Annotated in this window: 111 protein-coding genes, 2 pseudogenes and 1 riboswitch (1 of these 114 cut by a window edge); of the genes and pseudogenes, 95 read left to right on the top strand and 18 right to left on the bottom strand. The window is 41.8% G+C overall.

Annotated elements, in window-relative coordinates:
* A pseudogene (locus tag ACTWP7_RS12420) lies at nucleotides 1-257 on the top strand (IS110 family transposase); the annotation flags it as partial.
* A 422-nt stretch (nucleotides 258-679) separates the two neighbouring features.
* A complete protein-coding gene (locus ACTWP7_RS12415) occupies nucleotides 680-919 on the top strand; it encodes a YolD-like family protein (protein ID WP_443123437.1) in 240 nt (79 codons plus the stop codon).
* Nucleotides 920-1,232: 313 nt separating this feature from the next.
* Here ACTWP7_RS12415 and ACTWP7_RS12410 read toward each other — a convergent pair whose 3' ends face one another.
* Both ACTWP7_RS12410 and ACTWP7_RS12405 read right to left on the bottom strand, forming a co-directional pair.
* Complete coding sequence (locus ACTWP7_RS12410; protein ID WP_443123436.1) at nucleotides 1,233-1,460, bottom strand: hypothetical protein; 228 nt, start codon at nucleotides 1,458-1,460, stop codon at nucleotides 1,233-1,235.
* A 61-nt stretch (nucleotides 1,461-1,521) separates the two neighbouring features.
* A complete protein-coding gene (locus ACTWP7_RS12405) occupies nucleotides 1,522-1,668 on the bottom strand; it encodes an aspartyl-phosphate phosphatase Spo0E family protein (protein ID WP_443123435.1) in 147 nt (48 codons plus the stop codon).
* Nucleotides 1,669-2,112: 444 nt separating this feature from the next.
* Here ACTWP7_RS12405 and ACTWP7_RS12400 point away from each other — a divergent pair, with 444 nt between their 5' ends.
* From ACTWP7_RS12400 to ACTWP7_RS12390, 3 genes are all read left to right on the top strand, one after another.
* On the top strand, nucleotides 2,113-2,340 hold the full coding sequence (locus ACTWP7_RS12400; protein WP_443123434.1) for a YolD-like family protein: 228 nt from the start codon (nucleotides 2,113-2,115) through the stop codon (nucleotides 2,338-2,340).
* Nucleotides 2,341-2,748: 408 nt separating this feature from the next.
* Entirely contained in the window at nucleotides 2,749-4,809 is a 2,061-nt protein-coding gene (locus ACTWP7_RS12395; protein ID WP_443123433.1) for an ATP-dependent nuclease, read from the top strand.
* A complete protein-coding gene (locus tag ACTWP7_RS12390; protein WP_443123432.1) occupies nucleotides 4,810-6,687 on the top strand; it encodes a UvrD-helicase domain-containing protein in 1,878 nt (625 codons plus the stop codon).
* A 671-nt stretch (nucleotides 6,688-7,358) separates the two neighbouring features.
* On the opposite strand, the gene ACTWP7_RS12385 is transcribed toward ACTWP7_RS12390, so the two are convergent.
* Together ACTWP7_RS12385 and ACTWP7_RS12380 are read right to left on the bottom strand one after the other, a co-directional pair.
* Nucleotides 7,359-7,523: a hypothetical protein gene (locus tag ACTWP7_RS12385; RefSeq protein ID WP_443123431.1), complete on the bottom strand. Its 165-nt coding sequence runs from the start codon at nucleotides 7,521-7,523 to the stop codon at nucleotides 7,359-7,361.
* A gap of 40 nt (nucleotides 7,524-7,563) precedes the next feature.
* Nucleotides 7,564-7,782 carry a hypothetical protein gene (locus ACTWP7_RS12380; RefSeq protein ID WP_443123430.1) on the bottom strand — a complete coding sequence of 73 codons (219 nt, stop codon included), beginning with the start codon at nucleotides 7,780-7,782 and terminating at the stop codon, nucleotides 7,564-7,566.
* A 134-nt stretch (nucleotides 7,783-7,916) separates the two neighbouring features.
* On the opposite strand from ACTWP7_RS12380, the gene ACTWP7_RS12375 reads away from it, so the two are divergent.
* Both ACTWP7_RS12375 and ACTWP7_RS12370 read left to right on the top strand, forming a co-directional pair.
* Complete coding sequence (locus ACTWP7_RS12375) at nucleotides 7,917-8,138, top strand: hypothetical protein (RefSeq protein WP_443123429.1); 222 nt, start codon at nucleotides 7,917-7,919, stop codon at nucleotides 8,136-8,138.
* Nucleotides 8,135-8,476: a YolD-like family protein gene (locus ACTWP7_RS12370; protein ID WP_443123428.1), complete on the top strand. Its 342-nt coding sequence runs from the start codon at nucleotides 8,135-8,137 to the stop codon at nucleotides 8,474-8,476. The genes ACTWP7_RS12375 and ACTWP7_RS12370 overlap by 4 nt, the downstream gene beginning before the upstream one ends.
* A 57-nt stretch (nucleotides 8,477-8,533) precedes the next feature.
* Here the strand turns inward: ACTWP7_RS12370 and ACTWP7_RS12365 are convergent, their stop codons facing one another.
* Nucleotides 8,534-8,752, bottom strand: coding sequence for a hypothetical protein (locus ACTWP7_RS12365; protein ID WP_443123427.1), 219 nt, complete (start codon nucleotides 8,750-8,752; stop codon nucleotides 8,534-8,536).
* A 728-nt stretch (nucleotides 8,753-9,480) separates the two neighbouring features.
* On the opposite strand from ACTWP7_RS12365, the gene ACTWP7_RS12360 reads away from it, so the two are divergent.
* From ACTWP7_RS12360 to ACTWP7_RS12335, 6 genes are all read left to right on the top strand, one after another.
* Nucleotides 9,481-10,329, top strand: coding sequence for a hypothetical protein (locus ACTWP7_RS12360; RefSeq protein WP_443123426.1), 849 nt, complete (start codon nucleotides 9,481-9,483; stop codon nucleotides 10,327-10,329).
* 547 nt (nucleotides 10,330-10,876) lie between these two features.
* A riboswitch (FMN riboswitch) is annotated at nucleotides 10,877-11,026 on the top strand.
* Nucleotides 11,027-11,158: 132 nt separating this feature from the next.
* Nucleotides 11,159-12,274 (top strand): bifunctional diaminohydroxyphosphoribosylaminopyrimidine deaminase/5-amino-6-(5-phosphoribosylamino)uracil reductase RibD, encoded by a 1,116-nt coding sequence (ribD, locus tag ACTWP7_RS12355; protein WP_443123425.1) that lies wholly within the window; start codon nucleotides 11,159-11,161, stop codon nucleotides 12,272-12,274.
* On the top strand, nucleotides 12,255-12,905 hold the full coding sequence (gene ribE, locus ACTWP7_RS12350; protein ID WP_443123424.1) for a riboflavin synthase: 651 nt from the start codon (nucleotides 12,255-12,257) through the stop codon (nucleotides 12,903-12,905). The genes ribD and ribE overlap by 20 nt, the downstream gene beginning before the upstream one ends.
* Nucleotides 12,906-12,921: 16 nt before the next feature.
* Complete coding sequence (locus tag ACTWP7_RS12345; RefSeq protein WP_443123423.1) at nucleotides 12,922-14,115, top strand: bifunctional 3,4-dihydroxy-2-butanone-4-phosphate synthase/GTP cyclohydrolase II; 1,194 nt, start codon at nucleotides 12,922-12,924, stop codon at nucleotides 14,113-14,115.
* Between the two features lie 16 nt (nucleotides 14,116-14,131).
* Nucleotides 14,132-14,602: a 6,7-dimethyl-8-ribityllumazine synthase gene (gene ribH / locus ACTWP7_RS12340; protein WP_443123422.1), complete on the top strand. Its 471-nt coding sequence runs from the start codon at nucleotides 14,132-14,134 to the stop codon at nucleotides 14,600-14,602.
* A gap of 1,251 nt (nucleotides 14,603-15,853) precedes the next feature.
* Complete coding sequence (locus tag ACTWP7_RS12335) at nucleotides 15,854-17,296, top strand: cryptochrome/photolyase family protein (RefSeq protein ID WP_443123421.1); 1,443 nt, start codon at nucleotides 15,854-15,856, stop codon at nucleotides 17,294-17,296.
* 29 nt (nucleotides 17,297-17,325) lie between these two features.
* On the opposite strand, the gene ACTWP7_RS12330 is transcribed toward ACTWP7_RS12335, so the two are convergent.
* Nucleotides 17,326-18,687, bottom strand: a complete 1,362-nt coding sequence (locus ACTWP7_RS12330; protein ID WP_158512392.1) for a DUF2254 domain-containing protein — start codon at nucleotides 18,685-18,687, stop codon at nucleotides 17,326-17,328.
* 251 nt (nucleotides 18,688-18,938) lie between these two features.
* Between ACTWP7_RS12330 and ACTWP7_RS12325 the strand changes: the two genes are divergently transcribed.
* From ACTWP7_RS12325 to ACTWP7_RS12315, 3 genes are all read left to right on the top strand, one after another.
* The gene (locus ACTWP7_RS12325; protein ID WP_443123420.1) at nucleotides 18,939-20,180 is read left to right on the top strand and encodes an aminopeptidase; all 1,242 of its coding nucleotides are present in this window, start codon (nucleotides 18,939-18,941) and stop codon (nucleotides 20,178-20,180) included.
* A 205-nt stretch (nucleotides 20,181-20,385) separates the two neighbouring features.
* A complete protein-coding gene (locus ACTWP7_RS12320) occupies nucleotides 20,386-21,402 on the top strand; it encodes an acyltransferase family protein (protein WP_443123419.1) in 1,017 nt (338 codons plus the stop codon).
* Between the two features lie 748 nt (nucleotides 21,403-22,150).
* Nucleotides 22,151-22,822 (top strand): type 1 glutamine amidotransferase domain-containing protein, encoded by a 672-nt coding sequence (locus ACTWP7_RS12315; protein ID WP_443123418.1) that lies wholly within the window; start codon nucleotides 22,151-22,153, stop codon nucleotides 22,820-22,822.
* An 83-nt stretch (nucleotides 22,823-22,905) separates the two neighbouring features.
* On the opposite strand, the gene ACTWP7_RS12310 is transcribed toward ACTWP7_RS12315, so the two are convergent.
* Nucleotides 22,906-24,261, bottom strand: coding sequence for a YjiH family protein (locus tag ACTWP7_RS12310; RefSeq protein ID WP_443123417.1), 1,356 nt, complete (start codon nucleotides 24,259-24,261; stop codon nucleotides 22,906-22,908).
* 321 nt (nucleotides 24,262-24,582) lie between these two features.
* On the opposite strand from ACTWP7_RS12310, the gene ACTWP7_RS12305 reads away from it, so the two are divergent.
* The gene (locus ACTWP7_RS12305) at nucleotides 24,583-25,113 is read left to right on the top strand and encodes a DUF1722 domain-containing protein (RefSeq protein WP_443123416.1); all 531 of its coding nucleotides are present in this window, start codon (nucleotides 24,583-24,585) and stop codon (nucleotides 25,111-25,113) included.
* Nucleotides 25,114-25,137: 24 nt separating this feature from the next.
* Here the strand turns inward: ACTWP7_RS12305 and ACTWP7_RS12300 are convergent, their stop codons facing one another.
* Together ACTWP7_RS12300 and ACTWP7_RS12295 are read right to left on the bottom strand one after the other, a co-directional pair.
* The gene (locus tag ACTWP7_RS12300; protein ID WP_443123415.1) at nucleotides 25,138-26,004 is read right to left on the bottom strand and encodes a fructosamine kinase family protein; all 867 of its coding nucleotides are present in this window, start codon (nucleotides 26,002-26,004) and stop codon (nucleotides 25,138-25,140) included.
* A 34-nt stretch (nucleotides 26,005-26,038) separates the two neighbouring features.
* Entirely contained in the window at nucleotides 26,039-26,941 is a 903-nt protein-coding gene (locus tag ACTWP7_RS12295; protein WP_443123414.1) for a GNAT family N-acetyltransferase, read from the bottom strand.
* A gap of 180 nt (nucleotides 26,942-27,121) precedes the next feature.
* Here ACTWP7_RS12295 and ACTWP7_RS12290 point away from each other — a divergent pair, with 180 nt between their 5' ends.
* The 3 genes from ACTWP7_RS12290 to coxB all read left to right on the top strand — a co-directional run bounded on the left by ACTWP7_RS12290 (nucleotide 27,122) and on the right by coxB (nucleotide 29,973).
* On the top strand, nucleotides 27,122-28,786 hold the full coding sequence (locus tag ACTWP7_RS12290) for an ABC1 kinase family protein (RefSeq protein ID WP_443123413.1): 1,665 nt from the start codon (nucleotides 27,122-27,124) through the stop codon (nucleotides 28,784-28,786).
* Nucleotides 28,783-29,082 carry a phasin family protein gene (locus ACTWP7_RS12285; protein ID WP_014644890.1) on the top strand — a complete coding sequence of 100 codons (300 nt, stop codon included), beginning with the start codon at nucleotides 28,783-28,785 and terminating at the stop codon, nucleotides 29,080-29,082. Before ACTWP7_RS12290 ends, ACTWP7_RS12285 begins: the two co-directional genes overlap by 4 nt.
* A 408-nt stretch (nucleotides 29,083-29,490) precedes the next feature.
* Nucleotides 29,491-29,973 (top strand): cytochrome c oxidase subunit II, encoded by a 483-nt coding sequence (gene coxB / locus ACTWP7_RS12280; protein ID WP_443123412.1) that lies wholly within the window; start codon nucleotides 29,491-29,493, stop codon nucleotides 29,971-29,973.
* Between the two features lie 376 nt (nucleotides 29,974-30,349).
* Here coxB and ACTWP7_RS12275 read toward each other — a convergent pair whose 3' ends face one another.
* Nucleotides 30,350-31,072 carry a YwaF family protein gene (locus ACTWP7_RS12275; protein ID WP_443123411.1) on the bottom strand — a complete coding sequence of 241 codons (723 nt, stop codon included), beginning with the start codon at nucleotides 31,070-31,072 and terminating at the stop codon, nucleotides 30,350-30,352.
* A 79-nt stretch (nucleotides 31,073-31,151) separates the two neighbouring features.
* Here ACTWP7_RS12275 and ACTWP7_RS12270 point away from each other — a divergent pair, with 79 nt between their 5' ends.
* The 4 genes from ACTWP7_RS12270 (at nucleotide 31,152) to ACTWP7_RS12255 (ending at nucleotide 33,750) form a co-directional block, all read left to right on the top strand.
* Nucleotides 31,152-31,373, top strand: a complete 222-nt coding sequence (locus ACTWP7_RS12270) for a uracil-DNA glycosylase (RefSeq protein ID WP_443123410.1) — start codon at nucleotides 31,152-31,154, stop codon at nucleotides 31,371-31,373.
* Between the two features lie 143 nt (nucleotides 31,374-31,516).
* Nucleotides 31,517-32,857 carry a sodium-dependent transporter gene (locus tag ACTWP7_RS12265; RefSeq protein WP_443123409.1) on the top strand — a complete coding sequence of 447 codons (1,341 nt, stop codon included), beginning with the start codon at nucleotides 31,517-31,519 and terminating at the stop codon, nucleotides 32,855-32,857.
* A gap of 199 nt (nucleotides 32,858-33,056) precedes the next feature.
* Nucleotides 33,057-33,368 carry a YwdI family protein gene (locus ACTWP7_RS12260; RefSeq protein ID WP_443123408.1) on the top strand — a complete coding sequence of 104 codons (312 nt, stop codon included), beginning with the start codon at nucleotides 33,057-33,059 and terminating at the stop codon, nucleotides 33,366-33,368.
* Nucleotides 33,369-33,381: 13 nt separating this feature from the next.
* Entirely contained in the window at nucleotides 33,382-33,750 is a 369-nt protein-coding gene (locus ACTWP7_RS12255; RefSeq protein WP_443123446.1) for a DUF423 domain-containing protein, read from the top strand.
* Here ACTWP7_RS12255 and ACTWP7_RS12250 read toward each other — a convergent pair.
* From ACTWP7_RS12250 to hemQ, 4 genes are all read right to left on the bottom strand, one after another.
* A complete protein-coding gene (locus tag ACTWP7_RS12250; protein WP_443123407.1) occupies nucleotides 33,747-33,995 on the bottom strand; it encodes a hypothetical protein in 249 nt (82 codons plus the stop codon). The two genes, ACTWP7_RS12255 and ACTWP7_RS12250, sit on opposite strands and share 4 nt — an antisense overlap.
* A gap of 76 nt (nucleotides 33,996-34,071) precedes the next feature.
* The gene (gene gerQ, locus ACTWP7_RS12245) at nucleotides 34,072-34,584 is read right to left on the bottom strand and encodes a spore coat protein GerQ (RefSeq protein ID WP_443123406.1); all 513 of its coding nucleotides are present in this window, start codon (nucleotides 34,582-34,584) and stop codon (nucleotides 34,072-34,074) included.
* A gap of 21 nt (nucleotides 34,585-34,605) precedes the next feature.
* Nucleotides 34,606-35,028, bottom strand: a complete 423-nt coding sequence (locus tag ACTWP7_RS12240; protein WP_443123445.1) for a cell wall hydrolase — start codon at nucleotides 35,026-35,028, stop codon at nucleotides 34,606-34,608.
* Between the two features lie 248 nt (nucleotides 35,029-35,276).
* A complete protein-coding gene (gene hemQ, locus ACTWP7_RS12235) occupies nucleotides 35,277-36,014 on the bottom strand; it encodes a hydrogen peroxide-dependent heme synthase (protein WP_014644882.1) in 738 nt (245 codons plus the stop codon).
* Between the two features lie 278 nt (nucleotides 36,015-36,292).
* On the opposite strand from hemQ, the gene pta reads away from it, so the two are divergent.
* On the top strand, nucleotides 36,293-37,264 hold the full coding sequence (pta, locus tag ACTWP7_RS12230; protein ID WP_014644881.1) for a phosphate acetyltransferase: 972 nt from the start codon (nucleotides 36,293-36,295) through the stop codon (nucleotides 37,262-37,264).
* Nucleotides 37,265-38,300: 1,036 nt separating this feature from the next.
* Here pta and ACTWP7_RS12225 read toward each other — a convergent pair.
* The gene (locus ACTWP7_RS12225; protein ID WP_443123405.1) at nucleotides 38,301-39,143 is read right to left on the bottom strand and encodes a lipoate--protein ligase family protein; all 843 of its coding nucleotides are present in this window, start codon (nucleotides 39,141-39,143) and stop codon (nucleotides 38,301-38,303) included.
* Nucleotides 39,144-39,393: 250 nt separating this feature from the next.
* Between ACTWP7_RS12225 and ACTWP7_RS12220 the strand changes: the two genes are divergently transcribed.
* The 5 genes from ACTWP7_RS12220 (at nucleotide 39,394) to ACTWP7_RS12200 (ending at nucleotide 46,040) form a co-directional block, all read left to right on the top strand.
* Entirely contained in the window at nucleotides 39,394-40,689 is a 1,296-nt protein-coding gene (locus ACTWP7_RS12220) for an HD domain-containing protein (protein ID WP_443123404.1), read from the top strand.
* A 13-nt stretch (nucleotides 40,690-40,702) separates the two neighbouring features.
* Nucleotides 40,703-41,203 (top strand): YwgA family protein, encoded by a 501-nt coding sequence (locus ACTWP7_RS12215; RefSeq protein WP_443123403.1) that lies wholly within the window; start codon nucleotides 40,703-40,705, stop codon nucleotides 41,201-41,203.
* 702 nt (nucleotides 41,204-41,905) lie between these two features.
* Nucleotides 41,906-43,891, top strand: a complete 1,986-nt coding sequence (locus ACTWP7_RS12210) for an ABC transporter permease subunit (RefSeq protein WP_443123402.1) — start codon at nucleotides 41,906-41,908, stop codon at nucleotides 43,889-43,891.
* A 410-nt stretch (nucleotides 43,892-44,301) separates the two neighbouring features.
* Nucleotides 44,302-44,844, top strand: coding sequence for a YwhD family protein (locus ACTWP7_RS12205; RefSeq protein ID WP_014644876.1), 543 nt, complete (start codon nucleotides 44,302-44,304; stop codon nucleotides 44,842-44,844).
* 854 nt (nucleotides 44,845-45,698) lie between these two features.
* Nucleotides 45,699-46,040, top strand: a complete 342-nt coding sequence (locus ACTWP7_RS12200) for a YolD-like family protein (protein ID WP_443123401.1) — start codon at nucleotides 45,699-45,701, stop codon at nucleotides 46,038-46,040.
* Between the two features lie 191 nt (nucleotides 46,041-46,231).
* Here ACTWP7_RS12200 and ACTWP7_RS12195 read toward each other — a convergent pair whose 3' ends face one another.
* Nucleotides 46,232-48,289 (bottom strand): transglycosylase domain-containing protein, encoded by a 2,058-nt coding sequence (locus ACTWP7_RS12195; protein WP_443123400.1) that lies wholly within the window; start codon nucleotides 48,287-48,289, stop codon nucleotides 46,232-46,234.
* Between the two features lie 129 nt (nucleotides 48,290-48,418).
* On the opposite strand from ACTWP7_RS12195, the gene speE reads away from it, so the two are divergent.
* The 6 genes from speE (at nucleotide 48,419) to ACTWP7_RS12165 (ending at nucleotide 54,232) form a co-directional block, all read left to right on the top strand.
* Entirely contained in the window at nucleotides 48,419-49,249 is an 831-nt protein-coding gene (speE, locus tag ACTWP7_RS12190; protein ID WP_443123399.1) for a spermidine synthase, read from the top strand.
* A 5-nt stretch (nucleotides 49,250-49,254) separates the two neighbouring features.
* The gene (speB, locus tag ACTWP7_RS12185; RefSeq protein ID WP_443123398.1) at nucleotides 49,255-50,127 is read left to right on the top strand and encodes an agmatinase; all 873 of its coding nucleotides are present in this window, start codon (nucleotides 49,255-49,257) and stop codon (nucleotides 50,125-50,127) included.
* 74 nt (nucleotides 50,128-50,201) lie between these two features.
* Nucleotides 50,202-50,651, top strand: a complete 450-nt coding sequence (locus ACTWP7_RS12180) for a hypothetical protein (protein ID WP_443123397.1) — start codon at nucleotides 50,202-50,204, stop codon at nucleotides 50,649-50,651.
* Nucleotides 50,652-50,744: 93 nt separating this feature from the next.
* Nucleotides 50,745-51,185, top strand: coding sequence for a DUF1934 domain-containing protein (locus ACTWP7_RS12175; protein ID WP_014644870.1), 441 nt, complete (start codon nucleotides 50,745-50,747; stop codon nucleotides 51,183-51,185).
* Nucleotides 51,182-52,849: an arginine--tRNA ligase gene (gene argS, locus ACTWP7_RS12170; protein WP_443123396.1), complete on the top strand. Its 1,668-nt coding sequence runs from the start codon at nucleotides 51,182-51,184 to the stop codon at nucleotides 52,847-52,849. The genes ACTWP7_RS12175 and argS overlap by 4 nt, the downstream gene beginning before the upstream one ends.
* Before the next feature lie 1,203 nt (nucleotides 52,850-54,052).
* Entirely contained in the window at nucleotides 54,053-54,232 is a 180-nt protein-coding gene (locus ACTWP7_RS12165; protein WP_443123395.1) for a XapX domain-containing protein, read from the top strand.
* A 1-nt stretch (nucleotide 54,233) separates the two neighbouring features.
* On the opposite strand, the gene cls is transcribed toward ACTWP7_RS12165, so the two are convergent.
* Nucleotides 54,234-55,421, bottom strand: coding sequence for a cardiolipin synthase (gene cls, locus ACTWP7_RS12160; protein ID WP_443123394.1), 1,188 nt, complete (start codon nucleotides 55,419-55,421; stop codon nucleotides 54,234-54,236).
* Between the two features lie 196 nt (nucleotides 55,422-55,617).
* On the opposite strand from cls, the gene ACTWP7_RS12155 reads away from it, so the two are divergent.
* The 8 genes from ACTWP7_RS12155 to icmF all read left to right on the top strand — a co-directional run bounded on the left by ACTWP7_RS12155 (nucleotide 55,618) and on the right by icmF (nucleotide 67,146).
* Nucleotides 55,618-57,750, top strand: coding sequence for a heterodisulfide reductase-related iron-sulfur binding cluster (locus ACTWP7_RS12155; RefSeq protein WP_443123393.1), 2,133 nt, complete (start codon nucleotides 55,618-55,620; stop codon nucleotides 57,748-57,750).
* 153 nt (nucleotides 57,751-57,903) lie between these two features.
* Nucleotides 57,904-59,091 carry an acetyl-CoA C-acetyltransferase gene (locus ACTWP7_RS12150; protein WP_443123392.1) on the top strand — a complete coding sequence of 396 codons (1,188 nt, stop codon included), beginning with the start codon at nucleotides 57,904-57,906 and terminating at the stop codon, nucleotides 59,089-59,091.
* Between the two features lie 14 nt (nucleotides 59,092-59,105).
* Entirely contained in the window at nucleotides 59,106-59,957 is an 852-nt protein-coding gene (locus ACTWP7_RS12145; RefSeq protein WP_443123391.1) for a 3-hydroxybutyryl-CoA dehydrogenase, read from the top strand.
* A gap of 21 nt (nucleotides 59,958-59,978) precedes the next feature.
* A complete protein-coding gene (locus ACTWP7_RS12140) occupies nucleotides 59,979-61,124 on the top strand; it encodes an acyl-CoA dehydrogenase (protein ID WP_443123390.1) in 1,146 nt (381 codons plus the stop codon).
* A gap of 13 nt (nucleotides 61,125-61,137) precedes the next feature.
* Complete coding sequence (locus tag ACTWP7_RS12135) at nucleotides 61,138-62,277, top strand: acyl-CoA dehydrogenase (RefSeq protein WP_014644862.1); 1,140 nt, start codon at nucleotides 61,138-61,140, stop codon at nucleotides 62,275-62,277.
* Between the two features lie 33 nt (nucleotides 62,278-62,310).
* Nucleotides 62,311-63,249, top strand: coding sequence for a methylmalonyl Co-A mutase-associated GTPase MeaB (gene meaB / locus ACTWP7_RS12130; RefSeq protein ID WP_443123389.1), 939 nt, complete (start codon nucleotides 62,311-62,313; stop codon nucleotides 63,247-63,249).
* Nucleotides 63,250-63,251: 2 nt separating this feature from the next.
* The gene (locus ACTWP7_RS12125; protein WP_014644860.1) at nucleotides 63,252-63,881 is read left to right on the top strand and encodes a TetR/AcrR family transcriptional regulator; all 630 of its coding nucleotides are present in this window, start codon (nucleotides 63,252-63,254) and stop codon (nucleotides 63,879-63,881) included.
* A 19-nt stretch (nucleotides 63,882-63,900) separates the two neighbouring features.
* On the top strand, nucleotides 63,901-67,146 hold the full coding sequence (gene icmF, locus ACTWP7_RS12120; protein ID WP_443123388.1) for a fused isobutyryl-CoA mutase/GTPase IcmF: 3,246 nt from the start codon (nucleotides 63,901-63,903) through the stop codon (nucleotides 67,144-67,146).
* A gap of 49 nt (nucleotides 67,147-67,195) precedes the next feature.
* On the opposite strand, the gene ACTWP7_RS12115 is transcribed toward icmF, so the two are convergent.
* Nucleotides 67,196-67,513, bottom strand: a complete 318-nt coding sequence (locus ACTWP7_RS12115; RefSeq protein ID WP_443123387.1) for a hypothetical protein — start codon at nucleotides 67,511-67,513, stop codon at nucleotides 67,196-67,198.
* A 486-nt stretch (nucleotides 67,514-67,999) separates the two neighbouring features.
* Between ACTWP7_RS12115 and rpoE the strand changes: the two genes are divergently transcribed.
* From rpoE to ACTWP7_RS11860, 51 genes and pseudogenes are all read left to right on the top strand, one after another.
* Entirely contained in the window at nucleotides 68,000-68,536 is a 537-nt protein-coding gene (gene rpoE, locus ACTWP7_RS12110; protein WP_443123386.1) for a DNA-directed RNA polymerase subunit delta, read from the top strand.
* Nucleotides 68,537-68,747: 211 nt separating this feature from the next.
* Nucleotides 68,748-70,355, top strand: a complete 1,608-nt coding sequence (locus ACTWP7_RS12105) for a CTP synthase (RefSeq protein WP_443123385.1) — start codon at nucleotides 68,748-68,750, stop codon at nucleotides 70,353-70,355.
* Nucleotides 70,356-71,567: 1,212 nt separating this feature from the next.
* Nucleotides 71,568-71,936 carry a response regulator gene (locus ACTWP7_RS12100; RefSeq protein WP_014644854.1) on the top strand — a complete coding sequence of 123 codons (369 nt, stop codon included), beginning with the start codon at nucleotides 71,568-71,570 and terminating at the stop codon, nucleotides 71,934-71,936.
* Nucleotides 71,937-72,095: 159 nt separating this feature from the next.
* Nucleotides 72,096-72,959, top strand: a complete 864-nt coding sequence (fba, locus tag ACTWP7_RS12095; protein ID WP_089751296.1) for a class II fructose-1,6-bisphosphate aldolase — start codon at nucleotides 72,096-72,098, stop codon at nucleotides 72,957-72,959.
* A gap of 114 nt (nucleotides 72,960-73,073) precedes the next feature.
* Nucleotides 73,074-73,715 (top strand): fructose-6-phosphate aldolase, encoded by a 642-nt coding sequence (gene fsa / locus ACTWP7_RS12090; protein WP_443123384.1) that lies wholly within the window; start codon nucleotides 73,074-73,076, stop codon nucleotides 73,713-73,715.
* Nucleotides 73,716-73,783: 68 nt separating this feature from the next.
* Nucleotides 73,784-75,070, top strand: coding sequence for a UDP-N-acetylglucosamine 1-carboxyvinyltransferase (locus tag ACTWP7_RS12085; RefSeq protein ID WP_443123383.1), 1,287 nt, complete (start codon nucleotides 73,784-73,786; stop codon nucleotides 75,068-75,070).
* A gap of 44 nt (nucleotides 75,071-75,114) precedes the next feature.
* Entirely contained in the window at nucleotides 75,115-75,309 is a 195-nt protein-coding gene (locus ACTWP7_RS12080) for a hypothetical protein (RefSeq protein WP_443123382.1), read from the top strand.
* A 385-nt stretch (nucleotides 75,310-75,694) separates the two neighbouring features.
* A complete protein-coding gene (gene rho / locus ACTWP7_RS12075; RefSeq protein WP_443123381.1) occupies nucleotides 75,695-76,984 on the top strand; it encodes a transcription termination factor Rho in 1,290 nt (429 codons plus the stop codon).
* A 174-nt stretch (nucleotides 76,985-77,158) separates the two neighbouring features.
* Nucleotides 77,159-77,404 (top strand): type B 50S ribosomal protein L31, encoded by a 246-nt coding sequence (locus tag ACTWP7_RS12070; RefSeq protein WP_014644848.1) that lies wholly within the window; start codon nucleotides 77,159-77,161, stop codon nucleotides 77,402-77,404.
* 372 nt (nucleotides 77,405-77,776) lie between these two features.
* Nucleotides 77,777-78,397 (top strand): thymidine kinase, encoded by a 621-nt coding sequence (locus ACTWP7_RS12065; RefSeq protein ID WP_443123444.1) that lies wholly within the window; start codon nucleotides 77,777-77,779, stop codon nucleotides 78,395-78,397.
* Between the two features lie 323 nt (nucleotides 78,398-78,720).
* Nucleotides 78,721-79,410: a Na-translocating system protein MpsC family protein gene (locus ACTWP7_RS12060; RefSeq protein WP_443123380.1), complete on the top strand. Its 690-nt coding sequence runs from the start codon at nucleotides 78,721-78,723 to the stop codon at nucleotides 79,408-79,410.
* A 70-nt stretch (nucleotides 79,411-79,480) separates the two neighbouring features.
* Nucleotides 79,481-79,774: a four-helix bundle copper-binding protein gene (locus ACTWP7_RS12055; RefSeq protein ID WP_443123379.1), complete on the top strand. Its 294-nt coding sequence runs from the start codon at nucleotides 79,481-79,483 to the stop codon at nucleotides 79,772-79,774.
* A 253-nt stretch (nucleotides 79,775-80,027) separates the two neighbouring features.
* Entirely contained in the window at nucleotides 80,028-80,195 is a 168-nt protein-coding gene (locus ACTWP7_RS12050; protein ID WP_158512391.1) for a hypothetical protein, read from the top strand.
* A gap of 112 nt (nucleotides 80,196-80,307) precedes the next feature.
* Nucleotides 80,308-80,709 (top strand): hypothetical protein, encoded by a 402-nt coding sequence (locus ACTWP7_RS12045; RefSeq protein ID WP_443123378.1) that lies wholly within the window; start codon nucleotides 80,308-80,310, stop codon nucleotides 80,707-80,709.
* 153 nt (nucleotides 80,710-80,862) lie between these two features.
* Complete coding sequence (gene prfA / locus ACTWP7_RS12040; protein ID WP_443123377.1) at nucleotides 80,863-81,933, top strand: peptide chain release factor 1; 1,071 nt, start codon at nucleotides 80,863-80,865, stop codon at nucleotides 81,931-81,933.
* A 1-nt stretch (nucleotide 81,934) separates the two neighbouring features.
* Entirely contained in the window at nucleotides 81,935-82,801 is an 867-nt protein-coding gene (prmC, locus tag ACTWP7_RS12035) for a peptide chain release factor N(5)-glutamine methyltransferase (RefSeq protein ID WP_443123376.1), read from the top strand.
* A gap of 264 nt (nucleotides 82,802-83,065) precedes the next feature.
* Complete coding sequence (gene spoIIR, locus ACTWP7_RS12030) at nucleotides 83,066-83,674, top strand: stage II sporulation protein R (protein WP_443123375.1); 609 nt, start codon at nucleotides 83,066-83,068, stop codon at nucleotides 83,672-83,674.
* A 69-nt stretch (nucleotides 83,675-83,743) separates the two neighbouring features.
* The gene (locus tag ACTWP7_RS12025; protein WP_443123374.1) at nucleotides 83,744-84,040 is read left to right on the top strand and encodes a hypothetical protein; all 297 of its coding nucleotides are present in this window, start codon (nucleotides 83,744-83,746) and stop codon (nucleotides 84,038-84,040) included.
* Between the two features lie 229 nt (nucleotides 84,041-84,269).
* Complete coding sequence (locus tag ACTWP7_RS12020; RefSeq protein ID WP_443123443.1) at nucleotides 84,270-85,304, top strand: L-threonylcarbamoyladenylate synthase; 1,035 nt, start codon at nucleotides 84,270-84,272, stop codon at nucleotides 85,302-85,304.
* Between the two features lie 57 nt (nucleotides 85,305-85,361).
* The gene (locus ACTWP7_RS12015) at nucleotides 85,362-85,898 is read left to right on the top strand and encodes a manganese efflux pump MntP (RefSeq protein ID WP_443123373.1); all 537 of its coding nucleotides are present in this window, start codon (nucleotides 85,362-85,364) and stop codon (nucleotides 85,896-85,898) included.
* A gap of 71 nt (nucleotides 85,899-85,969) precedes the next feature.
* On the top strand, nucleotides 85,970-86,578 hold the full coding sequence (locus tag ACTWP7_RS12010) for a low molecular weight protein arginine phosphatase (RefSeq protein ID WP_443123372.1): 609 nt from the start codon (nucleotides 85,970-85,972) through the stop codon (nucleotides 86,576-86,578).
* A gap of 392 nt (nucleotides 86,579-86,970) precedes the next feature.
* Nucleotides 86,971-87,411, top strand: coding sequence for a ribose 5-phosphate isomerase B (gene rpiB, locus ACTWP7_RS12005; RefSeq protein ID WP_443123371.1), 441 nt, complete (start codon nucleotides 86,971-86,973; stop codon nucleotides 87,409-87,411).
* A gap of 127 nt (nucleotides 87,412-87,538) precedes the next feature.
* Nucleotides 87,539-88,093 (top strand): TIGR01440 family protein, encoded by a 555-nt coding sequence (locus ACTWP7_RS12000; RefSeq protein WP_443123442.1) that lies wholly within the window; start codon nucleotides 87,539-87,541, stop codon nucleotides 88,091-88,093.
* A gap of 24 nt (nucleotides 88,094-88,117) precedes the next feature.
* The gene (glyA, locus tag ACTWP7_RS11995; RefSeq protein WP_443123370.1) at nucleotides 88,118-89,374 is read left to right on the top strand and encodes a serine hydroxymethyltransferase; all 1,257 of its coding nucleotides are present in this window, start codon (nucleotides 88,118-88,120) and stop codon (nucleotides 89,372-89,374) included.
* Nucleotides 89,375-89,538: 164 nt separating this feature from the next.
* On the top strand, nucleotides 89,539-90,171 hold the full coding sequence (gene upp, locus ACTWP7_RS11990) for a uracil phosphoribosyltransferase (protein ID WP_014644830.1): 633 nt from the start codon (nucleotides 89,539-89,541) through the stop codon (nucleotides 90,169-90,171).
* Between the two features lie 37 nt (nucleotides 90,172-90,208).
* On the top strand, nucleotides 90,209-91,357 hold the full coding sequence (gene wecB, locus ACTWP7_RS11985; protein WP_443123369.1) for a non-hydrolyzing UDP-N-acetylglucosamine 2-epimerase: 1,149 nt from the start codon (nucleotides 90,209-90,211) through the stop codon (nucleotides 91,355-91,357).
* Between the two features lie 117 nt (nucleotides 91,358-91,474).
* Nucleotides 91,475-93,625: a S8 family serine peptidase gene (locus ACTWP7_RS11980; RefSeq protein WP_443123368.1), complete on the top strand. Its 2,151-nt coding sequence runs from the start codon at nucleotides 91,475-91,477 to the stop codon at nucleotides 93,623-93,625.
* A gap of 305 nt (nucleotides 93,626-93,930) precedes the next feature.
* On the top strand, nucleotides 93,931-94,149 hold the full coding sequence (locus ACTWP7_RS11975; RefSeq protein ID WP_014644827.1) for an AtpZ/AtpI family protein: 219 nt from the start codon (nucleotides 93,931-93,933) through the stop codon (nucleotides 94,147-94,149).
* A 1-nt stretch (nucleotide 94,150) separates the two neighbouring features.
* The gene (locus tag ACTWP7_RS11970) at nucleotides 94,151-94,519 is read left to right on the top strand and encodes an ATP synthase subunit I (RefSeq protein ID WP_014644826.1); all 369 of its coding nucleotides are present in this window, start codon (nucleotides 94,151-94,153) and stop codon (nucleotides 94,517-94,519) included.
* Nucleotides 94,520-94,543: 24 nt separating this feature from the next.
* On the top strand, nucleotides 94,544-95,266 hold the full coding sequence (gene atpB / locus ACTWP7_RS11965; protein WP_443123367.1) for a F0F1 ATP synthase subunit A: 723 nt from the start codon (nucleotides 94,544-94,546) through the stop codon (nucleotides 95,264-95,266).
* Nucleotides 95,267-95,317: 51 nt separating this feature from the next.
* Nucleotides 95,318-95,530, top strand: a complete 213-nt coding sequence (atpE, locus tag ACTWP7_RS11960; protein ID WP_014644824.1) for a F0F1 ATP synthase subunit C — start codon at nucleotides 95,318-95,320, stop codon at nucleotides 95,528-95,530.
* 232 nt (nucleotides 95,531-95,762) lie between these two features.
* Nucleotides 95,763-96,284 carry a F0F1 ATP synthase subunit B gene (gene atpF / locus ACTWP7_RS11955; RefSeq protein WP_014644823.1) on the top strand — a complete coding sequence of 174 codons (522 nt, stop codon included), beginning with the start codon at nucleotides 95,763-95,765 and terminating at the stop codon, nucleotides 96,282-96,284.
* Nucleotides 96,281-96,829, top strand: a complete 549-nt coding sequence (locus ACTWP7_RS11950; RefSeq protein ID WP_443123366.1) for a F0F1 ATP synthase subunit delta — start codon at nucleotides 96,281-96,283, stop codon at nucleotides 96,827-96,829. The genes atpF and ACTWP7_RS11950 overlap by 4 nt, the downstream gene beginning before the upstream one ends.
* A 15-nt stretch (nucleotides 96,830-96,844) precedes the next feature.
* Entirely contained in the window at nucleotides 96,845-98,353 is a 1,509-nt protein-coding gene (gene atpA, locus ACTWP7_RS11945) for a F0F1 ATP synthase subunit alpha (protein WP_089751323.1), read from the top strand.
* A 33-nt stretch (nucleotides 98,354-98,386) separates the two neighbouring features.
* Nucleotides 98,387-99,250 (top strand): ATP synthase F1 subunit gamma, encoded by an 864-nt coding sequence (gene atpG / locus ACTWP7_RS11940; protein ID WP_014644820.1) that lies wholly within the window; start codon nucleotides 98,387-98,389, stop codon nucleotides 99,248-99,250.
* Between the two features lie 41 nt (nucleotides 99,251-99,291).
* Nucleotides 99,292-100,704, top strand: a complete 1,413-nt coding sequence (gene atpD, locus ACTWP7_RS11935) for a F0F1 ATP synthase subunit beta (protein WP_089751324.1) — start codon at nucleotides 99,292-99,294, stop codon at nucleotides 100,702-100,704.
* A 76-nt stretch (nucleotides 100,705-100,780) separates the two neighbouring features.
* Nucleotides 100,781-101,185, top strand: a complete 405-nt coding sequence (locus tag ACTWP7_RS11930) for a F0F1 ATP synthase subunit epsilon (RefSeq protein WP_014644818.1) — start codon at nucleotides 100,781-100,783, stop codon at nucleotides 101,183-101,185.
* A gap of 273 nt (nucleotides 101,186-101,458) precedes the next feature.
* Nucleotides 101,459-101,692 carry a DUF1146 family protein gene (locus tag ACTWP7_RS11925; RefSeq protein WP_014644817.1) on the top strand — a complete coding sequence of 78 codons (234 nt, stop codon included), beginning with the start codon at nucleotides 101,459-101,461 and terminating at the stop codon, nucleotides 101,690-101,692.
* Between the two features lie 115 nt (nucleotides 101,693-101,807).
* Complete coding sequence (locus tag ACTWP7_RS11920; RefSeq protein ID WP_443123365.1) at nucleotides 101,808-102,512, top strand: YwmB family TATA-box binding protein; 705 nt, start codon at nucleotides 101,808-101,810, stop codon at nucleotides 102,510-102,512.
* Between the two features lie 34 nt (nucleotides 102,513-102,546).
* The gene (gene murA / locus ACTWP7_RS11915; protein WP_443123364.1) at nucleotides 102,547-103,857 is read left to right on the top strand and encodes a UDP-N-acetylglucosamine 1-carboxyvinyltransferase; all 1,311 of its coding nucleotides are present in this window, start codon (nucleotides 102,547-102,549) and stop codon (nucleotides 103,855-103,857) included.
* 129 nt (nucleotides 103,858-103,986) lie between these two features.
* Nucleotides 103,987-105,021, top strand: coding sequence for a stage II sporulation protein D (gene spoIID / locus ACTWP7_RS11910; protein WP_443123363.1), 1,035 nt, complete (start codon nucleotides 103,987-103,989; stop codon nucleotides 105,019-105,021).
* 226 nt (nucleotides 105,022-105,247) lie between these two features.
* Entirely contained in the window at nucleotides 105,248-106,141 is an 894-nt protein-coding gene (locus ACTWP7_RS11905; protein WP_231853965.1) for a M23 family metallopeptidase, read from the top strand.
* A gap of 269 nt (nucleotides 106,142-106,410) precedes the next feature.
* Nucleotides 106,411-106,692, top strand: a complete 282-nt coding sequence (gene spoIIID, locus ACTWP7_RS11900) for a sporulation transcriptional regulator SpoIIID (protein ID WP_014644812.1) — start codon at nucleotides 106,411-106,413, stop codon at nucleotides 106,690-106,692.
* A 285-nt stretch (nucleotides 106,693-106,977) separates the two neighbouring features.
* Nucleotides 106,978-107,975 (top strand): annotated as a pseudogene (mreB, locus tag ACTWP7_RS11895) (rod shape-determining protein MreB).
* 33 nt (nucleotides 107,976-108,008) lie between these two features.
* Nucleotides 108,009-108,836, top strand: a complete 828-nt coding sequence (locus ACTWP7_RS11890) for a flagellar hook-basal body protein (protein WP_443123362.1) — start codon at nucleotides 108,009-108,011, stop codon at nucleotides 108,834-108,836.
* 14 nt (nucleotides 108,837-108,850) lie between these two features.
* Complete coding sequence (locus ACTWP7_RS11885; RefSeq protein WP_443123361.1) at nucleotides 108,851-109,675, top strand: flagellar hook-basal body protein; 825 nt, start codon at nucleotides 108,851-108,853, stop codon at nucleotides 109,673-109,675.
* Nucleotides 109,676-109,695: 20 nt separating this feature from the next.
* Complete coding sequence (locus ACTWP7_RS11880; protein WP_443123360.1) at nucleotides 109,696-110,037, top strand: DNA-directed RNA polymerase subunit beta; 342 nt, start codon at nucleotides 109,696-109,698, stop codon at nucleotides 110,035-110,037.
* Between the two features lie 148 nt (nucleotides 110,038-110,185).
* On the top strand, nucleotides 110,186-111,502 hold the full coding sequence (locus ACTWP7_RS11875; protein WP_443123359.1) for an FAD-dependent oxidoreductase: 1,317 nt from the start codon (nucleotides 110,186-110,188) through the stop codon (nucleotides 111,500-111,502).
* Nucleotides 111,503-111,508: 6 nt separating this feature from the next.
* On the top strand, nucleotides 111,509-112,612 hold the full coding sequence (locus ACTWP7_RS11870; RefSeq protein ID WP_443123358.1) for a class I SAM-dependent methyltransferase: 1,104 nt from the start codon (nucleotides 111,509-111,511) through the stop codon (nucleotides 112,610-112,612).
* 698 nt (nucleotides 112,613-113,310) lie between these two features.
* Nucleotides 113,311-113,733, top strand: a complete 423-nt coding sequence (gene fabZ, locus ACTWP7_RS11865; RefSeq protein WP_014644805.1) for a 3-hydroxyacyl-ACP dehydratase FabZ — start codon at nucleotides 113,311-113,313, stop codon at nucleotides 113,731-113,733.
* A gap of 300 nt (nucleotides 113,734-114,033) precedes the next feature.
* Nucleotides 114,034-114,533 carry the 5' portion of an S-layer homology domain-containing protein gene (locus ACTWP7_RS11860; RefSeq protein ID WP_443123357.1) on the top strand. The gene runs 802 nt beyond the window's last position, so the window shows 500 of its 1,302 coding nt (coding positions 1-500); the start codon lies at nucleotides 114,034-114,036; its stop codon lies off the right edge, out of view.

Here is a 114,533-nt window from a genome sequence, read left to right as displayed (position 1 = left end):
GCGATCTAATTAGTGGAAATACCAATGCGAAAGTACTGGCTCAACATTCAAAAGGAAACCTCCGTAAGAAGATCCCTCTCTTAGAACGTTCTTTGAAAGGCCTAGTAGGCCCGCACCAGCGTAAGATTCTTAAAACACAATTAGACCATATTGAATTCTTGGAAAAACAGATCGAAGATCTTTCTCAAGAAATTGACACCCGCATGGCCCCTTTTGAAGAAAATATCGCTCTTTTAGATTCCATCCCTGGACCTTAAAGCGGTAGTTATTTTCAGGGTAGCCTTTTTATTAGAAAATTGATCACGTGGTCACACAAATGGTCACACAATGGAAAATAGTCACTAAAAGTGAGAATACTAAAACCTAAATGTTGCAGTGTTTTAGCTTAATTATTATGCTTAATCAAAGAATAGTAAATGTGATTAAAAAGGTAACCGCAGACGAGCCATATGAGGCACTACATCAATTTAAACTGAAGAAATGCTGGTCTAATATAAAGCCATGTATTTGAATTAAACCAGAAATGTCCCGATTAAATACTAAAAGGTTCCAAATCATTCGATTTGTAAAAAAAATATATCATATTAAATCGGTTCCATCTTCGGCGCAGGGTAATTATTCATCGTGTGGCTCATTTTATATATCTTAAAACCCTTTCTAGAATGGGGTTTATGATCGAATGGAGAAAGCTATTCTTGATGAGCAGCAGCTGGAAGAACTCGAGTTTGCTTTTCAACGAGCCAAGAGCGACGATCTCCCGGTAGTGATTAAACATCACAATGGATTTGATTACAGTAGCACAAAAGTGAAAGTTCTAGGACTGGATCCAGGGGCCCGAAAAATACGATGCTTGGACATAGAAGAGAAGATAAATACCTCGTTGAAGTTTGAGGACATATTTAGTGTGGATTTTGTTTAGAGCCCTTAATTAGAGGGCTCTTTGCTTAATGTCTAAAAATTGCCTAGTAAAAAAAATAAGACAAATATACAGAATGTTTGTTGCACCCTGTGCTTTGTGGTTTTTGCGCTCGATTTTTCTTAACTGCATTTACATCTGTATTTTAAAGCTGTGTGCAAGAACGCAAGTTTAGAGTTCACTTTGCCATAAGGCGGATGAGGGGGATTGCAAGGAATGATTGAAAACGTTGTAAAGTACATGAAACTAATGAGTGATTGGAGAAAAGAATGCAATAAGCAAGGTTTAAAAATTAACTAAGTTAGTAATTCAAATTTTATTTACTGACTGTTATGAGAATGGGTTGCTTTTGGGGGGATAAAACAATATTTTCTTTATAGGTGAAATATAAACCACGTTTAGCCGCGAGGTTTTCTAAATAATTAGTCTCATGGAACATTGCATTTGAAAGTTTACCAGAATAGATATTGGTAAGTATAAACAAGTAATATCCTACAAGCTCTTTATCTGAAAATTTGTCATATGGGGATTTATTACTTTCCATTTATATGCTCCTTTGGTTTTTATAAACCAAATGTACCATAAAAAAGAAAAAAATAAAATTATTACATTTTATCAAATCTGTTTAAAAGCTTATCAAGTTCTTTAGAAATATCTACTATTTCCTTATAACTCTTACCTTCCTGAAAAGCTTGATACATTTTCAAACGTAATGCTTCTATTTGGCGTTCCAGCTGCGATTTACCAACCAATGTGTCAGCTGCTTAGGAGTTTTATGAATATTTAACACCCTTAAAATTTATTGCTTATCATTTTTGTTAAATGACTTTATTGAGGAGTGGATCTAGCTGCTGATAGACAATAAGCAATTGAAGAAACATTCCAACTAGCTCCATTTAATATTATGTAAGTTTAATTGGTGTTTTACACATAAAAAAAGCGATGCGCATTCGCTCCTTTTATATAATTTTTCATATAAAATTTGGGAGTCCATTTTCTCCAGTATAAAATTAGAGAGGTTTTTCATTGGCCTCGTTCTTTTATGTACTTTTTCAGATTGATAAGATTCTTACTCATGGAAACGATAATAAGAAGGGTTTTATCGTTATTTCCTCAGAGGAGTAAAGGAAGTATGGAGTGAGTAGCAAATAGTTATTAGGAATAGGGATCAAGGTACAATTAAATGGATATCGATAATGCTCACAGAGCATGTAGAAATGATAAAGAATCTGTGGAAGGAAGGTGATCGTGTAAAGATAGCTATGCTTGATGAGCAGCAACTAGAATATTATTGTTTAATATTATACGTACCCCAACAGCCTTTTAAGTTGTTAGGTAAATCCATTTATTGTTGCCGAGTTGTTGCCCAAATTCTTCAAAACACCTCTAAATTAATCACACTTAAACCGAACTTAGTCGTATGAATACTTGGTAGAAATGGCTTCATTACTACACTTTCATAAACGATCCTATTCAGTTGCCTACCTTGACAGAGTGGAGGGCGCGTAACGTAAAGTTGGAAGACCGATTGTATAAAGGTTTCTATGTCCTATATTCCATTATTTATTTTATACAGTGAATGACCGGCATTGATGTGGTAATGCCTAAACCCTTGGTATGTCATAGGTTTGCAATTTTACCAAAGCGATTTGACTGAGTTTTTCTATAAAAGGCTAAAACTTCTAAAAGCCTTCATTAAGATACCCATTATTAATGGAGGCTTTTATTATGGTCGTTTATTAAAGAAATCTTTCCACTGAAATTATATTTCCAATTTATTCTATATTATGTAATATAGTACATAAAGGTTACATAGTACTTGGGGGTATATTATGAGATTAAAGAAGCTAAAGTTAAATAACTTTCGATGTTTTGGACCAGGAGATACAATATTCGAACCAGATGATATGACAGGAATTATTGGTAGTAACAGTAGTGGAAAAACAGCATTTATGAATGCTGTTTTAAAAATGTTCGGCGATAATAATAATGAAATCAAAAGAGAAGACTTTCATTTATGTAAAGATCAAAGACCTGAAGATATTGAGGAAAATTATTTTAAACTGGAGGCTATCTTCACTTTCCCTGAATTAGAAACTGATTCTGAGAGTTATGCGGTACCTGTATTTTTTGAAAAGTTTGTTGTTCCTTCACCCGGAGGACAACCCTACCTAAGAATTTTACTAGAAGCTTCTTGGAAGCAAGGAACTACTCCTGATGGTGTCGTAGACTATAACTTTTATTATTTAACTGTTCCAGAAGGAGAACCGCTTGAAGAGGAACATAAAAGGAAAATGAGAAATTATGATAGGTCTCATATCAATGTCTTATACGTTCCTGCTGTAAGAGAGCCATCATCTCAGTTAAGAAATGCCTCTGGTACTATCCTTTGGAGAACCCTGAAAGGGGTAAACTGGAAAGATAAAGATAGAGAATTTATCCAGACAAAAATTCGAGGAGTAGACCAAGCCCTAAGTGAACAACAGGGAATTTCATTAATACAGGAATCAATAGAATCACAATGGAAGCTCTACCATAATCAAGAAAAATACAACACTGCACAAATTAAGTTTAATAATACTAGCATGGATAGCATACTGAAAAAGATCCAAGTCCAATTTTCACCGACCGATACTGAAAAATCCTTTGAAGTAAACGATTTAGGGGATGGTCTGAAGTCTTTATTTTACCTTTCAATGGTAGATAGTCTTTTACAAATTGAGAACGTTGCAATTAAAGAAAACTTAGATAAACAAAAAGAAAATGAGAGAATTTTAAATATCAAACCTCCTGCCCTAACTATCATACTTGTTGAGGAACCAGAAAATCATATTAGTCCACATCTTTTAGGTAAAGTAATGGGAAATCTAGACAGACTTTCTAAAAGAGAGAATTCCCAAACAATAATTACATCACATAGTCCTTCCCTAATAAAAAGGTTGGATCCTGAAAATATTAGGCATATAAGGATGTCCAATATAAACCATCAGTCTGAAATAAATAAAATATTACTCCCAGAAAATACAAGTGAGGCCTATAAATATATTAAAGAAGCTATAAAAGCATATCCAGAACTATATTTTTCTTCATTGGTAATCTTGGGTGAGGGTGACAGTGAAGAAATTATTATACCGAAAATATTTGAGCACACTAATCATGGTGCAGACTTTGCAGGGATCTCAGTGGTTCCTTTGGGCGGCAAGCATGTAAATCATTTTTGGAAACTATTAACTCAACTAAATATACCATTTATTACTCTTTTAGATTTAGATAGAGAAAGGAACGGTGGAGATTGGGGTAGAATCAAGTATATTTTAAAACAATTAATAGAGATTGGGTACTCTAAGAGCGACTTGTTATCTATTAATGATGAAGAAATTTCAGCTGCAGACTTAGAGAAATTACATAAAAGAACTATTAGTAAATCAAACTTATCATTACTTGAAAAGTGGTTAATTAAACTAGAAGAGTACAATGTGTTTTTCTCAAATCCATTGGATATAGACTTTTTAATGTTAGAGAAGTATAAAGAGAGTTATTTAAAAATTATAGAAGCAAATGAAGGTCCTCATATAAAAGATCTAGGGAAGATTTCAAGTCTTAACCAGCAATTAAAAAAATCCTCCCTATATAAAGAGCGGATAAGTCATGATGTAAGGAAGACATTAAAGAATGAAGGAGGAAATGGAGATACTTATTCTCCTTCCCAACAAGAATTAATGATCTGGTATTCATATTTTTTCTTAGGTCGAGGAAAACCCAGCACCCATATATTGGCAATGACAGAGATAGATGAAGAGGAGTTTTTTGATTATTTACCAGAAGTACTAAAGCGTTTATTTGGTAGATCTTTAAAATTAATTCATACTGATCATAAAAGTGGTGAAAGTTGAATGATTAACAAGACAGTACAAGAATGGGAACCTACTAATGGCTTGAATTTGGAAAAAAATGCGATTGAGTCGATTACATCTAATAGATCACTTTTAGTGTTAGCTGGGCCAGGTGCAGGAAAAACTGAACTGCTTGCTCAAAAAGTCGGTTATTTATTTCATGAGAATAGTACATTAAGGACACCTAAAAAAATATTAGCAATTAGTTTTAAAAGAGACGCCGCAAAGAACTTATCCGAAAGGGTAGAGAAGAGGTTCGGTGCAGAAGCTTCTAAAAGCTTTGTATCAAAGACATTTGACTCTTTTGCTAAAGGCCTTTTAGATAGTTTTTCTTTAGGAGTTCCCGAAAATTATAGACCTGATAAAAACTATAAAATAGCTATTCAGAATAAAAAGCAAAATGACATAAGAGCAGCGTTCGACTTAACAGGTGCTGTGAAAAAAAAGGGACTTACAGATAGCCAATATAATAAAAAATTGAACGATGTGCTAATCAAGAATAAGTTACCACTTGATGTTGGTAAAAGTACTCACACAAAGATTATCGCTGCTTGGAGTTATTTACTAAGAGGAAAAGGAAGTTTGGAGCCCAGCCTTAACTTTCAAATGATTGCTAGGCTAGCTGAATATTTAGTTCGTAAGAACCCTTTAATAAAAAAAGCATTATTGCAAACATATAGTCATGTTTTTTTAGATGAATTTCAAGATACAACAGATTTACAGTACGATCTTTTAAAGACTTGTTTCTATAAATCTGATACTACTATTACAGCAGTAGGAGACAATAAACAGAGAATTATGGTCTGGGCAAGAGCTAAGAAAGATGTATTTGATGTTTACAAAGCAGATTTCTCTGCTAAAGAAAAACGACTAGAAATGAATCATAGGTCTGCGCCTAGACTGGTTGAAGTTCAAAAGAAAGTATACGATTTATTAAACGAAAATAACTTAAAGGTATCACCATCTAATAGATGGAATTTAGATGATGGTGAGTCGGAGATTTGGTATTTTCCCGATAATAATAAGGAAGCGGATACTATTGCTGATAAGGTATATAACTTAATTAATAGCGAGGGTATTAAAGAAAGAGATATATGTATCTTGGTAAAGCAGAGACCTAGCATTTATGGTGCAGAGATTATTAGCTCCCTTTATAACGTAGGAATCAGGGGCAGGGATGAAGGGAGATATCAAGACCTTTTAAAAGAGGAAATTGTAATATTAATGATTAATACTCTAAAAGCAGCTCTCCACAAACAAAATATAGAATCTTGGAATGATATTGTGGATTTTGCAACCCAGTCCAAAGGCTTAGAAGATCAAAGTGAGGACTTTGGCAAATTAACCGAACTTCTAACGGAAGTAAACTTTTTCTTGAAGCAAGTAAAATCTAAGCTGTCACTTTGTAGTGAAGAGAGTAAGCTTCAGGATTTAGCCAAATCTATTATTGACTTTTATGGTGTAAATCATATTAAGGCCTCCTATAGTAAATATTCACAAGGTGATTTTTTAAACTCAATAATTACAAGTTTTTCAGAATACTTATGGGATGAGTTTGCGCATGTGAAAAATTGGATAGAAGCAATCGAGAACTTAGAAGGTAACAATTCAGTTCCCATAATGACAGTTCACAAAAGTAAAGGGTTAGAATATGATACAGTTATTTTTGTAGGTTTAGAAGATGAGGCATTCTGGAGTTACAGAGATCAAAGGTCAGAAGATATCTGTACATTTTTTGTAGCTTTATCAAGAGCAAAGAATAGACTGTATTTCTCAACAGCTGATATTAGAGACAGACATCAAAACCGAACTAATATAAATGAGCTTTATCAGGTTCTAGAGTCTTCAGGTATTGTTAAGACCATTGCCTTTAATTAATTATCTGATTTAACTAGAGCTAGGGGGGATAGTTTCTAGTTTATTTGATCTTGGTTTAATGGTCCAATCGGATAATGACATACCTTATGACATTTACTGCATTTTGTTCGTATCATTTTAATAGTAATGTTAAAAACAAGCTTCAAAATAGCTCAAAAGAAGAAACTTGAGTTTTTGAGAGAGCGAATCAAGAGACATAATCGTAATCAGGTATTTTACCCCTAAAGTGACATACTCTTTGGCATACTTTTTCTCACTTTTGATTATATCCTTTTATTCGTGGTAAGGGAGATATCCCTAACTTAACTCATAATAACATCTGATTTGGACATTATTTTTCATTATTTATCTTAGTGAACTTATGGGCGGCATGATGTAAGGTTTGGCAGCTCTCAAACCTTCTCATGAGTTCAAATAATTAGCGATATCATTTTGAAAATAATCTTTGTGAGAGTAAATTAAAGCTATAAAGGTGATAGCTCTTTGATGTCATGAGTTTGCCTTTCTGTGGCAATATGCATCCGAATAAATACACTTTGAAGAGCACTATGATATGGATCAATGTTTCAGAAAGAATAAATTAGATGGTATAATAATTAAATCCTTGCTTATTTTTCTTATTTTTCAAGGCAAGGATAGAGCCTCACCTTCCGCCAAAGGTGGGGCTCATACTAATGTTTTATACCATTTTCCATACTTAGTTTCTCTTCAAGATGAATGATTTTTTTCTGCTGAGTATAGATATATTCAACCATAGAAGTAATGACTTCATCTACTCCAGGTTCTACACTATGCTGCTTTAATTCTTCGGACCATGCTAAAAGTTGCTTGACCATAGGCTCCATATTATCACCTCGTTATCTTCTAATGAAATCTTTAATACCGCAGATTATAACCTTCCGCAACTAACTCTTTCCTTAATTCTACATAAGCCTGTTGAGAGTTTTCTAGCATATCTCCCAGTTCACTTATGTGCTTCCTCTGGCTAAGGAGATTCTCACTCATAGCATTGAAAACCTGTAGCGCCTCAGGTTCCAAGTTGTACTTTTTCAATTCTGCTTCCCATTGATTAATACTTTGCTTTAAATTCTTCATTAAAATCACTCCTTTACTTTATTATCGTGACTTCACACAATTTTGGTGTCACCATTTTAGAAAAAATGTTTATTTATTTTTCTCTAATGGTATAATAAGAACAAATGTTCGTATTATATACAGGAGGTAATAACATGAATGGACTCATGGAAAGAGGTGTTATAAGTAAACAAAGGCTTGAGATGGTTTATATTTCTTCAGAAGGCGACATGTCGCAGAGAATGGTCCGAGTTTTGGAGGTAAGAGAAGAAACTATCCTGGCTTTTTGTTTAGCTCGAAGGAAGGTGCGCACTTTCAAACGTGATAATATTCTTTCCGTATTCCCTCCTAAGCGTAAAAAGGAGGCAGCCCGATGAGAAACGGACCTAATGATCGCGGAACCATAAAGTGGACATCTTTAATGTTACCGGAGCACGTTGAGGTGCTTCAGAAGCTTTGGAAAGAAGATGAGCGCGTGGATAAAGCGACTCTAGATGAACAGCAGCTGGAAGAAATCGAATTTGCTTTGCAACGAGCCAAGAGCGATGATCTCCCGGTAGAGATTATACATCACAATGGCTTTGATTACAGTAGTACGAAGGTGAAAGTTATTGGGTTAGATCCAGAAAGAAGAAAGATACGATGTTTAGATATAGAAGAAAAAATGAATACGTCGTTGCCTTTTGAAGATATATTTAGTGTCGAATTTATTTAGCGCAATGTTTCTTTATAAAACAATAGCCTCACCATGTTGGTGGGGCTTTGTTTATGTCTAATGCTTTAGGTCATAACCTTCCATAAATAACTCTCGTCTCAAATCTTCATAGGCTTGCTGAGAATTCTCCACCATATCTCCCAATTCCTTTATGTACTTCTTCTGGTTGATAAGGTACTTGCTCATGTTATTAAAAACCTGCAGCACCTCCGGATCCAAATTGTGCTTCTTCAATTCCGATTCCCATTGTCTGATTTGTTGTTTTAATTCCTTCATAAAATCACTCCTTTACTTTATTATCGTTGTCTAAACCCATTTTGGTGTCATCAATTTAGAAAAAATGTTTAATTATTTTTTTGTTGATGATATTACAAGAACGAATATTCGAATTATGAAAGAGTTGCAATTAACACAGACTCAAGATTGTTTATATCAAAAACAGAGACATGTCCCAAAGGTAATCAAAGTTGCTATGTACTCTCAAGCCATCTTTAGAGATTAGGAACCATAACGTATCTGGTTCTTATTATTGCTTAAGTAAATTCGGTGGATAAAGGGAGTAAGGTCGACGGAATTACTTAAGTTAAAACAATATTTCAATTTGAGAATTAATGCAGCTATGCATTATTAATGAGAGGATATTTTCTTTATAGTGTGTTGGGAAAGCTGATTTGAATAAATGTTCTTAACAACATATTCCGTGGTGAGGTTTCCCAAGTGTAAGAATAAGAAAAACGATTAATAATGTCTAAAAAACTCTTGTTTGCAAGTGTTTTATTGTATTTTTTTGTCAAGTAATGAAAATTATTAACTACATCCTTTATTATATCTTAGTCCTTTCAAACTAATAATTTTTAAAATATAACTAATCTCAATGATATTGAAAAGAAGAAAAATCCTATGATAATCTCCATTTAGGCTAGATAAGGAGGTAAGCGAAAATATAGCTTATGTAGAAAAATTTGCCTATATCTACAAAAAGTATGAAAAAGGAGTAGTGGAAAATGAAAAAAAGTAATTGGTTAGCTATTATCTTGACAATAACCACAGTATTAGGAGTTTCAATGTTCTCACCTAACACTACATATGCTGAGGAAAATATCTCAGGTAAGCACCTAGCTAAAGAAATGAATAATATAGGATATAACGAGGATATAACAAAAAAACCTTCCACAACTGAATTGAAAATGATGTCAGGGGAAAAGGTGAAAAAAGGTAAAGCTTTAGAGTTTTATAACAACTTAAATGAAGATGAAGCTAAAGTCCTGAAAAAATTCATAAAGTCAAATTCGCAATCAGTACTTTCCAAAGTTAATAAAGTAGTTGATGAAAATTCAGAAATTGACAATAAAAATGAGGCTTTGAAGCTAATTTGGAGTTCTTTACCGGATGAAGAGAAGACAGCTTATAAATCTATGGTTATGCCAGCTAAAGTAGTAGAAAAGAAGACTGAAGAAAAAAAGTCTATATCAAAGAATAGTGATAAAATGGTTAGCCTAGCCGCAGCCAATGAAACTTATAGTGCCTATTATGATGTTGAAGGGGTAAATGTTCTTGGGAATGTTCTCTGGTCATATTGGCAATCCAACACATGGAGAGCTGATGGTATCAAAATCCATTCCAAGAATGTAAGAGAAGATGGAAATGGAGAAATGGTTGGATGGAACTTTTATGGTACCAATGTTCTTGTTAATGAATATGAGTATAACATGTTTGATTATAAAAGAACTATTCAAGGACGATTCGTGCTTGATATAGCTGCTAAATGGCAAGATCAACAAGCAACAATTGAAGCTAGATATCGTGCCAGTGGGGATAGGTCATTTGACAGTTGGGTGAATAAATATAATTAAGTTATAATAAGGGCCAGTCATTAGACTGGTTCTTATCTTACTTATGAGCAAGGAGAGTGATAATGTGTTAACTCTTATTCTTTATCTATTAGGTATAGTGATTTTATTTGGGGTAGTATACTATGGTGTTAGGATTGGGATCGATAACTCGGATATGTCTACTCATATAAAACAAATTAAAGATGAGATTGGCAAGAAGAATGATAACAGTTAACTTCAGTTTTATTAAAAAGTACATAATACTGAATGAAAATTTTCTAAGCCTCATCGATTAATCGTGGGGCTTAGAAAATTTTGAGAAATTATTCGTGAAATTATTCAATTATCGCTAAATTAACCCTTATTAAAGGGAGTTCAAATTGAAATTTTAGATTATCACTATCCTAATAATGAAATATCTCTGAAAACGTTGTTGACGAATTGTTGACGAAACTCGTCAACAACGATCAAAATTAATCCTATTCAAACTGAAAACGGTCCAATTTTAACCTAAAGAATTGCGAGTTTAGCGCATTTCATATATATTAATAGTAATACAACAGAATAGAGAGTCCTTCGGGGTCGGGTGAAAATCCCAGCCGGCGGTGATGAACAATCGTTCTAAGCCCGCGACGGGGAAGAAGTGTCAAGCACTCTTCCTCCTGATTTGGTGAGAGACCAAAGCCGACAGTTACAGTCTGGATGGGAGAAGGATGTGGAGCATGTCAAGGTACCAGAGAAGTAAACTCGTACCGTTTATTTGGCATATGCAAATCAAAAGTAAAATAAACCCTGGGGAAGTATGTCTTCTTCAGGGTTTATTTTTTATTCATCGTAAGGAGGCGGGAACATGAGCCGTGATGAACAATATATGAAGACAGCGATTCAGATGGCGGGCGAAACGGTAGGTCAAACAAGCCCCAATCCATCTGTTGGAGCAGTAGTTATCAAAGATAATGAATTGGTAGGACTGGGCGTACACGTGAAGGCTGGAGAAGCTCATGCAGAGGTTCATGCTCTCCAGATGGCCGGAGAAAAAGCGAAGGGTGCAGAAATCTATGTGACGCTTGAGCCTTGTAGCCACTACGGTAAGACCCCTCCTTGTGCCAAAGCGATCATCGATGCCGGTATTAAGAGGGTGGTTATAGCATCACATGACCCAAACCCAGAGGTTTCAGGAAAAGGTATAAATATGATGAGGGAAGCGGGCATTGAAGTTGAAACCAATGTTTTAACGGAAGAGGCGGATCAGCTCAATAAGGATTTCTTTCACTTTATCCAGACAGGGGAACCCTATGTACGCTTGAAAGCGGCCATGAGTTTAGACGGAAAAATTGCAACAAGCACAGGTGAAAGTCAGTGGATTACAGGAAACGAAGCACGAGAGGACGGGCATACCTATCGTCATATATCGGATGCCATCCTTGTGGGAATTCAGACAGTCTTGTCAGATGATCCTACCCTGACCACCAGAATAGAAGGAAAAGGAAATAATCCGATTCGTGTGGTTTTCGATTCCAAGCTCAGGATTCCATTGTCTTCTAAACTTATTCAAAATCAGGAAGCTCCCACTTGGATTTTTACTGGTAAGCATGTCTCAAAGAATATGGTCCAAAAACTTCAGGATGTAGACCATATTAGAGTTATTCAACAGGATGTAGACCAGATAGACATCCATCAGGCTCTGCAGTATTTAGGAGAACAAAAAGTGACTTCCTTACTGGTAGAGGGCGGAGGAACCATTGCTGATGCTTTTGTTCGAGCTGGAAAAGTAGAAGAAACCATCACCTATATCGCCCCTAAACTGATTGGAGGAAAAGACGCACCTTCTCCAGTAGCAGGAAAGGGGATCAGCGAATTGAAAAACGTGCCTGATTATCAGGTAGTATCCAATGAACAAATAGGAGAAGATATAAAAATTGTGTCTGTAAGAAGGAGAGAAATCAATGTTTACAGGGATTATTGAAGAGATCGGCTCTTTACATTCTATTAAAAGTAAAACCGAGTCTCTGGAACTTAGTATATCTGCGGAGAAAGTGCTATCCGATGTGAAGTTAGGAGACAGCATTTCAATCAATGGCGTCTGTTTAACTGTAACCAGCTATACAGACCGTTCTGTAGAATTTGATATTATGCCTGAGACTTATAGAGCTACAAATCTAAGTGAATTAAAGCAGGGGAGCCCCGTGAATCTTGAACGGGCCATGGCTGCCGGTGGCAGATTTGGTGGTCATCTTGTATCTGGTCATATTGACGGGACGGGGACCATTGTTTCAAAAAAACCTGAATCAAATGCGGTTTATTATGAAATTGAAATGTCGGAAGAACTTATTCATTATTTTGTTTATAAAGGTTCAATTGCAGTAGATGGTACGTCTCTAACTGTGTTTGGGGTCGAAGGCAGCCGCGTGACGATTTCCCTTATTCCTCATACGATGGAACATACCGTCCTGGGGCAAAAGGAAACCGGAGATCGCGTGAATATAGAATGTGACATGATTGGTAAGTATGTTGCTCATTTTTTAAAGGGAGATCATTCAGCGCAGCCGAAATCGACAATGACCAAACAGTTTTTGTCTGATAACGGATTTGCCTAGAAAAGAAGGTGAAATAATGTTTGATACAATTGAAAAAGCTATAGAAAGATTGAAACAGGGGAAAATGGTAATCGTTTGTGATGACGAGGACCGTGAAAACGAAGGGGATCTTGTCGGAATTGCTGAATATGCAAGTACGGAAATGATCAACTTTATGATCAAGCATGGGCGTGGACTGGTATGCGCACCGGTTACCAGCGGTTTGGCCGATCATCTGGAACTGATGCCGATGGTGGACCAAAATTCGGACCCTAATCAGACGGCCTTTACCGTGAGTATTGATCATAAGGATACGACAACCGGCATCTCGGCTGACGAGAGGGCACTTACCATCAGGGAAATGCTGAACCCTCAAGCGACAGCCGCAGACTTTCAAAAGCCCGGCCACATTTTCCCGCTGATTGCTAAAGAAGGAGGCGTGCTGCGCCGAGCCGGTCATACGGAAGCTTCCGTAGATTTAGCGGAGCTCTCAGGAGCGAGGCCTGCTGGAGTAATCTGTGAGATTATTAAAGATGATGGTACGATGGCGAGAGTTCCTGATTTACGCGAAATGGCCGATGAATTCGACATTCCAATGATTACGATTGCCGATTTAATTCAATATCGGTATCGAATCGAAAATCATGTGAATAAAGAAGTAGAAGTCGCTTTACCGACGGAATATGGAGACTTCAGGGCAATTGCTTACACGAACGATATTGACTATAAAGAACATATTGCTTTAGTTAAAGGAGAAATTGATCCTGAGAAGCCAACATTGGTCCGTGTTCATTCAGAATGTCTGACGGGAGACGTATTTGGCTCTTATCGTTGTGACTGCGGTCCGCAGCTTCACAATGCATTGAGGCAGATTTCTGAGAATGGAAGCGGCGTCCTGTTATATATGCGTCAGGAAGGCAGAGGCATTGGCCTTGTGAATAAGCTGCGAGCCTATAAGCTCCAAGAGCAGGGGCTTGATACTGTAGAGGCTAATGAAAAGTTAGGGTTTGGTCCTGATTTGCGTGATTATGGGGTGGGAGCTCAAATCTTAAGAGATTTAGGTATTTCAAAACTTAATCTTCTTACCAATAATCCTAAAAAGATTTCCGGACTTAGAGGGTACAATCTTGAAGTAGTGGAACGTGTACCCATTCAGATGAAATCTCGGAAGGAAAATGAAATTTATTTAAAAACTAAACAGTCTAAAATGGGACATATGTTTCATTTATAAAAAGGAGCGGAATAAGATGGTGAAGACATACGAAGGAAATTTAGTAGGAACAGGTTTGAAAGTTGGTATTGTGGTAGGAAGGTTCAATGATTTTATTACTAGTAAGCTGTATGAGGGAGCTTTAGATGCTCTAAAACGCCATGGAGTGGACATGGACGGAGTGGAAACAGCTCATGTGCCGGGAGCATTTGAGATCCCTCTTGTAGCCTCTAAAATGGCTAAAACTGGTAACTATGATGCCGTAATTACTTTAGGTGCCGTAATTCGAGGATCTACTCCTCATTTTGATTACGTATGTGGAGAAGCTGCGAAAGGAGTTTCTCAGGCTTCTCAACAAAGCGGCGTTCCTGTCATCTTTGGGATTGTTACGACGGATACGATTGAACAGGCCATTGAGCGTGCGGGAACTAAAGCAGGCAATAAAGGCTGGGAAGCCGCGACCGGAGCTATCGAAATGGCAACATTAATGAAAACATTTGATCAGTAAAAGTGGACAGGTTGTCGCAAATCAGCGGCAGCCTGTTTTTTTACCTGACAGCGACAGTACAGGTTGTTAGTGATCTTCAATAAGGAAATAGAATGCGATTAGTACATTATCTTGAAGATTCAATATCTGGGTAATTTGTCGTTAAGGTGGTGTAATTTAACAAAAGTAGCGAAACTGATCTTTCAGGAAAGCTCCCGTTTGTTGAAGACTCAGTTTCGAGACATTGGAGGAGCGGAAGGTCCTCCGGGGGACGATTTCGCTTTCCGGCCCTGCACGATGCAGGGTCGTTCGACGTTGCCACAGGACGTGGCGATCTTAGTCGAACATCCCTTGAGGTGAGCTTCCTCGGGCTTAACAGCCCTGCGGGATCTCACCGATCATGTTCATCCCGCTCTTACATTTTTATTAATACTTAGCTTATATCAGGACATAAACGACATGGAGAGCTATCCAGCTCCAGCACCTAGCGTCTAGTGAGACTTCCCTCACTTCTGTACGATAAGGCAACATCGAATCGCTCCGCTCTTCGTGTTTTCTTTATCTCCGCCAGCTCAAGGCTAGTTTCGGTGCCTAGCCTCGACAAGGCACCTCCACATTTGAACGTCCAGTCCATACGCCGCTGACCAAGGTGCTTCCGCGTTTAACCTAGGAGTCTACATCGTCCCCCTCCGGACTTGGCCGAATAAGAAACTCGAAATCCACCAAAACTGCCTACTAAAATTAACTGGAGAGCAAAAGAGTATCTAGCTTATTTAAGTGTACAACACCTGATATATAAGGGGTTAAGTCTGATCCAGAACGATCACCTTTCTTATAGAAGGGTCCGTGCACTCCTCAAACATAGGATGGCGGAGGAAACGACGAGACTCCCGCGGGAGAAGGAGCTAGGCTAGACCCACAAGGAGTATTAACGACTGAGGAGGCTTATGGTAAAAGGAGGATCGACTAAGATCGCCACGTCCTGTGGCAACATCGATCGACCCTACGTCGTGTAGGGCCGCAGGAAAGCGAGTTGTTTCCGTAGCCAGCCCCTCTCTATATCAGCAACGGACCTAAGATATCTCGAAACTGAGTCTTCAACTATCCGGCCCTTTTGTTGAATAATCTTTTTATGGAAAATGAACGACGGGTAACTGGGCCACTAGTGAAGAAGCAAAGACTATATCAAAGCTTACCTATTAAAACGTGAGGGTGGAACAGACATTCGTTACAATAAAGCTTAGATAGAAAAAGACAGGGAGAGTGGAAGCCATGACAACTCGAGCGATATGGTTTCGCAGAGATTTACGATTAAATGATCATACAGCAATAAGTAAAGCTTTGGAACATGCAGGTGATGAGGATGAAATCCTTTTATTTTTTCATATCCATCCTGACTTGAATGAGGAATTTACTGCAAGGCATGACTACTTTTTTCAAACCTTGAAAGCTTTTGTAGATGACGCAGAAGAGAAGGGATTAGTCGTTCATTTTATAGAAGGAAAGATAAGCGCAGCGTTCGCTCAGCTGGTTGAAAAACATCAAGTAGAAGCTGTTTATTATAATCGAGATGAGTCAGGCTTTGGCCTGAAAAGAGATCATGAAGTTAAAGAGTATTTAAACGATTCAGACGTTCAGGTCTTCAGTTATATCGATCATCATATGCACGGAGCGAAGGAAGTAACTAAAAAAACTGGCGGATATTATAAAGTATTCACCCCTTACTATAAACAGTGGAAGCAGCTGCAAAAGCCAGCTGTCCAAAAAGTAGATCATGAACGATTATCCCAGCTTGCTGTAGACAAGAAAGATGAGTTTGAGGATGGTTATAAAGCCTACAAAAATTTAATTACCAAGACGACGAGAGAATTTGATAAAGTTGGCGAAAATGATGCCTTTTATCACTTTTATGATTTTCTGGATGAAGCGATTTATGATTATGAAAAGGACCGGGATTTTCCAGCGGTGGATGGTACAAGCCGGATGTCCCGATTCTTAAGAACTGGTGCTATTTCCATTCGAACGGTTTATCATTTAATTCATGATCAAGTGGACTACCGCAAAAATACAGAAGGGGTCGAAACGTATATTTCAGAGCTTGCGTGGCGTGATTTCTATAATATGATTTATCACTTTTATCCGAATGCCGGAGATGAAGAAATGGTTGAGAAATATCAGGGATTGCCCTGGAACTATGATGAAGATCTTTTTAACCAATGGAAAGAGGGCCGGACAGGATTTCCAATTATCGATGCGGCTATGAGGCAGATGAATGAGACAGGGTGGATGCACAACCGTCTTCGCATGGCTGTAGCTTCTTTTCTAACCAAGGATTTGCTGATGGATTGGCGTGCAGGAGAAAGGTATTTCGCAGAGCAGCTGATAGACTATGATCCGGCTTCTAACATTGGCGGCTGGCAGTGGGCAGCCTCTACAGGGACAGATCCTGTTCCTTACTTCCGGGTATTTAACCCTACGAGACAGTCGGAACGCTTCGATCCTCACGGGCGCTTTATTAAAGAATGGGTGCCGGAATTAGTTGATGTCGATAAAAAATATATTCATGAGCCGGCTAAAATGTCTGAGAAAGTCCAGGAGCAAGCGAATTGCGTCATTGGGGAAGACTATCCTGAGCCAATGGTTGATCATAAAACCATGCGCGTTCGGGCGATTGAAATGTTTAAAAATGAAAAAGAAGAAGAGAACAGCTCTTGATCTGCTCTCTTCTTCTTTTTTAGGTCAATCTAAAGCGAAGATGGTACCTTAGAGGCGCTTTTAGAGCTGACTCTTTCCAGCATGTATTCGAGTAGAAAAAGATAATCTTTCTGGTTACCTGTATTTTTTGCAAGCACGGATAATTGTTCTAAAATATAAAGGCAATCATTTTCATAAAGGCTGTAGTTATCAAATCCTAAAATCGTCTGGCGGGCAAATTCCCATAAATCTTTGTGGACGGACTGATCCATTGTTTTACTAAGCAGAGCTACCATAGTCAGTAGTTCGGTCATGACCGCCGAATTTTGGTTCGCGTATTCGCGTATGGATGCAAATCCCTTGTGAAGGTAATATCTGAAATCCTTTTGATTTAAGATAATACGAAGTTCCTGTTCCTGATCGAAAAGATAGGGAGAGAAATTTGAAGACTGACCTATACTCTTTAATAGATCTGCAATTTGGTGAATAGTGTTCGTAACGGTTAGCGGGTCGTTATGCCCCAGAGCCTTAATGGCTACCTCGGCAAGCTTGATTAATCCGTATTCCAGATCTTGAATTTCAGTTTGCTTAATTCCAATCTCAATAGATTTCAGATATCGAGCAGGGTCCACCTTTTCTTCATTTTCCCAATAAGTGACTACTGGCGTACCCGCTACGACGAATTCTCCGATTCTGACATCAAACCGTATGAGACTATTATCTCTTTTAGCCTGTTTAATGAGGCGGGAGAAATCAGCCACTTGAAAATAACCCGGTTGATTGGCTTCGATAATCTTTCCATCTGCTTCTGTAGGCAGTTCTGCTTTCTCAACACTCTTTTCAAGATGATAGGGCTTCAGTTCTTTCTCTAAAGAAGCCTGGACAGATTTTGACTTGGAATTCATATTGTAACTGATGTTGTGAACCTGCATCCAGGTCGTTGTATGGTTGATAAAATAAATAAAGGTCACGGCAGCTGTAATGGCAGTTAAAATAGATAGAGCAGGTGTAGCGACGATATATTCTTCTTCTTCGTGAGTGACGTATAAGAAGTTTAGGAGTACATATATGAAGCTTCCGTTAAATATTCCTAGTACGTGCTGTGTCGCACGGTCACTTACAAAGTTTACAAGCATTTTGGAAGAAAACTGGCCGCTGAACGTGGTAAGAGCTACAAGTAGAGAGTTGATCGTAAATGCGCTTAAGGTTAGCACCCCTCCTACGAGTGCACTCAAAAGAACCTGTAGCGTCTGACCGCTGAACCCTATGGCAGCAGGCAAATACAGGCTGACATCCACAATGTAATCTAGATAAAAAGTAAAAGCAGAAAGGCCGACTGCTCCTACTATATACCAGAAAGGCATAAACCAGAGGGTGGATTTTAACTCACTTTTACGCTGACGTTTCGACATTTTAAAATATTTTCTAATATAGTAAAAGAAACCCATATAATCACCATTCTTAGTTAGTTTAAATTCTTCTATTTCCTACCCTGGATAAAAATAAACTAACCCACTTTTTGTTTTTTCATATAGAAAAAGGTGAACATAAGTATAAGAACTATGTTTTTCCTGGTTAAAATTCAAGATTCGGCATTTAATTAGGAAATGGATGGCAGATATGAAATAATATAATGACAATCTCAATTTTGGGAGGTATCAGTTTGACAGCAAATCAAAAGCAATTAGAAAAATACGCAGAATTAGCCCTGGAAAAAGGAGTTAATTTACAAAGAGGCCAGGGGCTGATTATTAATGCCCCGATAGAGGCAGCAGATCTTGTTCGCACCATTTCTGCTAAGGCTTACGGTAAAGGAGCCAAGAACGTTCACGTTGAGTGGGGCGATGAAGTATTAAGTTATCTCAAAATGAAAAATGCTCCAATGGAGGTACTTGAGAACTTCCCTAAATGGAAGGCAGAAGGGCTGGAGGAGATGGTTGCTGATGGCTATTCTCTTCTCTCAATTTACGGTCCGAATCCGGATTTATTGAAAGATCTGGATTCTGAACGCGTAGCTAAAGCTAATAAAGCGAGTGCTCAGGCACTTACTAAATATCGCGATTACATTATGAATGATAAAACCACATGGAGTATTGTCGCTTATCCCCAGAAGGCCTGGGCAGAAAAAGTATTTCCAGAGCTTTCTTCCGAACAGGCTCAGGACAAACTTTGGGAACAAATCTTTCAGATCACACGGATTGATCAGGAAGATCCAATTGAAGCTTGGAATGAGCATAATGAACGTTTGCGCCAGGCACGTGAATATTTAAATAAAAAGCAATATAGAAAACTTCATTATAAAGCTCCAGGCACTGAATTGTCGATTGAATTAGTCGAGGATCATATTTGGCATGGCGGTTCAGCAACTTCTCAACAGGGTACTGAATTCAATCCGAATATGCCGACAGAAGAAGTATTTACCATGCCTCATAAATATGGTGTAGATGGGAAAGTAACAAGTACCAAGCCGCTCAACTATGGCGGGAACTTGATTGAAAACTTTACTCTTACGTTTAAGAGCGGTAAAGTGGTTGATTATTCAGCCGAATCTGGTGAAGATACTTTGAAACACTTGATTGATACAGATGATGGAGCGAAACAACTAGGGGAAGTTGCGCTTGTGCCGAACGAATCTCCAATTTCTAAGTCCGGTCATATCTTCTTTAATACGCTTTATGATGAGAATGCTTCCTGTCATTTAGCTTTGGGCAAGGCATACCCGACTAATATTAAAGACGGTTCTTCCTTTGATGAGGAACAAATGGATCACCACGGTGTTAATGATAGTCTGGTTCATGAAGACTTCATGATGGGTTCGGCAGAGTTGCATATTGATGGAGAAACTAAGGAAGGCGAGTTTGAGCCGATTTTCAGAAATGGAAATTGGGCCATTGAATTCGAATAAAACCGTAAGTTCATCCTCTTCTGCATGAAGCGCAGAAGAGGATTTTTGTATCTTTGTTCCATGACAGAAAAGAGACAGAATTGACAGGTAGTTTACAGTTTGTTTAAAAAATAATAAAAACGGTATCAAATCTTTAAAAATGTGATAAATAGAGAATAGGACAATTTTTCAGATTCGGAAATTTGAAGAGCGAAGGGTGAAAAGAATGAAGCGTGATGTGTTTTTCGATAATGCAAAATTATTGCTGATTTTTTTAGTGGTGTTTGGTCATTTGATCCAGCCGTTTACAGATGGATCAGTTCCTATGTACACCCTCTATACGTGGATTTACACTTTTCATATGCCTGCGTTCATCTTCCTCGCCGGTTTTTTTGCTAAGGGGTCAGGGCATAAAGGTTACATCATTCAGTTGGCTAAAAAACTGATATTGCCTTACCTTATCTTCCAGCTTGCCTATACGGGGTATTTCTTCTTTATTGGAAAAGACGGATGGCTCAATGGACCTTTTTATCCTCACTGGTCGCTTTGGTTCTTGTTTAGTTTATTCTGTTGGCATATTCTGTTGTACTGGTTCAAAAAGATCCCGCCTATTATCGGAATTACCATTGCCGTGGAGGTTGGGCTTGTAGTTGGGTACTTCAACGATATCGGCCACAGTTTCAGCTTATCCAGAACATTTGTGTTTTTCCCGTTTTTCCTTGCCGGGTACTGGCTGACGAAAGAGCATGTGAAACTGTTTAGAACGCGGCGTGCAAGAGAAATAGGGCTTGTGGTGATGGCTTTAACAGCTGGACTTATCGCTGCTTTTCCGGAAGTAAGTTCAGGGTGGCTGCTTGGTTCTAAATCATATGCAGATCTGGGAAATCCAGAATTCGGCGGCTTGATCCGCTTAATGGTGTATCTGCTTGCTGCTGTTATGACGGTAAGTGTATTATCCTGGGTACCTGGGAAAGAATATCGTTTCTCCTATCTTGGCGGAAAAACTTTGTATGTATATTTACTGCATGGTTTCTTCATCCAATTCTTCAGACAGGCTGAGTGGTTTAAAGTAGGATCTATTTTCGATATCCTTGGTCTTGCTATTGTGGCTGCGCTTATTGTTTACCTGCTTTCAAGCAGTATAATCCGCACATTGACTCAGCCTTTAATCGAAGGACGCACCCAATTGATAAAGCATTGGTGGCATAGGCACTCTAATAAAGATTCCAACTATCAACCTTAATAAATGAATGAACGAAGAAGTGCGAGTCCTATACGGGCTCGCATTTTTTTGCATATCAAACGTGACTACAGGTTTGTTTAGAAGCAGGATATTAAACAAAAGGGCCGGTTACTTGAAGACTCAGTTTCGAGATATTTATTGAGTGGAAGGTCCTGCGGGGAACGATTTCGCTTTCCGCGGGCATGTGCTGAGCCTCCTCGAGCAAGCTCTGCGGGGTCTCACCGATCATGTTCATCGCGCAGGAGTCTTCATCGTCCCCTCCGGACCTTGCGATAGTCAGACGCTCGAAATCATCTACCAAAACGTTACCCGATGAGTAAGAACAACCTATGCTCCACGGTAAACTTCTACCACGTCAGGGTGAATAAACCCGTGCTATAGAAGCATTTGAGGCGAACTAAGTCTTCCTATCGCCTATAGAAGGGTCCGTTCACTCTTTCATCATAGGGTGGCGAAGGAAACAAGGAGACTCCCGCGGGAGAAGGAGCTAGGCGAGACCCCACAAGGAGTGATAACGACTGAGGAGGCTTGCCAGTTCCCCCGCAGGAAAGCGAGTTGTTTCCGTAGCCGCCTTCATCAAATCGTTGGGTACGGACCCGAATTATCTCGAAACTGAGTCTTACACAAACGGGAGCTTATCTATATTAAGCAACATGAAGATTTAATGTAGTTATTATATAAAGAATATGGAAGAAAAATGGTCAATGGGGAAGGCTAATTGTAAAGATTCACAAGGAGGATGAGGAATATGACTAAAATTCTAATGATTGCAACGAATGTGGATCAGTTGGATAGCGATCACCAGACAGGCCTGTGGTTGTCGGACTTTGTAGAACCTGCAACGGAATTTAAAGAAGCAGGATTCGAGGTGGTAGCTGCAAGTTTAAAAGGCGGAAGAATTCCAATCGATCCTCACAGTTATAGTAATGAACTTCCGAGAGTTTGGGACGGTGTGATGGAGCCGATTCATAATACACCCTTGCTTTCAGAAATTGATCCAAGCGAGTTTGAAGTTGTGTTCCTATGCGGAGGCCACGGAGCTATGATGGATTTCCCCAATAATAAAACGATAGAACACGTGTTGAGACATTTTCTCACCAAGAAAAAAATAATTGCTTCCGTAGGGCATGGGGCAGCTGGATTGATCGGTGTGACCGATCATAATGGTGAAGCGATTGTTAAAGGTAGAACCATGACTGGATTTACAGACGCAGAGGAAAAGGAAACAGGAATTGAGGGTCTGCTGCCATTTACTATTGAAGAGAGGCTGCAAGCAGAAGGAGCAGGTTTTGAAGGGGACAGTCCTGATAAAGATCATGTAGAAGTTGATGAACACTTTATCACGGGTCAGAACCCGCGTTCCAGTTTGAGTACATCCCAGGCAGTTATTAAGAAATTAAGAAAACCGCAGCCTCAATAACAATAACTGATCAAGCTAAAAAAGTCTCAGAGTATTTTTATGTACTCTGAGACTTTTGTTAACCTATTGGGAGACCAATTTAATTAGAAAAGAAGATGAGCGACAAGGGTAATAATAGGAAGTGTAATAATCGTGCGCTCTAGAAAAATGATGAACAGATCTGTTAAGTTCACAGGTACTTTAGAACCTAATAGAAGCCCGCCGACTTCAGACATATAAATTAACTGAGTGACCGATAGACAAGCAATAATAAATCGGGTCATTTCGCTTTCAATGGAAGCTCCGATAATAGCAGGTAAGAACATATCAGCAAAGCCTACAAGAATAGTTTCAGAAGCCGCTTGAGCTGACGGAATCTGCATAAGTTCCAATAACGGAATAAAAGGCATTCCAAGCCATGTAAAGAAAGGAGTGAATTCCGCAATCACAAGAGCGATAGTTCCGAGCGCCATTACGATTGGAGCTACACCCATCCACATATCCAGAATGTTTTGTCCGCCCTGTTTAAAGAAGTCGGTTAACCCTTTAGCTTTACTTCCACGCTTAACAGCTTGAACATATCCATAGGTGAAAATGTTGTGCTCATCAGGGACTTCTTCACTGATGTCATCTGCTTCCTCCGTCACATAGGTATTCATTTTGCGTGACAGAGGTGGAATTCTCGGCATAATTAGAGCCGCAATGAAACCAGCTAGTGCAACCGTTAAGTAAAAAGGAATGAACATATCAGCTAAACCCACTTGTTCGATGACCACCAGGCTGAAGGTAATGGAAACAACAGAGAATGTGGTACCAATAACGGCTGCTTCCCTTTTCGTGTAATAGCCTTCTTCGTATTGTTTACTGGTAAGCAGAACTCCAATAGTTCCGTCGCCAAGCCAGGAAGCAAGGGAATCTATCGAAGAACGACCAGGTAATCGGAATAGAGGACGCATAATTTTAGTTAATAATGTACCAAATAATTCCAATAGTCCATAATTTAATAAAAGGGGTAAAAATAAGCCTGCAAATAAGAAGACGGCGAATAATACATGCAATAGTGAGTCCAGCAGCAGTCCGCCTGTATTTTCAGAAATGATTGCCTGTGGCCCGATTTGAAAGTAGACCATAATAGCAAATATCATTCCCAACACTCTTGTTACAACCCAAACGGGGGGTACATGGAATAATGATTTGAAAAAAGGGTATTTATCCAATGAGTTTGGTCCTGCTATTTTTGCCAGTACGGTGGCAATAGCTGTAATCGAAATAATGATCATCATAATGAGGGATAAATAGCTTCCGAGGAGCTCCTGCAGCCATGTGGCTAAAACGGCAATCGGAATTGTAACGGCTCCATCCTCAATATCCACGATCGGGTACATAAATAGAAAAATACCGATCAGAGAAGGGATGATAAAAAGTAAATGTGATGAGGGTTTGAAATTTCTTGCTTTCATCCAATGTCTCTCCTGTCGTTCATTAGTTTTAGTTCTGAAAATGTGCCGGTCTATTGATGGCAGTATCCCCTGGATCTCTTTCTGCTTCCTTTTGGTGTTAAATCCAAGCGCTTTCATGATATGTAACCATGCTTAACTTATCAGAGCTTTATTTTTATAAGGGATGATCAGAATAAATATGCAGCATTTTATATTTTAATACGGATAGCGACAAAAACCAATAGGCAATCAGAGGGAGGAGTAGTTCCTTATATATGTTAATTCGACAAATTAGGGAGGGAATCCTTTTGAGTAATAGAAAGATTTAGGAGGGAACATGTTGTGGGTGATGTCAGTATTGTAAGCTCGTTACCAAGTATTCTATGTTTGAGGGAGAGAGTGACGGATACTCTACACGGTTATGATGAACCATTGTTTACTAAACTCTTTATCTTAGATGATTATCATAAAGTGAAAATAGGAAGGTATTCGCTCCAGACTTTTCACGCACGTCAAAAATATTTATTGATGGCTTTTCAACCTGAGCTATTAAAGGTATTGGGGAGAATAGCTGCAAATCATACGCATGAATCAAAGGTTCGATTATTGGAAAAATATGAGCTTGAGTTGAGAAAACTTCTGAATGATAAACCAACTCGTAGCTCCCATATCAATGTTTGTCAGCACATCGCCGGTTATTTCAAAAACGATTGGTCTTCAACGGAAAAAGAGATTTTTAATAAACAGCTTATCCTTTACAAGGATGGGAAAGTGGGGTTGGCAATGTTGAAAAAGAGACTGGCCTTTTGGGCCAGTCGGTTGGATAAGAAATATTTATTGCAACAAACGTATCTAGCTTCTTTTTTAAGTTAGACTAACGTGAAATCAAAGCTTTTCTTAGTCTGTATAATGCTTCAGGATTCGATCAACGCTGCTACCGTAACTTTCCCCGAACATGTTAAGATGAACGAGCAAATAAAAGAGTTGATAAAGCGGTTTGACCTCTTCGTAGTTGGAGGGAAGTGGGAATGTCTGCTCGTAAGCCTTGTAAAAAGTAGAAGGAAAGCCTCCAAATAATTCTGTAAAGGCGAGTTCAAAGGCATGATCTCCATACAGAACGGAAGGATCAATAAGGTAAGGACGGCCCTCTGCATCTGACATCCAGTTCCCGCCCCAAAGATCTCCGTGAAGAAGCGAAGCCTCAGGTTTTTCTGGTATCCACTGATCGAGTTTCTCTAACAATGCCTCGAGTTTCGAACGTCTTTTTGCGGAAGCTCGCCCATTCTGGACGGCTAAATGAAGCTGAGGAGCAAGTCTGTAGTCCCTGTAATATTCAAGCCAGGAAGTTTTCCAATCATTAGGCTGGTCCAGCTCTCCTACAAAAGTGGAATGCCCGAGTCCATACTGATCAGCTGTTTCTTTATGCATAAGGGCTAGGTTCCTGCCCAGCTCTTCAGGGGAGGCTTGACCGCCTTGCTGGATCCAATCCATAACGAGTACGCCTTTTTCACCATTTTCCGGTTCATCGTAGTAATGAACTTGCGGAACTTGGATGGTACGGGTTTTTTGGATTCGCTCGAGCCCATCGGCTTCTACCTTGAAAAAGTGAGAAGGAACCCCTTCGTTTCCTTTAATAAAGTAAGGTTTTTTGCTCGTCCTGATGTAATACGACTGATTGATATCTCCACCGCTCACTTGCTTCATGGATTCAATCGAAGTCTGATCTCCAATTGAGTGTAAAGCATTTCTAATGACTTTCTCCATCACAGTTTCCCTCCTTAAAGAATATGGAAGATATTTAGTGAAAAATGTTAATTACCGGCGGTTTTTGTTTTTCAATGGTCTTTTGATAGGCATGGATGGTATTGATCTCTCTAAATCCAAAGCGTCTATAAAGGTTTTCCGCCTGTTCATTCTGTGTGCGAACGGATAGGGTGACTACATCTAAATGGAGAGCGTGAAAAGCGTATTGCAGTGCGTGTTCAATCAAATCCGTTCCGATTCCGCTGCCCTGTTCATGTTTATCGACGTTCACAAAACATATTTCCCCTTCGTGCCCCTCAAGAATCGTTTCAAAATATAAGTAACCTGCTATTTCACCATCTAATTGGTAACCCCACAGTTGATTCTCAGACTGCCTGGATAACTGAATCATTTCTTCTGTCGTATAATACGATGCTTTGGGGTGCAGCTTATCAATAGCCTCAAAATCATCTTGTTGCATGTCTTTAATGGAGTTACTTTCCATATGTGAAGGTTCGAAGTTCGTGCGATGAACAGCCAGCGTCTTTTCTACATTGTATAATTCAAAATCATGACGTTTTGTAAAAGCCAGCAAATGATGATTAGCTTCAAAGCAGGCTACCTTCACTACATCGAAGTGTAGTTGCATAGTGACCGAAGCCTTATCCCACATGCTTTCAATTACTGCCTGGTGTTCTTTGGTAGCGAATGGTCCCAGCAAACGGCAAAGTTTTTGTTCGAAAAACGGCAGGATGCCTAGAAATCCAATGATTTCTTCTCCCTCCCATGCCACGAAAGCCAGCGGTTCCTTGAACTGAGTGAGCGTCCAGATTTGTTCGAATATTTCGTTAGGGTCCGATGCCAGCCAGGCGACATAGTGGTGGTCTATTTCGTTCATATGATAAAGCCAATTGGCAACTTTATGTAGATTCTTGACTTCAAGTTCGCTGATATTCATAGAATCACCTTTTCTTTTTAAACAAATCATGACACAACAGTTAATCAAAATTCAAGCCTGAGGCAGGGAGTGGGCAGTTAAAGCATGAGGTAGTGGCCCGATCGTCCTGTCATTTACATGATTGATATGGAGGAGACAGGGGAAATGGAAGATAGGACTGTTGAAAAGGGAGACAGAAGGATGAAAAATCGCTTAAAATACATATCGATTTATAGAATTGCCATTATTGTTTGGATGTCTATTAAGTTCCTTGTTCAAATTTTCTGGTTTCAAAAGAGGCATCGTATTTGGGATCAGGATACCAAAAGGAAATGGGAAGACATGCTGGAAAAGCAGGCAGGCGAATACCGTAAAAAGGCTATTGCGCTTGGCGGACTCCTTATTAAGTTTGGACAGTTTTTAAGTTCACGCGGTGACTTGCTTCCGCGAGCTTTTATTAAAGAATTAGAAGGGCTAGTGGATCGGGTAGAACCTATGCCTTTTTACAGGTCAAAAGAAATAATGGAAGAGGACTGGAATGCACCTCTGGAAGAGCATTTATCCAACATTCACGAAGATCCAGTTGCATCAGCCTCCATCGGTGAAGTTTATAAAGCTTCATTAAAAGATGGAACTGCTGTAGCGGTTAAAGTTCAGCGATACCGTGTGAAGGATATCTTTAAAATGGATTTCAAAGCTTTGAAAATTGTTTTCTGGCTGGTCGACCATTTTACATCTTATGGGAAAAAAGCTGATTTACCAGCCTTGTATCGTGAGGTCGTCAGGGTAATCAGCAATGAACTGGACTTTACGATGGAACTTGAGAACGGAAATCAATTCAAAAAGAGATTCAGCCATTTTCCTTCCGTTTATATTCCGGATTACTACACGGACTTGTCTACTAAACGAGTTCTTGTTATGGAGTGGATCGAAGGAACCAAAATTACAGACTTATCGTTTATAAAGAAACATCAAATAAGCCGAGAGCAAATTGCAAAAACATTATTTGATTTAAGCGTTGAACAGTTCCTCGATGCTGGAATGTTCCATTCGGATCCTCATCCGGGAAATCTAATGCTCCAATCAGACGGGACGATTGTGGTTATTGATTTTGGGATGGTGGGGGAAATACGGCAGGAGGACACAAATTCTCTCAGGGCTATGGTTCAAGGCTTTATTTTGGAAGACTATGATAGGGTGGTCTCCGCTTTACAGGATATGGATTTTTTATTGGAAAACGCAGATACGGAACGTGTGAAGAAATTGATCAAGCAAACGACCGATATGTATCTAGAAGGGAACTTTGACAAGCTGGATGCGAATATGATGAATGATGTGATGACAGATATTCAGCAATTTGTTAAAGACCAGCCGATCCAGCTTCCTGCTGATTATGCTTTTCTGGGCAGAGCTACCTCGATTATCGTCGGAGTCCTAAGCAGTGTGTACCCTCAAGTGGATCTGATTCAATGGGGACGTCCGGTAATCAAGGAATGGGTATCAGGAGAAGACTCGAATTATTCTATTTTTAAAGAAGTGGCTAAAGAAACCGCCCGTCCACTCTTATCCTTGCCAAGAGCGCTCGTCGAATATTTGGAAGATGGCGACAAGGAGCGAGAGTGGAAGAGTTACCACCAGAGAAACCATCTATTTCATCAATTTTACTTATTTTATGCCTTTTTATCCCTTGTTTTCATCGGCTCTGGTGCTGCTGCATTGTATCTTACAGTCATCCAAACCGTGCTGCCATCTATTTGGATAGGAGTGTCTCTGCTTGGCTTGGGTCTTATAGGATTCATAAGCTGTGTCATGAGTCATTTTAAAATGATTAAACGAATACATCATAATAGGAGGAATGAAGTATGAGCGATTTACTGAAGAAAGGATTTCATTTAGGGCTGGGAGCGGCTATCAGCGGAAAAGAGAAATTCGAGAAAATGGTAAATGAAATGGTGAAACATGGGGATGTGAGTCCAGCGCAGGCAAAAACGATGATCAACTCCTGGATCAGCAAAGGCGAGAACGTAGATAAAGAATGGTCCGACCATTCGAAAGCAAAGTTTCAGGATCGCATGAAAGAACTTGGCTTTGTCTCAAAAGAAGAATATGAACTTCTTGAAGCAAGAATTCAAAGACTTGAAAATTTATATAATCAGCGTTAATAACCGGCCGTCTCTTCTAACAGAAGGGACGGTTTTTTAATGGGAACGAAGTAAACTATTCAGGCAGTCAATGAAATGGAAACGTTATTACTAGATCGTACTATTTTTAATTGTATTTTTATTACATTTATTGCGTTTTATTTCCTGACAAATAGGCATTAACAAATAATGTACGTCCTCATTGCCGTGCAGCAAGAACTAGACTATGAATACACATGGAGAGGTGGAGGACCATGAAAACTGTAATATTCGCGCTCTTCATTCAGCCAGTGATACTGCCGCAACACTGAAAGACTTAATTTACTTACGCTTTGGTTTAATGATGCTTGTATTTGTAGTGGTGATGATTCTATTTAGCTATTACTTACGGAAATTTAGAGAAAAGCCTATAACGTCCACCACATTCCAGTGGATACGAAAGAGAATAAATGGTTCGAAGTTACCTGGACGGTCTTACCGATTATCTTACTGACGATACTTGCTGTGCCGACCGTACAAGCTACATATGAACTGACGTCAAGTTCAGCTGGAAATGTTGAGGAACCTCCTCAGGAAGCCGTTGAAATCCAAGTTATCGGCAAGCAGTTTAATTGGATATATATGTTTGAAAATGGAAAACAATCCACGAATGAACTCGTTCTTCCTGTCGGTCAAAAAGCTTCCCTTCGATTACAAGCAGAAGATGTGGTTCATTCTTTTTGGGTACCACGACTTGCTGGAAAGATTGATATATTTCTAGGAAAAGTAACTCGCTTATCATTTGTACCGAATGAGAAGGGGAGCTATCAGGGCAAATGTGCAGAATTCTGCGGTGCCGAACACACCCAAATGAGGTCTGATACCAGGGTCATAAGTGAGGGGGAGTTTCAGGAATGGCTGAAACAAGCATAAGTTCATAGGAGAAGGGTGAATCGTAATGAATATACCATTTGTTGGCCAAGTTCCTTCTGATATTGTAGCTGCCTTGATTGTTTCCATCCTGTGGGGAGCTGTGCTTTTCTGGTGGGTGACAAAAGCAGGTGAGTGGGAGACATAAGGAAATATGCACAAACCACCCACCACCGCAAAATAGGGGTGATGTACCTTTTACTCGCGGTGGTGTTTTTTATCGTCCCCCGCAGGACTTTCCGCACAACAAATATCTCGAAACTGAGTCTTCAACAAACGGGAGTTTTTCTTTAAAATCAACACGGATAGTTAACAGAGATTGAGCCATGCTGGTTAAAACTCCTACCGTATAGGGGATCACTGCAGAAAGCTATATTTTTTAGAGAAGTTTAATTCTGGATCCCAGTTTATAAAATCCGTACATAAAAGCAAATGCAAGGAACGCAGTGGCAGCTAAATTAAGATAGTAGATCATTCCTTCTCCCATAAGGCTGAGGGGAGTAAAGACAGTGGGAGGGTGCTCCAAATATAAATAATTTGCATCAATGAGAGGATTAAGAAAACCTATAATTAAGGCATATCCCCCTAATAGTAGATAACTATTGGTCATATCCTTCCAGGTAATACGGACAGAAGAGGTCACCACAAGAAACAAACTTGCCCATGGGATAGCCATATGGTGCAGAAAGAATTTCCAGAAACGGTAATGGTGAAAGTCAAAGGGTACATCAGGAGTGATCAATGCAATAAGAGCAGGAAAAATACCTATGAAAAAATTTATTTTTATGAGTGTTGGCTGATAGGTAATAAGAGTGTAGATCCCTATTAAAGAAGCAATTCCGCATAAGTGCAGGGGGACGTGACCGCCAAGGCTCCAGACTCCATTTACATAAGCCCATAACTGGTAGCTGAACTCGGAAAGCAGAAGAAGGACCAGTAAAGAATACCTCATAATCTGACGAAACCGTTCATGTGTATGAAGCCATTTAGAAGCCAGGGCAATGCTGAAAAGAACAATCGTGAAAATAAAAAGCATGGTTATGTGACTGGCTCCAAGTATTTCAAAGGGATAACGGCTTCCTGTTCCAAACCAATCTTTCATTAAGTACACATCCTAGTGAAGCAGATTTCGCTATGCTATGATGATTTTACCACGTTTGACGGGTGAAAGGAGGCAGGAGATGAAGAGACAGGTTAATTGCTTTCATTGTAAACATTTTTATACAACTTGGAACCCAGCTTTTCCTAGAGCCTGCGCTGTCTATGGTTTTAAAGCTAAGGAGATGCCTTCAAAGCTGGTGCTTCATGTAACTGGAATTGAATGTATGGAGTTTGAGCCAAAACAATCTGAGAAAAGGGAGAAAAACCCAGTTAGCTCCTCAAACTTTGATGTACGGCTGTAAATAATATGAAATTTTCAGAATTCATATGGACATCCTTTTATTCTATGGTATGCTGATGGATATTTAGTATGGCCTAGAGGTCATCTGACAGCTTTGCTCTACAAAAGTAGAGATAAATGTAGGAAAGGAGTTGAGAGTTTTTTATGCACAGAGAAAAATGGGGGACAAAATTAGGTTTTATGCTGGCTGCTATGGGCTCAGCTGTAGGCCTGGGTAATATATGGCGTTTTTCATTCGTGGCCGGTAATAACGGTGGAGGAGCTTTCTTGTTACTTTATCTGTTATTCGTGCTTATTATAGGAATTCCTCTATTGCTTACAGAGGTAAGTATTGGACGGAAAGCAGAAAGCGATGTAGTAGGGTCTTTTCAAAAGCTAGCTAAAGGAACGCCCTGGTATTTAACAGGCTTTTTCGGTATTATCAGCTCATTCCTTATCTTAAGTTTTTATGCCGTAGTTGCAGGCTGGGCAATCTTTTATTTCTGGAATTATATCAATGGATCATTCTTTACACAGCCGGCAGTCGGGTATGAAGGAGCGTTTGGACAATTTATCAGCCATACGTGGCATCCAATTGCCTGGACCGCACTTTTCATGATATTAACGATTACTATTGTATTAAGTGGTGTTAAAAAAGGGATTGAAGCAGCGAATAAAATTTTTATGCCGCTATTGGCATTAATCCTCATCGCGCTTGCGGTCTTCAGTTTATCGCTTGATGGTGCTTCAGAGGGAGTGAAGTTTTTATTCCAGCCGAATTGGTCGGCATTAAGTGAGCCTTCTATATATATTGCTGCTCTCGGACAGGCCTTCTTCTCGCTTAGTCTGGGGATGGGGGCGATGCTTACGTATGGAAGTTACTTAAGGAAAGAGAATAAACTTCCAAGCGCCACTTTAGGTATTGGCTTAATGGATACGTTCTTTGCCGTGATTTCAGGGCTTGTAATCTTTCCTGCGGTTTTTGCCTTTGGTATAGATCCGAGCTCAGGTCCACCGCTCGTATTCATTACACTTCCTAGTATTTTTGAACAGATGCCGTTTGGAGGAATCATTGGCCTGGTGTTTTTCTTTGCCTTGATTTTGGCTTCTCTTTCTTCATCCGTTTCCATTCTGGAAGTACCTACAGCTTATTTTATGCGGGTATTCGGTTGGACGCGCTTTGCGACAAGTGTGCTCATGGGGTCTGTCATGTTCGTCATGGGCATCGCCGTCTCCTTAGGATTCGGTATTTGGTCAGGCGTCACGCCGATTGGAGAAAGAAATATCCTGGACTCCATGGATTATATTGCTTCCAATATTCTCCTGCCGTTAGGCGGTCTGTCCATGGCCCTTCTTGTTGGATGGTACTTTAAAAAGTCAGAAGCTCTGGAATCTGCGGACTTGTCCTCATCTTCTATTGGAGGCTTCTGGTATTTCATCGTGAAGTGGATGGCTCCTATCCTTATAGTATTGATTTTCTTAAACAAAATCGGTATTATCTTTTAAATTCTTTCATCTAATAATTGGAAAGAGATCCTGATGATTATCATCGGGATCTCTTTTATTCTTGGAGGAAGAAGCAGGTATGCTTAATTAATCATTATTTTGTGAACGATGAAAGGAACATAAGACAGAAACACAGGCGGCGTGTTAAACTACGACAGAACACTATTTTCTTTAGTATGAGATAAAGGAGTCTGACCATATGGCGATACCAAATCAAAGCGTTCTCAAAAAAATGTCCAGTGAAATACAGGAAGCTATGCTTCAGCATGGTGACGAGCAAAAGGTTCGTGAACATATACGGTCTGTTAGATTGTTAGCGGATCTATTTTTAGAACAGGGGCAGGAAGACACCACTCCTTCTAAACAAGGAAGTCAGATGATGCATGAACCGACGGCGGATGAAATACGGCAGATGATGGGGGCCGATAAGACTCCAGAATCTAAACCAAAGAAAGAAGAAGATCGGCTGGAGGATGATGATGCTAACGGATCATCAATTTTCGATTTTTAGGAGGAGGTAAATGATGAAACTAATTTTAATAGTAGCGGTTATTAATGGCTTTCTTTCGGTTGCTCTTGGAGCTTTTGGGGCACATGGACTAGAAGGGAAAGTGTCTGAAAAAGGCTTGGATCAATGGGGGAAAGCGGTTAATTATCAAATGTTCCATACAATGGCTTTATTTGTGACCGCCATATTAATGGGCAAAATCCAGACCGGATTGATGACGGGAGCAGGGTGGTTCTTCGTAGCAGGCATTATTCTTTTCTCAGGAAGTCTTTATATCTATGCGCCTACAGGTATTAAAACATTTGCTATGATTACCCCTCTCGGAGGTCTATCCTTTTTAATCGGCTGGATTCTGCTTGGTTATGCGATTATTAAACACCTTTAAAAATAAAGAATGGTAGTAAATAAGAAAATAATTAACACGCGGAGAAGTTGGATGATCGCGTTGAGCATATTCTGTGTTTTCAGTTCAATTAAAGCTTCAAATAAAAAGCTTGCGGCCAAGACATAAAACATGAGCAGAATAATCCATTGGTGATCTAGTTTAAAGAGCCCGAGCACTGCTAACAGCACCGCTAATGCTAGTGCTCCTAATTGGGCTTTATAAAAATTTTCATAAGGATGTCTCATGGGTTCACCCTTTTCTATTAATAGGAGAAAAACTCGCTAACTGATTTTAGCGAGTTTTTTTATGAGTTCGAACTGATTATCTTGGCTGGTACTGAGCGAAACCTGATCCTCCACCGTTGAACGGATAGCTATAATTTATTTCTTCGTCAAAGGTAATATAATCAAGATAGATCATCAGCAGTAAATAACGTTTTCCTGTTTCAGGATCACTTAAAATGATATGGTCCCTACCGGCAGCTTCGATAATGCCTTTAAAAACTTTGGCATTCCACTGATCGTTATTCTCGAATGTCATGTACACGGTAGCGGTCTTACCAGCGTTTAATCGTAAAATGTTTTCAATATACGATTGTTCTGTGGGAAGCATATTCGGTGGATTTATACCCCCAGACTGTCCCTGAGGCATTTGAGGCACCTGCCCGCCACCACTATATGCAGGTGGAAAACCTCCCTGTCCCTGATTGGAAGCTGGAGCGCTTGGATAATAATACATATATGGATTACTCGCGTAATAAGGGGAGGTCGGTTGATTATACATTTGCTGCTGCCCTTGCTGGGCGCCTCCCGTAGATGGTTTTTTCTGAGCCAATTCACTCACTCCTTCGATAAATTAGTACACACTTGGACAAGCAGACCTAGTAGGGGAATAAAAACAGTGGGATTTAAACCTTCCTGTATTCCATTGACCAAACCACTGGGCCGGGCAGCTGCCTTCAGGCATGAAGAACCAGAGAGAGTTGCTGGCCGGATGATACCTCTTTCCTTTAATAACTTTCCTTGCCAGCCTTTGGTCCTTTTCGCGGGATCGCTGGTAAAAGTATCCTTTTTGTGTTGCTTCAAAGCCTCCAGGACTTTGATAGACCATCTGCCTGATCGAATCAATATCTGTGAAATCAATACAGTCCCCCCGTACACGATTAACGCCCGTGTTCCCGACCATAAGCATACCTAGTTGCCCATCACCCTCTGCTTCTGCACGCATAAGTCTTCCAAGAAGCCTAACATCCGCTTCGTTGTAAGGAATAACAGCCACGCTGTCACCTCGCTTTAATACAGACATGTTATTGCTCTTTAACACTATATGTAAGTCCACCATCATGATATGAATAAAATATCAAGCCTCCTGCTGTATTGCAGAAAAACCTTCCACCTCAGGTCATCCAAATTATGGATGACCTGAGGTGGAAGGTTTTGGGTGGAGTCTTTTAATAAAAGTTAACATGATTTTCTAACTTAAATAAAAAAAGACTCCGCCTTAACAGGGCAGAGTCCTTTGTAGAGTTATACATGTAAGAATTGAGGAACAGCATCCGGTTTAAGCAGGTTTCCAATATAGAAGGAACCGAAATCGCCATAACGGGACGTAACTTCATCAAAACGCATTTCATACACAAGCTTTTTGAACTGCAGAACATCATGAGCAAATAGGGTAACGCCCCATTCCCAGTCATCGAAGCCGATGGAACCGGTAATAATCTGACGGATCTTTCCGGCATACTGGCGTCCCGTCATTCCGTGCGCGTACATGAGTTTAGCGCGTTCGTCTTTTTCAAGTACGTACCAGTTATCGTTGCCCTGTCGGCGCTTGTCCATTGGGTAGAAGCAGATATGATTCCACTTCGGAAGGGTTGGTTTTAATCGCGCCTGAATTTCAGGGTCCTCTTCGTTAGCATTTCCCATGTAGTTAGAGAGTTCTACAACTGACACATAAGAGTAGGCAGGGGTGGTAAACTCGGCGAGCTTCGTTTTGTTGAAAGCTGTTTCGATTTCATTTAATTCTTCCATCGTTGGGCGTAAGATCATCATCATGAAATCAGCTTTCTGGCCCATGATGGTATAGAGAGCATGGCTGCCCTGTTTACTTTTTTCGGTATCTTCCCAATTGGAAATCATCTGTTGGAATTCGTGAATGGCCTGCTCGCGTTCTTCACTCGAGGCATATTTCCAAGAGGTCCAGTCAATTGAACGGAAATCGTGCAGGCAATACCATCCATCCATGGTTACTACTGCTTCTGGCATGGTATCGATCGCTCCTTTATGATTTGGTTTATTTATTGAAAACTTCCTTTCTCAATATAACACAGTTGCTTCGTTACATCATGGGAATGACTTTGAACATATAGTGAAAGGATAAGGAAAGGATAAGAAGAAATAGATGCAATTTAAACGTATATGGTCAGGTAAAAGAGGGTAATGATAATGAAATCGCTTCATTGTAAAAATCGATAGGAATGACTTTCATTTATACACAAAACCTTTTATCATGTATAACAGAAATGAAAATTGGAGGGTTCAATATGAGCAACCTATTTGATACATTGAGATCTAAGATAAACGGACAAGGCAAGAAGGTCGTGTTTCCGGAAGGTTTGGACGAACGTATTTTAACAGCTGTCAGTCAGCTTGGTACAGAAGATTTACTGACACCTGTACTAGTCGGAAATGAAGAAAAAGTAAAACAGAAGGCATCTGAGGTTGGAGTGGATATTTCTTCTGCTGAAATTCTGGATCCTGCCAATTATGATGCTTTTGATGAAATGGTGGCCAATTTCGTGGAGCGCCGTAAAGGAAAAGCCACTGAAGAGAAGGCACGAGAGATCCTGCAGGATGAAAACTACTTCGGTACAATGCTTGTTTACATGGGCAAAGCTGATGGTCTTGTAAGTGGTGCTGCTCATTCCACAGCAGATACCGTAAGACCTGCTCTTCAGATCATTAAAACAAAGCCTGGTATTAAGAAGACTTCAGGTGTATTCGTAATGGTACGTGATGAAGAGAAGTATGTTTTCGCTGACTGTGCGATCAACATTAACCCTGATAGTCAGGATCTGGCGGAAATTGCTTTAGCTAGTGCCGACACGGCAAAGCTGTTTGACATCGACCCGAGAGTTGCTATGCTCAGTTTCTCTACTAGAGGCTCTGCAAAGTCTCCAGAAACAGAAAAAGTAACGGAAGCTTTAGGACTTGCTAAAGAGCAGAATTCTAATCTTGTAATCGATGGAGAATTCCAGTTCGATGCAGCCTTTGTTCCTTCTGTGGCTGAGAAAAAAGCACCGGACTCTCCGCTTAAAGGAGAAGCGAACACGTTTATTTTCCCAAGTCTTGAAGCGGGTAACATTGGTTACAAAATCGCTCAGCGTCTTGGTAATTTCGATGCCGTAGGTCCTGTATTGCAAGGCTTGAACCAGCCGGTTAACGATCTTTCAAGAGGTTGTAATGCTGATGATGTGTACAAACTTGCGATCATTACCGCTGCTCAATCACTATAATAAGCAGAAAAAGCCAGCGATTTAAATCGCTGGCTTTTTTCGATATATGGCTTTATTGATTGGCAGTAATAATCTTATAGTAAAGCTCCCATTACTTGAAGACTTGATTTCGAGACATTTGTTGAGCGGAAGGTCCTGCGGGGGATGATTTCGCTTTCCGCGGGCATGTGCTGAGCTTCCTCGGGCTTAACAGCCCTGCGGGATCTCACCGATCATGTTCATCCCGCTCTTACCCTTTAGGAAGTTGCAAACGTCAATCATGTCCTAAACGACATGTAGTGCTCTCCAGCTTCAGCACCTAGCGGCTAGTGAGACTTCCCTCACTTCTGTACGATAAGGCAACATCGAATCGCTCCGCTCTTCGTGTTTTCTATATCTCCGCCAGCTCAGTCCAGTCCATACGCCGCTGAGCAAGGTGCTTCCGCTTTTAAAATAGGAGTCTACATCATCCCCCTCCGGACCTGGCCGAATAAGAAACTCGAAATCCACCCAAGATGCCTGCTAAACTTAACTGGAGAGCAAAAAAATATCTAGCTTATTTAAGTGTACAACCCTTGATATATAAGGGTTGAAGGCTGATCCAAAACGATTATCTCTCTTATACAAGGGGCCGTTCACTCCTCAATTATAGGGTGGCGGAGGAAACAAGGAGACTCCCGCGGGAGAAGGAGCTAGGCGAGACCCCACAGGGAGTGTCAACGACCGAGGAGGCTTATGGTAAAAGGAGGATCGACTAAGATCGCCACGTCCTGTGGCAACATCGATCGACCCTACGTCGTGTAGGGCCGCAGGAAAGCGAGTTGTTTCCGCAGCCAGCCCCTCTCTATATCAGCAACGGACCTAAGATATCTCGAAACTGAGTCTTCAACTAAACGGCCCTTTTGCTTAATAAGCATGCTATAAAAAGGTACACCATTGCTTACCAGAGACTTTTAGATAGCATAGGCTTAAGTTTTTACTTATAAAGTCTAATTAAATCCCCCTTTCAAGTAAGGGGAGCAGGGTGTACCTGTGCAAAAAGAAAGCGCTCGATTCCCTAAGTAAGGTTTTCGAGCGCTTTTTCATTCCGCTGGATCATTTGATCAAGACGTTTGTTAAACCATTCAATCTCTTGACCTTCCAGGGGATCAACGGTGACTTCACCAGATAGCTCGTAGATTTTTTTAAGGATCCGGTCGCGTACGTCAGATACACTGAGGCGGGTGCCTAACAGTTCATTGAGAGAAGCCATAACCTTAGGATCAATGACGGGGTAGGTGAAGCGTGTTTCCTCTCCACGCTTCCCGATTTCATAGAATTGTTTTAAAAGCCGGGCTCGTTCAGCACCACTTCCGGTGACATCCAGATAAATTTGGACGGCCGAGCCATTTTTGACCCGGCGCTGGGAAATTCCAGCGAACTTTTGCCCGCCGATACTTAAATCATAAGTACCTGGACAATAGGAACGTGTAATTTCATAAGCTTTAATTTGATCGGTCAGGTCTTCAAACAGCAGTTGAGTAAACGAAACCATAGCTTCATAGCCATCGTGAATGTTCACTTCTTTAGAGTCCGGGAAGATAAATGATAAATTCAGAACACCTTCGTCTAATACAACGGCGAGCCCCCCTGAATTTCTTACAATCACCTGGTATCCTTCCGTTTTCAGATAGTCAATTCCATCTTTAATGTAAGGCAGTCGAGCATCAGGGATCCCAAGCACCACTGTGTTATGATGAACCCAAAGCCTTGCCGCAGTCGGACTCATTCCTTCTCCTACCGACATCGATAAAGCATCATCTATGGCAAAGGACTGAAGGGCGGAAAAGGATGGCCCTAAATTACTTTGGTCCATGAAGCGATATTTTTGAGGTTGTAATAACGGATGTATGTTTTTCATAAAGCTGTACTCCTTTTTATGCAATCACCATTCTTCATTATAGCAGAAGAAACCTGTTGCATGAATGGCGCAACGGCTGTAAAATCTTCAAAGGATTAAGAAGTACCCGCTAATATATGTTTGATTTTCTTGAAGCCTTTAAAGACAGGAGTAAAAGAGTTCCCCTGTCATTTTTTGTCTGTCAAGATGTTTTTTTGTCATAAAGAAAGGTATATAATAGTTAAAAATGTCGTGAAGAAAGGAACAACTGATGGACTATCGTGATGAGAAATTAAGTGAAGAGAAGGTTTTTAAGGACCCCGTCCATCGCTATGTCCACGTGCGGGACCGGGTGATCTGGGATTTAATCGGAACATCGGAATTTCAGCGGTTAAGACGAATTAAACAGCTCGGGACGTCGTATTTAACATTCCACGGGGCAGAGCATAGCCGTTTTAACCATTCATTAGGGGTTTACGAAATAGTTCGCCGAATTATAGAAAACTTTAAGGACAGACCGAACTGGGATGGCGAAGAACGGCTGCTTTGTCTCTGTGCAGCTCTACTTCATGATCTGGGCCATGGGCCGTTCTCTCATTCTTTCGAAAAGGTTTTTAAATTGGATCATGAAGATTATACCCAAAAGATTTTACTTGGAGATACGGAAGTAAACAAGATTCTGAAACAAGTAGAAGAAGGGTTCCCTAAGAAAGTGGCTGACGTGATAAATAAAACGTACACTAATAAACTGGTTGTCAGCTTGATTTCCAGTCAGATTGATGCTGATCGTATGGATTACTTGCAGCGGGATGCTTATTTTACAGGAGTAAGCTATGGGCACTTTGATATGGAGAGAATATTGCGGGTCATGCGTCCGATGGAAGATCAGGTTGTTGTTAAAGAGAGCGGTATGCATGCGGTAGAAGACTATATCATGAGCCGTTACCAAATGTACTGGCAGGTCTATTTCCATCCTGTGACGCGGAGCGCTGAGGTTATTTTATCTAAAATTCTTCATAGAGCGAAAGAACTTTATGAATCCGGCTATACGTTCAAGCTGAAACCGACTCATTTCTTTTCTTTCTTTACGGGACAGCCAACACTCAAGGAGTACTTAGCACTTGATGAAGCTGTAACGCTGTATTACTTCCAAACATGGATGGAAGAAGACGACCCGGTTCTGAGTGATTTATGTGACCGATTTGTTAACCGCCGGTTGTTTAAATATATTGAGTTCAATCCTAATTCTCAGATGAACCAATGGATGGAACTGTATAAATTATTTTCTAAAGCAGGGCTGAATCCGGATTACTATTTGGTGGTAGATTCAAGTTCTGATCTTCCTTATGACTTTTACCGTCCGGGTGAAGAGGAAGAACGACTGCCAATCCATCTGCTGCAGCCCAGTCAGGAATTAAGAGAGTTGTCCCGGCTTTCTGATATTGTCGAGGCCATTTCAGGCAAAAAGCGGACAGATCATAAACTATATATTCCTCTGGACCGCCTGGAGGAAATGTCCAATCGTAGTAAGACGAAGAAGCGGATTATGGAAATATTGTATGGATAAGGAGTGAAGCTCCATGTTGGAAAATCATGCGAAGCTGATGCAATTCTTCTCAAGTACGGATGAGATCGTAGGTCGTAAAAAACTGCAGAAAATGATCTACATACTTAAAAAGTGTGAGGTTCCATTTGAAGAACGCTATCAGTTTCATTTTTACGGACCCTATTCAGAGGAATTAACGCTTAGAATTGAGGAAATGTGTAACCTTGGATTTATCAGTGAGGAAAGAGAAGAAAAGAAAAATTACTATCAGTACCGCTATGAGATTACGGAAAGCGGACGTGAATTTCTAAATCATTATGAAATGGATCTGCCTCCGCTGCATGACCATATCCGTGAAATGAACGGTAGAAGTTCCCGATTTTTGGAGTTGGTCTCTACGATGCTCTTCTTTGAGGATTTGCCTCGTGAAGAAATCGCTGAAAAAGTTTACGCCGTAAAAAGTACTCAGAATTACACAGAGGAAGACATCCAGGATGGATGGGAATTTATAGAAAAATTAAGAGGGATTCATTAGTATGATGGATAGAAAGAGATATACTGTACGTCAGTATATCTTTTTTTATAGTCTCTGTTATAGTTTATTGTTGATTTTTTATAAGACGTATTACGCAATAGGGCTGGATAGTTGAAGACTCAGTTTCGAAATATCTTAGGTCCGTTACTGATATAAAGAGGGGTTGGCTACGGAAACAACTCGCTTTCCTGCGGCCCTACACGACGTAGGGTCGATCGATGTTGCCACAGGACGTGGCGATCTTAGTCGATCCTCCTTTTACCATAAGCCTCCTCAGTCGTTAATACTCCTTGTGGGGTCTCGCCTAGCTCCTTCTCCCGCGGGAGTCTCGTCGTTTCCTCGGCCATCCTATGTTTGAGGAGTGAGCGGACCCTTGTATAAGAGAGGTAATCGTTCAGGGTCCGCCTTAACCCCTTATATATCAGGGGGTGTACACTTAAATAAGCTAGATACTCTTTTGCTCTCCAGTAAATTTTAGTAGGCATTTTTGGTGGATTTCGAGTTTCTTATTCGTCCCCCGTAGGACCTTCCGCTCAACAAATGTCTCGAAACTGAGTCTTCAAGTAATGGGAGCTTTACCTTAATAACAACACGGAAGATTAACAGAGCCTTTTTATAAATAATTTTTTGACTATTTTTATAATTTATAAGAAAAAGTGATGTCATGGGTGAGGATAATCAGGGAAGTGGGGAGAGGGGTACATGAGAATCATTAAGTTCATGATCTATTACATAATGGGGCTTGTAGGTATTTTGTTCATTAGTGTGTCCCCGGCTTTGTTCCGTGAGGGAAGTTTTTTTGATATATCCAATTACTTTTTGGAACTTCAGCAACTGATGACTGCTATTTCCAAGCCTGCTGAATGGATGTACATGTATAAGAACCGTCCGGAGCCGCTTCTTGAATTTCTATTGGAGCCTTATCAATACTCTATGACGGTGTTCTTTGGGGGGCTTCTGCTTGGTTTTATACTAGCTTTTTTGTTAGCGATCGGAACCATGTTTCTCCCTGGATGGACAAAATCGATAATTGGAAGAATCCTGAACATTCTAGAAGCTGTACCTGATTTATTACTGGCTTTTTTTTTACAGCTCTTCGTCGTATGGTTCTATAAGCAAACAGATATACAAATCGTCTCCTTTGCGGCCCTAGGACAGGAGAAGGTATATATTCTGCCTATTATTGCAATTGCAGTATTACCGTTAGTTACGATGTACAAAATCATTCTCATGCTGATCGATGAGGAGATGACAAAGTCTTATGTCCAGATGGCTAAGAGTAAAGGTTTGGAAAAAGCCGTAATTCTTAACATACACGTAATAAGGAATATTGTAAAAAGTATATTCTTTCATTCTAAAATTATCCTCTGGGGGTCTTTATCAAGTCTATTGATCATAGAGTATATTTTTAATATGAATGGAATTACAAGCTTCTTTATTGAGGACTTTAGACCAATCGTCTCAGCAGTCATTCTATTTATGATCTTCACTCCTTTTTTTATCATGTATCAGGGAACAGAGCTGTTTAAATTCAAGGATCATAAAATTGCTAAAGAAACCAGCTTGAGAATGAATCGTTTTATAGGTGATTTCAACATTAAACCAGGTGGAAAATGGATAAAACAGACTTTTGCAGCGATAGGAGCACATTTCCTGAACCTGAAGTTTCTGATTGGGTTTACCATTATTTCGGGAACGGTTTGTGTCAGCATAATTTACAGTTTAACAGCGGATCCTCTTGTAGATAAGTTTTATCACATCACGAATGAGGAGGGGCAGCTCGTAAGCGCTGCTCCTCACTCGCCAGAGTATATATTTCTTGGAACGGATGCACTCGGTTACAGTATTTTCGATCAGTTACTCGTGGGAGCAAAATATACGATTATATTTGCTCTCGCTATAGCCTTTTTAAGGATGAGTATTGGATTTTTATTAGCCATTCCATATACATTTTTCCTTCCTTCCCGAATTCAGCGAGGGGTGGAAAAACTGGTGGATGGTATGCACTTCCTTCCTATGACCATTATTGGATTCTTGCTGTTGACCCCGGTTCTATGGATGCCGCCGGGAGGTTTTACCACTACCCAGACCGAGCGAATCATCTATCAAGGAGTGATTCTCGTACTGCTTGCTGTACCTTTAATTGTGACGTTATTTGGCAGTGAAATGAAGCTCCTCATGCAAGAGGAATATGTAGTAAGTGCGAAGGTTCTTGGGGGTAGTTCGCTCCATTTACTTTGGAAGCATCTGCTTCCGCATTTAAGTGCGCGGATGGGGATTGTGTTTGGACAGCAGTTTATTCAGACAATGCTGATTTTTATCCATCTAGGCGTATTTAATATCTATTTTGGCGGGACAAGTGTAGATTACACTCCCATGCAGAATGACCCCCCAACAAGTACTACATATGAGTGGTCCGGGTTGATTGGAGCAGCGAAAGATTCATTAATGACGGGGAGATGGTGGTTTATTATCCCGGCCCTTCTTTGTTTTATGGGGATTATCCTGTCTATGCAGCTCATTATTCAAGGAATCAAGGAAGTTCAGCAGAAACGGATAGGTATCCCCGTTTCTAACCCAATGGGGTGGAAGAGGCTTTTCCATAAAAGGAAACCTGCAAGTAGGCGAGTGGATGACCCTTCAGCTGAGAGGTTTGTCTTTATAAAAAGCGAACATCGTTCCTCATAGAGGCCCACTTAAGGCGTTATAAAAGGGAAGTAAAGGTGTTAAACAAGCGTTTGATTAAGGGTATAATATAGGGGATAAAACTGCCAGAAGAAGGAGAGAGGTTTTGAGGACCAGTACGTAATCCAGTCGAAAAAATCGTAGAAGTCGAGTGTTAAACTGTTCCTTAACAAGCGTTTTAATCCAACTAGATGGGGGCATAGTTTACGAAACGGAGTATTTTCAAGCTCATTAGGACGCACCCTATCCCATTAAAGAATTAATTATTCCAGCGTCAAAACGTCATATAAAAAGCTTCGATGAACTAACAGAGGCGGAGTATGGTGTATATAAATCCTTATGCTAAAACATAGAGTGGATTCTATGTTAAAATAGGGAAAAATCAGTCACGTCTAGAGGAGGTTCAGTTTGTCATGAAAGAATTTGATCAATTTAAAAATAATGATGAGAAAAGCGATAAAAAGAAGAAGCAGTTCACGATTATTAAGGACGACTCCACGGATGGTCATGGTGGTTATGGTGTAGGCTCCATCAGCCTTGAGAATATGACCCCGGTTATCGTGGATCCGAATGAAGAGAAGGCCTTTGTTGATATGGGGGCTCTGCATGCCCGCAGCGCGGTTGAGAAGCGGGTGAAGTTTATTACGGATCGTGAAGTTGTAGCGAACGGTTTATTGTACTGGATCGTCTGGGTTACGGTGGATAATCAGGCAGGAAAGCCAAGCTACTATGGAGTAGCTGGAAGTGAAATCGTCGTCGATCGTTCCATTAAACGAGGCTATAAGCTGATGCCCGAGCATGTGAACCATATGGACAAGTCCTTAAAAGGAAAATTTGTTGTCGACCATATGGATGAAAAGTCAAGGACGATTCTCGGTGAGTATCTCCGTGAATTTAAGCCCGAACTATGGGAAAATACAAACCAGGAACTAAAAGACTCCCTCGGTGTCCAGTAAATTATAAGAAAAAGCACTTTCCTCAGAGAAAGTGCTTTTTTACTGTCTAATATTATGGAATTCTCTTAAAATCAGGGGCCCTCATAGTATTAATTCTTCCAGATAAGCTCCCTTTTCTTTAAGACTCAGTTTCGAGATAACTCGGGTCCATTGCCATAAAAAGGATGGGGCGGCTACGGAAACAACTCGCTTTCCTGCGGGGGAACTGGCAAGCCTCCTCAGTCGTTACCACTCCTTGTGGGGTCTCGCCTAGCTCCTTCTCCCGCGGGAGTCTCGTCGTTTCCTCCGCCACCCCAACGATATCTAGTGAACGGACCTTTCCAGAAGAGGAAAGGTCTTCTCCTTAATCTGTATTAAATGCTTTTATAACAGGCTATCGTGCATCGTTACATCCTGAAAACAGGTGTAAAACCATACGTCTTAATTCCACATCAAGCAGGTATGTTTGATGTGATTTCGAGCATCTGATTTGGCCAGGTCCGGAGGGGGATGATGAAGACTCCTGCGGGATGAACATGATCGGTGAGACCCCGGAGAGCTTTAGCTCGAGGAGGCTCAGCACATGCCCGCGGAAAGCGAATCATCCCCCGCAGGACCTTTAAACTAATCCGATATCTCGAAACTGAGTCTTCAACAATCCGGCCCTATTGTTAAAGACTCGAATTCGAGATGTTGTGGGAAAAGGTGATTTGCTAATCTACAAAGCACAAAGAAAGCTTAATGGAACAAGTTTCACATTTAAGGAAGCTTGCCGTAACAGACTAAAAAATTGACTATCCTGTAAATTCCAGTTTACGAAAGGTATTTTTGTGCTACAATAAGAACAAACGTTCGTATTAAGGGGTTGATCAACTATGGATAGCCGCAATCGGGACAGGGGTACAATTAAGTGGACATCGTTAATGCTCCCGGAGCATGTAGAGATGATAAGGAAATTATGGAAGGAAGATGAGCGGGTAGAGAAAGGGATTATTGATGAACAGAAAGCCATCGAGATTGATTTTTTACTGCAGCGGGCTTTGAACGACGATTTGACGGTACGGGTCAAAATCCATAATGGTTTTGACTATGAAGAGTTTCCAATGAAAATGGAGTATATTCATAAACTGAAACGCAAAGTCTATGGGGTGCACTGGGAAACGAAAGAAAACATTCAAATTTCACTGGATGACCTTACCGATGTTTCAATTATTTAGGTGAATAATTTGTTCACAAAATGTTCACCTAAAAAATGGTCGAAAGGGTACTCGGAATCTTGACGTACTGGCAGAATGGGTAATATATTTAGTAACACATGGTTATACATGTATTTACTAGGACAAGGAAAACGACCGGGTTGCCGCCGGTCGTTTTCTTTGTGTTTTTTTAAGTATTTCAAGCCCCTCATTTAAAAGAACCAGTCTACTACATCTTTGAACCATGGATCATTTTTAAACTCATTTTCGATCTCTTCTTTGTTCTTATCCTCATCGCCGCCGCAAACTTCTTTTGGAATATCACTTTTTTCCATATACATGAGGCGTTCTTTCGGGCAATTAGGACCGGACCTGTGTCCAGTTTCCGGATCAATATAAACCCCTTTTACATCCGGGGTTGGAATAAACGCTGCAGATGGTAGTGGTTCATGAATCGCCTCCATGGTGTCTGCCCAAACGGCTTTGGCATATCTTCTTTCATTGAATGTTTCAATTTTTCTTCCACCTTCATCATGGCCCACCCAAACCCCTGATACAAATTGAGGACTAAAGCCAATCATCCAGCTGTCATAATCCGTAGTACCAGATTTTCCGCCGTACATACGAGTTAGTTTTCCTTTAATAGGAGTGCCCGTAACAGACGCATATCCATCAAGAGAAGAGTCAAACATCCCTGTCATCATGTGAGTAATCGTAAAGGCACGGTTCGGGTCAATTTCTTTCTCTTTATTAAAAACGGGCTGATATTCAAAAAGTATATTTTCGTGACGGTCTGTAATTTTCTCAATGGTGTGTCCTTCAAGAGATTCAGAGCCTTTCACCATTTTTCCGTAGGCACTCATCATTTCAAAAAGAGAGATAGAGGTAGAACCAAGGGCAAGAGAAGGGACAGGTTTAGCACGACTCGAGATTCCAAATGTGTCCAGTGTATTTACCAGCTTCTCGGGCCCAATATCCATGTTGGTGGCTACAGCATAAATATTGTCAGAAACCGCCAGTGCCTGGGCCATTGTAATCGGTTTGTCCGCATACTGGTCTCCAAAGTTGGTTGGACTGTAGACTTTTCCGTTATCTCCTATCTCAAAATCGGTCGGTTTACTTTCGATCATAGTGACCGGTGAGTATCCTTCTGCCAGCGCCGCGTAATATAGAAATGGTTTTATAGTCGATCCCACCTGACGCTTAGCCTGTGTAGCTCGATTATAAGCACTGGTTTCATAATCGCGGCCGCCGATCAGAGCGGTAATGGCACCGTTATGACTATTCATAATAGTAGCGGCGATCTGGATATCTTCCTCTGCTGAAATATGGCGGTCAATCTGTTTTTCTAAAGTCTTCTGATGATCTTCTATGAGCGTCGTATGAATGTGATAACCGCCTGTTTTAACTTCCTCTGCCGAAATATCCAGGATTCTGGAAGCCTCTGCGACGACTTGGTCCTGAAAGTATGGAGCAGCTTCTTTGTCGGAGCTGTCAGAGTGCTCCGAGTAGACAAGACTCGCTTCTACTGCTTCATTTTTTTCAGAAGAAGTAATAAAGCCGCTTTTCTCCATTTCCCCCAAGATCAATTTTTGGCGTGAGGCCGCGTTCTCTGCATTGTTCAGAGGAGAATAATAGCTGGGACCTTTTGGGACGCCTGCAAGCATAGAGGCTTCCGTCAGCGTTAATTCTTCTGCGTTTTTATTAAAGTAATAACGGCTCGCTGCTTCAATTCCATAGGCTCCATGACCATAGTAGATCGTGTTTAAGTAGCCTTCCAGAATTTCATCTTTATTATAAAAGATCTCCAGTCTGAGGGCATAGAGAGCCTCTTGGATTTTTCTCTTCCATGTTTTATCATGTGATAAATAAAGATTACGAGCGTACTGCTGAGTAATGGTGCTCGCGCCTTCCACCATGCTCATTTGTTTAAGGTCGGTTAAAGCAGCACCAGCTATCCGCTTGAAATCAAAGCCGAAATGATCGTAAAATCGACGGTCCTCAATAGCGATCGTCGCTTCTTTAATGGCATCCGGCATCTCATCTACGGTAATCCAGTATCGTTCTTCCGCTCCATGATCTTCCCCAATAATATTCTCTCCCTGACTATAATAAACCGTATTCTGTTCGGTCATTAAAGAAGGAGGGCCCTGGGTAATGGCGAATCCTAAGACAAACAAAAATCCGGCTCCTGTTAACACAAGGCCGATCAATGTCCATTTGAGCGCTCGCTTTGACCAGCGGTATGTCGTTCGTATAAAAAGGATCATTCTTCTAGACTCCCAACTGTTAAGAATGAATAAAGACTGCTATTATTATGTGAGAATACGTAGTAAAATAAACCTCTCATGACGAATTATGTAATAGAGAACTATGGATATACAAAGGAGAATGCATAGATGAGCACGTGGTTTACTGAGAAGCAGACAGAAAATTTCGGAATTACGGCTAAAGTTAAACAGTCCCTTCATAACGAAAAAACAGATTTTCAGGAGTTAGAAATGCTTGAGACAGAAGAGTGGGGCAACATGCTGGTGCTCGACGACATGGTTATGACCACGGAAAAAGATGAGTTTGTTTACCATGAGATGCTTGCCCATGTACCCCTCCACACCCACCCGAGTCCGAAACAGGTTCTGGTAGTCGGCGGCGGAGATGGTGGTGTGATTCGTGAAGTACTGAAGCATGAAAGTGTTGAAAGAGCCACACTTGTAGAAATTGATGGCAAAGTTATTGAATACTCCAAACAATATCTGCCTTCTATTGCCGGTGCTCTGGACGATGAGCGGGTAGAGGTTAAGGTGGCAGATGGCTTCATGCACATTGCAGAAAGCGAACGTGCTTATGACGTCATTATGGTAGATTCAACAGAACCGGTGGGTCCTGCTGTTAATCTATTTTCAAAAGGCTTCTATGAAGGGATTGCGAAAGCATTAAAAGAAGACGGAATCTTCGTTGCTCAGACTGATAACCCCTGGTTCAAGGCTGATTTAATTCGACAGGTTTATGGAGATGTAAAAGAAACATTTCCGATCACAAAAGTGTACACGGCCAATATACCAACGTATCCAAGCGGTCTTTGGACGTTTACGATGGGAAGTAAAATCTATGATCCTCTTCAGGTTCCTGCTCATCGGTTTACAGAGATGGAAACGAAGTATTATACAGAGGAGCTTCACCAGGCCTGCTTTGCTTTACCAAAATTCGTTAAAGATTTGACGAAAGGGTGAGTTCGATGAGATTTGATGAAGCCTATTCTGGAAAAGTGTTTATCATGAGCCGGGCTTCGGAACAGGAGGCGGATGCCGTAATTTACGGGATGCCAATGGACTGGACTGTCAGCTTCCGTCCGGGCTCACGATTTGGTCCGAGCCGCATCCGCGAAGCCTCGATCGGCCTTGAAGAATATAGTCCTTATCTGGATAGACATTTAGAGGAAATCAAGTACCACGATGCAGGTGATTTGCTCCTCCCCTTTGGAAATCCCCAGAGGAGTATTGATATTATTGAAGGCTATATGGATGAACTTTTGGAGAAAGGGAAAATACCTTTCGGACTGGGCGGCGAGCATCTGGTTACATGGCCAGTCTTAAAAGCGATGTACAGGAAATATCCAGAACTTGCAGTGATTCATATTGATGCTCATGCTGACCTCAGGGAAGAATACGAAGGAGAGACGCTCTCCCATTCGACTCCTGTTAGGAAAGCATGCGAGCTGATCGGAGCTGAAAACGTGTATTCGTTTGGTATCCGCTCAGGGATGAGAGAAGAGTTTCAATATGCGAAAGAAAGCGGCATGTTCATGGCGAGATATGAAGTGCTTGAGCCTCTGAAAAAAATTCTACCAGACCTGTCTGGGCGTCCCGTTTATGTAACCATTGATATTGATGTACTTGATCCTGCCTATGCCCCGGGAACGGGGACAGCAGAAGCAGGAGGGATTTCCTCTAAGGAGCTTCTTGCTTCCATTCATGAAATCGCAAGCAGCGATTTAAACGTGGTAGGGGCTGACCTTGTTGAAGTGGCTCCCGCTTATGACCCGACAGAAAAGACTCCGATTGCAGCCAGTAAATTCTTACGCGAAATGCTTTTGGGGTTTGTAAAATAAATGATAGAATGAAACAGCCGCTATGATTTTTCATAGGGGCTTTTCTATATGAGATGAATAAAGGAGCGCTTCTTTTGGATAAAAAGATTATAGGCATTACGCTTACGTATGCCATTATCATGATGAGTCTAATTCTTGTAACGTTTATAGGGGAATGGAACCCTTCAGGGTATAGTTATTCGCTTAGTAATGAGACACTAACAATTGAAAAAGGACTATTCTCTAAAGAAACCACTGAAATTGCTATTGAAGATCGAATCGATCAAGCAATCAGCTTTTCGTTATCCATCTCCGAGGAGAATCAGCAGTGGAGAATGGATGTCATTGTGATTGGACTGTTGCTGCCATTTCTATTGTTATTATTTGTTCCGGACCGTCGTCCTTTTAAGAAACAACTATCCTATCCCTGGTTTGCGGTGATTGTCGCAGCACTTGTCGTGTTATATGCAAGTTACAGTGTACCGGCTCATATCACCGAGATAAGTGATATCCAAAATCAGGTGGACACGTTGGTTCAGGAGTAACGAAGCCAGCGGATCCTCTTGCGTTTTTGTGAATGAATTCTTATAATAAACAAGTTATAGTGTACGTAAACCCTTTGGAGGGAGGACGAAGAAATGACAAGTAATGCTAAGGACATCCAGGTGCAGCTCGTTACGGAAATCAGAGACACGGATCGCAAAGAGACGATGGAAGTAAACGAAGCCGGTCAGTTTTTTGCGCGTGGTCAGACTCAGGTGATTACTTTTACAGAACATCCTGATGAAGGAGATCCTGTAAATACGATGATCACCGTTAAGCCAGGGCATGTCAGCATAAAACGAAGCGGTGGTATAGATATGCGTCAGGTTTTTCAGCCTGAAGTAGAAACAGAGAATTTATATCATCATACTTATGGTGATTTCCATATGAAAACTTATACAGAAGAAATGGAGTTCAGTTCCCTTGATGAAGCAATGGGCGGCCGATTATTTCTTCATTATCAGATGACGTTGAATCATGAAGTAACGCAGGATCATCGCTTGACATTGACGTTTGAGGAGGAGAGTGAATCATGAATATCGTTGAACAAATGGAAGAAAATCTGAAGAAAGAAATCATCCGCGCCGTGCTTTCAGCTGAGCTTGCCGGAGAAGAGGAAATGCCTGAGGTTGTGTTAGAGCAGCCAAAGGATAAAGCTCACGGCGATTACGCAACAAACATGGCCATGCAGCTCGCCAGAATAGCAAAGAAAAATCCGCGTGCGATTGCTTCAGAACTTGTTGAACAATTTGATCGATCACAAGCCTCAATAGAAAAAATAGAAATTGCAGGTCCAGGCTTTATTAATTTCTATATGAACAATCAGTACTTGACTGAACTGGTTCCTTCCATTCTGGAAGCCGACAGTCAGTATGGTCGCAGCGAAAGTGGGAAAGGTCATAGGATTCAAGTGGAATTTGTATCTGCTAATCCGACCGGAACCTTGCACCTTGGTCACGCACGGGGAGCAGCAGTAGGGGACTCGTTATGCAACGTGCTGGATGCTGCAGGCTACGATGTTTCCAGAGAGTACTATATTAATGATGCCGGGAACCAAATGGCTAATCTTGCGCTTTCTGTAGAAGCTCGTTACATGCAGGCATTAGGGAAAGAATGGGAGGTGCCGGAAGACGGATACCACGGCCGTGATATCGTAGAACTCGGGAAAAAGCTTGCTTCTGAAGAGGGAGAGAAATGGGCAGAAGAATCTGCACAGGATCGTTTGAAGTTCTTCCGTGAGTACGGTTTGCAATATGAACTGAATAAGATTAAAACGGATCTGGAAGAATTTAGAGTCCCTTTTGATGAATGGTTCTCAGAAACTTCGCTATATGAAGGCGACCGGATTGAACATGCGCTGCAGGTTCTGAAAGAAAAAGACTTTGTCTATGAAAAGGACGGAGCTACCTGGTTTGAGACAACGAAATTCAGTGATGATAAAGATCGCGTCCTCATTAAAAATGATGGCACGTACACTTATCTGACGCCGGATATCGCTTATCACAAAAACAAACTGGACCGCGGGTTCGATACACTTATCAATATTTGGGGTGCCGATCACCATGGATATATTCCACGTATGAAAGCAGCGATTCAAGCCCTGGGCTATGATGAAGATACGCTTGAGGTGGAGATTATCCAAATGGTCAACCTCTTCCAGAATGGCGAAAAAGTGAAGATGAGCAAGCGTACTGGGAAAGCTGTTACCCTTCGTGAATTGATGGAGGAAGTTGGTATTGACGCAATGCGTTATTTCTTCTCCATGCGTTCTAGTGATTCACATCTGGATTTTGATATGGACCTGGCCCGCTCAGAATCTAATGAAAATCCTGTTTATTATGTACAGTACGCTCACGCCCGCATATGTACGATGCTGAAACAGGCAGAAGAAAAGGGACTGACGGATGATACGTTTAACGGAAGTCTTTTAACAGCTGAAAAAGAAGAAGATCTACTAAAAAGGCTTGGTGAATTTCCGCAGCTGGTCGCAGATGCTGCAGAAAAAAGAACCCCTCACCGTGTGACTCAGTATGCATTTGATCTGGCATCTAATCTTCACAGTTTTTACAATGCGGAGAAAGTACTCGATCAGGAAAATCCAGAGCTTACAGCTTCACGACTTTCACTAATGAAAGCTGTCCGAATTACTCTGAGCAATGCGCTGAAAATCATCGGTGTTTCCGCACCAGAACAGATGTAAGTTCATAAAATGATTAAAGGGCGTCTTCGCATAAAAAAAGAGCAGGGCGCTCTTTTTTTGTGACATTCTTTGCCCCAGTACTTATGTATTCATAAAGCCGTCTGTTTTTGATAGCCTCTGTTATAGTTTATTGTTGTTTTTCATAAGGCTTATTACGCAATAGCGCCGTTTAGTTGAAGACTCAGTTTCGAGATAATTTGGGTCCGTTACGATATTTGGAGAAGGGCTTGTGGGGAAATAGCTCGTCTTGTTCCATCACCCAGGCACTCGAGACATAAGCCGTTCATCAACGGACGGCAAGACCACCGTCCTTTTGATGCTCGGCTTATGCTGTTCGTGTCTATCGGGGTGATTCCACATTTGGACACTTTCCTATGGCCCTACACGACGTAGGGTCGATCGACGTTGCCACAGGACGTGGCGACCTTAGTCGATCCTCCTTATACCATGAGCTTCCTCGCTCGTTTCACTCCCTGCGGGATCTCACCTAGTTCCTTCTCCCATGGGAGTCTCGCCATTTCCCACCGCCCCAACTGTATTAGGGCGAACGGACCCTTCGGAAAGAGAGTATCCTATCTCCTTATCCCGCCTGAAATACTTATATAACAGGCTATCCAGCGTAGTTCCAGCCTGAAAAGGATATACGCCTATGTTGTTATTTCTTCTCAAGCGGGTGAATAACGAAGCTGTTTCGAGTTTCTGATTCGGCCAGGTCCGGAGGGGGACGATGTAGACTCCTATTTTAAAAGCGGAAGCACCTTGCTCAGCGGCGTATGGACTGGACTGAGCTGGCGGAGATAAAGAAAACACGAAGAGCGGAGCGATTCGATGTTGCCTTATCGTACAGAAGTGAGGGAAGTCTCACTAGCCGCTAGGTGCTGGAGCTGGATAGCACTACATGTCGTTTAGGACATGATTGACGTTTGCAACTTCCTGAAGGGTAAGAGCGGGATGAACATGATCGGTGAGCTCCCGAAGGGCTGTTAAGCCCGAGGAAGCTCACCACATGCCCGCGGAAAGCGAAGTCGTCCTCCGCAGGACCTTCCACATAACCAATATCTCGAAACTGAGTCTTCAAGTATTGGGAGCTTTAACTTAAAATCAACACGAAAGTTTAACAGATCCAATTGATAAAATAGGAACAATAAAGTTTGGTATTGAAAGAAAGCGTAAAGGATAGATGATGAAAAGGAGGACGAGCATGTGAAAGAGATTATTTTAGCGTTAGTCACTGGTTTAGTTGTTGGTATTGTATTTGCAGCTTTAAAACTTCCGATTCCAGCCCCGCCTGCACTAGCTGGAGTGGCTGGAATTGTTGGTATTTACTTAGGTTTTAAAGTTATGATGTGGATGGGTCCCGTGTTTACGGAAATTTTTAAATAAATCAAAGTAAAGGTCGCAGCTTTGCTGCGATCTTTTCATTGATTTTAGTACTTAGAGAGCGGTTATTAAGCCAGCTTTCATTAAATGGTACGGCATCTTTCATATCTTGAAAGTAAGCGTCGCGAACCGCTGCGATGAACGTTTTGTCATAAACATAGGTATTCACTTCTTTATTTAAAAAGAAGCTTCTCCTGTCGAAATTCGCGGTACCGATATCCGCACATTCCCCGTCCACTATGAATACTTTCGAGTGGTAAAATCCTGCATCAAAAAATTTAATATGAGCTCCTCTTTGGTAAAGTTCGTTCAGAAAAACGATGCCGGCTTCCTTAACAAACGGATGGTCCGATTTCATAGGGACTAAGATGTATAGTGCAATTCCGTTTTTTAAAGCATTTTTTAATGAATGGAGCAGATCATGGGTAGGAATGAAGTAAGGCGTTCCTATTATAATTTCTTTTGAAGCAGAGCGGATTAACCGGTTAAATTCTTCCGCTACACCAATTCCATCCGAGTCAAGGACGGATACTTTCTTCCCTTCAGGGTGTCTTAATTTTATGGTTGCTAACTTCTCCCCGGTGGATTCGTACCAGTCTTTTAGGAAAACAGCATGAAGTTTCTCAACTACTGCGCCTGTGTATCGCAAATGGTAATCACGCCAGTCTCCAAATTTTGGGTTATGTCCAGTATAGTTGCTCCCCACATTGAACCCTCCAATATAGGCCACCTTTCCATCAATCACTGTAATTTTTCGGTGGTTTCTCCGATTTAAATGGTAGAAGAACAAAGGAAATCTGAGTTTTTCAGCGAATGCAAAGTGAACGCCAGCTGCTTTAAGTTCATTCCTTATCTGTTTATTGATCAGGTAGCACCCTAGACGATCACCAAGCAGGTGAACAGATACTCCTTCCTGCGCTTTTTTCTTTAATATGTCTAAAAATTTCCTGCTGATTTCATTCCGGTCGATGAGAAAGAAGCTGATGTCGACTCTTACTTTAGCTTCAGCAATATCCTGAAAGAATGCTTCAAAGAGCGTTAATCCATTAGAAAAAAGTTCGTATTGACCGTGTGTTTCTTCAGTATTTATCGGATATCCTGTTTTTTTGTGGGATATTTGTCCCATTTTAAAATCTGTAATTAACAGTAAAATAAAGGTAGCTATACTAATCAGTATGATTACGACTATCATGTTTCCGCCTCCCAGTGCCATCTGTCGCTTAGTCTTCCCATATGATTTCTTTTCAATAGGAAAAAAATGAAAACATGTTGACTGAATGCTCATTCATAATTTATAGTAAAGCTATAAGATTCAGAAATTTCTAAGTTTCTGGACCGATAAAAAAGGAGAATCGCATCTGCGATAACAACTAAGAGGGGGAGAACAAATGAATCCGTTGTTACTTGCAAACTGGATTTTGTTCCTTGGCGTTACGATTTATGGATTATACTTATTTGTAAGCGTTGTCCGTACACGTATCGCTTATATTAAGATGGGGAAGAAGTTTGAGTTTGATGGTAAGATTAAAAGACGTATGCAGAAGATTGGGATTTATGTATTTGGTCAAAAGAAACTTTTGAAGGACAAGAAATCCGGAGCGATCCACGTTATGATGTTTTACGGTTTTATTCTTGTTCAGTTTGGGGCCATTGATTTTATTTGGAAAGGACTAGCTCCTGACTCGCATTTGCCGCTTGGTCCGTTTTATCCAGGATTTACATTTTTCCAGGAGATTGTAACGTTAACGATTATTGTAGCTGTGATCTGGGCGTTTTACCGCCGTTATATAGAAAACCTCGTCCGTTTGAAGAGAAGCTTTAAAGCAGGACTTGTACTTATTTTTATTGGAACATTGATGGTAACTGTTCTTGTAGGGAACGGTATGGGAATAATCTGGCACGGCCATGAAGGAGCCTGGACAGAACCAGTTGCGACGTTAATTGCAAACGCTTTCTCATGGCTTCCTCCGGCAGCTGCTGCTACTGTATTCTTTATTATGTGGTGGATTCACCTGCTTATCCTGCTTACATTCCTAGTGTACGTGCCACAATCCAAGCATGCGCACTTGCTGGCAGCACCGGTCAATGTTTTCTTAAGCCGTGAAGATCCTCCGGGCAAACTGAAACCGATTGATTTTGAAATGGATGAAGAAGCAGACGAAGAAGATGTTTCCTTTGGTGTTGGAAAAATTGAAGAACTGAACCAACTGCAGATGATTGACCTGTATGCCTGTGTGGAATGTGGACGCTGTACCAATGTTTGTCCTGCTTCAGGATCAGGTAAAATGCTTTCACCAATGGATTTACTTATTAAAATGAGGGATCATTTGACTGAAAAAGGTGCCGCTGTCACGGGTCAGTCACCCTGGGTCCCTGCTTATGCCTTCTCAGGTACAGAAGGAAACACACTGGCTCAAATGGCACGCACTAAGGGAACAGATGAAGCGGCCGCTACCGTGGAAGCTGCCCACAATAAAAACTTAATTGGCGATGTCATTACAGAGGAAGAATTATGGGCCTGCACCACTTGTCGAAATTGTGAGGATGCCTGCCCGGTTATGAATGAACACGTTGATAAGATCATCGATCTTCGCCGCTATCTTGTTCTTACAGAAGGAAAAATGGATCCGGACGGCCAAAGAGCGATGATGAATATTGAACGCCAGGGGAATCCGTGGGGACTTTCCAAGAAGGAAAGAGAAGACTGGAGAAGCCTCGATGAAGAAGCTCATATCCCTACTGTGAAAGAACTGAAGAAGTCAGGAGAGGAATTCGAATATCTTTTCTGGGTAAGTTCGATGGGATCTTACGATAACCGCAGTCAGAAAATCGCCGTCGCCTTTGCTAAACTGATGAATAAAGCTGGAATTAAATTTGCGATTCTCGGTAATAAAGAGCAAAACTCCGGTGATACAGCACGCCGCATGGGCAACGAATTTCTGTTCCAGGAACTGGCTGAAAAAAACATGAAAGAATTTGAAAAAAATGATGTGAAAAAGATCATTACCATTGATCCGCACGCTTATAACATTTTCAAAAATGAATACCCGGATTTCGGTCTTGAAGCGGAAGTTTATCACCATACCGAAATGCTTTCTGAATGGCTGAAAGAAGGCCGTCTGAAGCCGGAAGGTGTAGTAAATGAGAAGATCACCTATCACGACAGCTGTTACTTGGGCCGTTACAATGAAGTTTACCAGCCGCCTCGAGAAGTACTTGAAATGATTCCTGGCGTAGAGGTGGTCGAAATGAAGCGTAATCGATCCAATGGAATGTGCTGTGGAGCTGGCGGAGGCATGATGTGGATGGAAGAAAAATCAGGAAACCGTGTGAACGTAGCTCGTACAGAACAGGCGCTTGAAGTAGAACCAACGATGATTTCAAGTGGATGTCCATTCTGTCTAACCATGTTATCGGATGGTACCAAAGCTAAAGAAGTGGAAGAAGAAGTGAGTACAATGGATATAGCAGAGATTCTGGCCAAATCCATTTTTGAATCAACAGAAGAAAAGACAGCGTAAGTACTTGGAATATCTCGTCATTTATTAGAAAAAAATTATGAAAATTGTGGAAAGTGTACACTATTTTAGGTACACTTTCCTTATGAGGACAAATTGAGCGAGCGTTCAATCGCCAATTTTGAAAGCGTTATCACAAAGAGGAGGAATATAAAAATGCGTAAAACAGTAATCGTGTCAGGGGCTCGTACTCCATTTGGAAAATTCGGGGGCGCTCTTGCTCCTTTAACAGCTTCCCAGCTTGGAGGCATCGTTATCAAAGAGGCTTTAGAGCGTGCTGGATACAAGGGTGAAGAAGTAGATGAAGTAATCATGGGGAGCGTTTTACAGGGAGGACAGGGACAGCTGCCGTCCCGCCAGGCCGCGCGTGAAGCTGGAATTCCATGGCACGTGAAAACAGAGACCGTGAACAAGGTGTGCGCTTCTGGAATGAGGAGTGTAACGATGGCTGATCAGTTCATCCGTTTAGGCGAGGAGGATGTCATCGTAGCGGGCGGAATGGAAAGCATGAGCAATGCTCCTTATTTCATGCCAAAAGCACGCTGGGGATTACGAATGGGAGACGCTCCGGTTAAAGATATGATGGTACACGATGGTCTTATCTGTTCATTCGAAAATGTACACATGGGTAACTACGGAAACCGTACAGCTGAAGAATTCGAGTTAACACGTGAAGCGCAGGATGAGTGGTCATATAACAGCCATCAGCGCGCAGCCCAGGCTATTGAAAACGGAACGATGGGTGAAGAAATCGTGTCTGTAGAAGTACCGCAGCGAAAAGGGGACCCGGTTGTCGTCGACACAGATGAAGCACCAAGAAAAAATACAACTGTAGAAGCTCTTTCTAAACTGCGCCCAGTGTTCGACAAAAATGGAACGATTACGGCTGGTAATGCGCCAGGTGTCAACGACGGAGCATGCGCGATGCTGCTCATGTCTGATGAAAAAGCAAACGAACTAGGGCTTGAATTCCTGGCAACCGTCCTTGCTCATGATGAAATTGCTGTGGAAGCTCAAGACTTCCCTCAAACCCCGGGTCTGGTCATTAATAAACTATTGAAAAAAGCAGGAAAATCCATAGAAGATATTGATTTATTTGAAGTGAATGAAGCATTTGCAGCCGTGTCTTTAGCCAGTGGAAAAATTGCCGGTCTTGATCCGGAGAAAGTAAATGTAAACGGAGGAGCTGTAGCCCTTGGACACCCGATCGGGGCAAGCGGGGCGAGAATCTTACTTACACTTGCTTATGAATTGAAGCGCCGCGGAGGCGGTCTTGGAATTGCAGCTATTTGTTCCGGTGGCGGCCAGGGCGATGCCGTATTAATCGAAGTACCAAAGGCATAAAGGGGGACTACTGAATGTCAATTAAAAAAGTCATGGTCATCGGTGCAGGTCAAATGGGCGCGGGGATCGCTCAAGTGTTTGCTCAGGCTGGTCTAAGCGTCACCTTAAACGATCTGGACCAGCAAGCTTTAGACAAAGGAATCGAAGGTATTAAGAAAAGACTCGAGCGAGCAGTAGAAAAAGACAGAATTTCTGAGACTGAAAAAAATAAAACGTTGGACCTTCTATCTGGTACTACAGACATGAACGACGCTTCTAACTGTGATCTCGTTGTCGAAGCTGTGGTTGAAAATATGGATATAAAAACAAAAGTATTCAAGAGTCTGGATGAAATCACACCCGAACACGCCATTTTAGCTTCGAATACATCTTCGCTGCCTATTACTGAAATTGCAGCAGCAACGGATCGTCCTTCGCAGGTTATTGGTATGCATTTTATGAATCCAGTACCGGTAATGAAGCTAGTTGAAATCATCCGTGCCATCCAGACCAGTGATGAAACCTATCAAGCGATTGAAGATTTAACGAAAAAAATAAATAAATCGCCGGTTGAAGTAGAAGACTTTCCTGGTTTTGTCTCTAACCGAATCCTGATGCCTATGATTAATGAGGCCATATATACCGTTCACGAAGGCGTAGCATCACCGGAAGATGTGGACACCGTGATGAAACTTGGGATGAACCATCCAATGGGTCCTTTGACTTTGGCAGATTTTATCGGTCTCGATACGTGTCTGTATATTATGGAAGTCCTGCACGAAGGTTTCGGGGACAGCAAGTACCGGCCATGCCCGCTGCTTCGTAAGTATGTGAAAGCAGGCTGGCTTGGCAAGAAATCGGGTCGAGGTTTTTACAGCTACGAATAACAGGTGAAGGAGACGGTGACGATGAATTTAACGTTTACAGATGAACAAGAGATGATGCGGAAGATGGTCCGTGATTTTGCTGAAAAAGAGGTGGCTCCAGCAGTTGAACGTATGGAGAAGGAGGACCGTTTTCCTGTCGAGCTGATTCCGAAAATGGGGGAGCTTGGTTTAATGGGAATTCCTATTCCAGAGAAATACGGCGGATCGGAAATGGATTATATATCTTATATTATAGCAATCCATGAGATCTCTAAGGTAAGTGCAACTCTTGGCGTCATTTTATCTGTTCATACGTCTGTAGGAACAAATCCGATTCTATATTTCGGTACGGAAGAACAGAAAGACAAATACATTCCGAAGCTTGCGAGCGGCGAGTATTTAGGCGCTTTTGCCCTGACCGAACCTAGTGCAGGGTCAGATGCTGGTAGTCTTAGAACGCGTGCTGTAAACAAAGGAGACCATTATGTTTTAAATGGATCGAAGGTATTCATTACCAATGGCGGTCATGCGGATACCTTCATTGTGTTTGCCCGTACGAACCCTGATATTTCGAGTGGTAAAGGATTAAGCGCTTTTATCATTGAACGGGATACGCCGGGTTTTTCGATTGGAAGAGCTGAGAAGAAAATGGGGATGCACGGTTCAAGCACGGTAGAATTGAATTTTGATCAATGCGAAGTTCCTGTTTCACAACTTCTTGGTAAAGAGGGCGAAGGGTACAAAATAGCCTTATCAAATTTAAATATGGGGAGAATCGGAATTGCTGCCCAGGCGCTTGGTATTGCGGAAGCGGCTTATGAGCATGCCGTAGCTTATGCGAAGGACCGTGAGCAGTTTGGACGTCCCATTGCCAAGCATCAGGGAGTTTCGTTTAAGCTCGCTGATATGGCTACAGAAGTAGAGGCATCTAAACTTCTTGTTTATCATGCGGCCTCTTTACAAGCAGCAGGAGTAAAATGTGGAAAAGAAGTATCAATGGCTAAATTGATGTCTTCCAAGACGGCCGTCAAGACAGCCATTGAAGCTGTCCAGGTGCACGGAGGATATGGTTATACAGAAGATTACGCTGTAGAGCGCTTTTTCAGAGATGCTAAAGTTTGCGAAATTTACGAAGGAACAAGCGAAATCCAGCGCATCGTAATCAGCAATCACTTGATTAGAGACTGAGGGGGAAACGAGAATGAATTTTACGCTGACAGAAGAACAGGAAATGCTGAGAAAAATGGTAAGAGACTTTGCCAAAAATGAAGTAGAACCTACGGCCGCAGAACGTGATGAAGAAGAACGGTTTGATCGTGAAATCTTCGATAAAATGGCGGAGCTTGGATTAACAGGAATTCCATGGCCGGAAGAGTATGGAGGAATCGGCTCTGACTTCGTAAGCTACGCGATCGCTGTTGAGGAATTGTCACGTATATGCGCTTCTACGGGCGTCACACTGTCTGCTCATATATCATTAGCCAGCTGGCCGATCTATAAGTTCGGGAATGAAGAACAGAAGAAAACATACCTTTCCCAGCTCGCGACTGGAGAAAAACTGGGTGCTTATGCACTTTCCGAACCAGGAGCTGGAAGTGACGTATCCTCTATGAAAACTCAAGCGAAATTAGACGGCGACCACTATGTACTGAATGGCAATAAAGTGTGGATCACAAACGGTGGAGTGGCCGATATTTATATCGTATTTGCAAAAACCGACCCAGAAGCAGGAGGACGCGGAGTCAGCGGCTTTATCGTGGAGAAGGGAACGCCAGGATTTTCGTTTGGCAAGAAAGAGAAAAAGCTTGGGATTCGTTCTTCACCTACGACCGAACTGATCTTTGAAGATTGTAAAATTCCTAAAGAAAACTTGCTCGGAAAAGAGGGAGAAGGTTTTAAAATTGCGATGATGACGTTAGACGGCGGACGAAACGGAATAGCTGCTCAGGCAGTTGGGATTGCGCAGGGTGCATTAGATGAAGCTGTCGCCTACGCAAAAGATCGAGAGCAATTCGGCAAGCCGATTGCGAAGCTTCAGGGCATTTCATTTAAATTAGCCGATATGGCTACAGAAATTGAAGCAGCCCGGCTGCTTACTTACCAAGCCGCTTACTTTGAATCAGAAGGACTCCCTTATTCGAAAGCTTCTGCCATGGCTAAATTGTATGCAGGCGATGCAGCGATGAGAATTACAACAGAGGCCGTACAAGTACATGGCGGCTATGGATATACGAAGGATTACCCTGTGGAACGTTATATGCGTGATGCGAAGATTACGCAGATTTATGAAGGGACGCAGGAGATCCAGCGTCTTGTAATCGGCCGAATGGTCAGCAGCTAATGAATAAATCTTCAAGCGGAAAGGGGCTGTCCCATGCATCCACTTGCAGAACGAATACAAAAACAGGATATGCGAGCCCTTGCCCGCGCTATCACTCTTGTGGAAAGCGATGATGACGAGAAATTATCATTAATGAGCGATATCTTTTCCATTAAAAAATCAGCTCATTACATCGGAATCACCGGATCTCCAGGGGCAGGCAAAAGTTCGTTAATTAACAAACTGCTAACCTATTTGCGCAGTCTGAATCTGAGTGTCGCGGTTATAGCTGTCGATCCCACCAGTCCATTTAGCGGCGGTTCACTGCTTGGGGACCGGACGAGAATGAACCAGCATTTCATGGATTCCGGGATTTTCATTCGCAGTATGGCGACAAGAGGGAACCTGGGAGGGCTAGCGCGCGCCACCAAGGACGCGATCCGGATCTGTGACGCGTACGGGTTTGATATAGTTCTCGTTGAAACGGTGGGAGTCGGTCAGTCTGAACTTGATATTATGAAAGTTGTGGATACGACAGGACTCGTTTTAACTCCCAATAGCGGGGATGTGCTTCAAATCTTTAAAGCAGGCATTATGGAAATAGCAGACCTGTTCGTTATTAATAAAGCTGATCTACCAGGAGTAGAAAAGCTGAAGACGACCCTTGAGGAGTATATGATGATCGCCCAGCCTAAAGGCTGGATCCCGCCAATTGTACAGACGATTTCCACAGAGAACCAGGGAATGGCTGAATTATTTAATCGTATAAAAGAGCATCAGGCTTACCTTTATGAAACAAAGCAAGGGTTCAAACGGAGAAAGCACCAGCTGACGCTTGAAGTCTATGAATTGATTCGAGAGGAAGTGTGGCGCGAGGTGAGAAATGCCATCGAAAAGGATCCTGCTAAACTCAAGTCATTGAACGACGTGGAGGCAGATCCATACCAGCTGGCACACTCCTGGTTTCAAGAATGGATGAGTAAAGGAGAATGACGATGGCTGAAAACCAAGTTCCCTCTTCTATAAAAGATGAAGTCCTGGTTATAAAACGAAGAAATCAAATGATTAAAGGAGCGGTGACCCTATTTATTGAAAAGGGGTTCCACAAAACCACCACTCGTGAGATCGCTAAAGCCTCAGGATTCAGTATTGGTACCCTATATGAATATATTCGTAAAAAGGAAGACGTGCTCTTTCTTGTCTGTGATTCTATTTACCAGCGTGTGAAGGAACGGATGGAAGCTTCTATTGATCCCACCCAGACGAGTATAAAGAGTCTAATTCATGCCATACAGTCCTATTTTCAGCTTATGGACGATATGCAGGATGAAGTTCTTGTCATGTATCAGGAAGTTAAATCTTTATCACGCGATGCACAGGAATATGTTCTTCAAAAAGAACGAGATATGGTAGCCATGCTTGAACAGGTGATTTTGAACAGCTTACCTGAACATCACTCCAAAGAGGAAGTTAAGCTGATTGCCAATAATATATTTGTTCAAGGACAAATGTGGGGGTTCAGACGTTGGATTCTGCAGCGTTCTTTTACGCTGGAATCTTACACTGAAGGACAAATCCAATTGCTTCTTCAAGGTTTGAACACCCAGGAAAAAGAACGATCCTAATTAAAGGAGGAACTCGGACATGGAACAACCAACGGTTTATCAACCGAAAAACCCCGTCCGTTTTGTGACAGCATCCAGCTTGTTTGATGGGCACGATGCTTCTATCAATATTATGAGACGTATTCTGCAATCTACAGGAGCAGAAGTGATTCACCTCGGCCATAACCGCTCTGTCGAAGATGTGGTGAATGCAGCAGTGCAGGAAGATGTGCAGGGAATTGCTATTTCTTCTTACCAAGGCGGGCATGTGGAGTACTTTAAATATATGGTTGATCTGCTAAACCAAAAAGGAGCTGGCCACATACGTGTTTACGGCGGAGGCGGAGGCGTAATCATTCCGAGGGAAATTAAAGAGCTGCATGACTACGGAGTCGCTCGAGTATTCTCACCGGAAGATGGACGCACGTTAGGTCTGCAGGGAATGATTAATCAGATGATTGAAGAATGTGATTTTATTCCGCCGCTTAACGTAGAAAAAGGAATTGAGGAACTGACAGAGGGGAATCACCAGGCGATCGCCCGGTTTATTACGTATGTAGAAAACACCCCGAAAGAAGAGCGGGAAGCAGTAGCCGCTTTTGAAACCGCCGTTGAAAATACCCAGAAAAAGACGATCCCTGTCCTTGGAATTACAGGCACAGGAGGAGCAGGAAAAAGCTCCCTTACCGATGAATTAATTCGTCGCTTTATAAACGAAATTCCAGATAAAAAGATAGCTATCCTTTCTGTGGACCCCACGAAAAAGAAAACAGGCGGCGCTCTGCTGGGCGACCGTATTCGTATGAATGCAATTTTCAACCCAAGGGTTTATATGAGATCACTTGCTACGCGGGGAGCACGCTCGGAACTTTCTACTGCCGTGGAAGAGTCTATTCATGTTCTGAAGGCTGCCGGCATGGACATGATCATTGTAGAAACGAGCGGAATCGGCCAGGGGGATGCCGCGATTACCGATATAACCGATTTATCAATGTATGTCATGACTTCCGAATTTGGGGCTCCGTCTCAACTGGAGAAAATTGATATGATTGATTTTGCCGATTTTATTGTGATTAACAAGTTTGAACAAAAGGGTTCTGAAGATGCTATGAATCAGGTTAAAAAACAATATCAGAGGAGCCACATGCTGTTTCATGAGGACGATGCTCAGTTTCCTGTTTACGGAACAATTGCGAGCCAATTTAATGATCCTGGTACCAACACACTTTTCGCAGCCATTGTTGATCAGTTGAACGAAAAATTCTCCTGGCAGGACGACACCTCTTTTGAGCGCGTAAGCAAAGTAGAGAAGCAGAACGTAATTATTCCTAATGATCGAAAACAATACTTACGAGATCTTTCACTCGCTGTCCGCGATTATCACGAAAACACAAAAACACAGGCTGAAAAAGCCCGCAAACTTTATCAATTGAAAGGCACGCTTGAACAGCTTGAGGACGAAGCCGCAAAAGAAAGTATCGGGCGGCTTATTGAAGATTATGAACGAACAATAGACCGCGAAGCGAAAGAAAAATTGGACGACTGGGATGGTCTGCATAAGCGTTACAGCGGGGATACCTACACCTTCAAAGTGAGAGACAAGGAAATTACCATGGATCTTACAACCGAAAGTTTGACCGGTTTGAAAGTTCCTAAAGTTGCTCTGCCTAAATATTCGGATTGGGGCGACCGCTTAAGCTGGCTGCTCAGGGAAAATGTTCCCGGCGCTTTTCCATTTACAGCCGGAGTTTTCCCGTTTAAGCGAAAAGGAGAAGACCCTAAACGCCAATTCGCCGGGGAAGGGACACCGGAACGCACCAATCGCCGCTTCCATTATTTATCTGAGGGAGACGAAGCTAAGCGTTTAAGTACAGCGTTTGATTCTGTGACTTTATATGGTGAAGATCCCGATGAACGTCCGGATATTTACGGAAAAGTCGGGGAGAGCGGTGTGAATATTTGTACGCTTGAAGATATGAAAAAGCTGTATGATGGATTTGATTTAATCGATCCAACTACCTCGGTTTCCATGACCATTAACGGACCTGCTCCCATCATTTTAGCGATGTTTTTCAATACAGCCATTGATCAGCAGCTTGATAAATTCAAGGAGGAGTATGGACGTGAACCTAATCGTGAAGAAGCGGAAGAGGTGAAGGCCCGGACGATTAATGTGGTTCGAGGCACCGTTCAGGCTGATATTCTAAAAGAAGATCAGGGTCAGAATACATGTATTTTTTCTACAGAATTTGCACTCCGTATGATGGGAGACATTCAGCAGTATTTTATTGATCACCAAGTACGGAACTATTATTCCGTCTCCATATCCGGATATCATATTGCAGAAGCAGGAGCGAACCCGATTACGCAGCTCGCGTTCACACTCGCAAATGGTTTTACCTATGTCGAATACTACTTGAGTCGCGGGATGGATATCAACAAATTTGCGCCTAATCTTTCCTTCTTTTTCTCGAATGGACTGGATCCGGAATATACCGTTCTCGGGCGGGTCGCTCGCAGAATCTGGGCGATTGTTATGCGCGATAAGTATGGAGCCAACGAGCGCAGCCAAAAGCTTAAATATCATATTCAAACATCCGGACGCTCTCTTCATGCACAGGAAATTGATTTTAATGATATACGCACTACCCTGCAGGCTTTAATTGCCATCCAGGACAATTGTAACTCGCTTCATACCAATTCCTATGATGAGGCCATCACGACGCCTACAGAGGAATCCGTCCGACGGGCTATGGCAATTCAAATGATTATCAGCAAAGAGTTCGGTTTAACCAAAAATGAGAATTCATTACAAGGTTCATACATTATACGCGAACTTACAGATTTGGTAGAAGAAGCGGTTCTACAGGAATTCGAACGGATTAATGACCGCGGGGGAGTACTCGGTGCGATGGAGCGTCAGTACCAGCGAGGTAAAATTCAGGAAGAATCCCTTTATTATGAAGGTAAAAAACATTCAGGGGAACTGCCAATTGTGGGAGTGAACACTTATCTCAATCCTAATCCTCCTTCTGAAGATGAGATTGACTCCATGGAATTAGCCCGCGCTTCGAAAGAAGAAAAGGAGCATCAAATTCGGGAGCTTCGTAAATTTCAAGAAGCTAACCAAGGCGAAACGGATAAAGCACTCAACCGTTTGAAAGAAACAGCGAGCGGAGGAGGAAACATCTTTGAAGAACTGATGGAAACCGTCCGTGTGGCAAGCCTGGGTCAGATTACGCATGCCCTTTACGAAGTAGGTGGCCAGTACCGAAGGAATATGTAGATGAATAACGCCCTGCCTCTACTAAAGAGGCAGGGCGTTTGACTGGGAGTTAGTGGCTTCCCCCTATTTGATCTTCATCATGCGCCTGATTAATATCTTTAACGTATGGCTTTTTCATCCCGTACCATTCATAGGTCAGTTCATATTTCTCACCAGCTTCAAGGACCATCCAGATACTGGTGTCCTTCACTTTGATTTTCTTTCCATCCACTTCAATGTAATATTCATCCTCATCATGAGTCTTCTCTGAAATCGTAGCTTCTGTTAAGTGTTTAGAATGAATTTTACCATAGCTGTTAAACAGCCAGATCGAAACAGCTATGACGGTTATGATGGTGGCAAACCAGTTAAAAGGATGGGTTTTCACGTTAATCTCTCCTTTAATAGTTCTATGTCTACAATACTTTAGGATCTGCTAAATCTCCGTGTTGATTTTCATATAAGCTTCTGGTTGTCGAAGAGCGGTTTCGGCTAAGAAAGAGAAGAGCGTACGGGAAAACGATTCCTCTTACTGACTAAAGATCTCCAACGAAATGTCATGAAATGAAACTTCCAGATAACGATACCATAATTGAGGAACTCTATTATGAAAAATCAACAACAACGTTTTAACATAGCTTTATTTTAAAATATTTTAAGGATAACACCAAATATCCTGTCTAAATAGTTTAAGGTAGATGTTTATATTCATACATGCTTGGTTAGAAAGGAATACAAAAGGGTAGGAGAACCCTGCGATAATCTATTTGATTTTTAAAAGACCTAATCATATAATGGGTGGTATGATTAAATGTGATTCGTATGCCTATGAGGTCACTTATCCTATTTTGTGAATATAAAGGAGTGCTGGATCGTGAGCGTAAAAGAACTGAGCAAAGATCAGATTAATGAAACATCAATGATTGAACTTGCAACGATCATTTTGGAAGAGGAAAGAGAAGCGATCGATTTTAATGAAATCTTCCACCGTATTGCTAAATTGAAAGGTTTTACAGAAGCCGAGAAGGAACAGTATATTGCACAGTTTTATACTGACATGAATATTGATGGCGGATTTATGACCATTGGTACAAATAGATGGGGACTGAAAAGATGGTATCCAGTAGAGCAGATGGAAGAAGAAATCGCTAGTCTTCCCCAGAAACGTAAGAAGAAAAAGAAAAAGCCTTCCAAGCTTTTGGAAGATGAACTGGGCGTTTCTGAGTATGATAACAACGAAGAAGAGGACCTGGAAGAAGATGTGGAGCTTACAGATGAAGATCTAGATCTTGACGATGACGATGATTATGATGGAGATTATGAAGAGGACGACCTTGATGAAGAGGAAGAAGAAATCGTTGAAGACGACGTCAGTTTCGTAGGCGATGAAGATGAGGAAGAGGATAAATAAAAACTGCGGTTGACTTTCAAAACCGTTATAAGTACAATCTTATTTGGGCTCTTTAATTTCTGACACGAAATAATCGAACGCTCCCCAAGTGTGGGGAGCGTTTTTTGTTTTTTTATGTGCGATTAAAGGTGGATGGGTAATTGAATCCATTCATCAAATTTTTATTTATAGTGAATAACTAATAATGACTAATAGAGAAAGAGGGATCATAGTGGCGAAAGAGACGAAATATATATTTGTAACTGGCGGTGTGGTATCTTCCCTAGGAAAAGGAATCACAGCTGCTTCATTAGGAAGATTATTAAAAAATCGGGGGCTTAAAGTAACGATTCAGAAGTTCGATCCCTACATCAACGTGGATCCAGGGACGATGAGTCCTTATCAGCACGGAGAAGTATTTGTAACGGACGATGGAGCAGAAACGGACTTGGATTTAGGTCACTATGAACGTTTCATCGATATTAATTTGAATAAATTCAGTAACGTAACCACAGGTAAAGTATATTCAAACGTAATTAAGAAAGAACGTCGCGGAGATTATCTGGGGGGAACGGTCCAGGTTATCCCGCATATAACCAATGAAATAAAGGATCGCGTCTTTCGTGCCGCTCATGAAACGAATGCTGACGTTGTCATTACAGAAATCGGAGGAACCGTTGGCGATATTGAATCACTGCCATTCCTGGAAGCCATTCGTCAAATTAAGAGTGATATTGGCCGTGATCACGTCATGTATATTCATTGCACCCTGGTTCCTTATTTGAAAGCGGCTGGTGAAATGAAGACGAAACCAACCCAGCACAGTGTTAAAGAATTACGTTCTCTTGGGATTCAGCCGGACGTTATCGTATTACGTACAGAGATGGAAATCTCTGAGGATATGAAAGAAAAAATCGCGCTTTTCTGCGATATTAATAAAAACGCTGTAATCGAAGCGGGAGATGCAGATACGTTGTACCACGTACCTATTACACTTCAAGCACAGAATTTAGACCAGCTTACTTGTGATCACTTTGGTCTGGATTGCCCGCCAGCTGATATGACAGAATGGAATCAGCTTATTAATCAGGTGAAGAACCTTGAAGAGAAAGCGACCATTGCACTTGTAGGGAAGTACGTAGAGCTTCCGGATGCTTATATTTCAGTGGTAGAGGCTCTGAAACATGCAGGCTATAGCTTTAATGCGGATGTTGAAGTGAAATGGGTCAACTCAGAATTTATCACAAGCTCAAATGTGCAAGAGCAATTACAGGATGCTGATGGTATTCTCGTTCCTGGTGGATTTGGAGATCGTGGAATTGAAGGAAAGATCGAAGCTATTCGCTATGCGCGTGAGCATCGTGTACCTTTCCTTGGCATCTGCCTGGGCATGCAGTTGGCCACCGTGGAATTCGCTCGCAATGTACTGGGACTGAAAGGGGCACATTCGGCTGAAATTAATCCATCAACTCCGCACCCGATCATCGACCTTCTTCCTGAGCAGAAAGAGGTTTCTGATCTTGGGGGCACACTTCGACTGGGCATCTATCCATCCCGCCTGAAGGAAGGTTCCAGGGCTTTGGAAGCTTATGGGGAAGAGGTTATATATGAGCGCCACCGTCATCGTTTTGAGTTCAATAACCATTATCGTGATCAGATGGAAGCGGCTGGGTTCAACTTCTCTGGAACCAGTCCTGACGGAAGATTAATCGAAATTATTGAAGTAGAGGATCACCCTTGGTTTGTGGCCAGTCAATTCCATCCGGAGTTTAAATCTCGTCCTACTCGCCCTCAAGAGCTTTTCTATGGCTTTGTCGGAGCTGCTATGAATCAGAAATAGTAAATATATAAAAAAAGATGTTACAACAGTAGTGTTGTAACATCTTTTTTTACAGGCTGGCTAAACGTAATGGGTAGTTTTACTTTCCTTGTTGCAGATAAGCTTGGGGGAACGGTGAGCTTCCTCGCTCGTTTTCACTCCCTGCGGGATCTCACCTTATTCCTTCTCCCATGGGAGTCTCATCATTTCCCCACCAACCCAACTATAATGTTACGAACGGACCCTACCAGTAGAAAAAAGTGGGAATCTTAAATCGTCTTAAATGCTTCTATAGCGGCGTTTATATCCTGTAGAGACTCGGTTACTAGCGTTGATCACATAGGTTATTACTCCTCATATTAAGGCATTTACGTACAGGATTTCGAACTTTCCATGATCGCAAAGGGACGGAAGGGAACGGCGAAGACTCCTAGGTTAAAAGCGGAAGCACCTTGGTCAGCGTCGTATGGACTGGACGTTCAAATGTGGAGGTGCCTTGACCAGCCTCGACAAGCTTAAGAACAACCATGAAAGGAAGTGCTCTTCCTCCTGTCATGGTTGGACTTAAGACCTCGAGAGGCTAGGCACCGAAACTAGACTGAGCTGGCGGAGATAAAGAAAACACGAAGAGCGGAGCGATTCGATGTTGCCTTATCGTACAGAAGTGAGGGAAGTCTCACTAGACGCTAGGTGCTGGAGCTGGATAGCACTCCATATCGTTTATGTTCTGATATTTGATTAAGACTAAAAAAAGTGTAAGAACGGGATAAACATGATCGGTGAAATCCCGCAGGGCTGTTAAGCCCGAGGAAGCTCACCACAAGGGATGTTCGACTAAGACCGCCACGTCCTGTGGCAACGTCGAACGACCCTGCGTCGTGCAGGGCCGCGGAAAGCGAGCCGTTCACTGGAGCCCCTTATCTACCCAATATCTCGAAATCCAGTCTTCAACTATCCTGTCCGTTTCTTCAATAAGCTCTAATGAATGAATAACTACAACCTATGACAGGATCGTGTACACATAGATAATGTGAGATTTAACAGCCTTTTTTATCATGTCGTGTTACATTACAAAAATCGACTTTCTTCATCTCAAAACAAGAGAAATTCATGCCTAGAACGTGTGTGCGCAGGAAAACTGCTTACAATCATCGAACTAAACATGCAGAGAGAAAGAAGTGGACTAGGAGAAAAGGTGTATATTTACTAAAATTCGAAAGGCAGGGATAAACCATGTCGAACAAGATACTAATCGTAGATGACCAGGCCGGTATTAGGCTGTTACTTGAAGAAATCTTAAAAAGCGAGGGATATGAAACGGTAAGCGCTAAAACAGGAAAACAAGCTTGTGAGCTAGCTGAACAACAAAGCATCGACCTTGTGATTATGGATTACAATCTGCCGATCATGAATGGAAGTGAAGTGCTGTCTCATCTGGATGAAATCGGTTTTACCGCACCGGTTCTTATTATTACGGGGCGGTCCAGGGAATCCATTGAAAAGACTATGGAGTATTCTTTCGTACAGGAAATAATATTAAAGCCATTTGATATCCATAAATTGAAAGAAATGGTATCTGGAACCTTAACACATAGTAGCTGAACTAATATTTTTTAAATGTAAGCGTTATACCTCTTATAGAGTGTTGCACCTGGGATAGGGTATTGGTATTCTAATACTGTGAGTAAACTTGCATGGTATAATTTCATATGGAAATATACGTGTAGAGTATAGATCGTATTTACAAAAGGAGGATCTTTCATGCCACTGGTATCAATGAAAGAAATGCTAGAAACAGCTAAGGAAGAACGCTACGGAGTAGGACAGTTTAACCTTAACAATCTTGAATATGCTCAAGCAATCCTACAGGCTGCTGAAGAAGAGCAATCTCCAGTAATCCTTGGAGTGTCCGAGGGTGCTGGTCGATATATGGGCGGCTTTAACGTCGTGGTTGACATGGTTAAAGCGCTTATGAAATCGTATGGTACAACTGTACCAGTAGCGATTCACCTTGATCATGGTTCAAGTTTTGAAAAATGTGCAGAAGCAATCCACGCAGGATTTACTTCTGTTATGATTGATGCTTCCCACGATCCACTGGAAGAAAACATTGCACTAACTAAAAAAGTAGTGGAATTAGCACACATTCATGGTGTTTCTGTAGAAGCAGAGCTTGGTCGCGTAGGTGGTCAAGAAGATGATATAATCGTAGATGATGCAGAAGCAGCTTATGCGATTCCATCTGAGTGTAAAAAACTAGTGGATGAAACGAATGTTGATGTATTTGCTCCGGCTCTTGGTTCTGTGCACGGTCCTTATAAAGGTGAACCAAACCTAGGTTTTGACCGCATGGAAGAAATCATGGGTCTTGTAGATAAACCGCTTGTTCTTCACGGTGGTACTGGAATTCCAACAGCCGACGTGAAAAAAGCGATCTCGTTCGGAACAGCAAAAATCAACGTAAATACTGAAAGCCAAATGGCTCAAGGGAAAGCTGTGCGTCAAGTACTAGCTGAACAGCCTGAGCAGTATGACCCTCGTAAATATCTAGGACCAGGACGTGACGCGATTAAAGAAACAGTAATCGGAAAAATGCGTGAATTTGGTTCCTCCCAAAAAGCATAATTACTTAAGAACAGGAAGCCGTTACATCGTAGCGGTTTCCTTTTCCACATGAATGAAAACGCAATCATTAGACAATTTTCATTAAATCAAGTATTCGGAAGGTGGACGTAATAAATGAAATTCTTTATTGATACAGCGAACATTGACCATATCCGTGAGGCTAAATCCCTGGGTTTATTATCTGGAGTAACGACAAATCCGAGTCTCGTAGCAAAAGAAGGAGTTTCCTTCCACGAACGCTTGAAGGAAATTACAGGAGAAATAGACGGCTCTGTCAGTGCGGAGGTCGTTTCAGAAGATGTTGAGTCTATGGTTGAAGAAGGTAAAGAGCTTGCGGCTATTGCTCCTAATATTACCGTGAAAGTTCCGATGACGCTTGAAGGTCTGAAGGCCGTTAAAACCTTAAGTGAATTGAATATCCAAACAAACGTAACTCTTATTTTTTCTGCCAACCAAGCGTTGATGGCTGCTCGTGCTGGAGCTTCTTACGTTTCTCCTTTCCTTGGGCGATTGGATGATATTGGGCAAAATGGGATGGAGCTGGTTGCGCAAATCTCCGAAATATTCGACCGTCATGCAATTGATACAGAAATCATTGCAGCTTCGGTGCGTCATCCAATACATGTGACAGAAGCCGCTATCCACGGAGCTCATATTGCGACCGTTCCTTACAAAATTTTCGAGCAGATTGTTCAGCATCCACTTACGGAACAAGGAATTGAAAAATTTCTTAATGACTGGAACAATCAAAAATAACGTGTTAAATGGTAAAAATTGCACATAATAAGGTCATCAACTTTTACCTTTAAAGCGAGGAGTATCTCATGCATAAATTATTAGTAGAAGGTGGATCGCGTTTGCGTGGACAAGTCCGCGTAAGCGGTGCTAAAAACAGTGCCGTTGCTTTGCTTCCGGCAGCCATTCTAGCTGATTCTCCAGTCACAATTGAAGGACTTCCTGACATTTCAGATGTTGGGATTTTATCCGACCTTTTAGAAGAAATCGGAGGCTCGGTGAAAAAAGATGGACGAACCATCCACATCGACCCTTCCCAAATGGTTTCCATGCCGCTCCCAAATGGAAAAGTGAAAAGGCTGAGGGCCTCTTATTATTTTATGGGAGCGATGCTTGGAAGGTTTAATAAGGCGGTTATCGGACTGCCGGGAGGTTGTCATTTAGGACCAAGGCCGATTGACCAGCATATTAAAGGCTTCGAGGCATTAGGAGCTGAAGTGACAAACGAGCAAGGGGCCATTTATCTTCGGGCTGAAGAATTGCGTGGCGCGCGAATATACTTAGATGTTGTAAGTGTAGGAGCTACTATCAACATTATGCTTGCTGCTGTTAGAGCAAAAGGAAAGACTGTAATTGAAAATGCAGCAAAAGAGCCTGAAATCATTGATGTAGCTACACTACTCACAAGTATGGGGGCTAAAATTAAAGGAGCGGGAACGGATGTTATCCGGATTGAAGGAGTGCAGGAACTAAAAGGTTGCCTGCATACCATTATTCCTGACCGGATTGAGGCCGGAACTTATACGATTATGGCTGCAGCTCAAGGGGATGAAATGATCATTGATAATGTTATTCCTCAGCACCTTGAATCCTTACTCGCTAAGCTGCGTGAAATGGGCGTAACAATTGAGGAAAATGACGAACAATTATATGTTCGTCCCGGGAAGCATCTGCGAAGTGTGGATATTAAAACGCTTGTATATCCAGGGTTCCCCACGGATTTACAACAGCCGCTCACTTCCCTGCTTACAAAAGCAGAAGGAACAGGGATTGTAACGGACACCATTTATCAGGCACGTTTTAAACACGTGGATGAACTGCGACGTATGAATGCTGCTATAAAAGTCGAAGGCGGCTCAGCTATCGTCGCTGGACCTTCCAAATTACAAGGAGCAAAAGTAAAGGCTTCAGATCTTCGTGCCGGTGCTGCTCTTGTTATTGCAGGGCTGATGGCAGAAGGGATTACGGAGATTACAGGTGTCGATCACATTGAGCGAGGATATGAAAATATTACGAATAAGTTGATTGAACTCGGTGCTAACGTCTGGTATGAGGAAATGTCAGAGAGAGAAATAGAACAATTTCAGAATTCCTAGGTATTCGATGAACCTTAGCAAAATTTATATGCACGGGGCTGACGATGCGGAAATTCATATGGCTTTTGACCAAACGAGGCCGAAATTCTCTGGTTGATCAAGACTGGGCACTGGAAGGGATGGTGCCTGCTGTTTTTACATGTTTAGGTGGAGACATTCAAGGGAAGCTAATACCATCTAAAGATGAAGACCTTGTGATGTGTAAACGCATAAAGAACGTAACCGCGTCCTTCAAGTGAATGGTACAATAGTGATTTTATTGATAACAGAATGGTGATAGGCAAACCATCTCCACCATAGTCAAATCTTTGAAATTTGGAAGCCGGGCTCCCGGCTTCCTCCTATTCTACGAAAAGATTCCGCACATCTTCTCAGCATGTTCCCAAACTTTACGATTGAATCCTCAGGAGGACAAGAGTACAATATAGGTTATTCGATAGAGATAGAAGAGAATGGACTGTTTATCCCTCCGTAAGCTTCAGAATTTAACTTCACTTAACTTCTCCTTTTTCTTTCATTCCGACATTCAATAGAGAAGTCAATTTTTCCACACAAAAAAAAGCTTACATTGGAAGAAATTCCTGTTCAGACTCGATTAGAAATAAAAATAAAAGTGGTGATTTTGTGGCAGATTTAACCATCTCCAATTTAGAGACGATGACGTTAAAGGGACTTTATGCGAAAGCACGGCAGTACAAAGTCTCTTATTATGCAAAACTGACAAAAAGAGAATTAATCTTTGCGATATTGAAAGCGCAGGCCGAAAAAGATGGCTTTTTATTTATGGATGGGATTTTAGAGATCATACCATCAGAAGGCTTTGGTTTTCTCCGCCCGATTAATTATTCTCCAAGTGCTGAGGATATTTATATATCCGCATCCCAAATTCGTCGATTCGACTTAAGGAACGGAGATAAAGTATCTGGAAAGGTACGTCCACCAAAAGAAAATGAACGTTACTATGGATTGCTGCACGTAGATGCTGTCAACGGAGAAGATCCTGATTCAGCAAAAGAGAGGGTGCATTTTCCTGCTCTTACACCTCTGTATCCGGATCGTCATATGAAATTAGAGACAGAGTCTAAAAAACTTTCTACACGTGTGATGGATGTCATTTCCCCGGTGGGTTATGGACAAAGGGGTCTCATTGTGGCACCTCCAAAAGCTGGTAAGACGATGCTGCTTAAGCAAATGGCTAATAGTATTACCACTAACCACCCTGATGCAAAACTCATCATTTTACTTGTCGATGAGCGTCCGGAAGAGGTTACGGATATTGAGCGCTCCGTCCATTCCGATGTAGATGTGGTCAGCTCTACTTTTGATGAAGTTCCAGAGAACCATATTAAAGTATCGGAGCTTGTATTAGAACGTGCGATGCGCTTAGTAGAGCATAAGCGTGATGTTATTATCTTAATGGATAGTATTACGAGACTCGCTAGAGCTTACAACTTAGTCATTCCTCCAAGTGGACGAACGCTTTCCGGGGGGATTGATCCCGCTGCCTTTCACCGTCCGAAGCGTTTTTTTGGAGCGGCCAGAAATATTGAAGAAGGCGGCAGCATGACGATATTGGCTACTGCTTTAGTGGATACAGGATCTCGTATGGATGATGTCATTTATGAAGAATTTAAAGGAACAGGCAATATGGAGCTCCATCTGGATCGAAGTCTGGCTGAGCGTCGTATCTTTCCTGCGATTGATTTACTTCGTTCAGGCACACGTAAAGAAGAGCTGCTTCTTAAAAAAGATCATTTAGAAAAGATTTGGGCTATACGAAAAATGATGTCGGATGCCCCTGATTTCTCAGAGCGATTCATGAAACGACTTAAAAGTTCCAAGAACAACGAAGAATTTTTTGAAATGATGAATAAAGATATGCAGGGCAAATCAGCTCAAGGAAGACGTTCATAGTAATCTTAAATTATTTTCACCTAAGACCATGCAGGATCTAATCTTGCAATGGGGGGTGTCCCCTGTTATAATCTTTCTATGTGAGTTTCAGTAAAAGGTGTTTAAACTAACCTTCGACGGCTCTTACAATAACTCTGTTTCTAAAGGAATCAGGGCAAAAAGGAGTGGAAGAACATGAAATCAGGAATTCATCCAGAATACCGTAAAGTTGTATTCCTAGACACAAGTTCTAATTTCAAGTTTCTAACCGGATCTACTCAAGCATCCGAAGAAACGATCGAGTGGGAAGATGGAAACACATATCCATTGATCCGTATCGAGATTAGTTCTGCGTCTCATCCGTTCTACACTGGCAAACAGAAAGCTGACAAAGCTGGTGGCCGTGTGGATCGCTTCAAGAAAAAATATAACCTTTCATAATAATGAGCGCCTATCCTTATGGATGGATGCTGCATCATTTTGAACAAGAACAGGCAAATTGTCTTTATGGTTTGCCTGTTTTTTTGTCAAAAATGACTGAAATAGAGGGAGAGAGAACCATTTTCAGAAATGAACCGAAACAAGATGGTTAACATAAGTGAAACTATATTGTGGAACGAAAAAAGCGGCTACTCTATAGTTTTGTATATGTTAGGATTGGTTGCTCGAGTCCTCTATAATCTTTATACATAGAGCTGTCCTTGATGGTCCGTGAGCGATTGGTCATTCGTTCAGGGGCGGAAATCAGGAGGGCTCTTTTTTAATGAAACCTTGGCGACGTGTTGATTGTGTAAGAAGGGAGCGACAGTGGACGTGTATGTAATGAAGCAAAGTGGATGGGTAGAAGTCATTTGTGGAAGTATGTTCAGTGGAAAATCGGAGGAATTAATTCGCCGGGTACGCCGTGCAACGTTTGGCAACTTAACGGTTCGTGTATATAAACCAGCCGTTGATGATCGTTATAAAGAAGATGCAGTCGTGTCTCACAACGGCACTTCAGTTCTGGCGCGCCCTATGAAAGAATCTCTGGATATCCTGAACGATGTAGGTGAGGAAGTTGATATCGTCGGGATTGATGAAGTGCAGTTTTTTGACGAGCATATTGTAGAAGTAGCGGAATGTCTGGCTGATCGGGGGATTCGTGTCATTACGGCAGGACTGGATACAGATTTCCGTGGAGAACCTTTTGGGAAAATGCCTGAAATGATGGCTCTTAGTGAGAGTATCACTAAACTAAATGCTATTTGTCCTATATGTGGTTCGCCGGCAAGTCGAACGCAGCGTTTAATTGACGGAAAACCAGCTTCATATCATGATCCCATTATTTTGGTTGGGGCGTCTGAGTCTTACGAACCGCGCTGCCGCCATCACCATGAAGTTCCTCATAAACCCAGGCAAAAGCAAGTAAAGGCTGCTTATGCTGAAAGAAAATAAATAGAAACAGGAAAGGCGGATGTGTAGAATGTACACATCCGTTTTTTTTGGGATGGCTTGTCACTAAAACAAGTAGGAGGATTTTGCCTGGATGTAGGATTAAAGCATAGGTCCTTAATTCCTCATCAATATTTTTTCGATTCTTCACAAGCTATCCATCTGTTTTGTTTCTTTTGAAATGTAACTCATTAAACAATGAGAATTTCTATATTCTTAAATTAGCCTTATTTATAATTTTGGATGTATTGGGGAACGTTTAATATAACAACGCTAGTGGAAAAGTGTTTAAAGACTATAAAATGCTTTTTAAAAGGATGACATGTATGGAGGAACGTTCACTGCAATCTGAAATATCCAGTTATATCGGGAAGCTTTTGCGCGACAACTTCGGAAAAGGACCGGCTTCCGTTTACGTTACCATTCAAAAACCTTATGTAACCATTTACTTGAAGGATTTCCTGGCTCCAATGGAAAAGCTCCTAGTGGGTCAGAATAATAAAGATAAAGTTGAGGAAACCCGTGATTTACTTATGCAGGAATTAATTCCTGACATAAAAGCAACATTCCGTGCCACGGCGGGATTAGAATTGAACTCCCTTTATTACGACTGGTCGCTGACAAATCGTTCTGGGATGATAATTGGAGTGATTCAATCCGATGAAGAGTTAGATCCGTCCGTGAAAGATTATCAGCACAAAGCGGCTCTTCACGAGGAAATAAAGAAAGTTTCCAAGCAGGCGGAAAAAATTCCGGAAGAGGTTAGCTCTTTTAAAATCAACGACCGCACGATCGTAGTGGAGCGTAATGGTATCCTTGTGGCTATTGAAAAAGAAATGATTCGCTCAGGATTTGGTGAACAATTAAGAATGGCCAAACGCCATCTTGAGAAGAGGCTGCTCCATCAACTGTCTTTAGAAAAAATATTACAACTGAAAGTAGAAGACATTTTTGTGGATTGGGATTTTGACTCGGACTTTAGTCACATTATTTTAATTGTGAAGCCTGAAAGCTGAGAATAGCAAAGGACAAGCTCTTTTTTTGCAAAAGGTGTGACATTCCTGTAAAAGGAAAGGTGGAATAACGATGCCTGTGACTGGTTCCAGCCCATTATTAAAAAAAGCTGATTTGTTAAAAAATTGCTGTCAAGCTTATGCTTATGCTGTAGAGGTTCATCAGAATAACAGCCGAATGGCAGAAGAGATGTGCAAGTCCTGTGCTGAAGTCTGCCGGGCATGTGCGGAAGACTGTCTTAAACTTGAACAGGACTCTCTTAGTGAAGATACGTATCAGATGTGTTTAAAGTATGCAGAGATGTGTGAAAAAATTATGGGTTTTCAGACCCGCTCCACAAGAAAAGAGTGGAAGGAATCCATTTAGCCTGACTTTAGACCCCTTTTATTCAAGTGGATTCTATACTATAATAGTAATTAGAGATGGTTCAAATAAGTGCTGTCTAATATATGTTTTTTTAATTACAATTTCAATTGATATCTCCGGTAAACTTTGACTAGAGAATAGAGCTAGGCAAAAGCCGAAAAGACCATTATAGATGGCCTTTTCGGCTTTTGTTTTTTTGAATTGTAAAATAATGTGATTGTCTTGGAAATGGACAAAAGAAAGGGGTCTTGCAATGACTTATCGCATTGTTGGGGTAGATGATTATAATATAGTCATCGAATTTAGAAAAGATAACAAAGAAATTACGTTCAAAAGTTATGATGAAGCAGAAAAGTATAAGCAGCTTATTACGAAGGAAGCGATTATACCGAGTAAGTATAAACTGACTATAAAAGAATAAAGGCAGGAAGGTGCATTCTCTAAAAAGGGAGGCACCTTTTTTACTTTGTAAACCATACATAAACCCATTGATCGGAGAGAACAATAACGGTAAAAGAGAAGAGGTGATTGTCATGTTTCGATACACGATAGTCGTTCTTGCGGCCGTATTGTTTCTCTCAGGGTGCGGGCTGCAAGTGGATAAGTATCAAGGGCAGACAAGCAGAGACGATGTGGAAAATATGGGTATGAATGAAAAAATAACGACGGATACGCAAAACCCTCGTTTAATTAAATATGTTGGAGACTCATGGGGGCTGAAACAAGATCGAAAGCTTATTAAAGAAGCTGCCGATGAAGTGCCGGGTGTTAAAGTCAAACGAGTCATTCTGGAAGCGAGTCAAGTCTGGGTTTCGGTTGATATGAAAAATGAAGATAAAATGTCGGACGAAGAAATCGAAGAATGGAAATCTGAGATTAAGCAAGCCGTATATAAAGCTGTTCCGCGCTACAATATTCATGTAAAGATTAAATAAGGAATGTGCCTGGTCCTCCTCTTTATTAAAAGACTGACCAGGCATTTTTTGCACCCAGCATCCAGGTTCTTCAGATTAGTGAAGGAGCTCAGGTTGTATCCGCGAGTTCTCTATAATATAATTATAATGTTATGGAGAAAGAGGTGCATACCATTGATCGAACGCTTACAAACATTGGAAGATCGTTATGAAAAATTAAACGAACTATTAAGTGATCCTGAAGTCATTTCTGACACGAATAAACTTCGCGAATACTCTAAAGAGCAATCCGGTCTACAGGAGACCGTAGAGGCTTATAGAGAATATAAAGAGGTTACCGAGCAAAAGGACGAAGCCAGAGCAATGCTTGATGATAACCTTGATGATGATATGGAAGAAATGGTAAAGGAAGAACTTAATGAACTCTCTCAGAAGAAACAAGAATTAGAAGAACGTCTGAAAGTCCTCATGCTTCCGAGTGACCCTAATGATGACAAAAACGTTATTATGGAAATTCGCGGTGCGGCCGGTGGCGATGAAGCTGCTTTATTTGCTGGTGATCTTTACCGCATGTACGCCCGCTACGCGGAAATGCAAGGCTGGAAAACGGAAGTGATTGAAGCCCATGCCAACGATGTAGGCGGATATAAAGAGATTATCTTTATCGTGAACGGTGAACGTGCTTATTCTAAAATGAAATTTGAAAACGGAGCTCATCGTGTCCAGCGTGTACCTGAGACAGAGTCAGGCGGACGGATTCATACATCTACGGCTACTGTGGTGGTTATGCCAGAAGCGGAAGAAGTAGAGGTTGAAGTACACGATAAAGATATTCGTGTGGATACGTTTGCTTCAAGTGGACCAGGGGGGCAGAGTGTCAATACGACCATGTCAGCTGTCCGTTTGACCCACGTGCCGACCGGTATCGTTGTATCCTGTCAGGATGAAAAATCTCAGATCAAGAACAAAGAGAAAGCGATGAAGGTTCTTCGTGCTCGGATTTATGATAAATTCCAGCAGGAAGCTCAAGCGGAATACGATGAAAGTCGTAAATCTGCAGTCGGTACCGGTGACCGCTCAGAGCGTATCCGTACGTATAACTTCCCGCAGACGCGTGTTACAGACCATAGAATTGGTTTAACCTTACAGAAGCTGGATCAAGTTCTTCAAGGGAATATGGACGAAATTCTTGAGGCTCTTCTTATCGAAGAGCAGACGAAGAAGCTTGAGCAGATTGGTGAATAACATGAATTCAAACTTTACTACGATTCAGGAAGCCCGTCACTGGGCTTCCGTTTTTTTAGATAAGCATACGCGGGAAACAAGAGTAGCGGATTTATTGCTGGAGCATTTTTTAAACATGTCTTTCGCACAGTTATTAGCATATGAAAAAGACCCTTTTCCGGAAAGTAAACGTGAGGTCTTCGTGGAGAGTGTACATGTTCACGCAGAAACCGGCATGCCTGTCCAGCATATTATAGGAGAGGCTGACTTTTATGGCAGAAGTTTTTCAGTGAATTCAAATGTTTTAGTTCCTCGCTCTGAAACGGAAGAACTGGTAGAAGGGATCTTGAACTGGGTGGAAAGCTTTAATAAGGACAAGCTTCAAATAGCGGATATAGGTACAGGAAGCGGTATTATAGCTATAACACTGGCGCTTGAACTGAACAAAGCAGATGTCTATGCAAGCGATATTTCTGAGGAAGCCCTGCAAACCGCATCAGGCAATGCTCAAAAGCTTGGAGCGGATATTCAGTTTATTCAAGGCGATTTTTATGAACCGTTTAAGGATATACCGGTCGATATTGTGGTTTCCAATCCGCCATACATTGCGCATGTAGATAAGGGTTCGATGGATGACACCGTAGTGAATTTTGACCCGGCTCTTGCCTTATTTGCGGACCGGGAGGGACTGGCGGCTTACGATTCAATTGTGAAACAAATTAAGGACTCGAATCATTCTCCTTCTTTAATCGCTTTTGAAATTGGATATCTACAAGGGAATGCAGTAAAAAAACTCATTCAAGATAGCCTTCCTGATTACACGGTAGAGATTCGGAAAGATATTAATAAAAAAGACAGAATGGTGTTTGCCAGCTGTGTCTCCAACTGATCTTTAAATAAATGTGGAAGTACCTAATGAGCAAATAGTTCGTTATTGTTAGAAAATCCTTGTTCAGTGCTTCTAAAAAGCGAAAAGTTCTCCGGCTTTCTGTACGCTCGAATCATAAGATTGCCCTCGCCTAAGGTTCCCATTAAGAACGGTAACATCCCCCCCTTGAGCTTAGAGAGGAAAGGTTCATAGATTGATAGGTTTAAATTCTTCCACCCCTGCCTATACTAGCAACTAACAGAGGGACAGGGAGGACTTACCAAAATGAAAAACACCGTACGCTTATTACTAGCATTATTCATTATAATTGTTGTATTACCTTGGGGGCAAAGCACAGGAACTGAGAGGAATCAATATCAAGTCATTCCTGACGAAGCGATTCGTCTTCGCATACTAGCTGACAGCAATGATCAACAGGACCAGCAGATCAAACGACTTGTACGGGATGAAGTAAATCAGGAAATTAACAAGTGGGTAAAAGATTTAACTTCCATTGAAGAAGCCAGAGATATGATTCGAAATCGTCTCCCTGAGATTGAAAAAGTAGTAGCAGAAACCCTCGAGAAAGAAGGTATAAACTACTCTTTTGGAGTAGATTATAACGATTCCGTTACGTTTCCCGCTAAATTGTATGGTACATATATGTACCCAGCCGGTGAATATGAAGCCATTTTAATCACTCTGGGGCAAGGCACGGGAGATAATTGGTGGTGCGTATTATTTCCGCCTCTATGTTTCCTTGACTTCTCCAATGGCACAAGTGTAGCGCAAGCTGAGGAGGAAAATTCAGATAAAATAGAAGCCGATCCTTCAGATGATGAAAAAGAAGTGAAATTCTTTGTGGTCAAACTTTGGGATAAACTATTTTCCTAGCATATCATCCACATCCTTTTTCATAATGTAAAAGAAAAGGGGCGTGGATGATTCGTGTATATTGAAAAAATGGACGATAAACTCTACTATTTAAAAGAAGGAAAGCGTAAGATTGGACATTTTCATTTGAGTGCTCAGGGGAATGGAGCATTCAAATTAGAGCAGCTGCACGTTGTTTCCCAGGTTTCACCCAGTCAGATTCTGGGTGTTTTTGAATTGATTCAGTATTATGCGCAGGCACAGAAGATGGATGAAATTCATGTGGACAGCCATTCGAGAGCCCTTGATCATATCCTGCAGCATCAGCATTTTGAACGGCAAGATGTCGAAAAGTGTTTGTGGATATATCGAGTTAATCACAACTAGCTGTGTATAAACGGGGTACTTATGCACAGTTGTGTCTAATTCAGTGGATAACCTGTGGATTTCATTTTTGGTATTGTGAAAATTACTAACGGTTTCTTTGGATATGTGGGTATCTTTGTGGATAACTTGAGGACAACCTGTGTATAATGTCTGAATTTGTGGAAACTTGTAGAATGGATACTACGATATCAAGTTAATTGTCGAAGAAAAAGGAGTAGTAGAAATGGGTATGATAACGAAGTTGTGGAAACCCTCTGTACAACCAAAGGAATCAGATGTTTCCATACAAGAAGCAGCTTACTTATTGAGAGAACAACAAGTGGTTGCTTTTCCTACAGAGACAGTCTATGGGCTTGGAGCAGATGCTACGAATGAAAGTGCGGTTCAAAGAATCTTTGAAGCTAAGGGGCGTCCGTCGGATAACCCTTTAATCGTGCACGTGGCAAGCATAAGAGAAGTAGAGGATCTCGTTACTCATATTCCTCAGATAGCTCGTAATCTTATGGAAAGATTCTGGCCAGGACCGCTTACTTTAATTTTAGAAAGCAACGGAACAGCCTCAAAGAATGTAACGGCAGGGTTAAAAACGGTGGCGATTCGCATGCCGGATCATGCATTAGCTTTAGCTTTGCTGAAAGCAGCTGAGCTGCCTTTGGCTGCACCGAGTGCGAACCGTTCAGGGCGCCCGAGTCCTACAAAGGCAGAACATGTACGTCAAGATTTAGAAGGACGCATTGCAGGCATTCTGGACGGAGGACCTACGGGGGTAGGAGTAGAATCAACGGTACTGGATTGTACATCTGCCATTCCTGCTATTCTTCGCCCGGGAGGTATAACGAAAGAGGATCTTGAAGAGGTACTGCCTGAAGTGAAAATTGACCCTGCCTTATCGGGGAAAGACACTCCCCCGGTTTCTCCAGGGATGAAGTATACACATTATGCCCCCGAGTCTCCATTGTGGTTAATAAAGGGGGAGGATGAGTTCTTCAGGAGTCAGCTGCATGAATTACAAGAAGAGGGTTACAGGATTGGGGTAATTGCCAGCAATGAACTGGCTGAAAAACTTCATCATGAATTCGTTCTTCCGTGTGGATCGAGAGAGAATCTTACGGAAGTAGCTAACCGACTTTACGAAGTGCTGCGTGAATATAAAGAGTCAGATATTGACCTTATTCTATGCGAATCTTTTCCCGATTATGGCGTTGGGGCGGCAGTTATGAATCGATTAACAAAAGCCTCTGTTAAGATCATCGAACAGCCCTGACATATAGAGCCTGCTTCCCGCATACGATGAAATAGCATGTCCGGGGAGGGCTCATATTTGGAACAAGTTACGGGGTTGGTTTTGCTTTCGTTAGCCTTAGGTTTGGATGCTTTTTCAGTTTCACTCGGAATGGGGCTTCAAGCGGTTCGTTTAAAACACGCATTCTTTGCAGGGATTGTTGTGGGTATTTTCCACATGTTCATGCCTGGACTTGGTATGGCTCTGGGACAATGGCTTTCAGGCAGTGCTAGTGAGTGGGCGGCTGTCGGAGGAGGATTACTGCTTTTCTCTCTGGGAAGCTATACCATTTTTGCATCATTTACGGACAAGCATAATGCAGCTTATACCCTGGCGGGAGCGGGGATGTGGCTTTTTGCACTTAGTGTGAGTATTGATAGTTTTCCGGTTGGCTTCAGCTTAGGACTTCGTGAATCGGAGGTTTTCGTGTCCATTATTTCCTTCGGTCTGTTCAGTATGCTGCTGACATGGGCAGGTTTTGTTATTGGACGGCGGGCTAGCGGTCTTCTTGGTGTGTATAGTGAATTACTCGGAGGAAGTATTCTCTGTGCGCTCGGGCTGCATGCCATTTTCTGACAAAAATTTTAACGCCCCCCTTTACGTATGGTAGTATGGAGTAAAATGATAAACGGTTAGGAGAATTGGCTATGAAAATATTATTTGTTTGTACAGGAAATACTTGCCGAAGCCCTATGGCCGAAGCTCTCTTAAAATCAAAGCTCTCAACTATTGAGGTACGTTCGGCCGGTATATTTGCCGGTGAAGGAGAGCCGATGTCCAAAAATACGGAACTTGTTCTTAGAGAATGGGAGTTTGGCATAGATCACAAAACAAGTTCAGTAACGGCAGAATTGTTAGAGTGGGCTGATCTTGTGTTGACTATGACGGATCGTCACAAACAAACCCTGGCTATTCAATATCCGGATTATCAAGATAAATACTTTACTCTAAAAGAATACGTACTCATTGACGAAAACCAGTGGCAGAAGCTGAAAGAGCTTTACTCAAAATTTGAAGAGAAACGTTCTTCCATATTAAGCCACACTGCAAACTTAAGTGATGAAGAAATGGAAGAAAAACTTATGACTGATTTAAAATCCGAGATTAAACAAATTGAAGAAATAGAGAACAGCATCCCTGATATCAACATTACCGATCCTTTTGGCGGGAACCTGGATGCCTATAGAATAACGAGGGACGAATTGGATAAGTATATTGAACTTCTCGCTAAACGATTAAACGGTACCTCAGCCTAACGATCTGGTATCCTGAGATTCAGGTTTGAAAAGGTACCGAAATACATAGGATGGATGGTTGTTCACCTGTTAGCTGCTGTTTAGCAAATTTATGGATCGATCTGGGTTGCAGCTCATAATGACTCTAAGTCAGCCAGCAGATTGAAGAGGTATACCATGGAGTGAATCCTAAAATTCCTCATAGCCCTGTAAAAGTCTCTTATATTTCAACATGCGGAATTAAAAGTGCCTTTCTTATAAATATTAATAGTATTAATGCATTCTGATATTAACAATAGAGCCGGAAAAACGGCTCTATTTTTTACGTTCAGTAATCCTTTTGTTCAATTGACAGCAGCTCGGTAAACTGTCACGATAGGATTGACAATTATGAAGACGGGAGTGTAGGAGCTATGAAAGTAATTCTTGCTTCAGACCATGGCGGTGTAAATCTGCGACAGGAAGTAGCAGATGTTTTAACTGAACTTCAAATTGATTTTGAAGATATTGGCTGTGACTGTGAAGGGTCCGTAGATTATCCTGACTATGGTATTCCAGCAGCTGAGCGAGTAGCTGACGGAGAGTTTGATAAAGCTATTCTTATTTGCGGAACTGGAATCGGAATGTCCATTTCTGCAAATAAAGTAAAAGGAGTACGTGCTGCTCTTGTTCATGATCTTTTTACAGCAAAGGTTACACGGGAACATAACGATTCAAATGTTCTTTGCATGGGCGAGCGCGTCATTGGCCCTGGCCTTGCTAAAGAGATAGCAAAGATATGGGTTTCGACAGAATTTGAAGGCGGCCGTCACCAAAACCGTATAACTAAGATTGCCGAATATGAGAATAAATAATACAATGAAAGCAGATAAGCGGAAGCTAAATAATGCGGAAGCTGATAACTAAAGGAGGAGCATCCAAGCTTCTCCTTTTTTAGAAATAAAACGACAAGGAGGGGCAGGCGTGAAAGATGTCCAAACCATCCAGGCTGATACCAGGGCTGTAGTGGAACAACTTTTGCAAACGGGAGCCATTAAAGATGGGATATTTGTGGTAGGATGTTCGACTAGCGAGGTAGCTGGCGAGCGGATTGGCACTTCCGGAAACGAGTCTATGGCAGAGGTTATGTACCGTGAACTTAAGAAGATGGAAGATCAGGCGAATATTCATATAGCTTTCCAATGCTGTGAGCATTTAAATCGGTCAATCGTTGTGGATCGCTCTGTTTTTGAGAAAGAGAGGTTGACAGAGGTCTCGGCCATTCCGGTACCTAAAGCCGGTGGTTCTATGGCTTCATATGCCTTTAAGCATATGGATGACCCAGTCCTGGTAGAAACCATCCAGGCCGATGGAGGACTCGATATAGGGGATACTTTAATTGGAATGCATTTGAAGCGGGTGGCCGTCCCGGTACGTATTGAGCAGAAAACGATTGGAGCCGCCCACATTACGGCTGCTAAAACGCGGCCTCCTTTAATCGGAGGAGTCCGGGCCGTTTATGAAAGAATAGAAGAAGAAGGTTCATGTGACGAATAGGAATGGAAAGGGGAACGGTTTACTATGAATCAAGTGAAATCAACAGATGCAGAGGTATTTGCAGCTATTCAGGATGAAAGAGATCGTCAACAGAATAATATTGAGTTAATAGCTTCTGAAAACTTTGTTTCCGAGGCTGTGATGGAAACGATGGGTTCCGTTATGACTAATAAATATGCGGAAGGATATCCTGGCCGTCGTTACTATGGAGGCTGTGAGCATGTCGACGTAGTAGAAAACCTGGCTCGTGACCGTGCAAAAGAGCTTTTTGGTGCAGATCATGCCAACGTCCAGCCTCATTCCGGCGCCCAAGCCAACATGGCTGTTTATTTTACCGTTCTGAATCACGGAGATACCGTACTTGGCATGAATCTAAATCACGGAGGACATCTTACGCACGGAAGTTCTGTAAACTTCAGTGGCAAGCTGTACAACTTTGAAGAATATGGCGTAGAAGAAAATGATGAACGAATTAACTATGAAGCCGTATTGCAAAAAGCGAAAGAAGTCCAGCCTAAGCTGATTGTTGCCGGCGCGAGTGCTTATCCACGTGAAATTGATTTTGCTAAATTCCGTGAAATTGCGGATGAAGTAGGAGCTTATCTTCTTGTAGATATGGCACATATTGCCGGTCTGATTGCCTGCGGTCTCCATCCTAATCCAGTGCCGCATGCGCATTTCGTTACAACTACGACTCATAAAACCCTTCGCGGCCCACGTGGCGGTATGATTCTTTGTCAAAAAGAGTTCGCGAAAAAAATCGATAAGAATGTGTTTCCTGGTATGCAGGGTGGTCCATTGATGCATATAATTGCTGCCAAAGCTGTTTCTTTTAAAGAAGCGTTGCAGCCGGAGTTTAAAGATTATTCCAAGCAAATCATTGCCAATGCTAAACGTCTCGGGGAATCCCTTGTAGATAAAGGTGTTGACATTGTATCGGGCGGAACAGATAATCATCTGCTGCTACTGAATTTGCAAAAGAAAGGTCTTACAGGAAAAGTGATAGAAAAGGCTTTAGATGATATTGGTATTACAACCAATAAAAATACGATTCCTTTTGACACAGAAAGTCCGTTTGTAACGAGTGGAATCCGTATTGGAACCGCTGCTGTCACAACTCGCGGTTTCAAAGAGAACGAGATGGATGAAATAGCAGACCTAATTGCTTTCACTCTTGAGCATCACGATAATGAAGAAAAAATGAAAGAAGCGGCAGAGCGTGTGCGTGAGCTGACTTCCCGTTTCCCTCTTTATCAAACTTTAAATTATTCTTCTATTTAATATAAAAAGCCGTCAGCCTAGTGCTGGCGGCTATTATTATGTCTTCGTATGTGCTGGTAGGAATGAATGGAGGGCCTGGGTAAATTCATATTTATCGGGTTGCAGTTCATCTTGTTTTTCAGTACAATTTAAAGGATGCAAACTATGAGAAGGAGTGATCGGCAATGGGAAAGGTATATGTACTGGATCATCCGTTAATTCAGCACAAACTGACGTACATACGGAAAAAGGAAACAGGGACGAAGGATTTTCGTGAATTAGTTGACGAAGTCGCCGCATTGATGGCTTTTGAAATTACTCGTGATCTGCCTCTTGAAGAGGTTGAAATCGACACCCCTGTCACATCCGACGCAAAAGCTAAAGTACTGACGGGTAAGAAAATTGGACTTGTACCCATTCTTCGTGCCGGTCTAGGTATGGTAGACGGAATCATTCAATTGATTCCTGCTGCTAAAATAGGACATGTCGGACTTTATCGCGACCCTGAAACACTGCAGCCGGTAGAGTATTATGTCAAACTTCCTAGTGATATTGAAGAACGTGAACTTATCGTCATTGACCCAATGCTTGCGACAGGCGGTTCAGCCAATGAGGCCATCCATTCATTGAAGAAAAGAGGAGCACGCCAAATTCGCTTAATGTGTCTCGTTGCAGCGCCTGAAGGTGTCGATGCTGTTCGTGAAGAGCACCCGGATGTCGATATCTATCTCGCAGCTCTTGATGAGAAGTTAAATGAAAAAGGCTACATCGTTCCAGGTCTGGGAGATGCCGGTGACCGATTATATGGTACAAAATAAATAGAATTATTCAAGCTCCATTAAAGGAGGTACATTCATGGCAGAACGCATAAAAGTAATGACTATTTTTGGGACAAGGCCGGAAGCTATTAAAATGGCTCCGCTTGTTCTGGAGTTAAAAAATCGTTCCGACCAGTTCGAACCAATTGTCACGGTAACAGCACAGCATAGAGAAATGTTGGACCAAGTGATGTCGATTTTTGGTATTGAGCCCGATTTTGATTTAAATATTATGAAGTCGCGTCAAACCCTGGCACAAGTGACAACCCGTGCCCTTGAAGGTCTTGATGATGTTATGAAAGAAACAAAACCTGATGTGGTTCTTGTACATGGGGATACCACGACGACTTTTGCGGCTTCACTTGCGGCTTATTATAATCAGATTCCTGTGGGCCACGTAGAAGCAGGACTTCGAACATGGAATAAATACTCTCCTTACCCTGAGGAAATGAATCGTCAGCTTACCGGGGTTATGGCGGATTTACATTTTGCTCCGACAAACAAATCCATGGATAATCTGCTTGCAGAAAACAAGCCGACCAACCAGATTTTTGTCACAGGAAATACTGCGATTGATGCGCTGCAAACCACCGTTAAAGACGATTATGCCTCAGAAGTGCTTGACGAGATTGGAGATAAACGGTTAGTTCTGATGACCGCCCATAGACGTGAAAATCTTGGGAATAATATGAAACAGATGTTTCGAGCTATTAAGCGCCTTGTGGAAGAACATGATGACATTCAAGTGATCTATCCTGTACATCTGAACCCAGCCGTTAAAGAAACGGCTGATGAAATTTTGGGAAATGATGACCGCATCAAATTAATTGATCCGCTTGATGTAATTGATTTCCATAACTTTGCTTCCAGCGCTCATTTAATCCTTACTGACTCAGGCGGCGTCCAAGAAGAAGCGCCTTCACTTGGAGTGCCTGTATTGGTTCTTCGCGACACAACTGAGCGTCCGGAAGGAATCGAAGCAGGAACGCTGAAGCTCGCCGGAACAGAAGAGGATCACATTTTCCATTTAGCAAATGAATTACTGTCTGATGAGGAAAAACATAAAGAAATGTCGCATGCTTCCAATCCATATGGGGATGGAAAAGCATCTGCAAGAATTGCTGAAGCGATCCGATATTTCTTTAATCATCGGGAAGATAAGCCAGCACCGTTTGAAATTGAATAATGGTTAAAAGATCAAATCCATGAGGGTTTGGTCTTTTTTTTATACAAAAATTGCCTGGGCACGTTCATGAATAGCTGTACTCATCCATCACAAACTAACTAAAAAGGAGACGAGCCTATGCGTTTGCTGCACTTGTTCATTCTTTTATTACTTCTTACAGGCTTTCAGTCCCCGGATGAAAACGATGAAGTAACTATTATTATTGAGACGGAAGACTCCTCATCCCTTCTTGCAGAACAAATTGAATCCAGAATTCCGAGGCTGGAGGTTGTGGCACAGTATGACACGATCTTTAACGGTCTGGCTGTAAAAGGGACGGCCCAAGAACTTGAAAAACTTGCTCGTATGGACATGGTAGTGAATCAGTATCCCGTCGTAAAATATAAAAGTCTGCAGCAGGAAATGGGTACCTTTTCTACTCAAGTAATCCGAGATCAATTTAATCCCTCCTATACAGGGAAAGGGGTGAAAGTAGGCGTCATTGATACAGGAGTGGACTACTCTCATCCGGATCTACAAAAGAACTACAAAGGTGGTTTTGATACCGTAGATTTTGATAACGATCCTATGGAAACCAGAGGGGAAGGTTCGACCATGCATGGATCCCATGTAGCAGGGGTCATTGCTGCTGATGGAAAAATGAAAGGGATAGCTCCAGATGCTGAGCTTTACGCTTATCGGGCGTTAGGTCCAGGGGGGATCGGATCCTCTGTGCAGGTTATCGCTGCTCTTGAAGAAGCGATTAAAGAGAGGATGGATGTGATCAATCTGTCTCTTGGTAATGATGTGAACGGTCCGGACTGGCCCACTACACATGCTGTTAATAGAGCGGTAGAGCTTGGCGTGACCGTTATAGTTGCAGTTGGGAATTCAGGTCCGGACACTTGGACTGTAGGATCCCCTGCCACTTCATCAAAGGCGATAACCGTAGGAGCCTCGGCCCTTCCTTCAAAAGCGCCGGTATTTGGAATTCCAGGAAGAGATCGACAAATCCCTGTTCAAGTACTGCTCGGGTCAGAACCATGGGAACTTTCCAGAAAATATCCTTTATTGGACGCTGGAAGAGGGGAAGAAGAACTAAAGCATGCTTCTGGAAAAATCGTATTGTTCGAACGTGGGGAAATTTCCTTTCAGGAAAAAGCTTTTAAAGCTTATCAAGCTGGTGCGGAAGGTGTGGTTATATACAATAATGAACCCGGCTTATTTCAGGGTTCGTTAGAGAACTTTTCCATTCCAATTCCGGTCGCTGCTGTATCCAAAAAAGACGGGGAGTGGTTGATTCAAGAAGGAGTTCAGCAGAATCAATGGCTGGAAACCACCGAAGTTTCACTTGATCATCGAATGGCTCCTTTCAGTTCTCGTGGTCCCGTAACGAATACATGGGAATTAAAACCAGATGTGGTAGCACCGGGGGTAAACATTTTAAGCACGGTACCTGGAGGATATGCAGCACTGCAAGGAACGAGTATGGCTGCTCCGCATGTTGCAGGACTTGCGGCTTTATTAAAAGAAGCTCATCCAGAGTGGTCACCTCAACAAATAAAAAGTGCGATGATGAGTTCAGCAGATATTCTGGAAAAAGATAAACTTCCTTATTCGCCTACAGAGCAAGGTACAGGCTTTATTGATGTAGAAGAATCATTTAACCCAACTCTGCTAATTGAACCTGGCTCGCTTGCATTCGGGCGCGTAGATCAACCATTGGTAAATAAAAAAGCAGAATTGAAGCTTACAAATCCGACAAATGAGAGTCAGACAGTACACCTTGAAGTCCCGGTTCGTGAAAATGGGAGCAGGTGGGACCTCCCAACTACTGTCCGGTTGGAACCGAATGAAACGAAGGAAGTGGAGGTTGGACTCCATCTTACGAAATCTTTTCTAAAAGCAGGAGTTCATCAGGGGTTTATTAAACTGAGAAATCAAGATCATGACTTCCACGTTCCTTATCTTTACATGATCGGAACGTCTGATTACGAAAAGGTGTCCGGTTTGGAACTATCATCTAAGTGGGCGGACGCAAGACGATACACTTATCGCTTCCATCTTACAGATTCCGTAGATAAAATCACCGTCGATCTATACAGAGCTGGTACTATGCTCTCTCACGGAAAATTATTTGAACTTGAAGACCCTCAGCCGGGTATGGTGGAAGGGGAATTTAAAATAAATACGAATCATCTTGAAGGGGCTTATGTAGCTGTCATCACTCTCGAGTATGAAGACCAGAAAGAAAGTTACCCATTCCCAGTAACGTTCACACCTTCATAAAACCCAGTAACTTCCACCTCAGATCATCCTTTTTTTGGATGACCTGAGGTGGAAGTTTTATGTAAAAATGGCTCGAAAAGTCTATTTATTTTCGGTTTAGAATTGGTAAAATAGTACATGTAAGTTTTGTCACAAATGTGACGAAAATGTGATCGAAAAGTGTCATACATTTGTATTTTTAATCACAAACTCATTGACATCATATAACCCCTAATGTATTCTTACATAGTGTGGGATGATAAGGTTTTCATAACGAATTGCAAAGGTTCTGACACCTTTTTATTCAAGTGAAAAGAGGCTTGTAAATGAAAGATACCAGACCGCCTTTTCAGGCCATGGCATTAACTAGTGCCATCGTTTCTCAGCTTGCCGGTGGACCACTTGCCGGAGTTTATCTTGGGAAATGGATAGATGGTCAATTTTCCACAGAGCCCACATTCCTAATCATAGGGATTTTTCTAGGATTAGGAGCAGGTACATATGGGACCATTCATTTAGTACGGACGTACACGGGAGACGATTAGCATGAAGCACTACCAACAGATGATGGCCCGTCAACGAAAATGGATGCTCTACCTTCTGGCGTTACTCGTTCTTGGCTGGGGCCTTACCCCTTGGGAACCGATTTTTCTAGGCCTTCTCCTGGGAAGCGCTTTGAGTTTTTATAACCTCTGGCTTATGCAGCGCAAAATCCGCAAGCTTGGCGAAGCCTCCGCAGAGAACAAGTCTGTAAGAGGAATCGGTACGTTTACTCGTTTGGCTTCAGGTGCACTGGCTGTAGTCATTGCCCTCCAGTTTGAAGAACATATTCATTTGATTTCCGTAGTATTGGGCTTAATGGCAGCCTACATTGTCATTTTTATAGATTACCTGTTCAATAAATCAACAGTTTAGCACGATGGAAGGTAGGTGAACAGATTGAATCACGAAGCACCGATGTGGAATGATGCGTTTGGGATCACTTGGCTTGATTTCAACCTTTCCAACGTTTTAATGATGTTTGTGGCCTCATTAATCGTTTTCATTCTAGGGGTAACAGCCACACGTAACATGAAACGGTTCCCAACCGGCTTTCAAAATTTCATGGAATGGCTGATTGACTTCATAAAAGGCATTATCGGTTCAAATATGGATTGGCGAACAGGAAGGCTCTTTCTTCCACTTGGTTTAACCTTATTTGCCTACATATTTGTAGCTAATATGCTTGGAGTCGTCACCAATGGAGTAGTTGGACATGAACTGTGGTGGAAATCACCAACCGCAGACCCCGGCATAACCTTAACCTTGGCAACACTTGTTGTCGTCTTATCTCACTACTATGGGGTTAAGCTGAAAGGCGGTAAAGAATACAGTAAAGGTTTTATAAGACCTCTGCCGTTTTTACTACCTTTCAAAATCATTGAAGAGTTCTCTAATACTCTTACACTTGGTTTGCGTCTATATGGGAACATTTACGCAGGAGAGATCTTACTGAGCTTGCTTGTCACTATGGCAGCAGGCGGCGTTGGTGGATTTTTAGGAGCTTCACTTCCAATGATAGCTTGGATGGGCTTCAGTACATTTATCGGTTTTATCCAGGCATTTATCTTTGTAATGTTAACGATGGTTTATATGTCTCACAAGGTGAGCGACGACCATTAAAATAAAAGAATAAAAAATTATTTTTTTAAAAATATGAGGAGGATTTTCATTATGGGTCTTTTAGCAGCTGCAATTGCAGTAGGATTAGCGGCACTAGGTGCTGGTATTGGTAACGGTCTGATTGTAAGTCGTACGGTAGAAGGAATTGCGCGTCAACCAGAATTGCGCAGTGCTCTTCAAACAACTATGTTCATCGGTGTTGCTCTAGTAGAGGCGATTCCGATCATCGGCGTTGTTATCGCATTTATCGTAATGGGTCAGTAAAGCAGGACGAGCGAATACGCTTATGGCGAAGTTCAACTCAATCGATCTTCGCCTTTCCTTTATACCTTTACGAAAACTTGATACCCAAATGGATTGGAAAGAAAACTTCGACTGAAGCTTTTATAAGCTAAAGCCGGGTTTTTCTCTTGTCTAGCTGAGCTCTTATATGTAAGGCTTTTGCTTGCTTGAGGGTTAACCCTGTTACGATATGGTGTGGAGAGGAGTGAAAACTGTGCAAGGATTCACAGAGAGTCTTGTCCTCGGAGCTGGAGGACTTAACATAGGTGATATGATCATTCAACTTGTGTTCTTCCTTATCTTGCTGGCTCTTTTAGGCAAGTTTGCTTGGGGACCATTAATGAATATGATGAAAGAGCGTGAAGATTACGTAGCTAACGAAATCAATACCGCAGAAAAAAGTCGTGAAGAAGCACAGCGTATGCAGCGTGAAGCTTCTGAAGAACTTAAGAAAACCCGTCAGGATGCACAGAAAATAATCGAAGATGCACGCAAAACGGCTGGTCAGCAGGAACGAGATATTATTGAGTCCGCTCGCGCTGAGTCTGAAAGAATGAAAGAATCAGCTCGTCAGGAAATTGAGCAAGAAAAAGAGAAAGCCGTACAGGTCCTTAAAGATCAAGTGGCTTCTATGTCTGTCATGATTGCATCCAAAGTAATTGAGAAAGAACTTTCGGAGAAGGATCAGGAGAAATTGATTCATCAATACATTGACGAGGCAGGAGAAGAGCGATGAGCCAAACAATCATTGCGAGACGCTATGCTGACGCTCTTTTTCAACTTGGACAAGAACATTTGAAATTAGATCAATTAGAAACAGAATTACGAGAACTGCAAAAAGTGTTCCGTGATAATGAAAAGCTTTATACATTCCTTAAGCATCCACGTATTTCCGTCGACCAAAAGAAACAACTCATTCATAAATCATTTCTGTCGTATTCAGCAGAAGTTGTGAACACCCTTAAGTTGTTGGTAGACAGGCATAGAGAAGACATTATTTCTGAAATGATCACTCATTTCTTAACGATGATGAGCGATGCAAAAGGAGTAGCAGAAGCAGATGTTTACTCCGTACGTGAGCTTTCGAAATCTGAAAAGAAACGGATTTCAGAAACATTTGCACCAAAAGTAGGCAAACGTTCATTGAACCTGAACAATATCGTTGATCCAAGTATTCTCGGAGGAATTCGTGTGCGAATTGGTAATCGGATATTTGACGGTTCCGTCAGTGGAAAGCTTAGCCGCATGGAGCGCAAGCTAGTTTCTGCTAACAAAAGATGATAGGGGTGAAATGGCATGAGCATTAAAGCTGAAGAAATCAGTGCGCTGATTAAACAGCAAATTGAAAGCTATGAATCAGATATAGAAGTCAATGATGTGGGTACAGTTATCGAAGTTGGTGACGGTATTGCCCGTGCTCATGGTCTTGACAACGTCATGGCCGGAGAACTCGTTGAATTCTCAAATGGTGTCATGGGATTGGCACAAAACTTAGAAGAAAGTAACGTTGGTCTTGTTATTCTTGGACCGTATACAGATATTAAAGAAGGCGATGAAGTACGCCGTACAGGCCGTATCATGCAAGTACCTGTAGGGGAAGAAATGCTTGGACGTGTCGTGAATCCACTTGGTCAGCCTGTAGATGGAAGAGGACCAATTGAAACAACTAAAACACGCCCGATTGAAGCACCAGCTCCAGGGGTTATGGATCGTAAATCCGTAGATGAACCTCTTCAAACAGGGATTAAAGCTATTGATGCCCTTGTACCTATCGGACGTGGCCAGCGTGAACTTATTATCGGTGACCGTCAGACTGGTAAAACATCTGTAGCCATCGATGCAATTTTGAACCAGCATGATCAGGATATGGTTTGTATCTATGTAGCAATTGGTCAGAAAGAATCAACCGTACGCGGCACAGTGGAAACTCTTCGCCGTCACGGTGCACTGGATTACACAATTGTCGTAACGGCTAGTGCTTCTCAGCCAGCTCCGCTTTTATACCTTGCTCCATATGCAGGCGTAACATTAGGGGAAGAATTTATGTACAATGGCAAGCATGTACTGGTTGTATATGATGACCTTTCCAAGCAGGCTGCCGCTTACCGTGAACTTTCCTTGCTGCTTCGTCGTCCACCAGGCCGTGAAGCGTTCCCAGGGGATGTATTCTATCTGCACTCCCGTCTGTTGGAACGTGCAGCTAAATTAAGTGATGCAAAAGGTGGAGGTTCATTAACAGCCCTTCCTTTCGTTGAAACACAAGCAGGAGATATTTCCGCCTATATTCCAACAAACGTTATTTCCATAACAGACGGTCAGATCTTCTTACAATCCGACTTATTCTTCTCTGGCGTACGTCCAGCGATTAACGCCGGGTTATCCGTATCCCGTGTTGGTGGATCAGCTCAAATCAAAGCCATGAAAAAAGTTGCCGGTACATTGCGTCTTGACCTAGCTTCTTATCGTGAATTGGAAGCTTTCGCACAGTTCGGCTCTGACCTTGATAAATCTACGCAGGCTAAACTGAACCGCGGAGCGCGTACCGTTGAAGTTCTTAAGCAAGGTTTACACCAGCCGCTGGCTGTAGAGAAACAAGTTATGATTATCTTTGCCCTTACTAAAGGATTTCTGGATGATATTCCAGTGGATGATGTTACTCGCTTTGAGTCAGAATTCCACACATGGCTTGACAACAATCGCAAAGAGCTGATTGGTCAGATCCGGAAAACTGGAAAACTGGCAGAGGAAGAAGATATGAAAGAAGCTGTGAAAGAATTCAAGAAAACATTTGTGATCTCTGAATAAATAAAACACAGCTGGAAAGGGTGGTGAAACAGCGTGGCATCCCTTAGAGATATCAAAGGCCGGATTACCTCTACCAAGAAGACGAAACAGATTACAAAAGCCATGGAAATGGTGTCTGCTTCTAAATTGAATCGTGCCGAACAGAATGCAAGATATTTTGTTCCATACAGCGAAAAAATTCAAGAAGTCGTAGCGAGTATTTCTCAAGGCGGAGGTGATGCAAGTCACCCGATGCTTGAATCGAGGGAAGTGAAGTGTACAGGTTACCTGGTGATCACTTCTGACCGCGGTCTTGCAGGAGCATTCAACAGCAGTGTCTTGAGAAGAGTCTATCAGCAGATTCGCCAGCATCATACTTCTGCTGAAGAATACAAGCTGATCACCATTGGCCGTATTGGACGGGACTTCTTCCGTAAACGTAATATACCGGTAGATATGGATATTACTGGCCTGGCAGACCAGCCGGACTTTGCTGATATTAAAGATATCGCATCGGATACGATCCAACTCTTTACAGACGAAGAGATCGATCAATTATATATTTATTACAACCATTACGTTAGTGCTATCACACAGGAAGTAACCGAGAAAAAAGTCTTGCCGTTAACGGACTTTGGTGGAGAAAGTGTAGGATCCACAAGTTCTTATGAGTATGAGCCGAACCAAGAGGAGATTTTGGAAGTCTTGCTTCCGCAGTATGCTGAGAGCTTGATTTACGGAGCCTTACTTGATAGTAAAGCTAGTGAGCATGCAGCTCGGATGACAGCTATGAAGAGTGCAACTGATAATGCTGATGATCTAATTGGTGATTTAACACTATCTTATAACCGTGCACGTCAAGCTGCTATTACCCAAGAGATTACTGAAATTGTCGGCGGTGCAGCTGCCCTCGAATAGGGATTCTTGGATTTTTGAACAGTAAGTTAGGAGGGAAATCGATGAGTAATGGACGCGTGACCCAAATCATGGGACCAGTTGTCGACGTAACATTTGATGACGGACAGCTCCCAGATATCAATAACGCACTACACGTACGTTATGATGCGCAATCCGAAGATGAAAAAAACGTCGACCTTACGTTAGAAGTTGCCCTTCATCTGGGTGACAATACCGTTCGTACTGTTGCCATGTCTTCCACAGAAGGAGTAATGCGTGGCACACCTGTTATCGATAAAGGCAGCCCAATTTCAGTTCCAGTGGGAGAAGTAACATTGGGCCGAGTATTCAACGTTCTAGGTAACAATATTGATTTAGATGAACCTTTAAGTGATGATGTACGTCGTGATCCAATCCACCGCGAAGCACCAGTGTTTGAGAACTTAGCTACAGAAACTGAAATTCTGGAAACTGGAATTAAAGTTGTAGACCTTTTAGCTCCATACGTAAAAGGTGGTAAAATTGGATTGTTTGGTGGCGCAGGAGTAGGTAAGACCGTACTCATCCAGGAATTAATTAACAACATCGCCCAGGAACACGGTGGTATCTCTGTATTTGCCGGAGTTGGTGAGCGTACACGTGAAGGTAACGACCTTTATTGGGAAATGACCGATTCAGGTGTTATTAAAAAAACAGCTATGGTGTTTGGACAAATGAACGAACCGCCTGGTGCTCGTATGCGCGTAGCTCTGTCTGGTTTAACAATGGCAGAATATTTCCGTGATGAACAAGGACAGGACGTGTTGTTCTTTATAGACAACATCTTCCGTTTCACCCAGGGCGGTCTTGAAGTATCTGCCCTTCTTGGACGTATGCCATCAGCCGTTGGTTACCAGCCAACCTTAGCGACTGAAATGGGACAACTGCAGGAGCGAATCACATCTACTGACAAAGGTTCTGTTACATCTATTCAGGCCATCTACGTGCCTGCCGATGACTATACCGACCCTGCGCCAGCAACAACGTTCGCTCACTTGGATGCAACGACTAACCTTGAGCGTAAGCTCTCTGAACAGGGTATTTATCCTGCCGTTGATCCACTTGCATCAACCTCCCGTGCTCTGGACCCGGATGTAGTCGGTGACGAGCATTATCAAATAGCTCGCGAAGTACAGCGTACATTGCAGCGTTATAAAGAGCTGCAGGATATCATTGCCATTCTTGGTATGGATGAGCTTTCTGATGAAGATAAATTGACCGTATCCCGTGCACGTAGGGTGCAGTTCTTCTTATCTCAGAACTTCCACGTGGCTGAACAGTTTACAGGACAGCCAGGATCTTATGTACCTGTTGCAGAAACAGTCAAAGGCTTTAAAGAGATCCTTGACGGCAAACACGATGACATTCCAGAGGATGCGTTCCGACTAGTCGGACGTATTGAGGATGTTGTTGAAAAATCAAAACAAATGCAGTAACCTGTCAACACTAGTGATAAAGGGGCGTTCATAGGAGCGCCCGGTTTATTCACTTAACAGCCAAGGAGGAATGTATATGAGCACACTAACGGTGAGTGTCGTCACTCCTGATGGCCCGGTATTGGAAGAAGCATTTGAAATGGTTAGTTGTAAGGCGGAAAGTGGAGAATTGGGAATATTGCCCGGTCACATTCCTATGGTGGCACCACTTACAATCAGCTCCATACGCCTGAAAGGTGAGGGGAAATCGGATCGAATCGCAGTCAGCGGTGGCTTTTTAGAGGTGAGACCTGATAAAGTGACTATACTCGCTCAATCAGCTGAAAAGCCAACTGATATTGATATAGACCGTGCCCGAATGGCTAAAGAGCGTGCTGAAAGACGTCTCCAGGACAAACAAGCCGACATTGATTTCAAACGGGCTGAATTGGCCCTTAAGCGAGCCATTAATCGCTTAGATGTTTATGAGAATAACTTCTAAACTGCTTTCATATTGAGAGCAGTTTTTTTATTAAAGAAACCGTAAATAATCCTGATGTTTATTTTCAGTCCAGTCATCATTAAAGGAGTAGCAAGGCGGTTCATATAATGAATTAAACTGGCAGAAATATTTGTCATTATTGCCCGGGAAATGAGAGAGAAATATTTTCTTTGTCGTCTTCTGTTTTAATTGGGTTTAGCCAATTGTATAAAAAGGTATTTCTGTGTAGATGAATGATGTTCCTAAAAATAGTGACGAAAGAGAGGAGTTAGTATGGATCAATATTTTGCTGAAGAAGCCATTCTGAGTATGACCTCACACATTATCTTCATTATCATAACGTGGAGAGTCCTTCAGTCAGTCAACTTCGATGCGTTTTTCAGGAAACATCGTGTTTTTGAAGCAAGAGTTTTACTCATATTTATTACCATTGCAATTGGAACAACGGTCAGCCGATTTTTTCTTGATTTTATTGCATGGTCTAATAGTCTGGTCTACTTATTTTAAACGTAAATCAATGAAACTATTAATAAATGAATCGTTTGTCAGAAAATGTCCAGTATGATTGTTGTCTTCTCCGGTCAGACTTATAGTAAGTCTATGCTCGGGGAGGCATCAGAAAATGAAAAGTTTACTAGCAGGTATTACGGTATTGATTATGGTATGTACAGGTGCTTATTCACAGGAACTGACTGCGGAGACACCTATTGAAAATTTTGCAGCATTTGCTGAGAATGAGCAGCTGGACGTCAAGGAATGGTCGATCACCCTCAAAGAGACGATATCGAGATCTGATTCATTATTATTGAAAAAAAAGATTTCCGAATCCTATCAAAATGCTGAAATATCTTATGAAGATCAAGAGAACTCAAATAAAATTATTCTAAAAGACGGTCTTATTAAAAGGGAATTTGACGAAAGTTATAGTATTATTCTGCCGAAAAATAAAGATGAAAAGGCGGAATTGGTTTACTATATTGCTGGTAAGGGTACAATTTCCTTGACACCAGAAGTAAAAGATCGGATACGAGAAACTCAGAAACGTTATTTCTCGAAAAACGTCCTAATTTTCTCTTGTCTTAAGGCAGAGTCTAGTGGTATTATAGATGATGTTTTAGTGTATAAAAAATTCAAACAAACATTCGACATTAAACCTTTAGATCAAGTTGCAGAAAAGGATTGGACTAGCAGTTCCGGATATACGGAAAAATGGGGACAAGCAATCCCGACAGCCAGCGGAAAGATGAATGTTCAGTTCGCTACAAGAACTTTGGGCGGGCGGACAAACATCACTATTGGCACACCCATTATTACTGCTGAATATTAATAATAATGAATATGGACGCGGAGGAGAATGAAATTTGGAAAAAATCATCGTCCGTGGTGGGAGGCAGCTGAATGGCACTGTAAAAGCAGAAGGCGCCAAGAATGCCGTACTGCCTGTCATCGCAGCAAGTATAATTGCCAGTGAAGGAAAAAGTGTTTTACACGAAGTTCCTGCTTTAGCAGATGTTACGACTATCAATGAAGTGATTCGACATATGAATGCTGATGTTAAAGTGGAAGGCAACACAGTTACTGTAGATGCTTCTGGAGATCTCGAAACAGAAGCACCAATTGAATACGTGAGGAAGATGCGTGCTTCTGTCCTCGTGTTGGGACCACTTTTGGCCCGGTATGGCCATGCTAAGGTTGCACTGCCTGGTGGTTGTGCGATTGGATCACGTCCTATTGATCAGCACTTAAAAGGCTTTGAAGCTATGGGTGCTGAAGTTACCGTAGGAAATGGATATATTGAGGCAGAAGTTAAAGGTCGATTGCAGGGTGCCAAGGTTTACTTTGATGTTCCAAGTGTAGGGGCTACAGAAAACGTTATGATGGCTGCTGCCTTGGCTGAAGGAACGACCATCCTTGAAAACTGTGCGAAAGAACCGGAAATTGTAGATTTAGCCAATTATCTCAATCAAATGGGCGGCAAGGTTATTGGAGCTGGTACGGAGACCATCCGTATCGAAGGAGTCGACAAGCTTATAGGCGCGACTCATACCATTATCCCTGACCGCGTAGAAGCTGGAACATTTATGGTTGCAGCTGCTATTACTGGAGGTAATGTATTAGTTAAAGGTGCTATGCGTGAACACCTTCGTTCCGTTATTTCAAAAATGGAAGAAATGGGCGTTACCATTGAAGAGGAAGAGGATGGACTTCGAGTTATTGGCCCTGAACAGCTGAAGGCCACTGACATTAAAACGATGCCACATCCAGGTTTCCCTACTGATATGCAGTCTCAAATGATGGCGTTAATGTTAAACGCCAAAGGCACAAGCGTGATTACGGAAACCGTATTCGAAAATCGTTTTATGCATGTGGAAGAATTCCGCCGGATGAATGCTCATCTTAAGATTGAAGGCCGCAACGTTATTGTGGAAGGACCTTCATCTTTACAAGGAGCGGAAGTAGCCGCGACTGATTTACGAGCGGGAGCAGCTCTTATTCTGGCTGGTCTTGTTGCCGATGGGTACACTCGCGTAACAGAACTTAAGCATCTGGACCGTGGGTATGTGGATTTCTCCAACAAACTTGCGGGACTCGGTGCGGATATAGAAAGAATTAACGAAGAAGAATCTTACTCTGAAGAACAAGAAGCTAACGAATCTTTGTCGACCTTATAATGTATATATCCTTATAGCTTGGCTGTTTCATTATTTTTTGAAGCAGCCAAGCTTTTTTTTGGTTCTATCATCCTTGTATCTGGGATACATTTTAGTAGAGAGATCTACAATGTAATCAGGAGGGTGAGAATGAAAAGAAAAAATTGGATGGCATTCTTCATAACAGGTGGCCTGTTCGGGGCTATACTTATACTACCCACTCTAATTGTGGTGCCTTTTACAGGTTCCAGTGCTTCACATGAAGTCCCGGAGACTCCAAATCCGATTGAAAAAGCCGCTGATGCATCAAAAGACCTCTCTCCGATAGCGGTCAGAGTGGAACGAAGCCAATCAGGGAAGATAGAAGAAGTTCCACTGGAGACATATGTGGCAAGGGTGGTTGCATCTGAGATGCCTGCTGAGTTTGAGCTTGAAGCACTAAAAGCGCAGGCTTTAGCAGCTCGAACATATATAACTAGGCATTTGCTTGAAGAAGAGGGTGTATCTCAGGAAGCTGATGTGACGGACACCGTTAATCACCAGGTGTATAAGAATGATGAAGAACTCAGAGCTCAGTGGCATGATCGATATACGAGCAATATGGAGAAAATTAACACAGCTGTCAGTGAGACAGCTGGAGAAATAATCACGTATAACCAGGAGCCGATAACGGCCGCTTTCTTTTCTACGAGCAATGGATACACGGAAAATGCTGAAGACTACTGGGAGAATGAGATTCCTTATTTGAAAAGTGTGGAAAGCCCCTGGGATCAACAGTCACCTAAATTCGCAGATCAGAAAATTATTCCAATTACTCAAGTACAGACAGCCCTTGGCGTAAATTTTAAAGGGAATGTGCGAAACATGACCATGACAAAGACAGAGGGAAATCGTGTAGATAAGGTTCAAGTTGGGGACCAGAGCTTCTCAGGACGACAGATAAGGGAAACCTTCGAACTGCCTTCAAGTGATTTTTCTATGGAGCAAAAAGGCGACCACGTCATTTTTACGACGAAAGGGTATGGTCACGGTGTAGGAATGAGTCAATATGGAGCAAATGGAATGGCTAAGAGCGGCAGCAGTTATAAAGACATAGTGACTCATTATTATCACGATACAGAAGTATCTTCTATCAATAAACAGACGGCATTGTTAACTTCCAGAAATGATAAGCCTGTCAACTGATGGAATATGACTTAGACAGGACCTGAATCTAAGGGTCCTGTTTCCATTTCATAAGATGGGCGGTTGCAATTTGGACAAACTAGTTCGTTCGATGCGATCTTTATTTCTATCTTGAAATGATAAATACTTTTTTAAGAAAAAATTTCCTCTTTATGTATATAATTCCTCAGAAGTGTTCAGAATGATTTTTGAGGTGATGAACATGAGAGAGGAAGGAAAGAAAAGCGTGACTAAATTAAAGTTTAAACGCTTAATGCGCAAGAAATGGTTGTATCCAGCTTTGTATTTGTCCGTAGCAGCATTAGTTCTAGTAGGGGTGTTCTGGTATCAGCAAAGTGGTAAGGAAGTAGAAAACCAGTTAGCTAATCAATCAGAAACGGAAGTCCAGGATGAGTTCACTACTCAGGATTCTGGAGAGGCATCAGTTCCAGTCATGGAGCAAAACGAAAACTTACAAATGCCAGTCGTTGATGAAGAAGCCGCGTCTATCGTTACTAAGTTCTATGATTACAATGCGTCTCAGGAAGATCAAGAAAGTGCACTGGTCCTATACAACAATAAGTACTATCAGAGTGAAGGCGTCGATATAACAAGAGAAGATGGAGAAGCTTTTGAAGTAACAGCAGCTCTATCAGGAACAGTCACAGAAGTAAAAGAAGATCCGCTTTATGGCAATGTCATTGAAATTACACATGATGAAGACGTATCAACGGTCTATGCTAGTCTAGCTGACATTAAAGTCCAAGCTGGTTCTGAAGTTACTCAAGGTGATGTGCTAGGTTCTGCTGGACAGAATTCCTTCGGCCAGGCAAGTGGCGTCCACGTTCATTTCGAATTACGAAATGAAGGGCAGCCTGTAAATCCAGAAAGCTTTTTCGGACAACCTTCCAGTAAGATCAGCGAAGAAGTGAAAGAAGAAGCAGAGGCTGAGAAAGAAACAGAAGTACCTTCTGCTGAAGATGACAGTGCTCCTGCCGAAGACTCCGCAGAAGAACCAGAAGTATCTGATGAGCCAAATGATGAGGAACTAAATACGGATGAAGATCCTGCAGATAACACAGAAGGAGAACAAACTCCTGATGAGGATAGTGCATCATCCATTTCTACAACTCAAACCTAAATGAGGGGCCAGCCCCCTCATTTTTTTTATGCTGTATCATAAACTAGCAAAAAGCATTTACATAAAAAACTCCTGTAAAGCAAGCCTCATCCTTATCCCTGTGGCATAACTCACCTTTTTTAATAATACAATGAGGATAACCGAGCACTCGGTAACGTCCAGGGAGGAACACCATGACTTACACCTAGAGTACCCCCCTCATACTAACAGCATAAGCGCTTTCCTTTGAAACCACCCCCTTGGATAGACAATCACAGGAGGCGAGTGGAGTGCATGATTACATCAAAGAAAGGACCATCAGGATTGGAGAGCACCTCATTGAAACTAAAAAAACGGTCAGAGTGATCGCCAAGGAATTTGGCGTTTCTAAAAGTACGGTGCATAAAGATCTTACAGAAAGACTTCCGGAAGTGAATCCGGAGCTTGCTAAAGAAGTTAAAAAAATACTAGATTATCATAAGGAGATCAGACACCTCCGCGGAGGAGAAGCAACTAGAAGAAAGTATAAAGCCCAACTACTTGAAGAAGGACCTGTGCAGCCTCTTGCCTGACTTCCTTTATTCTCCTCCCTAAAGAAAAATCCCCTGCGTATAAGGTGATTTTTTCATCCCGAATGCGACGATTGTCATAATTTTATGATAGAATATAGAATTAGATGTGTACGATGATACACAGGCAATGAGCGTTATTTTATTAAGTGATGTAAATTTCAAAACGCAGGTTGAATGCCCAGAACATGGTTGAATACTATGGACCTCTCACTTAACCGGAAGGGTTATGACGAATGTTGTGTGTTTACGGGCATGGATGCTTTCAATAGGGAGGATCTACAGGACATGTTTGCAAGAGATATCGGGATAGACCTTGGTACAGCTAACGTGCTCATTCATGTTAAGGGTAAAGGGATCGTATTAAATCAACCAAGCGTTGTTGCGATGGACGTAATACTGGAAAAGTACTGGAAGTAGGAGAAGATGCTCAGCGGATGGTGGGACGCACACCTAAGAATATTGAAGCTATCCGTCCATTGAAGGATGGCATTATTGCAGACTTCGATGCAACAGAAGCTATGCTCAAGTACTTTATCCAAAAAATAAATGTTCGAAGCTTTCTATCCAGACCACGGATGCTGATCTGCTGTCCAACGAATATAACCAAAGTGGAACAGCAGGCAATAAAGCAAGCAGCTGAAAAAGCAGGCGGTAAGAAAGTTTTTTTAGAAGAAAAACCAAAAGTGGCTGCGGTAGGTGCAGGTATGGATATTTACCAGCCATATGGAAATATGATTGTGGATATTGGGGGAGGAACGACTGATATAGCGGTCCTTTCGATGGGGGGAATTGTTACAGCCTCGTCGATCAAAATAGCAGGAAATCGATTGGACCAGGAAATACTTCAATATATTAAGAAAGAACACCAGTTATTAATTGGTGAACGGACGGCTGAGAATATAAAAATTAATGTGGGAACTGTATCTCCAGCGAATCGGACAGAAGTAGTTGATATTCGAGGCCGTGATAGGATTACTGGCCTCCCCCGTACGATTTCGGTCAGTTCTGAAGAAATAGAGAAGGCGCTTCGCGAACCAGTTCAGGTTATCGTTCAAACGGCTAGAGAAGTATTAGAGCGGACGCCTCCAGAACTCTCTGCTGATATAATTGACCGCGGGGTTACCCTGACGGGTGGAGGTGCTCTTCTTCACGGTGTGGATCAGCTTCTTTTCAAAGAATTGAAAGTCCCTGTGATGATTGCTGACTCTCCGATGGATTGTGTAGCTGCTGGAACAGGAATGATACTGGAAAACATGGATAAACGCAGTAAAGTAGTTTTATAGCTTTCGCTAATTGTTAATAAAGGAGCGATCACCTTGTTAAGAGGATTCTACACAGCCGCCTCAGGAATGCTTGCTAACCAACGCATGCAGGAAACATTATCGAATAATATGTCCAATGTGAATACACCAGGATACAAAGCTGATCAGGGGACGATGCGTGCTTTTCCAGAATTGCTGATTGAACAAATGGGAAGCCGCAAATTGCCTGGTTCTGCAAGTAACAGGAATATTCCTGTACAGCACCCTGTCGGATCTCTTAATACAGGTGTTTATATGCAGGAGGCTGTGCCCGCTTTCACTCAAGGTGATTTAAGAGAAACGGGAGTTGGTACGGATTTAGCCCTCCTTCAAAGAAACGTGCCCGACGAGTCGGGCTCTGTTTTTTTTGATGTTCAAAATGAGGCAGGAGAAACGCGCTACACGAGAAATGGCAATTTCACCGTGGACGGGGAAGGATTCTTAACTACGAATCAAGGGAACTATGTATTGGATCAATTAGGAAATCCGATTGAAACGAACGGGATGGAATTTGACGTTTCTGAGGAAGGTATAATCACGGTAGATGGACAAGATATCCCTTTAGGCTTATCTTATAGTCCGGCAGCGGAAGATATGGTGAAGGAAGGCGAAGGTTTATACAGGCTTGGGGAAGACGGCACTCAGCTCATAGATGCCCGGGGAGATAACACAGTTGAAGTCGATGTAAAACAGAACTTTCTTGAAAGTTCCAATGTAAACAGTGCCCGTACAATGACGGAAATGATGAATACATATCGGTCTTTTGAAATGAACCAAAGAGTACTTAAAGCTTACGACCAAAGTATGCAGAAAACAGTCACTGAGATTGCCAGACTGCGATAAGGAGTGGAGGGCTATTGATTAACCGTTCGATGATTCAGGCTTCTGTTACAATGGGACAGCTGCAGAGTAAGCTTGATTTAATAGGGAATAATCTTGCTAATGGGAACACGACTGGTTACAAAAGTCGGCAGGCCGACTTTTCTTCATTGTTATATCAGCAAATCGACAATTTATCCTCCGAACCAGATCCTGGAAGCCGTCAGACACCTGATGGAGTAAGAATAGGGTCAGGGGCAAGTCTTGGTCACACAAATGTTGACCTTAGCCATGGAAGCCTTCAGAATACAGGTAGAGAACTGGACCTTGCCTTGTTAGAAAAGGGCCATTTATTTCAATTACAAATTCCTACAGAAGCGGGCTTAGAAACACAGTACACCAGGGCAGGTAATTTTTATCTAAATCCGGTAAATGACAATGAAGTAATGCTTACAGACTCGGAAGGTTATTCTGTACTTGGAGATGCGGGGGAGCCTCTTGTACTTGAAAATGGATTTACGGAATTGAAGATTAATGAAGAAGGTTCAGTGATGGTATCACGCGACGGGCAGTTATCCGTGGAAGGGCAGCTTGAGGTGGTGGAAGCCGTAAGACCAAGAATGCTTGAGTCGGTAGGCGGCAACCGTTTTAAAGTTCCTGAGGGTATGGAAGGGACAGGAATAACATCAGAAGTTCCCCAAAATGAAACACGAATACAAAACCGAACACTTGAATCTTCCAACGTTGATATTTCCAAGCAAATGACGGATATGCTAAATGCTCAGCGAGCTTACCAATTTAATGCAAAATCGATTTCCACGGGTGATCAGATGATGGGTCTGATCAATCAGCTCAGATCATAAACGTAAGGAGTTTGACGACCATGGCAACAGATCCTAATACAAATGACAAAAACCATAAACGTGAGAAGGATAGACAGAAGAAACGTAAAGCTTTAGACGAGGCGACTAAACAAGATCATACAAAAAAACAAGGGTATTGGCAGAAGATGAAAAAGACCCTGAGTGAAAAGACGGGGCATAAAAGCCGTATCCGTGTTCTTCCTATTTGGTTGCGTATTATCATTGTTCTGGTCTTAAGCATCGTGGCTTTGTTTATTGGGTTAATGGTCGGATACGGAGTGATCGGAGACGGAAAACCTATGGATGCTCTCAGCTGGGACACTTGGCAGCACATCTGGGATATTGTTACAAAAACTGAATAGCATGAGAAGAATTCTACACGGGTCTCCACGACTCGTGTTTTTTTATGTCTAAGGTATAAAGGAAATGTCTGGCACATCAAGTTGTTTCTGAAAGCGTTATTTAGGGAATAAATCTTAAATCTAATATTTAGTGGGGAGGCCGCAAGCTTTGAGAACCGACGTATTTATCGCTGGTGGAGGTGTTGGAGGTTTAACACTGGCAGCCAAATTGGCCAGTCGCGGCGTTCATGTCACGATTGCTGAACAGCTGACGAAGGAGTCACCCGTATATAAAGGAGAACTGCTTCAGCCAAAAACCATTGCGATACTGGAAAGACTTGGAGTCATCGATGAAATTGAAGGATGCGGTCACGTGATTGACCAGCTTAGATTTCAGGAAATTCACCGTCGTGAAGGGAAATCCCCTGAAGAGATTAATTTAACGGAGCTGAATTATAGCCGAGTGGCCAGTAAATATGACCATGCCTTAATGGTGCCGCATGAGAGAACGAAGTCCATTATACGGGATAAGGGACAAACCTTTGAAGAACATTTTCACTATTTAGGAGGCGCCAGATTTTTAGGTTTTGAAAAAGGAATGGCAAAGGTGAAGCAGAAGAAGGAGACTTTCCATATAGAAGCCAAGGTATATATCGGCGCAGAAGGGCGCAGTTCCCCTACTCGAAAAGCTATGAATGCGGATGTGAAGCGTAAAGATTACAATCACCATTTTCTAACAGTCACAATGCCTAGACCAGCATCTTACACCAAAGGAAAAATTATAACCACAGCTGATCGTTTTCTAGGCTTGTTCCCTCTCCCTGACAATGAAGTGAGAACCGTTTATCTGATAAAAGCTGGAGAATACAAGACCATTAAAGAAAAGGGTCTTGAGTACCTCTACCAAGCCTATAGCGAACTTGAACCAGAGTTGTCAGAGGGAGTGCGTACCATCGACGATTGGAAAAAGGTTCAGCTTATGATTCCCTATACCTATCACGTGGACAAGTATTATTCTGGAAATCTTGCCATTATAGGTGACGCCGCTCACACCGTCCATCCCATGGCAGGAGAAGGAATGAACCTGGCCGTACAGGATGCAGATGTCCTTGGAGAACTGCTTGCATGGTGTAAAGAAAATAATAAAAATTATCATGAGTATTTACATTACTATGAAGATGTAAGGAAGCCTCGTGTTTCCTCCCTTCTTCATTTAAGTCACCTGTCAGCACTCGTCTATTCTTTCCGTTTCGAATGGTGGAGAAAAATCCGTATGAGGGCTGTCCAGCGGATTTATGATGATGATCAGCTTCACGTGAAACAAATGCTCAATATATCCGGATTGGGATCATGGAATTTCAACTTACTCGATCGGGCCATCCAGGGAAGTGTTCTTCCAGCACGCAGTAAAAAGGTAAAAGATACGACACAGTGGAAATACTTATTTTCAGAATCAGAAGACTATCCATGGGAAAAAGAGAACTAGGAAAGGATGAATCATATGAATGAATGGGTAACGGCTATGCAGGCTAGAAAGTGGATGAAAAAGAATGAATCGTTTCTGCCAAGCTGGCATGCTTATGTGGGATCTGAGTTAGAACTGTTTGATGAATTCAAATCAGCTAGGACAGTAGAAGCGGTAAGTGAAAAAACAGGGTACTCTTATGATTTATTAGCTTCCTGGGTTAAAGTAGGAGTCGCAGTTAAGCATCTGAAGAAGCGTCCAAATGAACGTTACCGTACGTCAAAAAGAAGATGCTCTGCTCTTATGGGGCAAGAGCAGTCGCCTGGTGTTAAAGCATTGCTGAAAGAGATGATGGAGCTTCATATTCCTACAATGCTGCAATATCCCTCTATACTAAAGTCTCATGAGCGTGCCTTGTTCGACCATGAGCGGCATGGGGAAGTTGTAGCTGAAACTTCAGCCTTGCTTGAACACTTTGCGATTAAAAAGATTAAGAAGATGATACGCGCTAGAAAAGTAGATACCATTGTGGACCTTGGCTGCGGCCATGGCGGATACTTACGAAAGTTAGCCGAAGAATTTCCTGATGTCAAGATGATTGGGGTGGATCTGAACCAAAAGGTCATCGATCATGCACGAGAATTATCTGACAATTTCTCTAATATAAAGTTTGAAGTAGGAGATATAAATGAATGGGAGCCGGAAGATGGAAGGAAAGTGGACGTTGTACTGCTTCACAATATCTTTCATTATGTTCATCCTGATTCACGCCCTGATCTTCTAGAGCAAATGTACAGTTATGTTGAAGCTCAAGGAGTCGTTTCTGTTATCACACCTATTAATGAAACCGAGCATGGGGAAGCTTTTTCTTCAGCGTTTAACAGCTTCTTTGTAGCTCACTCGAATCTTTTTGCGCTGCCGGATAAGAAAGAGTTAAAAGAGGTTACGGCTCATTCTAATTTTGACATGTATGATTTAGATCCGATTGTTAAAGAGGGTTCCTGGTACACTTTCTGGATGAGTCCATCTTCTCCAGTGAAAGAATGGGAACAAACCCAGGAGATGAACGACGGAGAACGTTCGTTATCTTCCAAGCAGGAAGATAACAAGGAGTTAACTCGTTCGTCATAAAATAAACCGCTGTGACCAATTCAGTCACAGCGGTTTATAATTTTCTTGGAGGACTCCGTTTCGAGATATTTATTGAGCGGAGAAGGTCCTCCGGGGGACGATTTCGCTTTCCGTGGGCATGTGCTGAGCCTCTTCAGGCTAAGCCTTCCGGGGTCTCACCGATCATGTTTGTCCCACAGGAGTCTACATCGTCCCCCTACGGACCTAGCCAGATCAGAAACTCGAATCCCTTTAAGACATCAACGGGTTCATGAGAAAAAAGCAGGTGCTCATGAAGCTGTTCTTATGCTATAACGATGTAAAATAGCCTGTCATAAAAGCATTTAGGACCGATTAGGAAGGAGGGCATCCTCTTTTATAAAAGGGTCCGTTATTCTTACTCGGTGGGGTTGGTGGGGAAATGGCGAGACTCCCATGGGAGAAGGAACTAGGTGAGATCCCGCAGGGAGTGAAACGAGCGAGGAAGCTCACCGTTCCCCCATAGGAAAGCGAGTTATTTCCCCACCAGCCCCCATCTCATATCGTAACGGCCCCATTTATCTTGGAACTGAGCCTTACAGTATCAGGAGCTTATATGCAACAATGATTATTATGATTTTATTGCCCGTTTTTGAAGGGGTGTCTTAATTATCTTTTGTCGAGAAGGACATCCATCTATATAATAAGGGTAGAATGAACAAAAGGAGCTGCATGCATGTATGTTAGATATCCAAGAAATTAAAGAAATTATTCCACACAGGTATCCGTTTCTGCTCATTGATCAAGTCGAAGAAATTGTAGAAGGAGAACGCGCTGTTGGATACAAAAATGTAACGATGAATGAACCGTTTTTTCAGGGACACTTTCCTGATTACCCGGTGATGCCAGGGGTGTTAATTACGGAAGCCCTAGCTCAAATGGGAGCGGTAGCTATGCTTAAAAAAGAAGAAAACCAGGGGAAACTGGCCTTTTTTACAGGTATTGATAAGTGCCGCTTTAAGCGTCAGGTAAAACCAGGTGACCGACTAAAACTTGAAGTGGACATTGTAAGACTGAAAGGACCGATGGGTAAAGGAAAAGCGAAAGCAACCGTAGATGGTGAAGTAGCCTGCGAAGCCGAAATTATGTTCGCTTTGAAATAATTTAAATGACTCGGATCATAAGGTCCGGGTCATTTTTTATGGGGTTTAAAGGGAAAAAATGGTATAATTCTAGCATTGAAAGAATAAATCTATGAATCTAGCAGAAGGAGTGGCTTCGCATTAAAAATTATCTTAAAGCCTTTGGAGTTTTGGCTTTCCTGGTCGTTTTGAACATTTTTCTCATTCCAAGTGTACACGCAGAAACGCAAATTGCAGATAAATGCAGCTTTGAACAGACCGAGGGCGTGAACCCTGATCCGCAAACCATCAATTGTCTTTTAACAGAGGCTGCTGTTAAGTATGATATACCTCCTGAAATTTGTTAAAGCGGTTGCTGAAAAAGAGAGTGCCGGGAAACAGTATGAAGACAACAAGCCGCTTATCTCAGAAGATGGCGGAATTGGGATCATGCAGGTGACACAGAAGGATAACTATGATGATACACGCTTAAAGCAGGATATTGTGTATAATATTGAAGCTGGTGTCGAGATTTTAAACAAAATGTATGATCGAAACGACCTGCCATCCATCAATAAAAGTGAAGGATCTGTTAACACTTACCAAAGAAATTATATAGAAAATTGGTATTTTGCTGTAATGGCCTATAATGGCATTAAACCAGTGAATAGTCCGGTTATACAGGAAAATGGTGACGAGAATAAAGAAGCCTATCAAGAAGAAGTGTTCGAGATCATCGAAAGAAACATGGATCGCGAACTGGGAGAATTAGATTTTTCAAGGGATGATTTTGACTACGACCCTGCAAAAGGAGATAACATTCGGTTTGTAACCATGGAGTA

Source organism: Halobacillus sp. B29, assembly GCF_052246755.1.
Lineage (GTDB): Bacteria > Bacillota > Bacilli > Bacillales > Halobacillaceae > Halobacillus > Halobacillus halophilus.
Note: the sequence above shows the minus strand (reverse complement) of the source record. Positions and strands in the feature narration are given on the sequence as shown.

Excerpts from the sequence above, each read along its gene's own strand:
- ACTWP7_RS12135 (WP_014644862.1), top strand. The coding sequence starts at position 61,138 with ATGAATTTTACGCTGACAGAAGAACAGGAAATGCTGAGAAAAATGGTA.
- speE (WP_443123399.1), top strand. The coding sequence starts at position 48,419 with ATGAGCACGTGGTTTACTGAGAAGCAGACAGAAAATTTCGGAATTACG.
- spoIID (WP_443123363.1), top strand. The coding sequence starts at position 103,987 with ATGAAAAGAAAAAATTGGATGGCATTCTTCATAACAGGTGGCCTGTTC.
- ACTWP7_RS12220 (WP_443123404.1), top strand. The coding sequence starts at position 39,394 with ATGGACTATCGTGATGAGAAATTAAGTGAAGAGAAGGTTTTTAAGGAC.
- argS (WP_443123396.1), top strand. The coding sequence starts at position 51,182 with ATGAATATCGTTGAACAAATGGAAGAAAATCTGAAGAAAGAAATCATC.
- ACTWP7_RS12385 (WP_443123431.1), bottom strand. The coding sequence starts at position 7,523 with ATGGTCAAGCAACTTTTAGCATGGTCCGAAGAATTAAAGCAGCATAGT.
- ACTWP7_RS12370 (WP_443123428.1), top strand. The coding sequence starts at position 8,135 with ATGAGAAACGGACCTAATGATCGCGGAACCATAAAGTGGACATCTTTA.
- ACTWP7_RS12195 (WP_443123400.1), bottom strand. The coding sequence starts at position 48,289 with ATGATCCTTTTTATACGAACGACATACCGCTGGTCAAAGCGAGCGCTC.
- fba (WP_089751296.1), top strand. The coding sequence starts at position 72,096 with ATGCCACTGGTATCAATGAAAGAAATGCTAGAAACAGCTAAGGAAGAA.
- ACTWP7_RS12395 (WP_443123433.1), top strand. The coding sequence starts at position 2,749 with ATGAGATTAAAGAAGCTAAAGTTAAATAACTTTCGATGTTTTGGACCA.
- ACTWP7_RS12410 (WP_443123436.1), bottom strand. The coding sequence starts at position 1,460 with ATGGAAAGTAATAAATCCCCATATGACAAATTTTCAGATAAAGAGCTT.
- atpA (WP_089751323.1), top strand. The coding sequence starts at position 96,845 with ATGAGCATTAAAGCTGAAGAAATCAGTGCGCTGATTAAACAGCAAATT.
- ACTWP7_RS12285 (WP_014644890.1), top strand. The coding sequence starts at position 28,783 with ATGAGCGATTTACTGAAGAAAGGATTTCATTTAGGGCTGGGAGCGGCT.
- ACTWP7_RS12100 (WP_014644854.1), top strand. The coding sequence starts at position 71,568 with ATGTCGAACAAGATACTAATCGTAGATGACCAGGCCGGTATTAGGCTG.
- ACTWP7_RS12085 (WP_443123383.1), top strand. The coding sequence starts at position 73,784 with ATGCATAAATTATTAGTAGAAGGTGGATCGCGTTTGCGTGGACAAGTC.
- ACTWP7_RS12200 (WP_443123401.1), top strand. The coding sequence starts at position 45,699 with ATGGATAGCCGCAATCGGGACAGGGGTACAATTAAGTGGACATCGTTA.
- rpiB (WP_443123371.1), top strand. The coding sequence starts at position 86,971 with ATGAAAGTAATTCTTGCTTCAGACCATGGCGGTGTAAATCTGCGACAG.
- ACTWP7_RS12215 (WP_443123403.1), top strand. The coding sequence starts at position 40,703 with ATGTTGGAAAATCATGCGAAGCTGATGCAATTCTTCTCAAGTACGGAT.
- ACTWP7_RS12060 (WP_443123380.1), top strand. The coding sequence starts at position 78,721 with ATGGAGGAACGTTCACTGCAATCTGAAATATCCAGTTATATCGGGAAG.
- ACTWP7_RS12270 (WP_443123410.1), top strand. The coding sequence starts at position 31,152 with ATGAAGAGACAGGTTAATTGCTTTCATTGTAAACATTTTTATACAACT.
- ribD (WP_443123425.1), top strand. The coding sequence starts at position 11,159 with ATGAGCCGTGATGAACAATATATGAAGACAGCGATTCAGATGGCGGGC.
- ribE (WP_443123424.1), top strand. The coding sequence starts at position 12,255 with ATGTTTACAGGGATTATTGAAGAGATCGGCTCTTTACATTCTATTAAA.
- ACTWP7_RS12275 (WP_443123411.1), bottom strand. The coding sequence starts at position 31,072 with ATGAAAGATTGGTTTGGAACAGGAAGCCGTTATCCCTTTGAAATACTT.
- ACTWP7_RS12295 (WP_443123414.1), bottom strand. The coding sequence starts at position 26,941 with ATGAATATCAGCGAACTTGAAGTCAAGAATCTACATAAAGTTGCCAAT.
- atpD (WP_089751324.1), top strand. The coding sequence starts at position 99,292 with ATGAGTAATGGACGCGTGACCCAAATCATGGGACCAGTTGTCGACGTA.
- ACTWP7_RS12400 (WP_443123434.1), top strand. The coding sequence starts at position 2,113 with ATGCTCACAGAGCATGTAGAAATGATAAAGAATCTGTGGAAGGAAGGT.
- ACTWP7_RS11925 (WP_014644817.1), top strand. The coding sequence starts at position 101,459 with ATGGATCAATATTTTGCTGAAGAAGCCATTCTGAGTATGACCTCACAC.
- cls (WP_443123394.1), bottom strand. The coding sequence starts at position 55,421 with ATGATAGTCGTAATCATACTGATTAGTATAGCTACCTTTATTTTACTG.
- spoIIR (WP_443123375.1), top strand. The coding sequence starts at position 83,066 with ATGAAAAACACCGTACGCTTATTACTAGCATTATTCATTATAATTGTT.
- ACTWP7_RS11870 (WP_443123358.1), top strand. The coding sequence starts at position 111,509 with ATGAATCATATGAATGAATGGGTAACGGCTATGCAGGCTAGAAAGTGG.
- ACTWP7_RS12205 (WP_014644876.1), top strand. The coding sequence starts at position 44,302 with ATGAAAGAATTTGATCAATTTAAAAATAATGATGAGAAAAGCGATAAA.
- ACTWP7_RS12380 (WP_443123430.1), bottom strand. The coding sequence starts at position 7,782 with ATGAAGAATTTAAAGCAAAGTATTAATCAATGGGAAGCAGAATTGAAA.
- ACTWP7_RS12335 (WP_443123421.1), top strand. The coding sequence starts at position 15,854 with ATGACAACTCGAGCGATATGGTTTCGCAGAGATTTACGATTAAATGAT.
- ACTWP7_RS11970 (WP_014644826.1), top strand. The coding sequence starts at position 94,151 with ATGAAGCACTACCAACAGATGATGGCCCGTCAACGAAAATGGATGCTC.
- ACTWP7_RS11980 (WP_443123368.1), top strand. The coding sequence starts at position 91,475 with ATGCGTTTGCTGCACTTGTTCATTCTTTTATTACTTCTTACAGGCTTT.
- prmC (WP_443123376.1), top strand. The coding sequence starts at position 81,935 with ATGAATTCAAACTTTACTACGATTCAGGAAGCCCGTCACTGGGCTTCC.
- ACTWP7_RS12210 (WP_443123402.1), top strand. The coding sequence starts at position 41,906 with ATGAGAATCATTAAGTTCATGATCTATTACATAATGGGGCTTGTAGGT.
- ACTWP7_RS12290 (WP_443123413.1), top strand. The coding sequence starts at position 27,122 with ATGAAAAATCGCTTAAAATACATATCGATTTATAGAATTGCCATTATT.
- meaB (WP_443123389.1), top strand. The coding sequence starts at position 62,311 with ATGCATCCACTTGCAGAACGAATACAAAAACAGGATATGCGAGCCCTT.
- ACTWP7_RS12080 (WP_443123382.1), top strand. The coding sequence starts at position 75,115 with ATGCGGAAATTCATATGGCTTTTGACCAAACGAGGCCGAAATTCTCTG.
- upp (WP_014644830.1), top strand. The coding sequence starts at position 89,539 with ATGGGAAAGGTATATGTACTGGATCATCCGTTAATTCAGCACAAACTG.
- atpE (WP_014644824.1), top strand. The coding sequence starts at position 95,318 with ATGGGTCTTTTAGCAGCTGCAATTGCAGTAGGATTAGCGGCACTAGGT.
- speB (WP_443123398.1), top strand. The coding sequence starts at position 49,255 with ATGAGATTTGATGAAGCCTATTCTGGAAAAGTGTTTATCATGAGCCGG.
- fsa (WP_443123384.1), top strand. The coding sequence starts at position 73,074 with ATGAAATTCTTTATTGATACAGCGAACATTGACCATATCCGTGAGGCT.
- glyA (WP_443123370.1), top strand. The coding sequence starts at position 88,118 with ATGAATCAAGTGAAATCAACAGATGCAGAGGTATTTGCAGCTATTCAG.
- icmF (WP_443123388.1), top strand. The coding sequence starts at position 63,901 with ATGGAACAACCAACGGTTTATCAACCGAAAAACCCCGTCCGTTTTGTG.
- ribH (WP_443123422.1), top strand. The coding sequence starts at position 14,132 with ATGGTGAAGACATACGAAGGAAATTTAGTAGGAACAGGTTTGAAAGTT.
- ACTWP7_RS12050 (WP_158512391.1), top strand. The coding sequence starts at position 80,028 with ATGACTTATCGCATTGTTGGGGTAGATGATTATAATATAGTCATCGAA.
- ACTWP7_RS12145 (WP_443123391.1), top strand. The coding sequence starts at position 59,106 with ATGTCAATTAAAAAAGTCATGGTCATCGGTGCAGGTCAAATGGGCGCG.
- ACTWP7_RS12125 (WP_014644860.1), top strand. The coding sequence starts at position 63,252 with ATGGCTGAAAACCAAGTTCCCTCTTCTATAAAAGATGAAGTCCTGGTT.
- ACTWP7_RS12255 (WP_443123446.1), top strand. The coding sequence starts at position 33,382 with ATGAAACTAATTTTAATAGTAGCGGTTATTAATGGCTTTCTTTCGGTT.
- ACTWP7_RS11975 (WP_014644827.1), top strand. The coding sequence starts at position 93,931 with ATGAAAGATACCAGACCGCCTTTTCAGGCCATGGCATTAACTAGTGCC.
- ACTWP7_RS12310 (WP_443123417.1), bottom strand. The coding sequence starts at position 24,261 with ATGAAAGCAAGAAATTTCAAACCCTCATCACATTTACTTTTTATCATC.
- ACTWP7_RS12070 (WP_014644848.1), top strand. The coding sequence starts at position 77,159 with ATGAAATCAGGAATTCATCCAGAATACCGTAAAGTTGTATTCCTAGAC.
- ACTWP7_RS12345 (WP_443123423.1), top strand. The coding sequence starts at position 12,922 with ATGTTTGATACAATTGAAAAAGCTATAGAAAGATTGAAACAGGGGAAA.
- ACTWP7_RS12055 (WP_443123379.1), top strand. The coding sequence starts at position 79,481 with ATGCCTGTGACTGGTTCCAGCCCATTATTAAAAAAAGCTGATTTGTTA.
- ACTWP7_RS12360 (WP_443123426.1), top strand. The coding sequence starts at position 9,481 with ATGAAAAAAAGTAATTGGTTAGCTATTATCTTGACAATAACCACAGTA.
- ACTWP7_RS12260 (WP_443123408.1), top strand. The coding sequence starts at position 33,057 with ATGGCGATACCAAATCAAAGCGTTCTCAAAAAAATGTCCAGTGAAATA.
- ACTWP7_RS12150 (WP_443123392.1), top strand. The coding sequence starts at position 57,904 with ATGCGTAAAACAGTAATCGTGTCAGGGGCTCGTACTCCATTTGGAAAA.
- fabZ (WP_014644805.1), top strand. The coding sequence starts at position 113,311 with ATGTTAGATATCCAAGAAATTAAAGAAATTATTCCACACAGGTATCCG.
- ACTWP7_RS12045 (WP_443123378.1), top strand. The coding sequence starts at position 80,308 with ATGTTTCGATACACGATAGTCGTTCTTGCGGCCGTATTGTTTCTCTCA.
- ACTWP7_RS12020 (WP_443123443.1), top strand. The coding sequence starts at position 84,270 with ATGATAACGAAGTTGTGGAAACCCTCTGTACAACCAAAGGAATCAGAT.
- ACTWP7_RS12010 (WP_443123372.1), top strand. The coding sequence starts at position 85,970 with ATGAAAATATTATTTGTTTGTACAGGAAATACTTGCCGAAGCCCTATG.
- pta (WP_014644881.1), top strand. The coding sequence starts at position 36,293 with ATGAGCAACCTATTTGATACATTGAGATCTAAGATAAACGGACAAGGC.
- hemQ (WP_014644882.1), bottom strand. The coding sequence starts at position 36,014 with ATGCCAGAAGCAGTAGTAACCATGGATGGATGGTATTGCCTGCACGAT.
- ACTWP7_RS12175 (WP_014644870.1), top strand. The coding sequence starts at position 50,745 with ATGACAAGTAATGCTAAGGACATCCAGGTGCAGCTCGTTACGGAAATC.
- ACTWP7_RS11880 (WP_443123360.1), top strand. The coding sequence starts at position 109,696 with ATGGCAACAGATCCTAATACAAATGACAAAAACCATAAACGTGAGAAG.
- ACTWP7_RS12250 (WP_443123407.1), bottom strand. The coding sequence starts at position 33,995 with ATGAGACATCCTTATGAAAATTTTTATAAAGCCCAATTAGGAGCACTA.
- ACTWP7_RS12320 (WP_443123419.1), top strand. The coding sequence starts at position 20,386 with ATGAAGCGTGATGTGTTTTTCGATAATGCAAAATTATTGCTGATTTTT.
- ACTWP7_RS12300 (WP_443123415.1), bottom strand. The coding sequence starts at position 26,004 with ATGGAGAAAGTCATTAGAAATGCTTTACACTCAATTGGAGATCAGACT.
- ACTWP7_RS12390 (WP_443123432.1), top strand. The coding sequence starts at position 4,810 with ATGATTAACAAGACAGTACAAGAATGGGAACCTACTAATGGCTTGAAT.
- ACTWP7_RS11950 (WP_443123366.1), top strand. The coding sequence starts at position 96,281 with ATGAGCCAAACAATCATTGCGAGACGCTATGCTGACGCTCTTTTTCAA.
- ACTWP7_RS12375 (WP_443123429.1), top strand. The coding sequence starts at position 7,917 with ATGAATGGACTCATGGAAAGAGGTGTTATAAGTAAACAAAGGCTTGAG.
- ACTWP7_RS12415 (WP_443123437.1), top strand. The coding sequence starts at position 680 with ATGGAGAAAGCTATTCTTGATGAGCAGCAGCTGGAAGAACTCGAGTTT.
- ACTWP7_RS12265 (WP_443123409.1), top strand. The coding sequence starts at position 31,517 with ATGCACAGAGAAAAATGGGGGACAAAATTAGGTTTTATGCTGGCTGCT.
- ACTWP7_RS11930 (WP_014644818.1), top strand. The coding sequence starts at position 100,781 with ATGAGCACACTAACGGTGAGTGTCGTCACTCCTGATGGCCCGGTATTG.
- ACTWP7_RS12140 (WP_443123390.1), top strand. The coding sequence starts at position 59,979 with ATGAATTTAACGTTTACAGATGAACAAGAGATGATGCGGAAGATGGTC.
- ACTWP7_RS12155 (WP_443123393.1), top strand. The coding sequence starts at position 55,618 with ATGAATCCGTTGTTACTTGCAAACTGGATTTTGTTCCTTGGCGTTACG.
- ACTWP7_RS12330 (WP_158512392.1), bottom strand. The coding sequence starts at position 18,687 with ATGTCGAAACGTCAGCGTAAAAGTGAGTTAAAATCCACCCTCTGGTTT.
- ACTWP7_RS12025 (WP_443123374.1), top strand. The coding sequence starts at position 83,744 with ATGGACGATAAACTCTACTATTTAAAAGAAGGAAAGCGTAAGATTGGA.
- ACTWP7_RS11920 (WP_443123365.1), top strand. The coding sequence starts at position 101,808 with ATGAAAAGTTTACTAGCAGGTATTACGGTATTGATTATGGTATGTACA.
- ACTWP7_RS12225 (WP_443123405.1), bottom strand. The coding sequence starts at position 39,143 with ATGAAAAACATACATCCGTTATTACAACCTCAAAAATATCGCTTCATG.
- ACTWP7_RS12365 (WP_443123427.1), bottom strand. The coding sequence starts at position 8,752 with ATGAAGGAATTAAAACAACAAATCAGACAATGGGAATCGGAATTGAAG.
- ACTWP7_RS12315 (WP_443123418.1), top strand. The coding sequence starts at position 22,151 with ATGACTAAAATTCTAATGATTGCAACGAATGTGGATCAGTTGGATAGC.
- wecB (WP_443123369.1), top strand. The coding sequence starts at position 90,209 with ATGGCAGAACGCATAAAAGTAATGACTATTTTTGGGACAAGGCCGGAA.